Annotated in this window: 98 protein-coding genes (2 of these 98 running past the window's edge); 57 read left to right on the forward strand and 41 right to left on the reverse strand. The window is 66.4% G+C overall.

Annotated elements, in window-relative coordinates; genetic code table 11:
• From J2Y55_RS11840 to J2Y55_RS11865, 6 genes are all read left to right on the forward strand, one after another.
• On the forward strand, window positions 1–842 hold the 3' portion of the coding sequence (locus J2Y55_RS11840) for a ceramide glucosyltransferase (RefSeq protein ID WP_310152673.1). The gene continues 346 nt to the left of window position 1, outside the view; 842 of the gene's 1,188 nt are visible here — the last part of the coding sequence; its start codon lies beyond the left edge, outside the window; the stop codon is at window positions 840–842.
• Window positions 839–3,277, forward strand: coding sequence for a phenylalanine--tRNA ligase subunit beta (pheT, locus tag J2Y55_RS11845; RefSeq protein ID WP_310152677.1), 2,439 nt, complete (start codon window positions 839–841; stop codon window positions 3,275–3,277). Before J2Y55_RS11840 ends, pheT begins: the two co-directional genes overlap by 4 nt.
• 230 nt (window positions 3,278–3,507) lie before the next feature.
• Window positions 3,508–4,419, forward strand: coding sequence for an alpha/beta fold hydrolase (locus tag J2Y55_RS11850; protein WP_310152681.1), 912 nt, complete (start codon window positions 3,508–3,510; stop codon window positions 4,417–4,419).
• Window positions 4,416–5,495 (forward strand): tartrate dehydrogenase, encoded by a 1,080-nt coding sequence (locus J2Y55_RS11855; RefSeq protein ID WP_310152684.1) that lies wholly within the window; start codon window positions 4,416–4,418, stop codon window positions 5,493–5,495. Before J2Y55_RS11850 ends, J2Y55_RS11855 begins: the two co-directional genes overlap by 4 nt.
• A 115-nt stretch (window positions 5,496–5,610) precedes the next feature.
• Complete coding sequence (locus J2Y55_RS11860; protein WP_310152686.1) at window positions 5,611–6,315, forward strand: TerC family protein; 705 nt, start codon at window positions 5,611–5,613, stop codon at window positions 6,313–6,315.
• Window positions 6,316–6,334: 19 nt separating this feature from the next.
• Entirely contained in the window at window positions 6,335–7,075 is a 741-nt protein-coding gene (locus J2Y55_RS11865) for a TerC family protein (protein WP_310152689.1), read from the forward strand.
• 8 nt (window positions 7,076–7,083) lie between these two features.
• Here J2Y55_RS11865 and J2Y55_RS11870 read toward each other — a convergent pair whose 3' ends face one another.
• The gene (locus J2Y55_RS11870; RefSeq protein ID WP_310152692.1) at window positions 7,084–7,689 is read right to left on the reverse strand and encodes a 4'-phosphopantetheinyl transferase family protein; all 606 of its coding nucleotides are present in this window, start codon (window positions 7,687–7,689) and stop codon (window positions 7,084–7,086) included.
• A gap of 109 nt (window positions 7,690–7,798) precedes the next feature.
• Here J2Y55_RS11870 and J2Y55_RS11875 point away from each other — a divergent pair, with 109 nt between their 5' ends.
• The 3 genes from J2Y55_RS11875 (at window position 7,799) to J2Y55_RS11885 (ending at window position 9,827) form a co-directional block, all read left to right on the forward strand.
• Complete coding sequence (locus J2Y55_RS11875; RefSeq protein ID WP_310152695.1) at window positions 7,799–8,530, forward strand: AzlC family ABC transporter permease; 732 nt, start codon at window positions 7,799–7,801, stop codon at window positions 8,528–8,530.
• Entirely contained in the window at window positions 8,517–8,834 is a 318-nt protein-coding gene (locus tag J2Y55_RS11880) for an AzlD family protein (protein ID WP_310152698.1), read from the forward strand. Before J2Y55_RS11875 ends, J2Y55_RS11880 begins: the two co-directional genes overlap by 14 nt.
• A 126-nt stretch (window positions 8,835–8,960) precedes the next feature.
• Window positions 8,961–9,827 carry a branched-chain amino acid aminotransferase gene (locus J2Y55_RS11885; RefSeq protein WP_310152702.1) on the forward strand — a complete coding sequence of 289 codons (867 nt, stop codon included), beginning with the start codon at window positions 8,961–8,963 and terminating at the stop codon, window positions 9,825–9,827.
• 172 nt (window positions 9,828–9,999) lie between these two features.
• On the opposite strand, the gene murJ is transcribed toward J2Y55_RS11885, so the two are convergent.
• Both murJ and J2Y55_RS11895 read right to left on the reverse strand, forming a co-directional pair.
• Entirely contained in the window at window positions 10,000–11,526 is a 1,527-nt protein-coding gene (gene murJ / locus J2Y55_RS11890) for a murein biosynthesis integral membrane protein MurJ (RefSeq protein ID WP_310152705.1), read from the reverse strand.
• A 99-nt stretch (window positions 11,527–11,625) separates the two neighbouring features.
• Window positions 11,626–12,645, reverse strand: coding sequence for a glycosyltransferase family 2 protein (locus J2Y55_RS11895; protein WP_310153341.1), 1,020 nt, complete (start codon window positions 12,643–12,645; stop codon window positions 11,626–11,628).
• A gap of 260 nt (window positions 12,646–12,905) precedes the next feature.
• On the opposite strand from J2Y55_RS11895, the gene J2Y55_RS11900 reads away from it, so the two are divergent.
• On the forward strand, window positions 12,906–13,781 hold the full coding sequence (locus J2Y55_RS11900) for a ChbG/HpnK family deacetylase (RefSeq protein WP_310152707.1): 876 nt from the start codon (window positions 12,906–12,908) through the stop codon (window positions 13,779–13,781).
• A gap of 140 nt (window positions 13,782–13,921) precedes the next feature.
• Entirely contained in the window at window positions 13,922–15,616 is a 1,695-nt protein-coding gene (locus tag J2Y55_RS11905; protein ID WP_310152710.1) for a methyl-accepting chemotaxis protein, read from the forward strand.
• A gap of 79 nt (window positions 15,617–15,695) precedes the next feature.
• Here the strand turns inward: J2Y55_RS11905 and J2Y55_RS11910 are convergent, their stop codons facing one another.
• On the reverse strand, window positions 15,696–16,295 hold the full coding sequence (locus tag J2Y55_RS11910) for a superoxide dismutase (protein ID WP_069690232.1): 600 nt from the start codon (window positions 16,293–16,295) through the stop codon (window positions 15,696–15,698).
• A gap of 307 nt (window positions 16,296–16,602) precedes the next feature.
• On the opposite strand from J2Y55_RS11910, the gene J2Y55_RS11915 reads away from it, so the two are divergent.
• On the forward strand, window positions 16,603–18,000 hold the full coding sequence (locus tag J2Y55_RS11915; RefSeq protein ID WP_310152717.1) for a hypothetical protein: 1,398 nt from the start codon (window positions 16,603–16,605) through the stop codon (window positions 17,998–18,000).
• Between the two features lie 100 nt (window positions 18,001–18,100).
• Here J2Y55_RS11915 and J2Y55_RS11920 read toward each other — a convergent pair whose 3' ends face one another.
• Window positions 18,101–20,236 (reverse strand): S9 family peptidase, encoded by a 2,136-nt coding sequence (locus J2Y55_RS11920; RefSeq protein ID WP_310152720.1) that lies wholly within the window; start codon window positions 20,234–20,236, stop codon window positions 18,101–18,103.
• A gap of 405 nt (window positions 20,237–20,641) precedes the next feature.
• Between J2Y55_RS11920 and J2Y55_RS11925 the strand changes: the two genes are divergently transcribed.
• On the forward strand, window positions 20,642–21,058 hold the full coding sequence (locus J2Y55_RS11925) for a Ros/MucR family transcriptional regulator (RefSeq protein WP_310153344.1): 417 nt from the start codon (window positions 20,642–20,644) through the stop codon (window positions 21,056–21,058).
• A gap of 131 nt (window positions 21,059–21,189) precedes the next feature.
• Here the strand turns inward: J2Y55_RS11925 and J2Y55_RS11930 are convergent, their stop codons facing one another.
• The 3 genes from J2Y55_RS11930 to ald form a co-directional block, all read right to left on the reverse strand.
• Window positions 21,190–21,804 (reverse strand): SRPBCC family protein, encoded by a 615-nt coding sequence (locus J2Y55_RS11930; RefSeq protein ID WP_310152724.1) that lies wholly within the window; start codon window positions 21,802–21,804, stop codon window positions 21,190–21,192.
• A gap of 53 nt (window positions 21,805–21,857) precedes the next feature.
• A complete protein-coding gene (locus J2Y55_RS11935; protein ID WP_310152728.1) occupies window positions 21,858–23,147 on the reverse strand; it encodes an NAD(P)/FAD-dependent oxidoreductase in 1,290 nt (429 codons plus the stop codon).
• A gap of 248 nt (window positions 23,148–23,395) precedes the next feature.
• Window positions 23,396–24,526, reverse strand: coding sequence for an alanine dehydrogenase (ald, locus tag J2Y55_RS11940; RefSeq protein ID WP_310152731.1), 1,131 nt, complete (start codon window positions 24,524–24,526; stop codon window positions 23,396–23,398).
• Window positions 24,527–24,687: 161 nt separating this feature from the next.
• Here ald and J2Y55_RS11945 point away from each other — a divergent pair, with 161 nt between their 5' ends.
• Window positions 24,688–25,143, forward strand: a complete 456-nt coding sequence (locus J2Y55_RS11945; RefSeq protein WP_069690243.1) for an Lrp/AsnC family transcriptional regulator — start codon at window positions 24,688–24,690, stop codon at window positions 25,141–25,143.
• A gap of 72 nt (window positions 25,144–25,215) precedes the next feature.
• On the opposite strand, the gene J2Y55_RS11950 is transcribed toward J2Y55_RS11945, so the two are convergent.
• Window positions 25,216–25,644 carry a SufE family protein gene (locus J2Y55_RS11950; RefSeq protein ID WP_310152737.1) on the reverse strand — a complete coding sequence of 143 codons (429 nt, stop codon included), beginning with the start codon at window positions 25,642–25,644 and terminating at the stop codon, window positions 25,216–25,218.
• Window positions 25,645–25,862: 218 nt separating this feature from the next.
• Entirely contained in the window at window positions 25,863–26,159 is a 297-nt protein-coding gene (locus J2Y55_RS11955; RefSeq protein WP_310152742.1) for a hypothetical protein, read from the reverse strand.
• A 330-nt stretch (window positions 26,160–26,489) separates the two neighbouring features.
• Between J2Y55_RS11955 and J2Y55_RS11960 the strand changes: the two genes are divergently transcribed.
• From J2Y55_RS11960 to J2Y55_RS11970, 3 genes are all read left to right on the forward strand, one after another.
• The gene (locus tag J2Y55_RS11960) at window positions 26,490–28,298 is read left to right on the forward strand and encodes a sensor histidine kinase (RefSeq protein WP_310152745.1); all 1,809 of its coding nucleotides are present in this window, start codon (window positions 26,490–26,492) and stop codon (window positions 28,296–28,298) included.
• Between the two features lie 13 nt (window positions 28,299–28,311).
• Window positions 28,312–28,887 carry a hypothetical protein gene (locus J2Y55_RS11965; RefSeq protein WP_310152748.1) on the forward strand — a complete coding sequence of 192 codons (576 nt, stop codon included), beginning with the start codon at window positions 28,312–28,314 and terminating at the stop codon, window positions 28,885–28,887.
• Window positions 28,888–28,983: 96 nt separating this feature from the next.
• Window positions 28,984–29,319, forward strand: a complete 336-nt coding sequence (locus tag J2Y55_RS11970) for a DUF1491 family protein (RefSeq protein WP_310152752.1) — start codon at window positions 28,984–28,986, stop codon at window positions 29,317–29,319.
• Between the two features lie 9 nt (window positions 29,320–29,328).
• On the opposite strand, the gene J2Y55_RS11975 is transcribed toward J2Y55_RS11970, so the two are convergent.
• Entirely contained in the window at window positions 29,329–30,462 is a 1,134-nt protein-coding gene (locus J2Y55_RS11975) for a DUF2336 domain-containing protein (RefSeq protein ID WP_310152754.1), read from the reverse strand.
• Window positions 30,463–30,716: 254 nt separating this feature from the next.
• Between J2Y55_RS11975 and J2Y55_RS11980 the strand changes: the two genes are divergently transcribed.
• Both J2Y55_RS11980 and J2Y55_RS11985 read left to right on the forward strand, forming a co-directional pair.
• A complete protein-coding gene (locus tag J2Y55_RS11980; RefSeq protein WP_310152756.1) occupies window positions 30,717–30,953 on the forward strand; it encodes a hypothetical protein in 237 nt (78 codons plus the stop codon).
• A 23-nt stretch (window positions 30,954–30,976) separates the two neighbouring features.
• A complete protein-coding gene (locus J2Y55_RS11985) occupies window positions 30,977–31,735 on the forward strand; it encodes a hypothetical protein (RefSeq protein WP_310152759.1) in 759 nt (252 codons plus the stop codon).
• Here J2Y55_RS11985 and J2Y55_RS11990 read toward each other — a convergent pair whose 3' ends face one another.
• The 3 genes from J2Y55_RS11990 to J2Y55_RS12000 all read right to left on the reverse strand — a co-directional run bounded on the left by J2Y55_RS11990 (window position 31,736) and on the right by J2Y55_RS12000 (window position 35,297).
• On the reverse strand, window positions 31,736–32,308 hold the full coding sequence (locus J2Y55_RS11990; RefSeq protein ID WP_310152764.1) for a DUF1254 domain-containing protein: 573 nt from the start codon (window positions 32,306–32,308) through the stop codon (window positions 31,736–31,738).
• Between the two features lie 86 nt (window positions 32,309–32,394).
• On the reverse strand, window positions 32,395–32,967 hold the full coding sequence (locus J2Y55_RS11995) for a DUF1214 domain-containing protein (RefSeq protein ID WP_310152767.1): 573 nt from the start codon (window positions 32,965–32,967) through the stop codon (window positions 32,395–32,397).
• A 98-nt stretch (window positions 32,968–33,065) separates the two neighbouring features.
• Window positions 33,066–35,297, reverse strand: coding sequence for a transglycosylase domain-containing protein (locus J2Y55_RS12000; RefSeq protein ID WP_310152770.1), 2,232 nt, complete (start codon window positions 35,295–35,297; stop codon window positions 33,066–33,068).
• A 288-nt stretch (window positions 35,298–35,585) separates the two neighbouring features.
• Here J2Y55_RS12000 and J2Y55_RS12005 point away from each other — a divergent pair, with 288 nt between their 5' ends.
• Complete coding sequence (locus tag J2Y55_RS12005) at window positions 35,586–36,080, forward strand: YcgN family cysteine cluster protein (RefSeq protein ID WP_310152775.1); 495 nt, start codon at window positions 35,586–35,588, stop codon at window positions 36,078–36,080.
• 163 nt (window positions 36,081–36,243) lie between these two features.
• Window positions 36,244–38,928, forward strand: coding sequence for a pyruvate, phosphate dikinase (ppdK, locus tag J2Y55_RS12010; RefSeq protein WP_310152779.1), 2,685 nt, complete (start codon window positions 36,244–36,246; stop codon window positions 38,926–38,928).
• A 64-nt stretch (window positions 38,929–38,992) separates the two neighbouring features.
• Here the strand turns inward: ppdK and J2Y55_RS12015 are convergent, their stop codons facing one another.
• Window positions 38,993–39,973: a quinone oxidoreductase family protein gene (locus J2Y55_RS12015; protein WP_310152782.1), complete on the reverse strand. Its 981-nt coding sequence runs from the start codon at window positions 39,971–39,973 to the stop codon at window positions 38,993–38,995.
• 93 nt (window positions 39,974–40,066) lie between these two features.
• Here J2Y55_RS12015 and J2Y55_RS12020 point away from each other — a divergent pair, with 93 nt between their 5' ends.
• The 6 genes from J2Y55_RS12020 (at window position 40,067) to J2Y55_RS12045 (ending at window position 44,038) form a co-directional block, all read left to right on the forward strand.
• Window positions 40,067–40,414, forward strand: coding sequence for an ArsR/SmtB family transcription factor (locus J2Y55_RS12020; RefSeq protein WP_310152785.1), 348 nt, complete (start codon window positions 40,067–40,069; stop codon window positions 40,412–40,414).
• Window positions 40,415–40,418: 4 nt separating this feature from the next.
• The gene (locus J2Y55_RS12025) at window positions 40,419–41,135 is read left to right on the forward strand and encodes an HAD family hydrolase (protein ID WP_310152788.1); all 717 of its coding nucleotides are present in this window, start codon (window positions 40,419–40,421) and stop codon (window positions 41,133–41,135) included.
• A 412-nt stretch (window positions 41,136–41,547) separates the two neighbouring features.
• A complete protein-coding gene (locus J2Y55_RS12030) occupies window positions 41,548–41,757 on the forward strand; it encodes a cold-shock protein (RefSeq protein ID WP_056795451.1) in 210 nt (69 codons plus the stop codon).
• 197 nt (window positions 41,758–41,954) lie between these two features.
• On the forward strand, window positions 41,955–43,403 hold the full coding sequence (locus J2Y55_RS12035; protein WP_310152794.1) for a DEAD/DEAH box helicase: 1,449 nt from the start codon (window positions 41,955–41,957) through the stop codon (window positions 43,401–43,403).
• A gap of 83 nt (window positions 43,404–43,486) precedes the next feature.
• Complete coding sequence (gene infA / locus J2Y55_RS12040; protein WP_066609866.1) at window positions 43,487–43,759, forward strand: translation initiation factor IF-1; 273 nt, start codon at window positions 43,487–43,489, stop codon at window positions 43,757–43,759.
• Window positions 43,760–43,768: 9 nt separating this feature from the next.
• The gene (locus J2Y55_RS12045) at window positions 43,769–44,038 is read left to right on the forward strand and encodes a hypothetical protein (protein WP_310152801.1); all 270 of its coding nucleotides are present in this window, start codon (window positions 43,769–43,771) and stop codon (window positions 44,036–44,038) included.
• 345 nt (window positions 44,039–44,383) lie between these two features.
• Here J2Y55_RS12045 and J2Y55_RS12050 read toward each other — a convergent pair whose 3' ends face one another.
• Window positions 44,384–44,992, reverse strand: a complete 609-nt coding sequence (locus tag J2Y55_RS12050) for a hypothetical protein (RefSeq protein ID WP_310152804.1) — start codon at window positions 44,990–44,992, stop codon at window positions 44,384–44,386.
• Window positions 44,993–45,798: 806 nt separating this feature from the next.
• Here J2Y55_RS12050 and J2Y55_RS12055 point away from each other — a divergent pair.
• Genes J2Y55_RS12055 through J2Y55_RS12065 form a run of 3 tightly spaced genes read left to right on the forward strand, consistent with a single transcriptional unit; the run spans window position 45,799 to window position 49,076 of the window.
• On the forward strand, window positions 45,799–47,469 hold the full coding sequence (locus J2Y55_RS12055) for an ATP-dependent nuclease (RefSeq protein WP_310152806.1): 1,671 nt from the start codon (window positions 45,799–45,801) through the stop codon (window positions 47,467–47,469).
• A 42-nt stretch (window positions 47,470–47,511) separates the two neighbouring features.
• On the forward strand, window positions 47,512–48,195 hold the full coding sequence (locus J2Y55_RS12060) for an SOS response-associated peptidase (protein WP_310152809.1): 684 nt from the start codon (window positions 47,512–47,514) through the stop codon (window positions 48,193–48,195).
• The gene (locus tag J2Y55_RS12065) at window positions 48,192–49,076 is read left to right on the forward strand and encodes a hypothetical protein (protein WP_310152812.1); all 885 of its coding nucleotides are present in this window, start codon (window positions 48,192–48,194) and stop codon (window positions 49,074–49,076) included. The genes J2Y55_RS12060 and J2Y55_RS12065 overlap by 4 nt, the downstream gene beginning before the upstream one ends.
• Window positions 49,077–49,142: 66 nt before the next feature.
• On the opposite strand, the gene J2Y55_RS12070 is transcribed toward J2Y55_RS12065, so the two are convergent.
• Window positions 49,143–50,435, reverse strand: a complete 1,293-nt coding sequence (locus tag J2Y55_RS12070) for a cell wall hydrolase (protein ID WP_310152816.1) — start codon at window positions 50,433–50,435, stop codon at window positions 49,143–49,145.
• Window positions 50,436–50,697: 262 nt separating this feature from the next.
• On the opposite strand from J2Y55_RS12070, the gene J2Y55_RS12075 reads away from it, so the two are divergent.
• Both J2Y55_RS12075 and acuI read left to right on the forward strand, forming a co-directional pair.
• Window positions 50,698–51,930, forward strand: coding sequence for an MFS transporter (locus J2Y55_RS12075; protein ID WP_310152819.1), 1,233 nt, complete (start codon window positions 50,698–50,700; stop codon window positions 51,928–51,930).
• A gap of 239 nt (window positions 51,931–52,169) precedes the next feature.
• The gene (gene acuI / locus J2Y55_RS12080) at window positions 52,170–53,156 is read left to right on the forward strand and encodes an acrylyl-CoA reductase (NADPH) (protein WP_310152822.1); all 987 of its coding nucleotides are present in this window, start codon (window positions 52,170–52,172) and stop codon (window positions 53,154–53,156) included.
• 214 nt (window positions 53,157–53,370) lie between these two features.
• On the opposite strand, the gene J2Y55_RS12085 is transcribed toward acuI, so the two are convergent.
• The 3 genes from J2Y55_RS12085 to J2Y55_RS12095 all read right to left on the reverse strand — a co-directional run bounded on the left by J2Y55_RS12085 (window position 53,371) and on the right by J2Y55_RS12095 (window position 55,774).
• The gene (locus J2Y55_RS12085; RefSeq protein WP_310152825.1) at window positions 53,371–53,565 is read right to left on the reverse strand and encodes a hypothetical protein; all 195 of its coding nucleotides are present in this window, start codon (window positions 53,563–53,565) and stop codon (window positions 53,371–53,373) included.
• A gap of 25 nt (window positions 53,566–53,590) precedes the next feature.
• Entirely contained in the window at window positions 53,591–54,496 is a 906-nt protein-coding gene (locus J2Y55_RS12090; RefSeq protein ID WP_310152828.1) for a LysR family transcriptional regulator, read from the reverse strand.
• Window positions 54,497–54,748: 252 nt separating this feature from the next.
• Window positions 54,749–55,774, reverse strand: coding sequence for an L-threonylcarbamoyladenylate synthase (locus tag J2Y55_RS12095; protein WP_404978892.1), 1,026 nt, complete (start codon window positions 55,772–55,774; stop codon window positions 54,749–54,751).
• A gap of 138 nt (window positions 55,775–55,912) precedes the next feature.
• Here J2Y55_RS12095 and J2Y55_RS12100 point away from each other — a divergent pair, with 138 nt between their 5' ends.
• From J2Y55_RS12100 to J2Y55_RS12120, 5 genes are all read left to right on the forward strand, one after another.
• Window positions 55,913–57,700 carry an acyl-CoA dehydrogenase gene (locus J2Y55_RS12100; RefSeq protein WP_310152835.1) on the forward strand — a complete coding sequence of 596 codons (1,788 nt, stop codon included), beginning with the start codon at window positions 55,913–55,915 and terminating at the stop codon, window positions 57,698–57,700.
• Window positions 57,697–58,548 (forward strand): SDR family NAD(P)-dependent oxidoreductase, encoded by an 852-nt coding sequence (locus tag J2Y55_RS12105; RefSeq protein WP_310152838.1) that lies wholly within the window; start codon window positions 57,697–57,699, stop codon window positions 58,546–58,548. Before J2Y55_RS12100 ends, J2Y55_RS12105 begins: the two co-directional genes overlap by 4 nt.
• A gap of 12 nt (window positions 58,549–58,560) precedes the next feature.
• Window positions 58,561–59,421: an SDR family oxidoreductase gene (locus tag J2Y55_RS12110; RefSeq protein ID WP_310152841.1), complete on the forward strand. Its 861-nt coding sequence runs from the start codon at window positions 58,561–58,563 to the stop codon at window positions 59,419–59,421.
• A gap of 101 nt (window positions 59,422–59,522) precedes the next feature.
• Entirely contained in the window at window positions 59,523–60,512 is a 990-nt protein-coding gene (locus tag J2Y55_RS12115; RefSeq protein WP_310152844.1) for a magnesium transporter CorA family protein, read from the forward strand.
• A gap of 362 nt (window positions 60,513–60,874) precedes the next feature.
• Window positions 60,875–61,354 (forward strand): hypothetical protein, encoded by a 480-nt coding sequence (locus J2Y55_RS12120; protein ID WP_310152847.1) that lies wholly within the window; start codon window positions 60,875–60,877, stop codon window positions 61,352–61,354.
• 57 nt (window positions 61,355–61,411) lie between these two features.
• Here the strand turns inward: J2Y55_RS12120 and J2Y55_RS12125 are convergent, their stop codons facing one another.
• Window positions 61,412–62,458 carry a cysteine synthase A gene (locus J2Y55_RS12125; RefSeq protein WP_310152850.1) on the reverse strand — a complete coding sequence of 349 codons (1,047 nt, stop codon included), beginning with the start codon at window positions 62,456–62,458 and terminating at the stop codon, window positions 61,412–61,414.
• 143 nt (window positions 62,459–62,601) lie between these two features.
• Between J2Y55_RS12125 and J2Y55_RS12130 the strand changes: the two genes are divergently transcribed.
• Window positions 62,602–63,840, forward strand: a complete 1,239-nt coding sequence (locus J2Y55_RS12130) for a class I SAM-dependent RNA methyltransferase (protein WP_310152853.1) — start codon at window positions 62,602–62,604, stop codon at window positions 63,838–63,840.
• Window positions 63,841–63,854: 14 nt separating this feature from the next.
• Window positions 63,855–65,261, forward strand: coding sequence for an FAD-binding oxidoreductase (locus J2Y55_RS12135; protein ID WP_310152855.1), 1,407 nt, complete (start codon window positions 63,855–63,857; stop codon window positions 65,259–65,261).
• Between the two features lie 236 nt (window positions 65,262–65,497).
• Here J2Y55_RS12135 and J2Y55_RS12140 read toward each other — a convergent pair whose 3' ends face one another.
• The 3 genes from J2Y55_RS12140 to J2Y55_RS12150 form a co-directional block, all read right to left on the reverse strand.
• A complete protein-coding gene (locus tag J2Y55_RS12140) occupies window positions 65,498–66,679 on the reverse strand; it encodes a MalY/PatB family protein (RefSeq protein ID WP_310152858.1) in 1,182 nt (393 codons plus the stop codon).
• A 681-nt stretch (window positions 66,680–67,360) separates the two neighbouring features.
• The gene (locus tag J2Y55_RS12145) at window positions 67,361–68,959 is read right to left on the reverse strand and encodes a gamma-glutamyltransferase family protein (protein ID WP_310152861.1); all 1,599 of its coding nucleotides are present in this window, start codon (window positions 68,957–68,959) and stop codon (window positions 67,361–67,363) included.
• 64 nt (window positions 68,960–69,023) lie between these two features.
• A complete protein-coding gene (locus tag J2Y55_RS12150) occupies window positions 69,024–69,788 on the reverse strand; it encodes an SOS response-associated peptidase (RefSeq protein WP_310152864.1) in 765 nt (254 codons plus the stop codon).
• Window positions 69,789–69,877: 89 nt separating this feature from the next.
• Between J2Y55_RS12150 and J2Y55_RS12155 the strand changes: the two genes are divergently transcribed.
• Window positions 69,878–70,378, forward strand: a complete 501-nt coding sequence (locus J2Y55_RS12155) for a hypothetical protein (protein ID WP_310152868.1) — start codon at window positions 69,878–69,880, stop codon at window positions 70,376–70,378.
• A 138-nt stretch (window positions 70,379–70,516) separates the two neighbouring features.
• Here the strand turns inward: J2Y55_RS12155 and J2Y55_RS12160 are convergent, their stop codons facing one another.
• Together J2Y55_RS12160 and dxs are read right to left on the reverse strand one after the other, a co-directional pair.
• Window positions 70,517–71,242: a TlyA family RNA methyltransferase gene (locus J2Y55_RS12160; RefSeq protein WP_310152872.1), complete on the reverse strand. Its 726-nt coding sequence runs from the start codon at window positions 71,240–71,242 to the stop codon at window positions 70,517–70,519.
• A gap of 19 nt (window positions 71,243–71,261) precedes the next feature.
• On the reverse strand, window positions 71,262–73,175 hold the full coding sequence (gene dxs / locus J2Y55_RS12165) for a 1-deoxy-D-xylulose-5-phosphate synthase (protein ID WP_310152875.1): 1,914 nt from the start codon (window positions 73,173–73,175) through the stop codon (window positions 71,262–71,264).
• Window positions 73,176–73,367: 192 nt separating this feature from the next.
• Here dxs and J2Y55_RS12170 point away from each other — a divergent pair, with 192 nt between their 5' ends.
• From J2Y55_RS12170 to J2Y55_RS12180, 3 genes are all read left to right on the forward strand, one after another.
• Window positions 73,368–75,017, forward strand: coding sequence for an ABC transporter substrate-binding protein (locus J2Y55_RS12170; RefSeq protein ID WP_310152879.1), 1,650 nt, complete (start codon window positions 73,368–73,370; stop codon window positions 75,015–75,017).
• Between the two features lie 4 nt (window positions 75,018–75,021).
• Window positions 75,022–76,434 carry an amidase gene (locus tag J2Y55_RS12175; protein WP_310152882.1) on the forward strand — a complete coding sequence of 471 codons (1,413 nt, stop codon included), beginning with the start codon at window positions 75,022–75,024 and terminating at the stop codon, window positions 76,432–76,434.
• A 290-nt stretch (window positions 76,435–76,724) separates the two neighbouring features.
• Window positions 76,725–77,969: an MFS transporter gene (locus J2Y55_RS12180; RefSeq protein WP_310152885.1), complete on the forward strand. Its 1,245-nt coding sequence runs from the start codon at window positions 76,725–76,727 to the stop codon at window positions 77,967–77,969.
• Here J2Y55_RS12180 and J2Y55_RS12185 read toward each other — a convergent pair.
• The gene (locus J2Y55_RS12185) at window positions 77,964–78,824 is read right to left on the reverse strand and encodes a DMT family transporter (protein ID WP_310152888.1); all 861 of its coding nucleotides are present in this window, start codon (window positions 78,822–78,824) and stop codon (window positions 77,964–77,966) included. The two genes, J2Y55_RS12180 and J2Y55_RS12185, sit on opposite strands and share 6 nt — an antisense overlap.
• 414 nt (window positions 78,825–79,238) lie before the next feature.
• Here J2Y55_RS12185 and arr point away from each other — a divergent pair, with 414 nt between their 5' ends.
• Complete coding sequence (arr, locus tag J2Y55_RS12190) at window positions 79,239–79,655, forward strand: NAD(+)--rifampin ADP-ribosyltransferase (protein WP_310153347.1); 417 nt, start codon at window positions 79,239–79,241, stop codon at window positions 79,653–79,655.
• 289 nt (window positions 79,656–79,944) lie between these two features.
• On the opposite strand, the gene J2Y55_RS12195 is transcribed toward arr, so the two are convergent.
• Complete coding sequence (locus tag J2Y55_RS12195) at window positions 79,945–80,865, reverse strand: pirin family protein (RefSeq protein WP_310152891.1); 921 nt, start codon at window positions 80,863–80,865, stop codon at window positions 79,945–79,947.
• 203 nt (window positions 80,866–81,068) lie between these two features.
• Window positions 81,069–81,644 carry an NAD(P)H-dependent oxidoreductase gene (locus J2Y55_RS12200; protein WP_310152896.1) on the reverse strand — a complete coding sequence of 192 codons (576 nt, stop codon included), beginning with the start codon at window positions 81,642–81,644 and terminating at the stop codon, window positions 81,069–81,071.
• An 85-nt stretch (window positions 81,645–81,729) separates the two neighbouring features.
• On the opposite strand from J2Y55_RS12200, the gene J2Y55_RS12205 reads away from it, so the two are divergent.
• Entirely contained in the window at window positions 81,730–82,650 is a 921-nt protein-coding gene (locus tag J2Y55_RS12205; RefSeq protein WP_310152899.1) for a LysR family transcriptional regulator, read from the forward strand.
• Between the two features lie 101 nt (window positions 82,651–82,751).
• Here J2Y55_RS12205 and J2Y55_RS12210 read toward each other — a convergent pair whose 3' ends face one another.
• The 5 genes from J2Y55_RS12210 to J2Y55_RS12230 all read right to left on the reverse strand — a co-directional run bounded on the left by J2Y55_RS12210 (window position 82,752) and on the right by J2Y55_RS12230 (window position 86,065).
• Window positions 82,752–83,339: a hypothetical protein gene (locus tag J2Y55_RS12210; RefSeq protein WP_310152902.1), complete on the reverse strand. Its 588-nt coding sequence runs from the start codon at window positions 83,337–83,339 to the stop codon at window positions 82,752–82,754.
• A 20-nt stretch (window positions 83,340–83,359) separates the two neighbouring features.
• Window positions 83,360–84,508, reverse strand: a complete 1,149-nt coding sequence (locus J2Y55_RS12215; protein WP_310152905.1) for a YcxB family protein — start codon at window positions 84,506–84,508, stop codon at window positions 83,360–83,362.
• A gap of 98 nt (window positions 84,509–84,606) precedes the next feature.
• Entirely contained in the window at window positions 84,607–84,864 is a 258-nt protein-coding gene (locus J2Y55_RS12220; RefSeq protein ID WP_310152908.1) for an exodeoxyribonuclease VII small subunit, read from the reverse strand.
• A 63-nt stretch (window positions 84,865–84,927) separates the two neighbouring features.
• The gene (locus J2Y55_RS12225; protein ID WP_069690296.1) at window positions 84,928–85,392 is read right to left on the reverse strand and encodes an Lrp/AsnC family transcriptional regulator; all 465 of its coding nucleotides are present in this window, start codon (window positions 85,390–85,392) and stop codon (window positions 84,928–84,930) included.
• Window positions 85,393–85,552: 160 nt separating this feature from the next.
• Window positions 85,553–86,065 (reverse strand): tyrosine phosphatase family protein, encoded by a 513-nt coding sequence (locus J2Y55_RS12230; RefSeq protein WP_310153350.1) that lies wholly within the window; start codon window positions 86,063–86,065, stop codon window positions 85,553–85,555.
• A gap of 135 nt (window positions 86,066–86,200) precedes the next feature.
• Between J2Y55_RS12230 and J2Y55_RS12235 the strand changes: the two genes are divergently transcribed.
• Complete coding sequence (locus J2Y55_RS12235; protein ID WP_310152915.1) at window positions 86,201–86,761, forward strand: thioesterase family protein; 561 nt, start codon at window positions 86,201–86,203, stop codon at window positions 86,759–86,761.
• A gap of 24 nt (window positions 86,762–86,785) precedes the next feature.
• Here J2Y55_RS12235 and J2Y55_RS12240 read toward each other — a convergent pair whose 3' ends face one another.
• Both J2Y55_RS12240 and J2Y55_RS12245 read right to left on the reverse strand, forming a co-directional pair.
• A complete protein-coding gene (locus J2Y55_RS12240; protein ID WP_310152917.1) occupies window positions 86,786–90,370 on the reverse strand; it encodes a hybrid sensor histidine kinase/response regulator in 3,585 nt (1,194 codons plus the stop codon).
• Window positions 90,371–91,374: 1,004 nt separating this feature from the next.
• Window positions 91,375–94,236, reverse strand: a complete 2,862-nt coding sequence (locus tag J2Y55_RS12245; protein WP_310152920.1) for an autotransporter family protein — start codon at window positions 94,234–94,236, stop codon at window positions 91,375–91,377.
• A gap of 537 nt (window positions 94,237–94,773) precedes the next feature.
• On the opposite strand from J2Y55_RS12245, the gene mscL reads away from it, so the two are divergent.
• The 3 genes from mscL to J2Y55_RS12260 all read left to right on the forward strand — a co-directional run bounded on the left by mscL (window position 94,774) and on the right by J2Y55_RS12260 (window position 97,697).
• The gene (gene mscL / locus J2Y55_RS12250) at window positions 94,774–95,193 is read left to right on the forward strand and encodes a large conductance mechanosensitive channel protein MscL (RefSeq protein ID WP_310152923.1); all 420 of its coding nucleotides are present in this window, start codon (window positions 94,774–94,776) and stop codon (window positions 95,191–95,193) included.
• 122 nt (window positions 95,194–95,315) lie between these two features.
• Window positions 95,316–96,509, forward strand: a complete 1,194-nt coding sequence (locus J2Y55_RS12255; RefSeq protein ID WP_310152926.1) for a pyridoxal phosphate-dependent aminotransferase — start codon at window positions 95,316–95,318, stop codon at window positions 96,507–96,509.
• A 78-nt stretch (window positions 96,510–96,587) separates the two neighbouring features.
• Window positions 96,588–97,697: an AbrB family transcriptional regulator gene (locus J2Y55_RS12260; protein ID WP_310152928.1), complete on the forward strand. Its 1,110-nt coding sequence runs from the start codon at window positions 96,588–96,590 to the stop codon at window positions 97,695–97,697.
• Window positions 97,698–97,718: 21 nt separating this feature from the next.
• Here the strand turns inward: J2Y55_RS12260 and J2Y55_RS12265 are convergent, their stop codons facing one another.
• The 3 genes from J2Y55_RS12265 to J2Y55_RS12275 all read right to left on the reverse strand — a co-directional run bounded on the left by J2Y55_RS12265 (window position 97,719) and on the right by J2Y55_RS12275 (window position 101,301).
• Window positions 97,719–99,308, reverse strand: coding sequence for an ABC transporter substrate-binding protein (locus tag J2Y55_RS12265; protein ID WP_310152931.1), 1,590 nt, complete (start codon window positions 99,306–99,308; stop codon window positions 97,719–97,721).
• 86 nt (window positions 99,309–99,394) lie between these two features.
• Window positions 99,395–100,321 carry an SMP-30/gluconolactonase/LRE family protein gene (locus J2Y55_RS12270; protein WP_310152934.1) on the reverse strand — a complete coding sequence of 309 codons (927 nt, stop codon included), beginning with the start codon at window positions 100,319–100,321 and terminating at the stop codon, window positions 99,395–99,397.
• Window positions 100,322–100,395: 74 nt separating this feature from the next.
• A complete protein-coding gene (locus J2Y55_RS12275; RefSeq protein WP_310152938.1) occupies window positions 100,396–101,301 on the reverse strand; it encodes a LysR family transcriptional regulator in 906 nt (301 codons plus the stop codon).
• A 240-nt stretch (window positions 101,302–101,541) separates the two neighbouring features.
• Here J2Y55_RS12275 and J2Y55_RS12280 point away from each other — a divergent pair, with 240 nt between their 5' ends.
• The 4 genes from J2Y55_RS12280 to glcF all read left to right on the forward strand — a co-directional run bounded on the left by J2Y55_RS12280 (window position 101,542) and on the right by glcF (window position 106,251).
• The gene (locus J2Y55_RS12280) at window positions 101,542–102,978 is read left to right on the forward strand and encodes an FAD-linked oxidase C-terminal domain-containing protein (RefSeq protein ID WP_310152941.1); all 1,437 of its coding nucleotides are present in this window, start codon (window positions 101,542–101,544) and stop codon (window positions 102,976–102,978) included.
• A 58-nt stretch (window positions 102,979–103,036) separates the two neighbouring features.
• Entirely contained in the window at window positions 103,037–103,321 is a 285-nt protein-coding gene (locus J2Y55_RS12285) for a GIY-YIG nuclease family protein (RefSeq protein WP_310152944.1), read from the forward strand.
• Window positions 103,322–103,390: 69 nt separating this feature from the next.
• On the forward strand, window positions 103,391–104,680 hold the full coding sequence (locus J2Y55_RS12290; RefSeq protein WP_310152947.1) for an FAD-binding protein: 1,290 nt from the start codon (window positions 103,391–103,393) through the stop codon (window positions 104,678–104,680).
• 194 nt (window positions 104,681–104,874) lie between these two features.
• Window positions 104,875–106,251 carry a glycolate oxidase subunit GlcF gene (gene glcF / locus J2Y55_RS12295; protein ID WP_310152950.1) on the forward strand — a complete coding sequence of 459 codons (1,377 nt, stop codon included), beginning with the start codon at window positions 104,875–104,877 and terminating at the stop codon, window positions 106,249–106,251.
• 236 nt (window positions 106,252–106,487) lie between these two features.
• Here glcF and J2Y55_RS12300 read toward each other — a convergent pair whose 3' ends face one another.
• Window positions 106,488–107,192 (reverse strand): DUF3053 family protein, encoded by a 705-nt coding sequence (locus J2Y55_RS12300; RefSeq protein WP_310152955.1) that lies wholly within the window; start codon window positions 107,190–107,192, stop codon window positions 106,488–106,490.
• Between the two features lie 161 nt (window positions 107,193–107,353).
• On the opposite strand from J2Y55_RS12300, the gene hisS reads away from it, so the two are divergent.
• From hisS to J2Y55_RS12320, 4 genes are all read left to right on the forward strand, one after another.
• Window positions 107,354–108,928 (forward strand): histidine--tRNA ligase, encoded by a 1,575-nt coding sequence (gene hisS / locus J2Y55_RS12305; RefSeq protein WP_310152957.1) that lies wholly within the window; start codon window positions 107,354–107,356, stop codon window positions 108,926–108,928.
• A 209-nt stretch (window positions 108,929–109,137) separates the two neighbouring features.
• Entirely contained in the window at window positions 109,138–110,250 is a 1,113-nt protein-coding gene (locus tag J2Y55_RS12310) for an ATP phosphoribosyltransferase regulatory subunit (protein ID WP_310152960.1), read from the forward strand.
• Window positions 110,247–111,221, forward strand: a complete 975-nt coding sequence (gene hisG, locus J2Y55_RS12315; protein ID WP_310152962.1) for an ATP phosphoribosyltransferase — start codon at window positions 110,247–110,249, stop codon at window positions 111,219–111,221. Before J2Y55_RS12310 ends, hisG begins: the two co-directional genes overlap by 4 nt.
• Window positions 111,222–111,597: 376 nt before the next feature.
• The gene (locus J2Y55_RS12320; protein ID WP_310152964.1) at window positions 111,598–112,083 is read left to right on the forward strand and encodes an META domain-containing protein; all 486 of its coding nucleotides are present in this window, start codon (window positions 111,598–111,600) and stop codon (window positions 112,081–112,083) included.
• A gap of 333 nt (window positions 112,084–112,416) precedes the next feature.
• On the opposite strand, the gene J2Y55_RS12325 is transcribed toward J2Y55_RS12320, so the two are convergent.
• On the reverse strand, window positions 112,417–113,021 hold the final stretch of the coding sequence (locus J2Y55_RS12325; RefSeq protein WP_310152968.1) for an ABC transporter ATP-binding protein/permease. 1,489 nt of this gene lie beyond the right edge of the window; 605 of the gene's 2,094 nt are visible here — the last part of the coding sequence; the start codon falls outside the window, past its right edge — the gene reads right to left on this strand; it ends in the stop codon at window positions 112,417–112,419.

The raw sequence follows: 113,021 nt of genomic DNA on the forward strand, positions 1-113,021 counted from the left end.
AGCTCAACAACTGCGTCAAGGGCTGGGAAGCGGCGACGACCGAATGGGTCATCCTGGCCGATTCCAACGTGCTGATGCCGAGGGACTACATCCAGCGCATGCTGGCCTCCTGGCGCCCCGACACCGGGCTCGTCTGCTCGACGCCGGCAGGCTCGCGTCCGCAGGGCTTCTGGGCCGAGCTCGAATGCGCCTTCCTCAATACCTTCCAGGCGCGCTGGCAATATGCCGGTGAGGCGCTCGGCTTCGGCTTCGCGCAGGGCAAGTCGATGCTCTGGAACAAGCCCTTCCTCGACGCCAATGGCGGCATCGCCGTGCTGGGCGAGGAGATTGCCGAGGATGCCGCCGCCACCAAGCTGGTGCGCCGGGCCGGCAAGCATGTCCATCTCGTCGGCCAGCCTTTCGAGCAGCCCTTGGGCGAGCGCTCCTTGTATGACGTCGTGCAGCGGCAGTTCCGCTGGGCACGGCTGCGCCGGGTGACGTTCCTGCCCTTCTTCGCGCCCGAGATCCTGTCCGGCCCGCTGCTGCCGGCGCTGTGTGCGGCTTTCGCTGCGGCGGCCTACGGATATTCCGCATGGCTTGGCCCGGCACTCGTGCTGCTGCCCTGGTATGTGGCGGAGATGGCGCTGGCCTATGGCGTCGGCTGGTATCTCTCCTGGCGCATGCCGCTGGCGCTGTTGCTGCGGGATCTGATCTTTCCCGGCGTCTGGGCCTATGCCTTCATCGCCGGCGAGGTCACCTGGCGCGGCAATTCCATGAAGATCCGGACAGATGGGGAAGACCAGCTCAACGCTGCGTCGCCCGCGATGTCCCATGCCAATCTGAGAAGTGACGGACACCCATGAAGTTCACTCTGTCCTGGTTGAAGGACCATCTCGACACCACGGATTCGCTCGACACCGTCACCGAGACGCTGACTCGCGTTGGCCTCGAGGTCGAGGCCGTCGAGGACAAGGCGAAGGCTCTCCAGGCCTTCACCATCGCCTATGTGATCGAGGCCAAGCAGCACCCGAACGCTGACCGGCTGCGCGTCTGCATGGTCGACACCGGCGGCGCTGAGCCCGTGCAGGTCGTCTGCGGTGCACCCAATGCCCGCACCGGCATGAAGAGCGTCTTCTCACCGCCCGGCACCTATATCCCCGGCAAGGACATCACGCTCGGCAAGGGCGTCATTCGCGGCGTCGAGTCGAACGGCATGCTCTGCTCGGCTGCCGAGTTGCAGCTCTCCGAGGATCATGACGGCATTCTCGATTTGCCTGAGGATGCGCCCATAGGCCAGTCCTATGCCGCCTATGCCGGGTTCGACGATGCCGTGATCGAGATCGCGGTGACGCCCAACCGGGCCGATGCGCTCGGCGTCGCCGGCGTCGCGCGTGACCTCGCCGCCGCCGGGCTCGGCGGCCTCAAGACGCCGCAGGCCCAGCCTGTGCGCGGGACTTATCCCTGCCCGGTCAAGGTGACGCTCGATTTCGCCGAGGCGGACAAGGGCCTTTGCCCGGTCTTCGCTTTGCGGCTGGTGCGCGGCGTCAAGAACGGGCCTTCGCCCGAATGGCTGCAGGCGAGGCTGCGCGCCATCGGGCTCAGGCCGATCAATGCGCTGGTCGACATCACCAATTTCATGACCTTCGACCGCAACCGGCCGCTGCACGTCTTCGACGCCGCCAAGGTCAAGGGCGATCTCACGGTGCGCCGCGCCAGGGACGGCGAGACGATCCTGGCGCTCGACGGCAAGAGCTACACGCTGACCGGCGAGCAGGTCGTCATCGCCGATGAGCATGGCGTCGAGTCGCTTGCCGGCATCATGGGTGGCGAGGCCTCAGGCTGCGACGAGACCACCACCGATGTGCTGGTCGAGAGCGCGCTCTGGGACCCGCTCAACATTGCGCGCTCCGGCCGCGCGCTCGGCATCAACTCCGATGCGCGCTATCGCTTCGAGCGCGGCGTCGATCCCGATTTCGCCCGTCCGGGCCTCGATCTCGCCACCGCGATGATCCTCGATCTCTGCGGCGGCGAAGCCTCCGAGATGGTGTTCGAGGGCGATCTGCCCGAGAGCGCCCATGCCATCGATTTCCCCTGGTCCGAGGTCAAGCGCCTGACCGGGCTCGATCTGCCGCAGATCGAGATGAAGGTTGCGCTGACCTCGCTCGGCTTCCACGTCTCGGGCGCCGGCGAGCGCGTCAAGGTCGCCGCTCCGTCCTGGCGTGGCGACGTTGCCGGCAAGGCCGATCTCGTCGAGGAGATCGTGCGTATCGCCGGGCTCGACCGCGTCGTCTCGACGCCATTGCCGCGCATCAAGGGCGAGGTGGTGAAGCCGGTCCTCACCGTGCTGCAGAAGCGCACCCGCGCCGCCAAGCGCCTGCTCGCCAGCCGCGGCCTCGTCGAGGCGGTGACCTGGTCCTTCATCTCGCATGACGCCGCGACTTTGTTCGGCGGCGGCGCGCGCCAGCTCGTACTCGCCAATCCGATCGCGGCCGATCTCTCCGACATGCGCCCCTCGCTGCTGCCGGGGCTGATCCGCGCCGGCCAGCTCAACGCCGATCGTGGCCTCGGCGACGTCGCGCTGTTCGAGGTCGGGCAGGTCTTCAAGGATGATACGCCCGAGGGCCAGTTCATCGCCGCGGCCGGCCTGCGCCGGGGCACGGCGAGGCTCGAAGGCGTCGGCCGCCATTGGGACGGCGCGGCCAAGCCCGTCGATGTCTTCGACGCCAAGGCCGATCTCATGGGCCTGCTGACGGGGCTCGGGGTTCCGGTCGGCGGCTTGCAGATCGTCGCTGGCGGCAGTTCTGCTGGTGGTCCTGCCTGGGCCCATCCCGGCCGTTCGGCCACGCTCCAGTTCGGCCCCAAGGGTGTCATCGGCGCCTTCGGCGAGGTGCATCCCAAGGTGCTGAAGGCGCTCGACGTCAAGGGCCCGCTCGTCGCCTTCGAGATCCATCTCGATGCGCTGCCGCTGCCGAAATACAAGCCGACCAAGGTCAAGCCGAAGCTGGCGCTCTCGGGCTTCCAGCCGGTGACGCGCGATTTCGCCTTCATCGTCGAAAAGAAGGTCGCGGCCGGCGACATGATGAAGACCGCGCAGAACGCCGACCGGGCCCTGATCGCCGATGTCGCGGTTTTCGACCTCTATGAAGGGCAAGGCGTCGAGGCCGGCAAGAAGTCGGTCGCGCTGGCTGTGACCCTGCAGCCGGTCGACAAAACACTGACCGAGGCGGAGATCGAGGCAGTCGGCGCCAGGATCGTCGCCGAGATGGCCAAGCGCTATGGGGCGGCGCTGCGGGGCTGACCCTCTACGTCATGGTCGGGCTTGTCCCGACCATCCACGTCTTTCTTTGGCGAGGGCGGTGTTCAAGACGTAGATGCTCGCCACAAGGGCGAGCATGACGGCTTGCCGCTCCCGGCACATGCTTGCCTTGAGGCTCGCCCGCTATTGATCAGGATTGTGTAATAATCGACGCGCGCAATCGCTCGAGAAGCAGGCTATCGGCTACCGATTATTGCAACCACGCGGCCCTGATGATCGTCACTGAAGTTCCCGTCCAGGACAGCCTCTTCCCCGGCTTCCGCCTGCTCGATGTCGCGACATCGGGCGCGCGCATCCGCGTCCGGACGGGCGGGGAGGGGCCGCCGCTCCTGCTGCTCCATGGCTATCCGCAGACGCATGCGCTCTGGCACAGGCTCGCCGCGCATTTGCGGGACCGCTTCACCTTGGTCTGCGCCGATCTGCGCGGCTATGGCGACAGCGACAAGCCCGCGAGCGATGCCGAGCATGTCCCCTATTCCAAGCGCGCCATGGCGCTCGACATGGCGCAGGTGATGACGGCGCTCGGGCATCAGCGCTTCGCCATCGGCGCGCATGATCGCGGCGCACGCGTCGCCCATCGCCTGGCGCTCGACCATGCCGAGCGCGTCACCAAGCTCGCGACCCTGGACATCGCGCCGACCCGCGAGATGTACGCCAACACCAGCGACGCCTTCGCGCGGGCCTATTGGCACTGGTTCTTCCTGATCCAGCCTGCGCCCTTCCCGGAGCGGATGATCGGGGCCGATCCGGAGGCTTACTGGCGCAAGAAATGCGGCTCCGGCTCGGCCGGGCTGACGCCCTTTGCGCCTGAGGCCCTGGCGCATTACCTGCGCTGCTTCAGCGATCCACAGACCATCCATGCGAGTTGCGAGGATTATCGCGCCGCCGCCACCATCGACATCCGCCATGACGATGAGGATGGCGGCCGCAAGCTGACCCAGCCCTTGCTCGCGCTCTGGGGCGGTAACGGCATCATCGGCAAATGTTTCGAGCCGCTTGTGCTGTGGCGGCAGCGCGCCGAGAACGTCCAAGGCCGTGCCTTGCCGGGCGGGCATTATCTGGCGGAGGAGATTCCCGATCTCGTCGCCGCCGAATTCACGGCCTTCTTTGGAGAAAACCCATGAGTGGGACCAATCGCGTCTATCGTATCGCCGTCATCGCCGGGGACGGCATCGGCAAGGAAGTCATGCCCGAGGGCCTGCGCGTGCTCGAGGCGGCCTCGAAGAAATACGGCTTCGAACTGCGCTTCGACGAGTTCGATTTCTCCTCCTGCGATTATTACGAGAAGCACGGCAAGATGCTTCCCCACGACTGGAAGGAGAAGATCGGCGGCCATGACGCGATCTATTTCGGCGCGGTCGGCATGCCGGCGCAGGTGCCCGACCACATCTCGCTCTGGGGCTCGCTGCTGCTCTTCCGGCGTGAATTCGACCAGTATGTGAACCTGCGCCCCGTGCGCCTGATGCCGGGCGTTCCTGGTCCGCTCGTCGGCCGCAAGCCCGGTGATATCGACTTCTTCGTCGTGCGCGAGAACACCGAGGGCGAATACTCCTCGGTCGGCGGCAAGATGTTCGCCGGCACCGAGCGCGAGATCGTCATGCAGGAGACGGTGATGAGCCGCGTCGGCGTCGACCGCGTGCTGAAATACGCCTTCGAGCTGGCGATGCGCCGTCCGCGGAAAAAGCTGACCTCGGCGACCAAGTCGAACGGCATCTCGATCACCATGCCGTATTGGGACGAGCGGGTGAAGGAGATGGCCAAGAACTATCCCGGCGTCGCCGTCGACCAGTACCATATCGACATCCTGACCGCGCATTTCGTGCTGAATCCCGACCGCTTTGACGTGGTCGTGGCTTCCAACCTGTTCGGCGACATCCTCTCGGATCTGGGCCCGGCATGCACCGGCACGATCGGCATCGCGCCGTCGGGCAACATCAACCCGACCGGCGACTACCCCTCGCTGTTCGAGCCGGTCCATGGCTCGGCGCCTGACATCGCGGGCAAGGGCATCGCCAATCCGATCGGCCAGATCTGGTCGGGCGCGATGATGCTGGATCATCTCGGCGAGATCGAAGCCGCCAAGGGCATTGAGGCCGCAATCGAGCGCGCGCTTGGCGACGCCCGCACCCGCACCCGCGACCTCGGCGGCACGCTGGGGACGGAAGCCGCGGGCAAGGCTGTCGAGCAGGCGCTGGGCTGAAGTCCGGCCCCAAGATTTTGGCACCCAAAACTCCGGTGCCCAAGACCCCGGAGGCGCGACAGCGCCGCCGGGTTAACTAAAAACCGAGCTGACGTTGCTGGAAGGGCTGGCTTTGATGGATCTCTCCTCGATTTCCTTCGTCGATCCCCTGATCTGGGGAAAACTGGCGGAGATCATCGCGCTCAACATCGTCCTCTCCGGCGACAATGCCGTGGTGATCGCGCTCGCCTGCCGGGCGCTGGCGCCCGCGCAGAGGGCCAAGGGCATCGCGCTCGGCGCAGGCGTCGCGGTGGTCCTGCGCGTCGTCTTCACCGTGCTGATCGCCTCGCTGCTGAACGCGCCTTTCCTGCATATCGTCGGGGCGCTGCTGCTGGTCTGGATCGCGGTCAAGCTGATCATCGAGGATGGCGAGAGCGACGAGGATTCGATCACGGCGAGCAGCAAGCTCTGGAAGGCGGTCCAGACCGTCGCCATCGCCGACATCGTCATGAGCCTCGACAATGTGCTGGCGATCGCCGCCGTCGCCAAGGATTCGATCCCGCTCCTGATCGCCGGGCTCGTGATCTCGATCCCGCTGATCGTGCTCGGCGCCTCCCTCATCACCAGCCTGCTGACGCGCTTCCCGATCCTGGTCTGGGCGGGCGCTGCGCTGCTCGGCTGGGTCGCCGGCGAAATGTTCGACAGCGATCCCTGGCTCATCACCCGGTTCGGCGCCGATACGCTGCATCGCCTCGAATATCCGGCCGCTGCCCTGGGCGCGCTTCTCGTGCTCGCCCTTGGCTATTGGCTGAAACCACGCCGGCCAGATCCGGCCCTCTGACACAGGGACTGACCGACCTATGGATTTTTCATCATCCCAATTCTGGGTGTCGTTGCTCCAGATCATCTGGATCGACCTGCTCCTGTCCGGCGACAACGCGGTCGTCATCGCGCTCGCCTGCCGCTCGCTGCCGGAAAACCGGCGCAAGATCGGCATCTGGCTCGGTGCCGGCGCGGCCGTCGGCCTGCGCATCGTCTTCGCGCTCGTGGTCAGCTATCTGCTGAACGTGCCCTTCCTGAAGGTGGTCGGCGGCGTCCTGCTGTTCTGGATCGCGATCAAGCTCGCCATGGGCGAGGAGGAAGCCCATAACGATATCGAGGCGAGCGACAATCTCTGGCGGGCCGTGCGCACCATCGCGATCGCCGACGCCGTGATGAGCCTCGACAACGTCATCGCCATCGCGGCGGCCTCGCGCGGACATCCCGAACTGTTCATCTTCGGCCTGCTGCTCTCGATCCCGCTGATCATTATGGGCGCGCAGCTCCTGACCACGATCATCGAGCGCTACCCGATCCTGGTCTGGCTCGGCGCGGCCCTGCTCGGCTGGATCGCGGCGGAAATGATCATCGGCGACATCGCCGTGCTGCAATGGCTCCAGGTCAAGATGCCGAGCTGGGTCACCCCCGTGCCGACAGATGTCAGCGCGCTCGGAATCGGTCCGGCCGCCACGCCGCACTACGTCTCCTCGGCCATCGGCGCGGCGCTCGTTTGCCTCGTCGCCTATGTGCTGAGGAAGAAGCGGGCTGGAGAGCCGGGCTAAGGCCTCGCTCAGCCGAGAACCACCACCGCGGCGGCCAGGCTTTCCTGGCCGCCGTTTTCTTTGATGCGGCTCATGCCTAGATTTGCGTGCGGCCACTCCGGATCGCTCACGCTGAAGGCTTCCTGCGAGGCAAGCGTGACGGCAAAGCTCTCGGGAGAGCGGGCGAAGCCGGTGCCGAGCGCCTTCACATAGGCCTCCTTGGCGGCCCAGAGCCGTGCGAAGGCCAGCGGCCGTGCCGGCTCGGGCAGGGCGAGCAGCGCCTTGCGCTCCTGCGGGTGCAAGATCACGAGCGGCGGCGCGGCCAGGGGCTCGACCTGCTCGACATCGACCCCGACAGGATGCCGCGCGAGCGCCAGCGCGACGACGCCCGCCCGCGTCGCGAGCGAGAGATGCAGCCCCGTCCCGGCCGGCCGAGCCAGCAGGGGCCGGCCTCGTTCATCGTGCTCGATCGTGATGACCTCGATCGGCAGGCCAAGCTGAGCGGCGATGATTCTCCGCGCTGTCTCGCGCCGCAAGGCCGAGCGCTCAGCGAGGTTGGCCGGGCTCGCGCCGGTCGCGATCAGCCAGGTCGCGGGCAGGGCAGGGGCGGCGATGGGAGAGGTCAGCCAGTGCATGGCGCGAGGCTAGCACGGGACTGGCTCTTGTCCCGCCCTGCGCAGGCCTCATGCGCAGTCGGTGCTGCCATCCGTTGACCGCCTCGGGCGTTAGCGCTCTTGAAGAGCCATGACCGCTTCACCCGAACCGACCGCGGAGCCTGCCCGCCCCTTGCTCACCATGCAGGGCGTGCGCCTGGGCGTCCGCAGGGTCTCCGTGCTGCTGCCGGGTATCGTCGTCTTCGCGATCGCCTTCGGCGCGGCGGCCGCGGCCAAGGGGCTGAGCCTGCTCGAGACGGTCATGATGAGCGCGCTGGTCTATGCCGGCGTGGCGCAGCTGGTGGCGATGGAGCTGTGGCGGCCGGAATGGAGCTGGGGGGCGATTGCCGGGCTTGCCGTCGTCACCGCGACGGTGAATGCGCGCATGGTGCTGCAGGGGGCTTCGCTGCAGCCCTGGTTCGCGCCTTATCCCAGGGCGCTCAACGCCGCGCATCTCTTTCTCTTCACCGATGCGAGCTGGCTGGTCGGCGCGCGCTACCATGGCGAGGGCGGGCGTGATCTGGGCGTGATCATCGGCGCCGGCATCACGCTTTGGATCGTTTGGGTTGCGACGACGATCCCGGGATATCTGCTCGGCGCGCTGGTGGCCGATCCGCGCCAATACGGCATCGATCTCGTCATGCCGATCTTCTTTGCCGCGATGATCGTGCCGCTCTGGCGCGGCAAGCGGGCGGCCGTGCCCTGGGTCGTCGCCGGGCTCGTCGCCTTGGTCACGGCGAAGCTGATCGAGGGCTACGCCTTCATCATCGTCGGCTCGCTTGCCGGCGCGCTCACAGGGGCGTTCAGCGATGACCGTGCCTGATCCCGGCCCATGGGGCGCCGTTTTTGTCATCCTCGCCATGATGCTGGCGACCTATCTTTGCCGCATCTCCGGCGTGATCATGATGGGCTTCATTCCGCTGACGCCGCGCGTCCGGCGTGGGCTTGCGGCGCTGCCGGGCTCGATCGTGGTCGCGACCGTGCTGCCGCTGATCGAGCGGCTGGGTTTCGCCGCCGCGCTCGCACTCATCGCGGCGATCGGTAGCATGGTGCTGCGGCGCAGCGAGTTGCTGGCCTTGGCGGTCGGCATGGCGACGGTCTCAGTGGCACGCGCGCTCGGCTTCTGATCGATCACGGCTTCCGATCGCTTCCATCACATCCCGTCATCGCTTGGCGGCCTGCGCCATGTTGACGTCGGCGATCTCTGGGCAGACGGTGTCTGTCAGCAAAACTGACCAAATTGGAGCGCCGCTATGGCATGGTATTCTCAGACGTGGAGCTGGTTCGACGGTGCCTGGCACGAAGGCAACCCCGGCCTGGTGGGTCCACGCAGCCATGCGCTCTGGCAGGCCTCTTCGGTTTTCGACGGCGGCCGCTATTTCGATGGCGTCGCGCCCGATCTCGCCGCCCATGCCGCCCGCGTCAACCGCTCGGCCGTGGCGCTCGGCCTCAAGGCCACGGTGACGCAGGACTTCATCATCGAGAAGACGCATGAGGGCGTGAAGAAGTTCGCCCCCGGCACGGCGCTCTACGTCAAGCCGATGTATTGGGGTGAGGCCGACGGGCCCTCGACCATCATGCCCGACCCGGATTCGACGCAGTTCTGCCTCTGCCTGTTCGAGGCGCCGATGCCGCAGCCAACCAACGGCTTCTCGGTGACGCAGGGTGCGTTCCGCCGCCCGACCATGGAGACGATGCCGACCGACGCCAAGGCCGGCTGCCTCTATCCCAACAACGCCCGCATCCTGCGCGCCGCCAAGGCCGCCGGCTTCGACAATGCGCTGGTGCTCGATATGCTGGGCAACGTCGCCGAGACCGCGACCTCGAACATCTTCCTGGCCAAGGACGGCGTCGTCAGGACGCCGGCTCCCAATGGCACCTTCCTGAACGGCATCACCCGCCAGCGCGTCATCGGCCTGCTCAGGCAGGACGGCATCCCCGTCGAGGAGATGAGCCTGCGCTACAGCGATTTCGAGCAGGCCGACGAGATCTTCATCTCGGGCAACTATTCCAAATGCATGCCGGTCACCCGCATCGACAACATCACGCTGCAGCCCGGCCCGATGTTCCGTCGCGCTCGCGAACTCTACATGGACTTCGCCCACACCAAGGCGGCGTGAGATCGTCTCATAGCCGGTCGTTTATTCTCGGAACTGTGGTGTCATCCTGGGCGCCCGAAGGTCGTCCCGGGATCCATCGTAGGGCTCCGGGACTCTACGATGGATCCCGGAGCCGCGCGGCTTACGCCGCTTGTCCAGGATGACGCGGTGGTTCCGTGTCAAACAAGCAATGCTAGCGCAGTAGCCTGCCAACTCCGCTGAGCTTGAGCCCCAGCGCGGCGATCGCGAGATAGATCGCCGCGGCCACGGCCCCGACGCAGGCGAGTCCCGCGAGCCTGGGTTGCAGCGGAAACCACGCTGTCGCTGTGAGCAGGGAGGGGGCGGACAAGCGCGCCGCCAGGCCCGCCATGACCGCTGCCAGCACGACGATGGCGGCAAAGCCCGACAGCCCCCGCGCCGGCCGTGTCCAGCCGCGCTGCACGCCCAGGACGAACAGCGCGCCGACATTGATCCAGGCTCCGGCCGCGGTCGCCAGCGCCAGGCCCGGCGCGCCCCAGTCGCGCCAGAGCAGCAATTTCAGCGCGACATTCGCGGCAATGGCCGCCAGCGAGACCAGCATCGGCGTCGTCGTGTCGCCGCGCGCCTGGAAGCTCGAAACCTGGGTACGGATCATCACGATGGCCGGCAGCCCGATCGCATAAGCGAAGAGCACGGCCGCTGCTGCCTGGCTCGCGGCAGCGTCGAAACGCCCGCGCTCGAACAAAGCGGAGACGATCAGTTCGGGAACAGCGAGGAATGCGGCGGCGAAGGGGGCGGCCGCGATCAGCGTCAGCGCGACGGCCCGGTTCTGCGCCCTGTCGGAGCCGGCGACATCGCCTGCCGCGAGCAGGCGGCTCATCGTCGGCAGCAGGACCGTGCCGACGCCGATGGCGATGACCCCGATCGGCAATTGGTAGAGGCCGCCTGCGTAGTAGAGCGCGGAATAGGCGCCGGCCGGCAGCAGCGAGGCGATGATCGTATCGGCGAAAAGCGCGATCTGGACACCGGCCGAGCCGATGACGGCCGGCCCGAACGCCTTCAGGAAGGCCTTGACGTCGAGATCGATGCGCGGCCGCACCACGGTCGCCGCGACATTCGCCCGGCGCGCCGCGAGCGCCAGCACGAGCCATTGCAGGAAGCCCGAGACCACCACGCCCCAGGCGGCGGCATAGGCCGCATTGGGGAACAGGAAGGCAACGGCAAGCGCAGCGATCAGGCAGAGATTGAGCAGGATCGGTGTTGCCGCCGCTGCCGCGAATTTGTCGACGGCGTTGAGATTGGCCGAGAGCAGCGTCACCAGCGTGATGAAGAGCAGATAGGGAAAGGTGATCCGCGTCAGCGCAACCGCGAGTTCGAAGCGCTGCGGATCATGCGCGAAGCCGGGCGCGAGCAGGCGCACGACCTCGGGCATGAAGGGCAAGGCGAGCCCGAGCAGGACGATCTGGACGATCAGGTTCAGGGTGAAGACCCGGTCGGCGAAGAGCGCGGCGGCCGCCTGGCCGGCCTGCTGCCTGACCCGGGCATAGGCGGGAATATAGGCCTGGTTGAAGGCGCCTTCGCCGAAGATCGCCCGGAAATGGTTGGGCAGGCGCAGCGCGACCGAAAACGCATCCATCAGCGGGCCTGCGCCGAGTATGGCCGCCAGCACGATGTCGCGCACGAAGCCCGAGAGGCGCGAGAGCAGCGTGAAGCCGCCGACGGAGAGGATTTTTCTGAACATCGCGTGCCTTGGGGCGGCCTGGAACCTCAGCCCTCGTCCTGAGAAGCCGCATAGCGGCGTCTCGAAGGATGGTCCAGTGCGGCCACGCAGCTTGGCCGTCTACCGGATCAAGGGCGGCAGGGCGTCGCCGCGCGGATGGTCGACGGTGCGGGCGTCGAAACCGACGCGCTCGCCGATCAGATAGAGCGGCCGGCGCTTCACCTCGGCGAAGATGCGCCCGACATATTCGCCGATCATGCCCAGCGAGATCAGCTGGATGCCGGAAAAGAACATGATCGAGACGATCAGCGACGGAAAGCCGGGCAGGTCGGTGCCGAAGAAGACCGTGCGCAGCAGGAAGAAGGCTGCCGAGAGCGTGGAGATGACGGCAATCACGACGCCGGCCCAGGTCGCGATCTTCAAGGGCACGGTCGAGAAAGAGGACAATCCGTCGAAGGCGAAGCTGAACAGCTTGCCGAAACGGAACTTGGTCTCGCCATGCTGGCGCTCGGCGACCTCGAAGGTCACGCCGATCGAGGGAAAGCCGACCCAGGCATAGAGCCCCTTGGAGAAGCGCGCCCGTTCCGGCAGGGCACGCAGCGCGTCGACCACCTTGCGGTCGAGCAGGCGGAAATCGCCGGCGCCCTCCGGCAATTCGGTTTCGCCGAAGCTCGCGAACAGCTTGTAGAACGCCCTGGCGAGATTGCGCTTGAGGGCGCTCTCGCCGGCCCGGCTGGCGCGTTGGCCGTAGATGTTCAGGAAGCCGGCGCGCCATTTCTCCAGGAAGACCAGGATCGTCTCCGGCGGATGCTGCAGATCGGCGTCCATGATCACGACCGCGTCGCCCGAGGCATGGTCGAGCCCGGCCGCGATGGCGATCTCCTTGCCGAAATTACGGCTGAACGAGACGGCGCTGATCCGGGGATCGCCGGCGCTCAGTAGCTTCAGCACGGACAGCGTGCCGTCGCGGCTGCCGTCATCGACGCAGACCAGTTCCCAGGACGATACCGCACCCGCCAGCACCGTCTTGAGCCGCTCGACCAGGATCGGCAGATTGTCAGCCTCGTCATGGACGGGCACGACGATGGACAGCTCCGGCCGGCTGGCCCGGGCGCGCGAGGCTTCCGCCCCGGGGCTCAGGACTTCCGAAGGGGAGATGGGCGACGTCTCGGACACGAACAGAACCTCTCAGGCGTAGATCTGGACAAGCACTTGCTCGATTGGGACTTGCTCGACGAGGCTTTGCGGCTCGCTGCCCGATGAGGGGTGACGCTTACCGCACAGAACCGTAAAGCTGGCGTGCTCACAAGGGCGGTCAGAGCAAGCCCTGCCAGCCTCCGCCCCGATTGTTCCGGGTCGGCTCGCCGCGCGGCCTTTATCCGATCGCAGATGAACCTGGGATGACAGACGAGATGACGACCGGCTTCGTTCTCTGCGCCGACGATTTCGCCCTGACGGAGGGAGTCAGCCGCTCGATCCTGTCCTTGCTGGAGGCCGGCAAGCTGTCTGCGGCGGGCGCGATGACCAACCGCCCGCATTGGAAGCCTTTCGCCGGAGCTTTCGCGGCGCAAGCGGGCAGGGCGGATCTCGGCCTGCATCTGAACCTGACCTGCGCCGCCCCGCTCGGCGCGATGCCGCGCCTGGCCGCCAATGGCGTGCTGCCGAAGCTGGGCGATCTGGCGCGGGCCGCGCTCCTGTCGGGAACGGCGCGCGCTGAGATCGCCGCCGAGATCGCACGTCAGCTCGACGCCTTCGAGGATGCGATGGGGCGTGCGCCGGATTTCCTCGACGGGCACCAGCATGTCCATGTCCTGCCCGGCGTACGCGGCGCGGTGCTGGCGGCGCTGCAGCAGCGCTACCGGGAGGGCGCGGTCTATCTGCGCGATCCCGCCGACACGGCCGCCGCGATCCGCCGGCGCGGCGTCGCGGTCAGCAAGGCGCTGGTCATCGCCGGCCTGGCGCGGGGCTTGAGCCGATCGGCCTTGAGGCGCGGCATTCCGGTCAATCGCGGCTTTTCCGGTGTTTCGCCCTTCGACCCCGCTCGCGACTTCCGGGCCGATCTCGCGCGCTTCCTGGTCGTACCGGGGCCGGCTCATCTCGTCATGTGCCATCCTGGCTTCGTCGATGAGGAGCTGGAAGGGCTCGACCCGGTCGTCGCGACGCGGCCATTGGAGCATGCGGCGCTGATGAGCTTCGTGCCGCCCCCGGGGCTGGCCATGGTCCGTTTCTCGGAACTGGGCCTCACGCCGCCTTCGCAGCCTGCTCTCACTCCTTGATGAGAGCCGGCTCGGCCGGCGAACAGCGTTAAACCTCTTCTTCACGCAAGCTATTCTTTACCTCGTTCCTTCATGCTGCGTGCTCGGGGATCGCAGTGGGCTGCGCGCCTAGCACGCGACAGCGGGGAGACATCTGCGCAATGAAGTGGTTCAAGCGGGCCGGCATGGCGGCAACCCCTGCCCAAGCGCTCGCGACCAGGGAAGGCGTCACCAAGTCGCTGGGCAGCCAGATCGCCGGCGCGGCGGTGGCTCTCGTCGCGATCGCCATCGTTTTCGTCGTGGTCGCGGTTGCGCGCTATAATGACACCAAGACGCGCGGCGACCTCGAACAGAAGATGACGGCGCTGACCACCATGGTCGTCAATGCGTCGCCGGCGCTGATCCTGGCGCGCGACACCACCACGCTGGGCTACATCCTGGAATCCCTGCGGCGCGATCCCGATTTCGATTCCGGCATCGTGGCCGACGATCTTTCGATCCTGGCGAGCGCCGGCCGCACCGAGGAGGCGCGCCTGTCGCTGACGCCGCGCGCGCTGACCGCCGCGCTCGGCCGCGCGCCCTGGGACGTCATGGCGGGCGTGACCTCGACCGAGATCGAGGATCAGACCTTCGTCACGAAGCTGCATGTGGTCAAGGTCGGCGGAATCGAGAAGCAGATCGGCTATATCGCGATCCGCTTCGACAAGACGCGCCTGGTCGCGAGATCCAACTGGGAACAGGTCGCGACGATCGGCTTCGGCATCGCCATTTTGCTGGTGCTGGGGCCGCTGCTCTGGATCTCGCTCTCGCGCACCATGAAGCCGCTGAAAAGCATGACGCAGGCGATCGTCAGCATCTCCGACGGCAAGCTCGACACGCCCATCGACGCACTCGGTCGGCGTGACGAGATCGGCGCCATCGCTCATGCGCTCGGCATCCTCAAGGTCCGGCTCGGCGAGCGCGCGGTCCTGCAGGAGAAGCAGCATGTCTCGGAAGCAGAGCGCCGCCAGCACCAGCAGCGCGTCGATGAGGCGATCGCGCTGTTCCGCGCCGAGGTCGGCGTCGCGCTGGAAGCCTTCAAGAGCAATGCCGACCGGATGAGCGAGGCCTCCGACGGCCTGGCCCGCGTCGCGGCGGAATCCTCGGGCCGTGCGGCGCGCGCCGCGCAGAACTCGCAAGGGGCGTCCGTCAATGTGGAGAACGCCGCCCAGGCGGCAGAGGAGATGGGCGCGGCCATTCGCGAAGTCGAGTTCCAGGTCCGGCGCGTCCGCGCCGAGATCGTCGAGGCGGCCTCCGTCTCGCGCGATACGGCAAGTTCGGTGCGTGCGCTCGACGAGACGGCACGTGCCATCGGCGAGGTGGTGAATCTGATCCGCGACATCGCGGCCCAGACCAATCTCCTGGCGCTGAACGCGACCATCGAGGCGGCCCGCGCCGGCGAGGCCGGGCGTGGCTTTGCGGTCGTCGCTGCCGAGGTCAAGAGCCTCGCTTCGCAAACGGCTGATGCGACCGACCGCATCGTTGCCCAGGTCGGCGCCATCCAGGGCGCGACCGGCGAGGTCGTCGGCGCGATCCAGAACATCGCCGAGCGCATGGGCGCGATCGAGAGCTTCGCCAATTCGGTCGCGACCTCGATCGAGCAGCAGGCTATCGCGACGGGCGAGATCGCCAGCGGCGTCGCCATGGCGAGCTCCTCGGCCCTGTCGGTGTCGAGTGATCTGAGCGTGCTCGCCGACAGCGTCGAGGAGACAGGGCAGTCGGCAGAGCAGGTCAGGGGCGCGGCGGGAGAGGTTGCGGCCCAGGCTTTGCGCCTGCGCGCCACGGTCGACCAGTTCCTGCACAGCGTCGCCGCTTAGAGCAGGTTTTGCCCTTAGCCTACAAGAAACGGGGCCCGCGAGGGCCCCGTTTGCATATCTGTCTCAAGCTTCGAAGGCTTCAGGCCTTGGCGCCGTCATAGAGCTCGGCGACGTAGTCCCAGTTCACCAGGCTCTCGAGGAAAGCCTTGAGATAGTCGGGCCGCCGGTTGCGGTAGTCGATGTAGTAGGAATGCTCCCAGACGTCGACGCCCAGGATCGGGGTCGCGCCATGGACCAGCGGGCTCTCGCCATTGGGGGTCTTGGATATGGCGAGCTTGCCGCCCTTCACTTCCAGCCAGGCCCAGCCCGAGCCGAACTGGCCGACGCCGGCGGCGACGAAGTCTTCCTTGAACTTCTCGACCGAACCGAAGGAATCGACGATCGCCTTTTCCAGCGCGCCCGGCAGCTTGCCGCCGCCATTGGGCTTCATCCACTTCCAGAAGTGCAGGTGGTTGTAGTGCTGGCCGGCATTGTTGAACACGGCGGGGTTCTTGCCAAACGAGGCCTTGACGATCTCCTCGAGCGACTTGCCCTCGAATTCCGTGCCCTTGATCGCGTTGTTGCCGTTGGTGACATAGGCGAGATGATGCTTGTCGTGGTGGAATTCCAGCGTTTCCTTCGACATGAAGGGCTGGAGCGCGTCATGGGCGTAGGGCAGATCGGGAAGGGTAAAGGACATTGTTGCCTCTCCTTGGGCTGTCAAATCGCTTGAACTGAGAATGGCTTTCCGGTGAACGGTTTGAGCCGGGACGCCTTGGTGAGCGGCCCGCCATTCCATACGCTAGTTAAGCCTCCGCCTCGCCATGGGCAACCGCTTCAGCCGGGGACCGGGCCATGTCTTGAGAACGGGCGCGCCTCATTGACGCCCGATTCATCGTCCTATCCGGGCGCGTTATCGAAACTCTCTCTTATTCAATGTGTTAGAAGATGGCTGGAATGCCTGTGCCATCGTCGGTCATTTTGGCCGTCTTGTCAGGAATGCTGCTTTGATCACGATCTTCATCTTGCTGGGCCTTGCTTTCCTCGGCGGCGGCGCTGCGGCCATCGTCGATGGCTGGCCCTATCTGGTGCTCGAGCGCGGTTTCACCGAGGTGATCATCGGTGCGATCGCCGCGACGGCCGGCCTGCTCATGCTGATGCTGGCCTGTGTGCTGGTCGAGATCCGCCGTGTCAGGACGAGCCTGTCCAACGCCGTGCTGGCGGCATCGCTCGCTTCGATGGCCGGCGGAGAGCCGGTTCCCGCTGAAGGCGCCGCCCATCGGGGCCAAGGGACTGTGGGGGGGACCGCGGGAGCGATTGCGGGGCTTGGCCTGGCGGCCGGTGCCGGCGCGGCCGTGATCGCCGGCAGCGCCGCGCATGCGGCGCAGCCCGACGTCTCGCCCGAGGCGGAGCCGGCTGCCGAGCACGAGCCGGATTTCTTCGGCGAGTTGCTGGCGCATGAGGAAGCGTCATCGTCGTCGGCGGCAGCGGCTGCCGCCTCAACTCCATTGGACGAGCCGAAAGCGGCCGAGCCGTCGAAAGCGGAGCCGGGGGCGGCCGAGGAGGAAACGAAGGAGCCTGCTCCCGAGGCGGCGGATGCGGACAAGGCCGAATCGACCGCAGAAGCGGCGGTCGAGCCCTTGCAGGCCAAGGCCAAGGCTTCGATCGAGACCGAGGCCGAGCCGCATGGTCCCGCGCAGAGCTATCTCGAAAGCTCTTTCGAGGAGTTGTTGCACTGGCCGGAGTCGGAGCCACCGTCCCACGAATCTGCCGCTTCGAGCATGACGGGGCTGGATGACGAGTTCGGCGCCTTGCGTGACAGCCTGTCCAAACGCCTGCAGCTCGGCGAGCCGGATGCGGCCTCCGCGCCGGCCGAGACGGAGACCCCGCTATCGGCCGCTCGCGATCCCGAAGCGACCGAATCCGCCGCGGCATGGATGGCGTCGCCCTTGCGAAAACACGATTCCTGGTTCCCCGATGATGGCGATGCGCATGATTCAGCCCCGCCTCCGGCCGAGGCGCCGCAGGCTGAGGGCGAGCTGCCGCCATGGCCGCCTGTGACGCATGGTGTCGAACCGTCGGTGCCGGAGCATGAGGCCGAGCCGGCTGCGGCTGCGGCGGGCGAGCTGCCCGAAGATGAGGCCGGCCAAAACGAGGCCGACCAGGACAATGCCGCATCAGTCAGGCTCGGCGAGGAAGCTCCCGAGGAGGAGGCTTCCGCCGCCGCGCCGCCGGCCGCCTCGGAGGAGGGCATCGTCGGCGCCTACCAGGTCGGCGATGCGCATTTCACCATCTTCGCCGATGGCTCGATCAAGGCGCGCACGCCCGATGGCGACTACAACTTCGCCTCGATGGACGAACTGAAGATCTATCTCGCCAGCGAGAAGAGCCGTCTCGGCGTCTGATCAGGATTCCGGCCCGCTAGAGCCGGATGATTTCAGATGGTGTACGAAATGATCCCATCTGAAATCTGAATCCATCTCTCATCCAAGAGTGAGGGCAGGATCAATCCGAAAAGCCCGTGCTCGCTTTTTCGGATCCTGCTTTCGCCTTGGGCCAGGCCTCTCCGACTGCCTGGATCGCGAAGGCGTAGGAGAGGGCGGTCTCTTTCAGGGAATCGAAGCGCCCGGCCGAGCCGCCATGGCCGGCTTCCATATTGGTGTGCAGCATCACCGGGCCACCGCCCGTCATGGTCGCGCGCAGCCGCGCCACCCATTTCGCCGGCTCCCAATAGGTCACGCGCGGATCGGTGAGGCCGCCCATCGCCAGGATCGGCGGATAGGCCTGGGCCTTGACGTTGTCATAGGGCGAGTAGCTGCGGATGGTCTCGAAGGCTGCGACATCGCGAATCGGATCGCCCCATTCCGGCCATTCCGGCGGGGTCAGTGGCAAGGTGTCGTCGAGGATCGTGTTGAGCACGTCGACGAAGGGCACCTCGGCGAGGATGCCGGCGAAGAGGCTCGGAGCCATGTTGGCGACGGCGCCCATCAGCATCCCGCCGGCGCTGCCGCCCTGCGCCACGATGCGCCCGCGCGTCGTGAAGCCCGCTTCGGCGAGCGCCTCGGCGGCGGCGATGAAATCGGTGAAGGTGTTGGTCTTCTTGTCGCGCTTGCCGTCGAGATACCAGCGCCAGCCCTTGTCGGTGCCGCCGCGCACATGGGCGATGGCGTAGACGAAGCCGCGATCGACCAGGCTCAGTGGCCGCGTCCGGAACGAGGCCGACATCGCCGAGCCATAGGAGCCATAGCCGTAGAGCAGGCAGGGCGCCGAGCCGTCGAGCTTCGTATCTGCCCGGTGCAGCAGGGAGATCGGCACCTTGGCGCCGTCTTTGGCCGTCGCGAAGATGCGGCGCACGCGATAGGCCGCCGGGTCATGGCCGGACGGCACCTCCTGCCGTTTCAGCAGGCTGCGCTCTCCGGTCGCCATGTCGTAATCATAGGTCTCGGCTGGCCGCGCCATCGAGGCATAGATGAAGCGCAGGCTGTCGGTTTCGAATTCATAGCCGGCGTCCAGGCCCAGACCATAGGCCTCCTCATCGAAGGCGATCTGGCTCTCGCTGCCGCTGGCGAGGTCGCGGATCACGATGCGCGGCAGGCCCTCCTCGCGCTCGAGCCGGATCAATCGGCCTTCGAGGCAGAGATGGCTGAGGATCAGCGTTCCCTGCCGGTGCGGCACGAGATCGCGCCACTGCTCGGGCCCGGGCGAGGCGAGGGGGGCGGTGACGATTTTGAAGTCCTCGGCGCCGTCAGTATTGGTCAGGATCAGGAACGCGTCGTCGTGGTGCTCGACGCTGTACTGGCGGCCCAATTGGCGCGGGGCGATCGTCACCGGCCGTGAATCGGGCAAAGCGAGATCGACGACCCGGATCTCCGAGGTCTCGTGATCGCCGATTGAGATCAGCAGGAAGCGGCCCGACTGGGTTTCGTCGATGTCGACGAACATGCCGGCATCGCTTTCGTCATGCAGCAGCTCATCGCTCGCAGGATCCGTTCCAAGACGGTGCCGGAAGACCTTGGACGGCCTGTGATCGGCATCGAGCCGGACATAGGCGAAGGAGCGTGAATCGCGCGCCCAGACCATCTCTCCGGTTGTATCGTCGATACGGTCTTCCAGGTCCTGGCCCGTAGTGAGATCGCGGACCCGGATGCTGTGCAGCTCCGAGCCGGCCTCGTCGGCGCTCCAGGCGAGCAGGTTGTGGTCGGGGCTGTGGCTGGCGTCGCCGAGGTCGAAGAAATCCTTGCCCTCGGAGAGGGCGTCGGCGTCGAGCATGACCTGCTCGCGCGGCTTGCTCCCGGCCTTGGCGCTGCGCGGCTTGCGGCAGATCAGGGGATGTTCGCCGCCCTTGCGGTAGCGCGAATAATACAAAAACGGGCCATCAGGCTGCGGCACGCTGGCGTCGTCTTCTTTGATCCGCCCGCGCATTTCCTTGACGAGCGCGCGCTGCAGCGGGCGCGTCGGGGCCATCAGCGTCTTGCAATAGGTATTTTCGGCTTCGAGATAGTCTCGAATGTCCTTCGGCAGCGCGTCCGGGTCACGCAGCACATCTTTCCAATTGGTGGCGCGCAGCCAGCCATAGTCGTCGCGAAGTTCCACACCGTGGACGGCCTTCGTCTGCGTGCGGATCTCGGCCCGTGGAGGCATGATTCTCCGCCGCGACGAAGACGTTAAAATGTTTTCTGAATATTTCACTGCGCTCATTGAAGGCACCATGATCCTCTGTCGCCGATGACTGGTAGAGATGGTTGTCATACCTGACAAGACAACCATGACGAGCGCTAATGCACGTACCTGCACAGTGCCGAGCGTCATTGCATTTAGGCTCGCTGTGATATTGCTTGCCTGCGACCGTATTCGCGCCGCTTCATTCACTTGCGGTGTCGTTGAGTATCGACTACATGACTATCTGATCGATCCGCTTGGGATGATTCTATGGCCGCAGGTTCTTGACCAACCGCAGGCCGTTATCAGCGTAGGCATCAGCGCCTTGACCGGCGTGGGCGATCAAGCAAGGCCTTGGTCCAAGAACACATAAGGAGTGATGCTATCATGGCTGATAATGACGGTTCGGATTTCATCGAGCTGACGGCTGACATCGTGTCGGCCTATGTCTCGAACAATTCTGTCCCTGTGTCCGAATTGCCTGCTCTGATCAATGATGTGCATGCTGCGCTGAGCCGCGTTGTTGGCGGTGCCGCTCCGGTCTTGCCGGCCGAGGCGCCCAAGCCCGCGATTCCGGTCAAGAAGTCGATCACGGCCGATTACCTGATCTGCCTTGAGGACGGAAAGAAGTTCAAGTCGCTGAAGCGCCATCTGCGGACGCAATACAACATGTCCCCGGAGCAGTATCGCGAGAAGTGGGGTTTGCCGCCTGATTATCCGATGGTTGCCCCCAACTATGCCGAAGCGCGCTCGCAGCTCGCCAAGAAGATGGGCCTGGGCCAGCAGCGCCGCAAGCGCCGCTGAGACGACACACACGGCAGCGCACCGGTTGCGCGCGGGCGCATGGCGCTCGCCCTGGAATTCAGAAGGCCGCCGGCTTGCCGGCGGCCTTCTGCATGCCGGCACCGGCGAGGCGAGCACGGAGAAGACGAGAGTTATATTGCAACGCCTTGTTCCACGACGTGTTTCAAGATCGGCAATGTCGAGCGCCAATAGAACTCGACATGCCTGAAACCCGATTCAGGCCCGATGGACCAGTCCTTGCCATGACGAAGCGGCGAGGGCGGCACGTCCTGCTCGACCTCCAGCAGAACTTGGTCGCCTTCCGGCACGATCTTGAACGTGATCGTGGAGTAGGATGACGGAACATCCGGAAGGCCGGAGATGCGTGACCAATAGGCGTATTGCAGCAGGTCGTATGGCTCGACGCGGATGACGCGCCCTTTGTCCCTATAGCGCTTTGCCCCGATCCTCGCCGTTATCGCGATCGGGCTGCCGATTTGCCAGTCGGTCTCGAAGTCGGCGTTGCGCCATGTTTCCCCGGCCCAGGAAGCGACCAGGGCAGCCCAGACCTTCCCAGGGGCTGCGGTGATGCGGATCGATTGATGAACCGTGTGACGATTTCTTTGGGAGGCGTCTTCGGCCATGGCTTGGGGGTTCTTCGTGGGCGTGAGCTCATAGAGGCCGGCATATATTGAGAGAATGGCCGGATCGACCTCGACGCTCATCCGGGCGAGCGGATGAAAATCCGGCCAGCCATAGGCCGACACGACCCTGGCGATCGATATAAGGCCTCATCGGCGTTCAGCCTGAACGGATACATTCAGGATGTCCGTCGCTCGCGCCACCAATCGGCGAGCTGATAGCTCCAATAGGTCGCCTGGACTGCGGCCGTACCGAAAGGGCCGCCGTTCCAGACGAGGCCGAAGGGCTCGAACAGGGTGTGGCGGTCGCTTGTGCCCAGAATGCCCTCTGCGACGACGCGCCCGCCGATTGCCGTCGTATTGAGGCCGTGCCCGCCGAAGCCCATGCAATGCCAGACACCGGGCCCGAGCCGGCCGATCTGCGGCATCAGATGCCGCGCATAGGACATCAGGCCCGACCAGGCCATCTCGATCTTCAGGTCCGCAAGCTGCGGATAGGTGGCGATCATCGTCCGGCGTAGCAGCGCTGCGAGATCGCGCGGCTCGCTGGTCCGGGTGGTGATGCGCCCGCCCCAGAGCAGGCGCTGCCCGTCCTCGACCAAGCGGTAGTAATCGCCCGCGCGGCGGTCGTCGCTGACGGCGGCGCGCGTGCCGATGACCTGCGCCAGCGCATCGGGCGCGGCTTCGGTCGTCAGCACATAGGTTGCGATCGGCAAATGGCTGGCGCGCAGCTTCGGCACCAGCCCGTCGGTGTAGCCGCCGCAGGCGATCACGACATTCTTCGCTGTGACCGATCCGCCCGCGGTGGCGACACGCTTCTGCGCGCCCGACAGATCGGCCGAGACGACGCGGGCATCCTCGATGACCAGCCCGCCCAGCGCCTCGATCGCGTCAGCGAGCGCGCGGGCATAGTTCAGCGGATGGATGTGAAAGGAATGAGGATCGAACAGGGCCTGATGATAGCTCGGCGAGCGCAGCACCTCGCGAACCTGGTCCCGGGGCCAGAATTCCACCTGGTAGCCGAAGTCGCGCGCCAGCCGCTCTGCAGTGCGCCGCAGCCTGTCGCCACTGTCGTAACGTACGGCGGCCACCTTGCCCGGAAGGGGGGCGACGCTGTCCGTCACGCCGAGGTCACGGATCGTGTCTGCGACGATGCGCAGGCCCTCGATCGAAAGCCTGTGCAGAGCGCGGGCCTTGTCTTCGCCGATGGCGCCGGCGATCGAGGCGTAGCCGCGCGAATAGCCCGTGCCGACGAAGCCGCCATTGCGCCCCGAGGCGCCCCAGCCGACGGCTTGCGCCTCCAGCACCGCGACCGAACGCCCGGCGCGGGCGAGTTCGTACGCGCAGGTCAGCCCGGCCAGCCCGCCGCCGACGATGCAGGTCTCGACCTCGACAGGTCCGCGCAGGGGAGGCCGGTCGTGCCTCGTCGCAATGGTGCGAGCGTAGAAGGTGTCGGGATAGCTCGGCATGAGGGTGCCGGTGCTCCTGTCGCGGAAGGGGGCCGCTCAGGCGGCCGGGCTGCGGTCGTCGTCGGTTTTGAGGCGGCACTCGAGGAAGCGGCTATTGAAACCCATGTCATAACTGAACACGGCATAGACCGCCGCCGCGAAGGCATAGCATTCCATCGGATGCTCATATCGACGAAATGTTATCCCCGGGATAGCCGCGTGCCCACCGGAAGTCCTCGCCGGCGAAGGGCGCCCGATCTCGCTCGCTCCTACCCAGCCAACCTTTGCCCAGCCAAGACCTCTTCTGCCGACCTGTAGGGCTTCTGAAGGCTCGCCGCGACCGGAGCATTCGTGATGTTCCCGCGATGGACATTGAGGCCGGCCGCGAGATGAGGATCGCTGCGAATGGCATCGAGGCCTTTCGAGGCCAGGGCGAGCCCGAATGGGAGAGTGGCGTTGTTCAGGGCGTAGCTCGAGGTGAGCGGAACGGCCCCTGGCATGTTCGCGACGCAATAGTGGATCACGCCATCGACCTCATAGGTCGGATCGGCATGGGTGGTCGCGTGCGAGGTCTCGAAGCAACCGCCTTGGTCGATCGCGACGTCGACAAGCACCGCGCCGCGCTTCATGCCCGACAATTGTGCTCGCGACACGAGCCTCGGCGCCGCGGCACCCGGGATGAGCACGGCCCCGATGACAACGTCGGCGGCGAATATCTCCATCTCGATCGCGTCGAGCGTCGAGAAGCGCGTGCGCACCCGGCCGCCGAACAATTCGTCGAGTTGCCGCAAGCGTGGAAGCGACCGATCCAGGATCGTCACGTCCGCACCGAGGCCTGCCGCCATGCGCGCAGCATGCGTTCCCACGACGCCGCCTCCGATCACGACGATGCGCGCCGGGGGCACGCCGGGCACGCCGCCGATCAACATGCCACGTCCTCCTGCATGGCGCTTGAGAGAAACCCCGGCAGCCTCGATCGCGAGCCGCCCGGCAACTTCGCTCATCGGCGCAAGAAGAGGCAGGCCGCCGAAGCGATCCGTGACGGTCTCATAGGCTATGGCTGTAACGCCGGATTCGACCAGACCGGCGGCCTGCGCCGGATCGGGAGCGAGATGCAGGTAGGTGAACAGGATCTGGCCTTCTCGCAACTGCGCCCATTCGCCTGGCTGCGGCTCCTTGACCTTCACGATCATGTCGGCCTCGGCAAACACCTCGGCCGCGCTCGCCACGATGCGAGCGCCGGCGGCCTCGTAGGCAGCGTCTGACGCCGAAATGCCAGCCCCCGCTCCCTTCTCGATGATCACGGCGTGGCCGGCGGATACGTATTCTCGCACGGCTTCGGGCGTCAGCCCGACGCGGTACTCGTGAACCTTGATTTCTTTCGGAACGCCGATGCGCATATCACCCCTCCCATTGGTTTATGGGTTCAGCATATTGCGCTTCGCCACGGCGTTTCCTGCGTTATGTGTCGATTTTTCAGTAGGCGGCGCGTGATAACGGCGTAGCATGGGCGAAAGCTGTTGCTTTCCTGCGCAGAGCTGCACTTCAGGTCCAGAATCTCATGCCCCTCGATCATCTCTCCCGCGCGTTGCTGAAGGAGCTCGTCCGAGATGGTCGGACGAGCCATGTCAAACTTGCCGAGACGATCGGGTTGTCGGCGACGGCCGTTGCGCGCAGGCAGCGCACGCTCGAAGAAGAGGGAGTCATCGTCGGCTATCACGCCCGCCTCAGTCAAAAGGCTCTCGGACTGGGGGTCACGGTCATCGTTCGGCTCGCTTTGGACAGTCAAAGCGAAGAGGCGCTCGCCGCTTTCGAGAAGGCGGTGGCACGCTGCCCGTCCGTGCTGCGGTGTTTTCTAATGTCCGGTGCCGACGACTATCTGCTCACAGTCGTTGCGAGCGATGTCGAAGATTTCGAGAATGTGCATAAATCCCAGCTCTCTCGACTGCCGCATGTCGCGCGAATTCAATCGAGCTTTGCCCTGCGGCAAATCATCGACCGGCCCGTTCTGCCGTGAGGCTGCAGGCCCAGCCTTCTGAAGGGCCAGCCTTCTGAAGGGTCAGCCTCCTCAAGCTCAGCCTCCTCAAGCTCAGCCCTGGGCGGCGGCGCGCGCGTCGGCCTTGATGCGCTCCATCATGGCGCGGACGCCGTTCGAGCGTTGCGGCGTGAGATGGGCTGCGAGGCCCAGGCGTTCATAGATGGCGAAGGCGTCGGTCGAGAGGATCTCTTTCGCGGTCCGGCCCGAATGGATGGCGAGCGCCAGCGCCACCAGCCCGCGCACGATATGGGCGTCGCTGTCGCCGCTGAAATGCAGCACGCTGTCGGGGCCGGCCGGACCTTCGCGCCGCGCCGCGAGCCAGACCTGGCTGGCGCAGCCGCGGACCTTGTTGGCGTCGTTATGGTCCGCCTCGGGCAAGGGCGTCAGGCCTTTGCCGAGCTCGATCAGATAGCGATAGCGGTCGTCCCAATCGTCGAGCAGCTCGAAATTGGCGATGATCTCGTCGAGGTTGGTGCTCATGTCCACGCTGCGCAATGAGGATGCCGGCTCCCGTCGTCCGGGACGTCGTCCAGGAAGTCGTCCAAGAACCTGGCAGACAGCGTCTTCGGCGCGTCCCCCTGCGTCGTCAAGCGTCGGCGTGCCGCAGGCGCTCTGCGTCTGTCGATCCTAGAGCATTGCGCGAAAGAACGGGCACCGGTTTTTCGTATTCGGACGGAACCGTCCGAATACGACATCGCCTAGCGCGAGGCGGCCCTGCTGTCCTGCTCGGAGGTTCCGGGGCGGGCGGTGGCTCCCGGCAGCGCGAGCGACAAGACGCGCTGGCGCGTGTCGGGATCGAGCCCGGCAAGGATCTGCGCGGCCTCGCGGGCGGCGGTGAGGCTTTGCATGGCACTGTGGGTGTTGATCCCTGCCGCGGATTTCGCGACGCCGCGCGCCGCATCGACGGCGCTGCCCGCCATCGACTTCCCGTCATGGACCGGCGAGTTCAGCGCGATCACGCCGATCACCGCCAGGCTGCGCAGAATATAGGCCATGCTGCGTCCCCGTTCCCGCATCTCTCCCGAACCCACCGGCACCATAGCCTGCGAACCCAAAAGATCGCGTCATCCCGAAGCCGCGCATTTGAAGCAAATGCGCGCTGCGATCTTCAGTTTCCGTTCACCCTGCCAGCAACATCGTTATCGCGCGGCGTAGCTTTCCGATTTTTCGCAAGCTGCTGAAATCAATCGAAATATTCGCTGATCTGCGGCGCCGGGCTGGTCTTGCTGGGCAGTGGCCTTAAGCCCCGCTTAAACCGGCGGTGGCGAGGATCGCTGCAACACGGGCGAACCAGCCCTCAGAAAGTCAGGCGTTTGCGATTTCTCATGACGATGTCTGCGATCAGGACACAGGTGGCGGCGTTGGTGCACGCATCGGTGCTGCCGAACTCGCTCGAGCGCATGCGGCATGAGCGCTTCATCCTGACGCGCCTTGTTGTCGGCGCCGTCGCGCTCGGCCTGGCGCCGGCCTATCTCGCCTGGCGCGGAACCTTGGGCACGCTTGAGGCCCTCATCATGATCGCTGCCGCCCTGCCGCTCATCGCGGTCGTCACGCTCTCGCGCAGCGGCCGGCTCGACATCGCCCATTGCATCTCGGCCAGCGCGCTGGCGCTGTTCATCGCCGCGCTTGCCGGGATGACAGGCGGCGCGGGGTCGCCCTTGCTGCTCTGGCTGGCGGCCGTGCCGACCGAGGCGATGTTCTTCGGCTCGCGGCCTTATGTGGCGCGCGCCAGCGCCATCGCCGCCATCGCGCTCGGCAGTGTCGTGATCTTGCAGCAACTCGGCGCCTTCGCGGCATCAGCACCCTGGACCTCGGGCATGATGCCGACCTTGGTCATGATCGCGATCCTGTACGCGATGGCGGTCGCCATCGGCTTCCTGCGCCGGCGCGACGACGAATTGCGCGAGCATCGCGCCTCCGATGCGCGCGCCCAGCTCCTGCTGGACAATGTCGGCGATCTCGTCACCTGGCACGATGCCGGCGGCTCCGTCCTGTTCGCCAATGCCGCGGCCAAGGCGCTTGCCGGAGCCGACCCGCAGGATCTGCGCGGCCGCGGCCTGTTCGAGCGGGTGCACATCGCCGACCGGCCGCTCTTCCTCAAGGCGCTGAGCGACGCGGCCCATGGCGGCGGTGCGGCCACCGCCTGCTTTCGGACGCTCTTCGTACCGCGCAGCGGTGATGCCAACGGCAGGACGCCGGTCTCGCTCTGGCTGGAGATGCGTGCGCACCGGATCGAGCACGCAGGCGCCAAGGACGGCGTGGCGGTGGTCTGCGTGATGCGCGACATCACGGCCCGCCAGGCGCTGGAAGAGGAGCGCGCCCGTGGTCATGCCGAGGCCTTGAAGGCCAGCGACGTCAAGGGCCAGTTCCTCGCGACCGTCAGTCATGAACTGCGCACGCCGCTGAACGCCATCATCGGTTTCTCCGAGATGCTGAGCAACGATGCGCAGGAATGGCTCAACGCCGAGAAGCGTCAGGAATACGCCAAGATCATTCACGGCTCGGGGCATCACCTGCTCGATGTCGTCAACACCTTGCTCGACATCTCCAAAATCGAGAGCGGCGCGATGACGATCGAGCAGGAGCCGATCGACATCGCCGCCGTGGCCCAGGATTGCTGCGCGCTGATGGCGCTACGCGCCGAGGCGAGCCAGGTCTCGCTGGAGCGGGTGCTGGGGCCTGATCTGCCACCCGTCCTGGGCGATCGCCGCGCCTTGAAGCAGGTCATGATCAACCTGCTCTCCAATGCGGTGAAGTTCACGCCCGTCAATGGCCGCGTCGTGCTTGCGGTGGTCCGCGACGGCGATGTGATCGATCTTTCGGTTGCCGATACCGGGATCGGCATCGCCGCCGCCGATCTGCCGAAGCTGGGCGATCCCTTTTTCCAGGCAGGCGGCAGCTACGATCGCAATTACGAAGGTACGGGCCTGGGCCTCTCCGTCGTGCGCGGCCTTGTCGGCCTCCATGGTGGCAAGCTGACGATCGAGAGTGCGCCGGGAGTTGGCACGCGCGTCGCCGTCAGGCTGTCGGTCGGCGGCGTCGCTGCGAGCTCCCTGCCGGTCAAGATCACGACCTTCGCCCGCGCCCCGCGCCGCGGCCTCGAATCCAAAGAACCCGTCCGTCTGACCGCCTGATCAAGAGCCAAGCATGTCCGCAACGATAGCCGCCCGCGCCCGCTCCGGTTCCACTCTGACCGCGCCGATCAAGCGCGCCGCACCGCCGCGCCGCAAGGCGCCCTGGCTGTCGCGGATCTGGCGGGCCGTCGGCCGCCGCCCGGGCCGCGCCTTCGTGCTGCTGGTCTTCACCGCGGTGGCGGCCGCGATCCTGGCCAATGCGATGCTGATGCAGAAGGTGCGCCATCCCGCTCCGATCCTGTCGGCTCCGCTGCAGGCGCCTTATGCGCGCTCGGTCGAGCGCCGCACCGAGACGCCCGCTGCCGCTGTGACGCCCGCCGCCCAGCCCGCATCGGCCCAGGCCTCCACGCAGGGCTTCGTCCCGCCGGCCCGTCCGAGCGATCTGACGCAGCTCATCCGCGAGACCACGCAGCCCAGGCCGCCCGCCGCCGTGACCAACGTGCCGCGCACGGCTCCGGCCACTGCGGCCCCTGCGCCCGCGCCGGTGACCCGCAGCGCCGCCGTGCGCGACCCGATCGCCGATCTGATCAATGGCGGGGATATCAGACCTCCGGCCGATATTCGCGGCGCCAAACCCTCGCAGCGCTGAGTCTTCTCAGCGCTAAGCCTCCGCGCTCGCGGCGCGGCTGGACAGGGCCGCAAAGGCGCTCTAGCCGGAACCGACATCCATTCGGGGCTTTCGATCATGGCGCGCCTCACGAGCGATTTCTGGGTCTCGGCCTATCTGCGCCAGGCGGCGCATGATGGGCTGGTCGCGGTGTTGCGCCGGCGCGGCGCGAGCGAGGCCGGCGCGATTTTCGTCAAGCTCGATCGCCTCGACGGCACGTCGGCGCTTTATGGCCCCGCGCCGCAATCGCTGGCTGATGACGAGGGTAACCGGCGCTTCCAGCTCATTCTCGATGCGGATCCGGCCACGATCGAGGAGCGCGTCGCCCGCGAGCGGCGCTTCGATTCCGATCTCTGGCTGGTCGAGATCGAGAACCGGCAGGGCGACCCCAGGCTCGATCTCGTCGAGGCCTGATCTGGGCGGTCAGCCGTTCTCGCGCCGCAGGCCGAGCTTGCGCATGACGTCGGAGATGAGCGTCTGGCTCTCCGGCTTGGCGGCGCCGCTGCGATTTGGCGAATTGCTCGGATCCATCGCCGGCTGATGCCGGCCCTTGCGGCTGACGACCGGCGCACGCACGCCCGCGACCTGCATGATGATCTTGAGCGCCACGGCTGGCCTCACCAGGCGCATCAGGGCGACGAGGGCGAAGATGCGGTCGACCGAATGGGCCGCTTCGTCGCCGAGCCTGATCATGAAGCGCGTCGCGTCCTCCACGCTCGCCCCGGCCGCCGTCAACGCCAGCGCCGCGAGATCGCGCGATGCGTCGGCGGCCATCGCTTCCGCCAGGGCCTGCCCACCGCCGACATAGCTCGCGATCGCACCGAATGCGCCGGCAGGGTCGTTGCTGGCCGTGGCGAGCCAACCCGCGAAGAGGTCTGGCGCGAGCTGCGGCCGCCGCTCCGCCGGGGCGAAGGACTCCAGCGCCGTCAGCGATTCGATGATCGCGGTTTTCCGCTGGGAGCCAGCCTGCAGATAAAGCGGCGCCAGGTCCGCGCTGGCGATATCGGGCCGGGCCAGCAGGAGTTGGGCGTAGGAGGGCTCGGTGCGTGAGCGCGCGAGCAACTGGTCGAGCACCATGTGGGGCAGGGGCAAGGCGGCATTGGCGATCAGCGCCAGATCGACCGGGCGCAGGTCGCGATCCACCAGGATCAGGGCCGCCGTCGCGGTCAGATCCGCGCGCTCCGCGATGGCGAGCGCGATCTCGTCATCGCCCTGTTCAGCCAGGGCCTCGATTTCCGTGGTCGGGAGCGGCATGCCATGGCGCAGGAGCGCAACGACGACCGTGCCGCCGCGCGACTTCAGGGCCTGCAGCACGGATGCAGGTGCGTAGCGCCAGCCGGCCAGTTTGCGCGCCAGGATCACGGCCGTGGCCTCGTCGATGGCGGGAATCAAAGCCTCCCCCATCTCGCGGAAGGCGTCGAGATCCTCCAGCGGCGGCCTGGGCAAGGACATCAGCAGATCGGCCTTCACCCGCAGCGAAACCTGGCTGAGATCGAGCCCGCCATCGCGCGCAAGGCGGGCGAGCTGGGCAAGTTCGGAGGTGATACGCGAGGGCATGAAAGGAACTCTGTGCGGAATTTCGATGGTCCGGCCATCCTAACCCGCGAGGCTTTAAGAGGGTGTTAACCATGTCGAGGCCTGATGCGGACAGGAGGGCCTAAGCGTCGATGCGGGTTCTGCCCCGTATGGCTCGAAACCCTGCTGACAACCGCGATCCGGAGCGGGTGCTAAGGCGGGGAATTCGGTTTTCCGCAAGAGAGCCCGCTTCCGTTTCCAAAAGCTCAAGGCGCCAGACAAGGAGGCGCGTCACAATGGCCGATGTCATTCCGTTTGCGTCTCGCACCAAGGCAGCGCCGACCTCGTCGCACAAGGCGGCGCCGATCTCGCAGGAGAGCCCCCCGGCTCGCGGGACGGCGATGATCCTGTTCTTCACCGGCGTGCGCTACGAGCGCCAGGCCGAGGCCGCCGCGATCGACCGGCAGGCACCGCGCAAGCGCCGCGCCACGCCGCGGCAAGGCCGCGCGAAAAGCGCCGGACAGCCGGTGTGAGGACCGCTTGCCGAAGCCTGGCCTTGCTGCTCGCCCTGGCGGCAGGCGCCTGCACGGGCGATCTGGGACGTCCGCGACCGAATCTCTGGAGCGATACGATCGCGCCGCAGGTCGGTTTCTGGTCGGCGACCTATCGTGGCGAGGCGGCTTCCTACTTCAGGATGACCGATGACGAGGAGCAATTGCGCGACAGGGCCTGGCGGCTGGTCATGCCGGCGCATGAGCGCAATTTTTTCGAGCGTCAGGTCTCCGATCTCGCTCATGCGCGCATCCTGCCGGTCGCGGCGCAGTCGAACGCGGCATCCGACTATTTTCGCGGCCTGACCGGCGGCTCCTATGCCTCGCAGGCCTCGCGCTACAACAGGCTCGCCGAGGATGCGAATGCCGACCGCCTGCTGGTCACGCCGTTTCGCGGCAATGCGGCGCGCGTCGTGGCGGCGGATCGCGTGCGCATGCGCACCGTCGAAGGCTCGCCTTTGGTGCCGCCCGAGAAGGCCGACCCCGCCATGGCCCGCGTCGTCGAGAATGAGGGGCTGATCCTCTGGGTCTGCGAACGCGTCGGCTTCCGGATCGAAAGCTACCGCTACGCGCTGGCGAACCTCGTGGTCGAGATGCCGTCGCGCGAGGCGATCAAGGCTGAGCGCAGCATCATGGCGCTGGAGGCGGAAGCCGGGCCGCTGTGCAAGCTGCCGCTCATCGGCGCCTTCGGCGGGGCCGGGCGGGGGGGCGTACAGGAGCCTACTGAGCGGGCTCCAAGGCCGCCGGTCGTCTACAAGGGCTGATCATTCTGCTAGCCCGCAGGCGACGCCGGTCGCCAGCGCCTCGGCGTCTTCGCGGTCGGATGGATGTTTCGCCAACACGCGGGCGACGATCAGGCCCTGCATCGTGTCGGAGACGATACGCAATTCACGTACGGCCTCGCCCTCCTCGTCGCGTGCAGCCCGCTCGTCGCGCTGTTCCTCCGTCATCACCAGGAACTCGACCACGCCGCGGATCGCGGCGCGGTCGGTGATGGCGTAGAGCACGCCGCCGCCGCGCCGGTGCAGCGTCAGCCCGAGCGGCAATGTGCCGGTGCGCGCGACGACGCGCATCGGGCCGGCGGAGAGATCGTAGCTGCAGATCGCGGTCACGGCCGCAGGATCGGCCTCGCGCGGCACGGGCAGCCCGCTGTCGGCGTTGCGCGGCGAGACCAGCTCGGCGTGGCCACTAGTGCCCAGCGAGAGATAGGCGCTGGTGGCGTCGCTGTTCGAGAGGGGCGGGATCAGCAGCACCGTGACGATATGGACGATACCGGCGAGCACCAGCCCCGCGATCGTTCCATACGCGAGGCGCCGCGCCGCACTGAGGATCCGCATGGGCCAACGCCGCCGCGGCGTTACGGCGGCCTGGCTCGGGAGCACCGGGGCTGTCTCGCGTTCGCGAGCCTGATCGAGCGTCGTCATCAGCAGCCGAGCCGGACGATGCCGGGCAGGACACCGGGCCGCAATTCACCGGCCTGGCTCGAAATCGGCGTGTCGTAGAGCCGCAGCCGGAGTTGGAAACGCCCGCTACCCGGCAGCGGCAGCCAGTTGCCGGTCTGCGGCTCGGCTGCCGCCGTGATGCGCAGGATGCCGTTCTCCTCGCGGACGACTTCCGCATCGGTGAAGCCGCTGCGGTCGAGCGGCAGGCGGAACGGCCGCCCATCCATGTCGCTGACGCTCAATGACCAGCCACGCGTCGTCGGCGTCGCTCCCGAGACCAGATAGCGGCAACGCCCGTCGAGCGCCTGGCCGCGATCGTCGCGGTTCGCGATCAGTTCGAGGCCTTCGCCCGCGCCCAGCGGCACATGGACGCCGCGCGCCAGATAGGCGCGCATATAGGGGTCGACATCGCGCCCGCCGCCGCGCGGCCAGGCGTCCCATGGGCCGATCCGGACCATGCCGAGCAACGGCCTGCCGGCGACGGCGAAATGGGCCGAGCCGAGCCCAAGCCCGGCGCCGAGTGCGATGACGTAAGCGAGATCCAGCGCGCGCATGGCCTTGCTGTCCGAACCGGCTGACGACAGGCCGGCGGCCGGAGTTGAACCAGCCCGGCCCGCTGCGTCAACCTGGGCCCGGCGACCGGCAACCTATGTCAGCGCAGGCGCGTCTCGCGCCCGGGCGAAGAGACCTCGCGGATGCCGACCTGAATGGATGTGCCGCGCGCGCGGGAGGCCTCTATCGTCTTGAACATGGAGCCGACCGCCGAGAGCACCTCGAAGGATTGTCGCGGCATATGGCCGGCGCCGGGGCCCGAAACCGGAGCAGCGTGCGACATCTCCGGACCGCCCGCTTTGGCGATCGTCATGGCCTTGGGGTCTGGGGGGGTGACGCCCGGGATCGGTTTCAGCTCGAGCCCCTGATGGGCGAACTGCATGATCTCCTTCCAGGCCATCGCCGGAAGGGAGCCGCCGGTCATGTTCGCGGTCTCGGATGAGTCGTCATTGCCGAACCAGACCGCGCCGACGAGGTTGCCGGAGAAGCCGACATACCAGGCATCCTTGTAGCCGTTCGTGGTGCCGGTCTTGCCGGCGGTCACGACGCCGTCCAGCGCTGCGCGCCGGCCGGTGCCTTCGGTCGGCACCTTGGAGAGCATGAAGTTCATGTCCTGCGCCACCTGCGTGCTCAGGACCTGCTCCGGGGCCGGCTCGTCGCGGTCGTGCCGGTAGATCTCCTCGCCCTGCGAGTTGCGGATCTCGATCGCGACATAAGGTTTTGCCCGCTTGCCGCCATTGGCGAAGACCGAGTAGCCGGCTGCCATGTCGATCACCGTGACCTCGGCCGCGCCGATAGGCAGGGACACCGTGTCGGTCAGCGGCGTGGTCAGGCCCATGGCCCGGCCGGTCTCGATGATCTTCATCCGGCCGATGCGAGCGGCGCGGGCCTCATGCGTCTCGCCGGTCGCCTTGCCCATCGCAATCGACATCTGCACCGGGATCGTATTGATCGATTTCGCCAGCGCCACGGTCAACGGTATCGAGCCGGCATAGGAGCGCCCGTAATTGTTCGGGCACCAGTTGCCGATGCAGATCGGGCGGTCGGTGACGATGGTGTTGGGCCGGTAAAGGCCTGACGACAGCGCCGCCGCATAGACGAAGGGCTTGAAGGACGATCCCGGCTGCCGCAGGCTCGACGTCGCGCGGTTGAACTGGCTGATGCCATAGTCTCGTCCGCCGACCATGGCCCGCACCGCCCCGTCCGGGTCCATGACGGTCGTTGCGGCCTGCTTGACCCGGTAGGCGGGGCCGTTCTGGCGCAGGACCTGCTCGATCGCCTTTTCCGCCTGTCCCTGGATCGCAGGATCGTGCGGCGTCTTCACGGTGAGCACCCGGTCGGAGCCGATCTTGCCCTCGTCGGCCAGGTGTTTGATCTCGTCGAAGGCCCAGTCGAGATAGTAATCCGGATTGGAATCGCGCTTGCGGTCGACCGGCGTGGCCGGGTTGCGTTTGGCGCTGTCGATCTGGCCCGCCGTCAGGAAGCCGGCATCGACCATCGCGTTCAGCACGTCGCCGGCGCGCGCGCGGGCGGCGGGCAGGTTGACATGGGGGGCGTATTTCGTCGGCGCCTTGAACAGCCCGGCCAGCATCGCGGCTTCCGCAAGCGACACGTCCTTGACCGATTTGCCGAAGTAATACTCCGCCGCCGCCGCCACGCCGAAGGTGCCGCCGCCCATATAGGCGCGGTCGAGATAGAGCTTCAGGATCTCGTTCTTGCTCAACCGGGCTTCCAGCCAGAGTGCCAGGAAGGCTTCCTTGATCTTGCGGTCGAGCGAGCGCTCATTGCTGAGGAAGAGGTTCTTGGCGAGCTGCTGCGTCAGCGAGGAGCCGCCCTGGACGACGCCGGAAGCGCGCGCATTGACCGTCATGGCCCGCAGCGTGCCGAAAACGTCGATGCCGAAATGGTCGTAGAAGCGCCGGTCCTCGGTCGCCAGAACCGCCTTGATCAGATGGTCGGGCATCTCCTCGAGCTTCAGCGAATCGTCATGGCGCGCGCCGCGATGGCCGAGCTCCGAGCCATAGCGGTCGAGGAAGGTCACGGCGAAGACCTGGTTCTTCAGCGCCTCCTCGCGGCCTTCTCGGAAGGAGGGGATCGCCAGGGAGAGCATCAGCAGGCTGCCGACGATGCCGAGATTCAGGCCCTCGCTGGCGAATTCGGCGGCGATGCGCTTGCCGCCGGTGGCGGTGAAGCGGTCGGCGAAGCTGCGGATGCGCTCATAAATCTCGCCGGCGCGGCGGCCCAAGCCCCAGAGGCCGGCACCGACCCAAGCATCGACGCCGAGCGCAAAGCGCTTCAGACGTGTCCCCCAGCCTGCCTTCCTGAACTCCATCGCCGTTCTGGAACTCCACGAGAGAGCTGCCGTCCGAAAGATCGCGTTACCGTCCTGCCGCGACGCGATCGCCTTGGCAACGCAATCTGCGACAGCAAACACATATGCGCCGCTTTGTCTCCAGGTAAGGGAGGAAAGCGCAGCCGCGATCGTTGTCCGCAGATTTCGGGCCTGCCGGGCTCCGTCCCTTTTCCCAACCACTCCGTAAAGATTATCGGGGGGAGCCTCGTTTGGATGCGCGCTTGCGTCAGCTTCCCTCGCGCGGCGGGGCGGCGCATAAGCACAGGCATGACCGAGAAGTCTCCCCCGACCGAGCCTTTCTGGCGCACGACCTCGCTCGAGGAGATGAGCAAGGAGCAATGGGAATCGCTCTGCGACGGTTGCGGTCGCTGCTGCCTGATCAAGCTCGAGGATGAGGATAGCGGCGAGATCCTCGCGACCAATGTCGGCTGCCGCCTGTTCGATGCCGGCTCCTGCCGCTGCAAGGACTACCCCAACCGCTCCAGCATCGTACCCGACTGCATCACATTGACACCGGCTACGGTGCGCACGCTGCGCTGGCTGCCGCCGACCTGCGCCTACCGGCTGGTCGCGACGGGGCGCGATCTGCCCTGGTGGCACCCGCTGGTCTCGGGCGATCCGCGCACCGTGGTCGAGGCGGGCGTGTCGGTGAAGGGGCGCGTCTCCGGCAGCGAGGACGAGGTCTCCGAGGATGACCTCCCGGAGCGGATCGTCGCCTGGCCGTTGCGCTGGCCGCGCGCGGCAAAGCGCAACCCGGGCTGAGCCGATGGCTTCCATCCTGGGGTCCGCTCATTGATTGTTCAGCTGCTTTTAGGCATGACCACGCCGTCCCCGTCGCGCGCTGCATGGCGCCCGCGGCGCTTCGCTGGAAACTTTTGGATCGCCGTCGCGTTGCCGCGGTTGGCTGGATGAAGAGGCATTGGTGATGGCAGGCGGTAAATGGGTCTACACCTTCGGCGACGGCAAGGCCGAAGGCGAGGCGGGTATGAAGAACCTGCTCGGCGGCAAGGGCGCCAATCTCGCCGAGATGAGCAATCTGGGCCTGCCGGTGCCTCCGGGCTTCACCATCACCACCGAGGTCTGCACCTGGTATTACGACAACGGCAAGCAATTCCCCTCCGAGCTCGACGGCCAGGCCAAGGCGGCGCTGGCCGAGATGGCACGGCTGACCGGCAAGGTCTTTGGCGACCCCGCCAATCCGCTGCTGGTCTCGGTGCGTTCGGGCGCGCGCGCCTCGATGCCGGGCATGATGGATACGGTGCTGAATCTCGGCCTGAACGACGTCACCGTCGAGGCCGTCGCCAAGGCCTCGGGCGATGCCCGCTTCGCCTGGGACAGCTATCGCCGCTTCGTCACCATGTATTCCAACGTCGTGCTCGATGTGGACCACGGCCATTTCGAGGAGGCGCTCGAGGACTACAAGGAGCGCAAGGGCCTGCATCTCGACACCGATCTGAGCGCCGAGGATTGGAAGGTGCTGGTCGGCAAATACAAGGACATCGTCAAGAAGGCGCTCGGCTCGGAGTTCCCGCAGGATCCCGTAGCCCAGCTCTGGGGCGCGGTCGGTGCGGTCTTCTCCTCCTGGATGAATGCGCGCGCGATCAAATATCGCGAGCTCAACAACATCCCGGCCGCCTGGGGCACAGCGGTCAACGTCCAGTCGATGGTCTTCGGCAATATGGGCGACACCTCGGCGACCGGCGTCGCCTTCACCCGCAACCCCTCGACCGGTGAGAACGCGCTCTATGGCGAGTTCCTGATCAACGCCCAGGGCGAGGATGTCGTCGCCGGCATCCGCACGCCGCAGGACATCACGGAAGTCGCCCGCAAGGAGGCCGGCTCCGACAAGCCTTCGATGGAGAAGGCGATGCCCGAGGCCTATGCCGAGCTCGTCCGCATCTATGGCATCCTGGAGCGGCACTACCGCGACATGCAGGACATGGAGTTCACCATCCAGGAGGGCAAGCTCTGGATGCTGCAGACCCGTTCCGGCAAGCGCACGGCCAAGGCCGCGCTGCGGATCGCGGTCGAACTCGCCAAGGAAGGGCTGATCACGGAAGAGGAGGCGGTCGGCCGCATCGAGCCCGGCGCTCTCGACCAGCTGCTGCACCCGATGATCGACCCCAAGGCCGAGCGCCGCATCCTGACGACCGGCCTGCCGGCCTCGCCGGGCGCGGCGGCCGGCGAGATCGTCTTCAACTCCGACGATGCCGAAGCGGCGAAGAAGGCCGGACGCAAGGTCATCCTGGTGCGCGTCGAGACGAGCCCTGAGGATATTCACGGCATGCACGCGGCCGAAGGCATCCTGACCACGCGCGGCGGCATGACCTCGCATGCGGCGGTCGTGGCGCGCGGCATGGGCAAGCCCTGCGTCTCCGGCGCCGGCCAGATCCGCGTCGACTACGCCAAGGGCACGCTGACGGTCGGCGCGACGACACTGAAGGCCGGTGATTTCATCACCATCGACGGTGCGGCCGGCCAGGTCATGCTCGGCGAGATCAAGATGCAGAAGCCCGAGCTCTCCGGCGAGTTCGGCACGCTGATGGGCTGGGCCGACAAGGTCCGCCGCCTGAAAGTCCGGGCCAATGCCGAGACGCCCGACGATGCCCGCACGGCGCGCGATTTCGGCGCCGAGGGCATCGGGCTGTGCCGCACCGAGCACATGTTCTTCGACGAGGATCGCATCCAGCCGATGCGCGAGATGATCCTGGCCCATGACGATGCCGGGCGGCGCTCGGCGCTGGCGAAACTCCTGCCGATGCAGCGCCAGGATTTCGTCTCGCTGTTCACCATCATGCACGGCCTGCCGGTGACGATCCGCCTGCTCGATCCGCCGCTGCACGAATTCCTGCCGCATGGCGAGGCCGAGATCGCCGCCGTCGCCAAGGCGCTCGGCGTCACGCCCGAGGCGCTGAAGCACCGGGCCGCCGAGCTGCATGAATTCAACCCGATGCTCGGCTTCCGCGGCGTGCGTCTGGCCATCGCCTATCCCGAGATCGCCGAGATGCAGGCGCGCGCCATCTTCGAGGCGGCTGTGATTGCCGCCAAGGAGACCGGCAAGCCTGTGATCCCGGAGGTGATGGTGCCGCTGGTCATGGGCGTGGCCGAGTTCGACCTCGTCAAGGCGCGCATCGACGCCATGGCCAAGGCGGTGATCACTGAGAGCGGCGTCGCTCTGACCTATCAGGTCGGCACCATGATCGAATTGCCGCGCGCCGCGCTGCGCGCCGAGGAGATCGCCAAAAGCGCCGAGTTCTTCTCCTTCGGCACCAACGACCTGACCCAGACCACGCTCGGCATCAGCCGCGACGATGCCGGCTCCTTCCTCGGCTCCTATACGGCCAAGGGCATCCTCGCCAACGACCCCTTCGTCACCATCGACCAGGAGGGCGTCGGCGAATTGGTGAAGCTTGCGACCGAGCGCGGCCGCAAGGCGCGCCCCGACATCAAGCTCGGCATCTGCGGCGAGCATGGCGGCGATCCCGCCTCGATCGGCTTCTGCGAGAGCGTCGGCCTCGACTATGTCTCCTGTTCGCCCTTCCGCGTGCCGATCGCGCGGCTTGCCGCCGCCCAGGCGGCGCTCGGCGCGGTCAGGGCCAAGGAAGGCTGACAGGGAAGGCTGAGGAGAACGTGCGGGGCCGGTTTCTGCCGGCCCCCCCCCGGCTCCTTGCGTTCTAGGGCGTGATCAGGATCGCGCCCTTCACGCTACGCGCCTCCGCCGCCTCATGGACCCCAACGATCTCGTCCAGGATGAAGCGCGCGCCGATATCGACCCGCACATGGCCCTTGGCGATGGCGTCGAACAGGTCGGCGGCATTGGCGCGGAAAGTTGCGGCATCGGCGTTGTGCGGAAAGATCGAGGGGCGGGTCAGGAACAGGCAGCCCTTCTTGTTGAGCAGCTCCGGGTCGATCGCGGGCGCCTTGCCCGAGGCCGCGCCATAGCTGACGACGAGGCCGAAGGGCGCGGCGCAGTCGAGCGACTGCAGCAAGGTGTCCTTGCCGACGGCGTCATAGACCACCCTGGCCTTGCGCCCGCCTGTTGCCGCGAGAAAGGCGGTGGGCCAGTCCGGATCGGTCAGGTCGATGACGGCGCTGCATCCGGCGGCCAGCGCCGCCTCACGCTTCTCCGGCGAGCCGGTCGTGCCGATCACGGTTGCGCCGAGCGCGCTCGCCCAGCGCGTCAGGATCTGGCCGACGCCGCCGGCGGCGGAATGGACCAGCAGCAGGTCGCCTGGCTGGACCGCATGGGTCTTGCGCAGCAGGTACTGGGCGGTCAGCCCCTTGAACAGCAGGGTCGCCGCCGCCTCGTCGCTGACCGTGTCGGGCAGCGCGACCAGCTTGTCGGCCGGCACGTTGCGTCGGTCGGCGTAGGCGCCGACGCCGGCATTGATATAGGCGACCCGGTCGCCCGGCTTGATGCCGGCGACATCGGCACCGAGCGTCTCGACCACGCCCGCCGCCTCGAAGCCGAGGCCGGTCGGCAGCGGCAGCGGATAGATGCCCTTTCGCTGGTAGATGTCGATGAAGTTGAAGCCGATCGCCGTCTGGCGCAGGCGGACCTCGCCTTGCGCCGGCGGCGGTAGTGTCTGGACCGCGACGGACAAGACGTCCGGCGACCCGAATTCGCTGATGATGGCGGCGCGTCTTGTGGTCATGCGGGGTTGCCTCCAATGATAGGGGCGCAATGACGCATGGATTAAGGTACGATGCAAGACGTACCTTTAGCAGGACATGCCTGGAGCGAATTGATGCCTGACGACAGCGGCCATCCCGCGCTGGAGGAAATGGAGATCGGGGCGATCTTCGCCGCGCTCGCCGACCCGATCCGCCGCAAGGTCGTGCTCGCGCTCGCAGCCCGGCCGGATACGATCCGCCATTGCAGCTCCTTCGACCTGCCGGTGACGAAGGCGACGCGCACGCATCATTTCCGTGTGCTCAGGGAATCGGGGCTGATCCGCCAGGTCGATCTCGGCAACAGCCGCACGAATGCGCTGCGCCTTGCCGAATTGCGGCGGCGTTTTCCCGGACTGGTCGATCTTTTGATGGCGGAAGCCGCGGCAGCGTCTGGGCTCGTCGAGGCCGAGCCGGTATCGTGAGAGCATGCAACGCAGTCTCACCACCATCGGCTTCGATGCCGACGATACGCTCTGGCAGAACGAGCAGTTCTTCAAGCTGACCGAGGCGCGCTTCGTCGCGCTGCTCGGCGAGCATGGCGAGGCGGCCGAGATTTCCGGCCTGCTGCTGGAGGCGGAGCGGCGCAACCTCGCCTTCTACGGCTTCGGCATCAAGGGCTTCGTGCTCTCGATGATCGAGACCGCGATCGAGGTCACGAAAGGCCAGGTGCCAGCGGCGGTCATCGGCGAGATCCTCACTGCTGGCCGCGAGATGGCGGCCCATCCCGTCGAGACGCTGCCGCATGCGCGCGAGACGCTCGAGGTGCTCGCCGGCGACTACCAGCTCGTGCTGATCACCAAGGGCGATCTCTTCGACCAGGAGCGCAAGCTCGCGCAATCGGGCCTCGGCGACTTCTTCGACGCGATCGAGATCGTCAGCGACAAGACGGTCGCGACCTATCAGCGGATTTTTGCGCGCCATGGCGATGGCGCCGAGCGGGCGATGATGGTCGGCAATTCCCTGAAGTCGGATATCTGGCCGGCGCTTGAGGCCGGGGCCTGGGCGGTGCATGTTCCCCATGAACTGACTTGGGCGCTGGAGCATGCGCAGGAGCCGCAAGGGCAGGCCCGCTACAGCAAGCTCGCCGATCTCGGCGGTTTGGCTGCCCTCATCGCTGAACTCGCGGAAACTGGCCCGCGCTGACGCTGGGTTCTCGCTGTCGGGTGCTTGTGGTGGTGGCGCTGCATCCCCCACCTTGCTCAGGCTGCTGAAACGGCCGCTCCCGGCCTTGCAGAGGCTTGCCGCGCGCCTCCCCGATCTGGCTGTGGCGGGGTTGGCGGCGATGCTCGCCAGATCGGGGAGGGGCGGCGGTCGTCCCGTGCTCCCGCCCTCCACCCGGAGTCGAGCGCTGGACCCGGCTTGCAAATTATGCTAGCCCAACCCACGTAAGACGAGATGCGGCCGGGTTCTGGCCAATCCTCCGCGCGGGCTTCCCCGGTCGGCGGGCACGATTCAGATCCACCACACATCGACTACAAGACCGGAGCGAGGCGTCCGCGCGTCGAGCTTTGGGCCTCATTGAATACGCGGATCTGAAACGTAAGGACTACCGTCTATGAACAAGGGCACCGTCAAGTGGTTCAACACCACCAAGGGCTATGGCTTCATCACCCCTGAGAACGGCGGACAGGACATCTTCGTCCACATCTCCGCTGTCGAGCGGGCCGGCCTGCGCGAGCTGGTCGAAGGTCAGGTCGTGTCCTACGAGCTGATCGCCGATCGCAAGACCGGCAAGTCCTCGGCCGGCAACCTCGCCGTCGCCTGAGACTGACGACCATAGACCGGGCAGGCGCGTATCGCGCCCGCCCGGCTTTCCAAAGACACCCAAAAAGACCCCTTCCGGCGCTGTGGCTTAGCGGTTCGCCGGCAGGAAAGATCCAATATTCAAGGCCGGACGCAATCCGGCGGCACAGCCGATACCCACATGTGCCCCTTGCGTCGCGGCGTCCGGAAAGACCTATTTTGACTCAATTCACTGACCTCGGCCTGGCCGAGCAGCTTCTCAAGGCGCTCGCCTCCGAAGGTTACACCACGCCCACGCCGATCCAGGCGCAGGCGATTCCCCGCATTCTCGAGGGCCGCGACCTTCTCGGCGCCGCCCAGACCGGCACAGGCAAGACGGCAGCCTTCGCGCTGCCGCTGATCCATCGCCTGCTCAACCAGCCGCGCCGCATGGACACGCGCTCGGTGCGCGCGCTGATCCTGTCGCCGACCCGTGAGCTCGCTGCCCAGATCGAGACCTCGATCCGCGCCTATGCCCAGTTCACCACGATCAAGTCGACCGTCGTCTTCGGCGGCGTGCCCGTCGGCAAGCAGATCCGCGCGCTCGGCCAGCATGTCGATATCCTCGTCGCGACGCCCGGCCGCCTGCTCGATCTGGTCGATCAGCGCGCCGTCTCGCTGCGCGAGATCGAATATCTCGTCCTCGACGAGGCCGACCAGATGCTCGATCTCGGCTTCGTCCATGCGTTGCGCCGGATCGCCACGCTGATCCCCAAGAAGCGCCAGACGCTGCTGTTCTCGGCGACCATGCCCAAGCCGATCCGCGAGATCGCCTCGGCCTATCTGACCGATCCTGTCGAGGTCTCGGTCGCGCCTGTCGCGACCACCGCCGAGAAGATCGACCAGCGCGTCATCTTCATCAACCCCGGCGAGAAGCCGGCGCTGCTGGCCAAGACCCTGAGCGTTCCCGAGATGGAGCGCGCCATCGTCTTCACCCGCACCAAGCACGGCGCCGACAAGGTCGTCCGCCAGCTTGAGATCTCGGGCATCAAGTCGGCCGCGATCCATGGCAACAAGAGCCAGGGCCAGCGCGAGCGGGCGCTCGGCTCCTTCCGTGACGGCGAACTGCGCATCCTGGTCGCCACCGACATCGCCGCCCGCGGCATTGACGTCGATGGCATCAGCCATGTCGTTCAGTTCGACCTGCCTAACGTCGCCGAGACCTATGTCCACCGCATCGGCCGCACCGCGCGCGCCGGCGCGTCGGGCGTCGCCATCGCCTTCTGCACGCCCGAAGAGCGCGGCGATCTCGCCGCGATCGAGAAGCTGACCCGCGTCGCAATCTCGCCCATGGGCGATGTGCCGTACTGGGACGGCCGCACGCCCAAGAAGCCGCCGCAGAACCAGGGCCGCGGCGGACGCGGCCAGCAGGGCGGCGGCGGTCGCGACCAGGGCCGGCCTCAGGGTGACCGTCAGGGCCGTCCCCAGGCTGCCAAGCCGGCCGGCGGCGGTCAGCGCTCGGATGCGGCGCGTCATGACGCTCCCCGCAACGACCGCCCGCAGCGCAGCGAACAGCCTGCGCAGCGAAAAGACGGTGGTTCCGCCAAGGAAGGGCTTGGCGGCGTCGCGTTCTTGCAGCAAAGAACAGATCAACGACGCACCAACGGCGCCCGGCGACGCGCGAACTGACGCGCAAACAGCCAGAGCCGGATCGGACCAGCGCATGACGCCGGTCCGGTCCTTGCGCCAAAGGGCACACGAAGGACGACAGTATGGCTAAAGAAGAACTGCTCGAATTCGACGGAACGGTGGTCGAAGTGCTGCCCGACGGCAATTATCGGGTCAAGCTCGACAACGAACACGTGATCCTGGCTTATGCGGCCGGCAAGATGAAGAAGAACCGCATCCGCACCATCGCGGGCGACCGCGTTGTGGTCGAGATGTCGCCTTACGATCTCGATCGCGGCCGCATCAACTTCCGCCAGAAGACGGCCGGCCCGGGTCCGGGCGGTCCGCCGCGCAATCAGAACTTCCGTCGGCGCTGACCGGACACGATGCGCTTCACGCGGGTCGAGTTTATCTTCATCGCTCTCGGCGCGGCGCTCGGCGCCATCGTCGCATTCGCTGCCAAGGCGGGCTGGGTCGGGGCGTCCTCGGCTCTCCCGCCTTTCGTCTTGGTGCTGCTGGGCTTAGGCGTCGTCGAACTCGGCGTCGGTCTGGCGACCAAGAGCTCGCCGGGAAGCCTGATCGGCATGCCCGCGCGCATGCTGGCCTTCGTGGTCGGCGTTGGCGTGCTGGCCCTGCTCAATGGGGGGCTGGGCTGAGCGGGCGCCGTCCTTCGGCTCTCACTCTTTGATCCGAGCCGAAGCGCCCGAAACCCAGGCCACTGAAGCTATCCGGAAGGCGCTGCGATCGCGGCGCCTTTTTGCGTTCAGGGACGCTGCCTACGCTCGGAAACACCGCGTCATCCCGGCGCTCCGCTTCGCTACGGCCGGGATGACGGCGCGGTTCCGAGCATCAATCGCCTTGCTCCCGCTCCAGCGGATCGCCCCGCAGCAGGGCCGCGCTCCCGCCCAAGGCATCACCGCATAAAAAAAGACCCCGGCCGAGGCCGGGGCTTTGAAGTGGTCTTTTCCGTGATGAAGAAGTCTACCTAGAACCTAAAAAACTCAGTAGCCGGCGCGCTCCCAGCGCTGTGAGCCGGGGCTCACCATGACGCTGCGCTGGCGGGTCGCGTATTGCGCGGGCCGCGTCTCATGGACGACCTGCGTCGGCCGCACCATCACCTTGCGCTGGCGCTGGGTGTAGACGGCGGGGATGGTCTCATAATCGATGGTGGGAGGCGTAACCTCGACGGTGCGCTGCTGGTAGCCATATTGCGCGGGAACCTCGACCCAGCAGCCCGTGGTATTGCCATAGGCGTCGCGGGTCACTTCCCAGCGCCTGCTGGCGGGCGAGATCATCACCTTCTCGGAGACGCTCTGATACTGCGCCGGGCGATGATGCGGGATCTGGCGGGGCGGCTGGATCATCACCGTCTCGGTGACATAGTCATACTGCGCCGGGACGACGCGGGACTGGGTCTGCTCCGGGCGGATTTGATAGCTCTCGCTGAGCGTGTCGTAGACCGGCGGCGTCTGCACGAGGTTGTAGCAGGCCGAACCGCGGCAGGTGGGCGCCGGGCGGCAGCCGTAGCCGCCGCAATCGCCCGCCTGGGCGGCTTGCGCGCCAAGCAGCAGAACCGCGCTGAATGCCGAAGTGACGAAAACCTGACGCATCTGTCCGAACCCACCAACCCCGCGGCATCACCGTGCCGCTTGTGGGATCAGAAAGCCTGCTGAGTGTGATGAACGCAAGGTAAACGCTCAAACAAGGTAAAATTAACCAAGTCGAGCAGGCCGGCCGCGTTCATGGGTGTTGAAATGGCGTGAAGCGGATCGCTCGAATGCGAGGGAATGCGGGCTTGGCTGTGGATAGCGGGGGCTCCCGGACCGTGACGATCCGGGAGCTGAAATGGGTGATGGCCGGGCTTGACCTATGTGGGCGAAGGTGACGCGAAGCACCAAGTGAAGGGCGCGGGGAACCCTTCTCCCGGATAGGAGAAGGGGAGGGATGAGGGCCCGCCGCTGATTGTTGAGGCGCGACCGCGCCGCAGCGCCTCCTACTGTAACGGCACACCCTCACTCCTACCCTCTCCCATCCGGGAGAGGGGTTCCCGCGCCTGTCCCCTCTGTCACCGCCCGCTGGAAAGCCTTCAATGAGGGGAGCTTTTCGATCGGGTGCTCGCGGCGAACCGGATCGTCGTGGGGTGAGTCTGGGAATGACGACCTCCGATGGATTTTCGGGTCTGTGCTGCGCTTACCCGGAATGACGGGGGACGAGGGCGGGCCGCGTCTTGCGGCGGGGTGGGGGCGGCTTCATCCTCTGGTTGAGCTACGTGCCTGAGACGGGTGCGCTGTTCGCCTGGGGACGATCGAGATGGTCGAGCCAAGTTATCAGGCGGGCGGCGTGCAGGACATTAAGCGGGTGCGGGAAGTCGTCATTTCATGCGATCGATAAACACGAACTTTTTCACGAGAGAACAATGCCAATATTCTGGATATCGGCGCTCATACTGACCGATATGGCGCGGATTGAACTCGCGCCCAATAGCTTGGTGGTTTTTGTCGGAGCCAACAATTCCGGCAAATCTGCGGCCCTTAGAGGGATCCGTGAGCTACTTTCCACCCTCGGAGCAACGTCGAAATCAGCAATTGAGCAGGTGGTTCTACATCGTGCCGGTAGTTTGGACGATTTGCGGGAGTATATGGCTCCATTCCTCAAATTGGATCACTACATGGTGGAAGCCGGTGGTGTGCACGTCACTTCGCTGGCAAGCTACTGGTCGTCGACAGCCCCCTCCCTGGGCGCATTGTCAACGGCCATGGTTTCCGACCTGAGCACTGAGGTAAGGCTCGGCGATTGTCAGCCGGCTCAGACCATCAACTTTCGAACGGACAATGTGCGTCATCCGTTTCAACGAATGTGGCTCGACCGGCACCTGGAAAACGCAACGTCGAGCATCATTCGCCGAGCTTTCAATTGCGATCTCGTAATTGATCGGGGCGCTGGCGGTATAATTCCGGCGTATGTAGGCGATCGCCCCGAACGGATGCCTGACGAGGAGCGAGGTGATCCCTCATATACAGATCGGGTTCAGAAGCTGCAGCCGCTCGAAGAGCAGGGCGACGGTATGCGAAGTTTTGTGTCCATTGTGGCTCGCGTTCTAACCGAGGCGCGCCCGGTGCTGTTGATTGACGAGCCAGAAGCCTTTCTGCACCCTCCGCAGGCTAGATTGGTTGGACGGCAGTTGAGCGTCGATGGCTATGACCGGCAAACCTTCATAGCAACCCACAGCAGTGAAGTTTTGCAAGGACTTTTGGGAGGTGAGCGAGGGGCCTCCGTCACGGTCATTCGTTTATCGAGGGCACCGGGATCAGCAAAGGCGGTCTGCTTGCGACCGGAACAAATCGCTGAGCTCTGGAAAGATCCGATATTGAGGTTCAGCACTATTTTGGACGGACTTTTTCACGACGGCGTTGTCGTGTGCGAAAGCGATGCCGATTGTCGGTTCTACGAGGCGATGATCGATGCAGTCGGGAACTCGGAAAAGCAACCCGATCTCCACTATGTGTACAGCGGCGGAAAAGATCGGCTGCACATTGTCGTCAAGGCACTCGCCGACTTAGGGCTCCCTGTAAGTACGATAGTAGATTTCGATGTCCTGAATAACGAGGCGACCCTCAAGCGCATTCTCGCGGCGCATGGGGGGGATTGGGAGGAAATCCGCGCCGATTGGCAAACTGTGAAAACCGCAATTGAGCAACACTCGGCGTTTCTCGGCGGGGATAAATTTGTCCAAGCAGTGAACATGGCACTAAAACGCTGCAAACAGGGCGAAGCCGTCCCAAGAGAGGTCCTCTCCAACGTCAGAAAGCTGACGCGTCAAGCTTCGCCATGGGATTTTTGCAAAACCGCCGGACTGGCAGCCATCAGCTCTGGTGAGCCGCAGGTTGCTGTGCGTCGACTGCTCGCTAACTTGATGAAGACGGGCATATTTGTTGTTCCCGTGGGAGAGATGGAAGGTTTTCAACGATCGGTTGGCTCGCACGGTCCACGTTGGGTCGAAGAAGTTTTGCGCGCGGATTTGGCGAATGACCCCAATCTTGAAGAAGCCCGCTCATTCGCTCGCGCCATAACGCTCCGGTTCGCATAGCGCCCAACTGGCGCGCCTAACGATTGGCAGGGGATAGGGTCCATGTGTGGTCGTTTTTCACAGCACTACACGTGGCAAGAAATCCAAGCCTTTAGCCAGCCGCTGGCGAACGCTCTGCCGCCAGAGCAAGGCAATCTCCAGCCACGATACAACATCGCTCCGACGACCAATGTGCACATGATTCTGCCGGCCGAGGGCGGCCGGGAGCTGCGCAGCGCCCGCTGGGGCTTGATTCCCTCTTGGTTCAAAGGGGCCAGCCCCAAGGAGTTCAAATTCGCCACGTTCAATGCGCGGGTCGAGGATTTCGACCAGAAGAGCAGCTTCAAGAACGCATACAAGAGCCGGCGCTGCATAATCCCAGCCTCGGGCTTCTTCGAATGGACCGGCCCCAAGGCCGATCGCACGCCGCACTACTTCTCCGCCGCCAATGGCGACCCGCTGGGCATCGCGGGCCTATGGGAGAGATGGAAGAGGCCCGAGGGCGAGGAGGTCACCAGCTGCACGATGGTGGTGCGCGACGCTGATGAGTGGACCGCCCGCTATCACGACCGCATGCCATCGTTCCTGCAGCCCGACGATTTCGACGCTTGGCTCTCGGGCTCGGCCGGCAAGGAGCTGCTGCGCAAGACCCCGCCGAAGCTACAGGAGTGGGTGGTGGACAAGCAGGTCAACAAGACCGGAGCGGGCGATAGCGATCCGGCGACAATTCAGGCGATCAGATCGTGACAGCAGAGAATCCCATAGAAGCCGAAGTTCAAGGTACTTGGAGCCCTGTGGGCCCTGTGCTGGTGCGATACCCTACCTTCGAGAAACTCCTGAGATTCGTTCCCAATTGGTCGTCGATGCAGGCCATCGGCCAGTCACCAGTAATGAAGCTCACGATTCTCGCTCCATTTATCGGAAGTTTGGTGCTGTTCAACCGGCATATTGTTGAATTCCTGCAGCTACACGCGATGGCTGGCCACGGATCAGCGGGCCGCCTGGAATTTCTCTATTTCGGGCTGCTCATGTTGGGTTCGGGTTCAATTGCTTTTGCACTTCGCTGCCCGCCTGACCTCAAGCGCAGCCCCTCTGTCGGCGAGTATGTTGCTCAGGAGGAGTCGCTTCTGACGCGGCCCTGGATGGGCCTCATCTGCAAGCTCGTTATAGAGAACTACCATCGCAACCTAGTTTTGGACGAGCACGCCATTTGGGGTTGCCGCCCCTGGCAGCCGGCTTATCCATCGGAGCATGCAGACTTGTTTGCGGAGGTTATGGGCGCGCTGGGAGCCAAGGTTTTGACCGGCGAAGGCTGGGATGAAGGGCACCCGGCGCCAATCGACGGATTCGGCCCATTCGGCGTATTCGATCACCTAGGAGGCCTGAACGTGCCGCGCTTTGCTGAGCTGATGCGCCATGCGCCCACGGCACTCAGGGTTCTTCCGGTGACGCTCGCTAACGAAGCGATGGGTCACACGATCGACCTGTTAGCGCTCCGCTACAATGATTTAAATCACTCTCAGCCTTATTGGCGACTGATGGTCATCGCGTTCTATGGCGTGGGCTTCGCGCTTCTGGCGGTCCCCACGATCTGGACGGTGATAGCCGTCTTCAAATCGCTTCTCTGAGTTTTCGATCTGTTGCCATTTGATCGTTCGTTCATTGCCACCTGACCGTTCGCGCCCCACGCCCCCTCAAGTCTGCCCAGGCCGCAGCTGGTAGAAGACGTGCTGGCCGATCGTGTCCATCTTCTTCAGCTTCTTGGCCCAGTAAGGCCTGACGTAATTGGCGTGGTAATGCGTGGAGCCGCCGACCTCTGGCAGATAGGTCGTGCCTTCATAGACCTCGCGGGCGATGCGAACCGCGTCGTGCCAGGGCGCGGGCTCGGTGATGCGCAGCGATTTGCCCTCGCAGGCGAAGGTGAACTGGCAGGCGAGGTAGCGGCTGGCGTTCTGGTAGACGACGCCGCAGACATTGTCGGGATAGAGCCCGCTCTTGACCCGGTTGAGCACGACCTGCGCCACGGCGGCGCGGCCCTCATTCGATTCCGAGCGCGCCTCGAAATAGACCGCCTCGGCCAGGCAGCGCTGCTGGCGCGCCATCTCGCCCGCTGCGATCAGGCCGGCATAGCTGATCTGCGGGCCGGGATCGCCCTTGCGCATGGTGCTGGTCGCGAGCGGCGCCTTGGCGACGAGGTTGGGCCGCGTCAGCGCCGCAGGCGGCGCGGGTGTGACCGGCGTGGCGAGCGTCGCGACATTGTAATGCACCGATGGCGTCGCGGAACTGCTGGCGGCGCGCCCGGGCACGGAGGGCGTCGAGCCGTCGATGCTCTCCAGATGCAATTCGGCCTGGCGCGGCGAGGTGATCAGGCGGTGCTGCGAGCTCGGTGAGGCGTCCGCCATTGCCGGGTCGGTCAGCCCTTCCTCGTTCGCCGACGGCTCGAAACCGATCTGCGGCCCGTCGACGGCTTCCGCCGCGCGCTGGGCGTCGAGCGAGAAGCCGCCCGAGATCAGGCGGGGCTGGGTGTCGCCGAAGACGACGCGTTCGAGCTCGCCCGCCGGCAGCGTCGAGAGGCCTGGCCGCAGGCCGGGCAGCGGATCGCCCTTGGCGGTGCGGTCGACCTCCGGGAAGCCCGAGACCGAATGCTTCATGTCGTCGCGCGGCTGGCGCGGATCGATCGCGACGAGCCGCTCGGGATCGTCGAAGGAGAGATGCGCCTGCCGGATGGCCGAGGACAGGGAAAGACCCGGCAACCGGAAGGCGCTCCCCGCGACAAGCAGCGAGGGGCCTTCCTCGAGCGCCGAATCGAAAGCGGGTGCGGCGCGCTGGATCGATGAATAGGGCAGGGAATCGGGGCCGTAATTTTGGCCGGCCGAGGCAGTGAAGGAGACCAGGACGCCGGCCGAAAGCGCCCATGGCGCCACCGTGGCCAGGGCCCATTTCACCCCGAGCGAACCGATCCGCCTCGTACGCCTGCGCAAACGCACCTGACCTGCTACTCCACACGACCCCGGAAGACAGCGCGCATTCGCGCCATGCCGTTATCGCCCCGGTAGGGTTGAGCAGCGGTTAATGAGACCCGCAATGTTCGGATTTTGCCCGCTCGCCCATGCAAGGCTGTGATGCGCAACGCCACGAAAAGGCGTTGTTGCGCCGCGTGGATCGGCGATATCGTGCAGTCACACGATCACAGAGCAATGCTCTCAATCTTCAGAAGCGCTCGTTCGCAGAGACCGCCGGAGACCGACCATGAGTGCAGCCCCCGCGCGCAGCTACGCTCCGGAGGTGATCGTCGCCGCCGGTTGCCTGATCGCCCTGATCACCTTCGGCCCGCGCGCCAGCGCAGGCCTGTTCCAGATTCCGATGACGCTGGAATTCGGCTGGGGCCGCGACACCTTCAGCATCGCAATCGCGATCCAGAACCTGCTCTGGGGCCTGGGCGCGCCCTTCGCCGGGGCGGTGGCGGACCGTTTCGGCACCGTGCGCGTGCTCTGCTTCGGCGCCGTGCTCTACGCGCTCGGCCTCGTCGTGATGGCCTATGCCGCCACGCCGCTGGCCTTGCATCTGGGCGCCGGCGTGCTGATCGGCTTTGGCCTCTCGGCCTGTTCCTTCAACCTCGTGCTCGCCGCCTTCGGCAAGCTGCTGCCGGAATCCTGGCGGCCGATGGCCTTCGGCGCCGGCACGGCGGCGGGCTCCTTCGGCCAGTTCCTGTTCCCGCCGATCGGCAATATCCTGATCGAGCAGATCGGCTGGCATCAGGCGCTCGTCGTCTTCGCCGGCTCGGTTTTGCTGGTGATGCCCTTCGCCTTCATGCTGGCGACGCGCAAGGACGGCGTGACCCAGCCCAGCGCGACCGCGAATCTGCCGGGCCAGTCGATCAAGCAGGCGCTGACGGAGGCCTTCAAGCACCGCTCCTATGTCCTGCTCGTGCTCGGCTTCTTCACCTGCGGTTTCCAGCTCGCCTTCATCACCGCCCATATGCCGGCCTATCTCAAGGATGTCGGCATGGCGGCCTGGGTCGGCGGCTGGACGCTGGCGGTGATCGGGCTCGCCAATGCGGTCGGCTCGCTCTGTTCGGGCTGGCTCTCGACGCGCATGCCCAAGCGCCATCTTCTGGCCTGGATCTATCTCGGCCGCTCGGTCGCGATCGCCGCCTTCATCCTGCTGCCGCCGAGCCCTGCGACGGCGCTGGCTTTCGGCGCCGTCATCGGCCTGTTCTGGCTCTCCACCATCCCGCCGACCTCTTCGCTGGTGATGCTGATGTTCGGCACGAAATATATGGCGATGCTCTATGGCTTCGCTTTCTTCTCGCATCAGGTCGGCGGCTTCCTCGGCGTGCTGCTCGGCGGCGTGCTCTACGAGGCGACCGGCTCCTATCAGATCGTCTGGTGGCTCTCGATCGCGCTCGGCATCGCCTCGGCGCTGATCAACCTGCCGATCATCGAAAAGGCCGTCGAGCGGCCGCTGGCGCAGCCAGCCTGAGACGGGACTGACCAAAGGCGCACAGGCTCGCCGCTTGCGGCGTAGGGCGCGGCGGGTCATTCATCCATCGAAACCGGGCCACCACCTCAGCCCTCATCCTGAGGAGCGCGCGATTACGTGCGTCTCGAAGGATGCTCCAGTGGTATCTGAGCCTCCTGGATCATCCTTCGAGACGCCGCTTCGCGGCTCCTCAGGATGAGGGCTGGGGGGAGGCTTCTGTCGATTGGAGGAAACGCCGCATGTCCACGTTCAAGGCCCTTGTCGCGACCAAGGGCGAGACCGGCCCCGACCTCGCCTTCACCGATTTCGCCGAGGGCGATCTGATGGAGGGCGACGTCACCGTCCGCGTCACCCATTCCACGGTGAACTACAAGGACGGCCTCGCCATCACCGGCAAGGCCCCGGTGGTGCGGCGCTGGCCGATGATCCCCGGCATCGACTTTTCCGGCCGGGTCGAGACCTCCGACCATCCCGACTTCAAGCCGGGCGACCTCGTCATCCTGAATGGCTGGGGCACGGGCGAGACGCATCTGGGCGCCTATGCCCAGAAGAGCCGGGTCAAGGGTGATTGGCTGGTGCCGCTCCCGGCTGGCATGAACCCGGGCGAGGCGATGGCGATCGGCACCGCCGGCTACACCGCGATGCTCTGCGTGCTGGCGCTGGAGAAGCATGGCCTGAAGCCTGCGGACGGTCCGGTCGTGGTGACGGGGGCTGCCGGTGGCGTCGGTTCGGTCGCGACTGCGCTGCTCGCCAAGGCGGGCTGGCATGTCATCGCCTCGACCGGCAGGCCCGAGGAAGTGGATTATCTGAAGAGCCTGGGCGCGGCCGAGATTATCGACCGCAACGAGTTGTCGGCCGCGGGCCGCCCGCTCGGCAAGGAGCGCTGGATCGCCGGCGTCGACGCGGTCGGCTCGCACACCCTCGCCAATCTGCTGTCGATGACCAGATATGGCGGCGCCATCGCCGCCTGCGGCCTGGCGCAGGGCATGGATCTGCCGACATCCGTCATGCCCTTCATCCTGCGCGGCGTCGCGTTGCTTGGCGTCGATTCGGTGATGTGCCCGAAACCGCGCCGGCTCGAGGCGTGGCTGAGGCTCGCGACCGACCTCGACCGCGACGCGCTGGCGAAGATCACCACGACGATCCCGCTGGAGAGCGTGATCGAAACGGGCAAGGCGATCATCGAGGGCAAGGTGCGCGGGCGGGTCGTGGTCGAGGTGGGTTGAGAGCCTAGGCCGTCATTGCGGGCACCCGGGTCTTGCCTTCGGCAAGCCCGAGTACAGGCTCCGCGAAGCAATCGAGGGGGACGTCGAGCTCTGCCGCTCCTGGATTGCTTCGTCGCTTTGCTCCTCGCAATGACGGTGTGGTTCAGGCCAAAATCGTCCCCTGAGCATTGCGCGCGAGAAACAGGCACCCGTTTTTTCCTGGCAAGGCTCCAGCTCAGGCCAGGGCTGCAGCGGCGCGCCGCGCGATCTGCTCCCGCTCGCTCTGCCATTTCGCCGCGTCCTGCGTCACGGCGGCGACCAACTCGGGCGGAGCGCTCGCAGGCGAGCCGCCGGGGAAGGGCGGCTGCGGGTCGTAGTCCATCTGCAGCTGGACCTTGCGGGCCCGCTCCTCGCCGAAGATATCGGCCATCAGGCTGAGCGTGGAACCGGGCTCCTCACCCCGTCCCCTCGATCAGCCCGCGCTTCTTCGCCAGTTCGTTGCCGCAGAAATCCATGAAGGCGCGCACCCGCGGCGCATGCCGGATATCGGGATGGGTCAGGATCCACAGGCCGGTCGAGAATTCCGGGTCGGGCGGCATCAAGCGGACGAGGCCCGGTCGCTGGTCGGCGATGAAGCAGGGCAGGGGGCCGATGCCGAAGCCCTGCTCGACCGCCTCGGTCATGCCCAGCACGGCCGAACTCTTCAGCGCGATCCGCTCGGGCGCGACGCGCTCGCGGACATAGCGGGCAGCCTTCACATAGCCGAGCTGGTCGCCAAGCGCGACCCAGTCACGCTGGAAGAGCGCTTTCGGGTCGGCCTGCTCGGCGGGCGTCAGCCCGTCCTGGGCGCGGCCGTAGATCGCCCAGTTCAGGGTCGCGAGCCGGCGCCCGACCAGGGTCTCGCCCGGCGAGTCATTGGCGCGGATCGCGACATCGGCATCGCGCTTCGACAGGTTCAGCGTCTGGTTGCCGACGACGATGTCGAGGCGGATCAAGGGATGCGCCTGGCGGAAGGCCGCGAAGATCGGCAGCAGGACGTTGAGATAAAGCGTGTCGGTCGTGGTCACGCGCACCTCGCCCGACGGCGCGACATCGCGCCCCGCCAGGCGCAGGCCGAAGGCGGTGACGTCCTCATCCATGCGGTTCGCGAGCGCCGCCATCTCGGTGCCGGCGACGGTCGCGACATAGCCGGTCTTGCGGCGCTCGAACAAAGGCAGGCCGAGCTGCTCCTCGATCTGGCCGAGACGGCGGAAGACCGTGGAATGATTGACGCCGAGCGCATTCGCCGCGCCTGTCAGCCCGTCATGGTCGGCGATCGCCTTGATCAGGCGGAAATCGTCCCAGGCGAGATTGGAATTCATTGGCGGCCTGTCCCCTTGGAGACAGGGCTATCGCATTTAGCCCCACAGCCCTCACCCTGAGGAGCGCTTCCGCAGGAAGCGCGTCTCGAAGGATGCTCCAGAAGGCGTCTCTGCTGCAGACTGGAGCATCCTTCGAGACGCCGCTTCGCGGCTCCTCAGGATGAGGGCTCAAAAAACCAATGCGATTTCCCTGCCTTGGAGAGCGGACCCAAGCCGATATCTTGCAGCTTTGCAAGATGGTGCTTGTTGACTTCAGCGCGGCGCGGCGGCGCGCTGCAGCCGGTCGTTGATCGCCTCGCCCAGCCCATGCATTGGGATCGCCGCGATGGCGATGGTCGCCGGCGCGGCCATGTCGAGCTGGCGCAGATAGCCGAAGAGGTTCGCGGCTGCTTCCATGAGATCGCCCGCCGGGCTGAGATTGAGTTGGAGCGTCGCGGGCGACAGCGTGGTCGGCTCAGGCCCGAAGCCGAGCCAGGCCTCGCCGTCACGCGGCCCTTCCGCGTCGAGCCTGACGCCGGCTGCCGGGGCATAATGTGAGGCCAGCAGACCCGGCGAGATCGGCGCGGCGCCCGATTCGCCGGCAAGCACGAGCGAGCGCCCGATCACGCCCTCGATCGCGACGCTCGGCACGCCGCCGGGGCGCAGCAGGCGCGGCGCGCCATCGAGGCAGGCGACGATCGTCGATTCGACGCCGACCTTGGTCGGGCCGGCATCGAGCACCGCATCGATGCGCCCGTCGAGATCGGCCAGCACATGCGCGGCGCTGGTGGCGCTGACCCGGCCGGAGCGGTTGGCGGAGGGGGCGGCGATGGGCCGCCCCGCTGCTTGCAGGATCGCCTGTGCGACCGGATGGGACGGCACGCGCAGCGCCACCGTCGCAAGCCCCGCCCGCGCCAACTCGCTGACGCTGCAGCCGCTCGAGACCGGCACCACCAGCGTCAGGGGCCCCGGCCAGAAGGCGCGCGCCAGGGCCAATGCATTGGCGTCGAACAGGCCCTGCCGCTGGGCAGCAGCGAGGTCGGGCAGATGCGCGATCAGCGGGTTGAAGCTCGGCCGCTCCTTGGCCGCGTAGATGCCGGCGACCGCAGTACCGGAGGTCGCGTCCGCCGCCAGCCCGTAGACCGTCTCCGTCGGCAGCGCCACGAGCTTGCCCGCGCGCAGCAATGCGGCCGCAGTGGCGATGCCGGCTGCGCTGTCGTCCAGCCGCTGCGTGACGCGTTGATCGGGCACGATTGACCTCAATTGGTTTATATATAAACTATATCTGCAGCAGGCCATGGGCGCAGGTAAGTGACGAAGGTCGCGCTCGCCTGCGCGTGGCGTCGGGGATAGTTCCTCGCTAACATCGCGGCAACGTCAAAAGCAGACCCTCATCCGCCGATCAGGCAGGATATGCGGGCTTCCAGGGAGAATTTCATGAGCTACCGCGCCCCGGTCGAGGACATCATCGCCACCTTGCGCCATGTCGCCGGCCTCGACGGGCTGATCGCGGAGGGGCTCGCGCCGGAGCTCGATGGCGGCCTCACAGATGCCGTGCTGGAGGAGGCGGCGAAATTCGCCGGAGACGTGATCGCCCCGCTCAACCGGGTCGGCGATACCCATGGCTCGACCTTGAAGGATGGCGTCGTCACCACGCCGCCGGGCTGGAAGGAAGCCTACAAGGCCTGGGCGGAAGCCGGCTGGAACGCCCTTCCGGGCCCGGAGATCTATGGCGGCCAGGCCCTGCCGACGCTGCTGCAATCGGCCTGCACCGAGATGTGGAACTCGGCCTCGCTCGCCTTCGCGCTCGGGCCGCTGCTGACGATCGGTGCGATCGAGGCCGTTCACGCCCATGGCTCCGACCATCTCAAGCAGACCTATCTGGCGAAACTCGTTTCGGGCGAGTGGATGGGCACGATGAACCTGACCGAGCCGCAGGCGGGCTCCGATCTGAATGCGCTACGCTCCAAGGCCGAGCGCGCCGGCGACGGCACCTACCGCATCACCGGCCAGAAGATCTTCATCACCTATGGCGAGCATGGGATGACGGAGAACATCATCCATCTCGTCCTCGCGCGCCTGCCCGATGCCCCTCCCGGCACGCGCGGCATCTCGCTCTTCCTGGTGCCGAAATACCTCGTCAATGCCGATGGAACGCTTGGCGCCCATAACGACCTGCGTTGCTCCGGCATCGAGCACAAGCTCGGCATCCACGCCTCGCCGACCTGCTCCATGGCCTATGGCGACCAGGGCGGAGCGGTCGGCTGGCTGATCGGCGAGGAGAATCGCGGTCTCGCCTGCATGTTCACGATGATGAACAATGCTCGCCTCAACGTCGCGCTGCAGGGCGTCGCCATTGCCGAGCGCGCCTATCAGCAGGCGCTGGCCTTCGCCGGGGAGCGCCGCCAGGGCGCGGCGCTCGACGCACCCAAGGGTTCGGCCAAGGGTTCGGCAATGAGCCCGATCATCGTGCATCCCGATGTGCGCCGCATGCTCATGGACATGCGCGCCAAGACGCAAGCCGCCCGCGCCATCTCCTACATGGTCGCCGCCGCGCTCGACCGCAGCCATCGCGAGACCGACGAGGCCAGGCGCAAGGCGGCCAGCGAGCGCGCCGCGATCCTCACCCCCGTCGCCAAGGCCTATGCCACCGATATCGGCATCGATGTCGCCTCGACCGGCGTGCAGATCCATGGCGGCATGGGCTTCATCGAGGAGACCGGCGCCGCCCAGCATCTGCGCGATGCCCGCATCTGCACGATCTATGAGGGCACCAACGGCATCCAGGCGATCGACCTCGTGCTGCGCAAGCTGCCGCTTTCCGGCGGCGAGGCGGTCAAGGCGCTGATCGGCGAGATGCGCGGCGTGGTCGGCGAGGTCGAGGGCGCCAATACGCCAGGCTTTGGCCACAGCGCAGCCCGGCTGAAGGCCGCAGTCGACGCGCTGGAGCGCGCCACCGACTGGATGCTGGCGACGATGGGCGCCAAGCCGGGCGAGGTGCTCGCCGGTGCGACGCCCTATCTCAAGCTCTTCGCCTTGGCGCAAGGCGGCACCGGCCTCGCCCGGAAGGCGCTCGCCATGCGCTCCGAGGAGAACGGCGCAGCGGCGGTCGCCACGGCCCGCTTCTTCGCCGAGCACGTCGTCACCGAGGCCCCGGCGCTGGAATTGGCGGTGACGGAAGGCGCCGGCGCAGTCGAGGACGCCGACGCGGTCTTTGCGGCGTGAGCGAAGCCCCGCGCGCGCTCGCAGGCCGCATCTGCCTGGTCGCGGGCGCCTCGCGCGGGCTTGGGCGCGGTATCGCCAGGGCGTTGGGCGAAGCCGGCGCGACCGTCATCGTCACAGGCCGCTCAAGCGAGGCCGGCCCCCGCACCGATCAGCGTCAGGAGACCTTCGAGGATACGGCGCGCGAGGTCGAGGCCGCCGGCGGCAAGGGCCATCCCTATCGCTGCGACCATATGCAGGAGCGCGAGGTCGATACGCTTGTCTCCTGGGCCTTGCGCCGCTTCGGCCGGCTCGACTGCGTGGTCGATGCCGTCTGGGGCGGCAATGAGGGCTATGATGGCGAGCGCTATCCCGATGGCTCGCAATTCGGCGCACCGTTCTGGCGCAGGCCGGCGGCAAGGCTCGGCCAGAATTTCGAGAGCGGCGTCTATGCGCAACTGCTGCTGGCGCGGGCGGTCGCGCCCGCCATGGTGCAGATGCGCAAAGGCCTGATCGTCACGGTCAGCTTCGACACGGCCGGCGGCTATCTCGGCGATGTCTTCTACGATCTCGCCAAGACGGCGATGAACCGCCTGACCCTGGCGATGGCCCATGAGCTCAAGCCGTTCGGCGTCACGGCGCTGGGCCTGTCCCCCGGCCATGTCCTGACCGAGCGCGTCGCTGACGCCGGCATGGCGGCGGAGACGACCGAGAGCCCGCTCTATGCCGGCCGTGCGGTCGCGGCGCTTGCCGCTGATCCCGATGTCGCCCGCCATGCCGGCCAGGTGCTGCATGTCGCCGATCTCGCCCGCGCCTATGGCTTCACCGATCGGGACGGCACGCAGCCGGACCGCTTCACCATTCCAGCCTGAGGGAGGTCAGTCATGTCGCTCAAGAACAAGACGCTGTTCATCACTGGCGGCTCGCGCGGCATCGGGCTCGCCATCGCGCTCAAGGCCGCGCGCGACGGCGCCAATGTCACCATCGCCGCCAAGACGGCCGAGCCGCATCCCAAGCTCGCGGGCACGATCTATACCGCCGCCGCCGAGATCGAGGCGGCCGGCGGGCAATGCCTGCCGCTGATGGTCGATGTCCGCGACGAGGCGAGCGTGGCCGGCGCCATCGCCAAGACGGCGGAGCGCTTCGGCGGCATCGACATCGTCGTGAACAATGCCAGCGCGATCTCGCTGACCAACACGCAGATGACCGACATGAAGCGCTTCGATCTGATGCAGCAGATCAACACGCGCGGCACCTTCATGGTCTCGAAATACGCGATTCCGCATCTGGAGAAGGCGGAGAACCCGCATATCCTGATGCTCTCGCCGCCGCTCGACCTGGCGATGCGCTGGTTTGCGCCGCATCTGGCCTATTCGATCGCCAAATACGGCATGAGCCTGTGCGTGCTCGGCCTCGCCGGCGAGCTCGCGCCGAAGGGCATCGCCGTCAACGCGCTCTGGCCGCGCACGACGATCGCGACCGCGGCGGTGCAGAACCTGCTCGGCGGCGACAAGATGGTGCAGGCGAGCCGCACGCCGGAGATCCTCGCCGACGCCGCTCATCTGATCTTCGGCAAGCCGGCGCGCGAATTCTCGGGCCAGTTCCTGATCGATGACAGCTTCCTGGCAAGCGAAGGCGTCACCGACTTCATGCCCTATCGCGTCGACCCCTCCGTGCCCTTGATGCCGGACTTCTTCGTGCCGGCCGCGAGCAAGCCGCCCGAGGGCGTCAAGGGCGGGATGTGAAGGACGCGCGCGCGGGCTGTCATCGGTTTGACATGATGGAGCGCTTGGGGTTCTTGCGGCGCAGCAAAGGGCTTGCTCGCCGCAGCTGAAAGTCGCCTGCCATGCTCCTGATCCACAATGTCTGTCCCGATCACGGCGACCGCCTGATTCGCCGCACATTGACGACGGACGAGCCGATCCCGAAAGGCGCGGTCTGGATCGACCTGCTCAAGCCGACCTCGCTCGAGGACAAGAAGATCGAGGCCCATCTCGGCATCTCGATCCCGACCCGCGAGGAGATGCACGACCTCGAGCCCTCCGAGATCATCTATACCGAGAACGGCGCGCATTACATGACGGCGCGGGTCATCTGCCAGTCGGAGACCGACGTCCCCAAGCTCGCCGACGTCACCTTCATCCTGACCGAGGCGGCGCTGGTCACGGTGCGCTATGACGAGCCCGGCGCCTTCGGCATCTTCCTCAACCGCGCGACCAAGCCCGATGGCTGCGGCATGGAGCCAGCCGCCGTGCTGGAAGGGCTGATCGAGGCGATCGTCGACCGCGCCGCCGAGGTCCTGCGCGGCGTCGGCGACAGGATCGACGCCCGTTCGCGGCAGATTTTTGACGGCAAGAGCTCGGATGTCGAGCAGGGCGGCGCCTATCAGGCCGTGATCCGCAAGATCGGCCAGTACGAGCACCTCATCTCCAATGTGCGCGAGAGCATGGTCTCGGTGGAGCGCGTGCTGTTGTTCCTCTCGGCCAATTTCAAGCGCTCCAAGAAATCGGCCAGCGCGATCACGCCGGAATGGCGCTCGGCGATCCGCGACGTCCAGGCGATCGAGGAACACGCCACCTTCATCTCCAGCAAGCTGCAATTTATGCTCGATGCGACGCTCGGCCTCGTCGGGCTGGAGCAGAACAAGATCATCAAGCTGTTCTCGGTCGTCGCGGTGGTGCTGATGCCGCCGACCCTGATCGCCTCGATCTACGGCATGAACTTCAAGGCGATGCCGGAGCTCGAATGGGCCCATGGCTACCCGATGGCGCTGGCGATGATGGTCGTCTTCGCGATCCTGCCCTACCTGTTCTTCCGCTGGAAGAAGTGGCTGTAGCGAGGCCGTCCTTTCTTGGAGGGTGGTTGAAACCTCCCTCAGCCCTCATCCTGAGGAGCCATGCCTTAGGCATGGCTCTCGAAGGATGCGCGTCGAGGCTCCAGAACCTCCTGAACCATCCTTCGAGACGCCGCTTCGCGGCTCCTCAGGATGAGGGCTCAAGTCTCAATTGGCCTCTTTGAAATGCGCCATCATCCCGGGCCTCCGCGCAACCAGGACAGCCACGCAAGCAGCATCCTTGCAAAGATTCGTGTTGACGCCGGCCAGGCGTGAGCTTGTGCCCACGCGCTTGCATGGCAAGCGTTGCCGCAGCTTCGCGCGCTGTGGCGGAAGCCAAGAACGATTCGGACGAGTTTATGAGAATGCTTCTGGCCGCGGCCGCTCTGTTGAGCCTGTTCGCGACGAACGCCTGTGCCCGCAATGTCGCGGTCCCGGACAAGAATCCGGCTGTGACGATCACGGTGCCCGATAGCTGGGAGACCGATGCGATCACCTATGGCTATTCCGCCCGGTCTCCGGACAAGGACATCTTCTTCTCCGTCGAGTTCGCCAGCGCCCGTGATGTCGGCAGGATGATCGACAACAACGCGGCCTGGATGAAGGAAAACAACATCAAGGATGTGCCGCCCAAGAAGGTGGAAACGCCCTTCAACGGCATCCCGGCGACGATCTTCCAGTTCGAGACGAGCGACGATAGCGGCCCGACCACCGTCGAGCTCATCCTGCTGCCGGCCGGCAAGAACCGCGTGATCATGCTGACGCTCTGGGGCTCGGACGCGGAACGCACCAAGCATGGCGCGGCGATCGATACGATCATGAGCAGCGTCAAGGCCATCCAGTAATCGCGCTAGAAGCGTCTTCTTCACGCGAGCCGGTGTCGGGCTTCGCTCGAAGATGCGCTATCCGAGCACGCGCGCCATCACGTCTTTCAGGCCCGCATCGCCCCGCTCCAGCCAGGCCGGCGTCGGCAGACCCTTCGAGCGCAGGAAATCGGGATTGAACAGCTTCGACTGATAGCGCGTGCCGTAATCGCAGAGGATGGTCACGATGGTGTGGCCAGGGCCCATCTGCTTTGCCAGCCGGATCGCGCCGGCGACATTGATGCCCGAGGAGCCGCCCAGGCACAGGCCCTCATGCTCGAGGAGGTCGAAGACGACAGGCACTGCTTCGCTGTCGGGGATCTGGAAGGAAACGTCGATCGGCGCGCCCTCCAGGTTCTTGGTGATCCGACCCTGGCCGATGCCCTCGGTGATCGAGGAGCCTTCCGATTTGAGCTCGCCGGTGGTGTAGAAGGAATGCAGCGCCGCCCCGAGCGGATCGGCGAGGCCGATCGTGATCTTCGGGTTGAAGCCCTTCAGCGCGATGCCGACGCCGGCCAGCGTCCCGCCCGAGCCGACGGCGCAGATGAAGCCGTCGACCTTGCCCTGCGTCTGCGCCCAGATCTCCGGGCCGGTCGTCTCGATATGGCCCTGGCGGTTGGCGGTATTGTCGAATTGGTTCGCCCAGATCGCGCCATTGGGCTCGGTCTTCGCCAGCTCTTCGGCGAGGCGGCCCGAGACCTTCACATAATTGTTGGGGTTGACGTAGCCGACAGCCGGTACCTCGACCAGCGTCGCGCCGGCCAGCCGCAGCATGTCCTTCTTTTCCTGGCTCTGCGTCTCCGGGATCACGATCACCGAGCGGTAGCCGAGCGCATTGCCGACGAGCGCGATGCCGATGCCCGTATTGCCGGCCGTGCCCTCGACGATGACGCCACCCGGCCGCAACGTGCCGCGCCGTTCGGCGTCGCGGATGATGGCGAGCGCGGCGCGGTCCTTGACCGACTGGCCGGGATTCATGAATTCGGCCTTGCCGAGGATGGTGCAGCCGGTCTCGGCCGAGGCGCGCTTCAGTTTGATCAGCGGCGTATTGCCGATCGCCTCGATGACGCCGTCGCGGATGCTCATGTCGCGATTTCCCTGTTTGCCTCCGACCTGATAGGCGAAAGCGACGCTCAGGTCACCACGAGCCCACGCGCTCGGACAAGGTTGGAAGAATGCTCGCCGGAAGGAAGCCGCAGGAGAAGGAAAGCGCTGCAGGAGGGCTGGCGATGAATGAAACGCTCCTGATCGACCATCTCGGCCAGAAGGGCGACGGCGTCGCGAAGACGGCCAATGGGCCGGTCTTCGTGCCCTATGCGCTGCCGGGCGAGACCGTGCGCGTCGTCCGCGACGGCGATCGCGGCCAGCTCGTCGAGATCATCGCACCGGCGCAATCCCGCATCGCCGCGATCTGCCCGCTCTTCACCCGCTGCGGCGGCTGCGCTGCCCAGCATATGGAAGAGGGTCTCTACCGGAGCTGGAAGCGCCAGCAGGTCGTCACCGCGCTCGAGCGCGCCGGTGTCACGGCGCCCGTCGCCGATCTGGTCGACGCCCATGGCGCGGGCCGCCGTCGCGTCACCTTCCATGCCAGGCGCGAGGGGCCCGGCATGATGGTCGGCTTCATGGCGGCGCGCAGCCATGATCTCGTCGCGGTCGAGGCCTGCCCGGTCCTGGCGCCCGGCCTGGCGCGGGCTCCGGCTGTGGCGCAATTGCTGGCGAACCGGCTCGGCGGTTCCAACAAGCCGCTCGATCTGCAGGTCACCGCCTCGGATACCGGGCTCGATGTCGATATTCGCGGCCATGGCCCGGCCGGCGACAAGCTCCGGCTTTCACTGACGGAGGCGGCCGAGCGGCTCGATCTGGCCAGGCTGTCGATGCATGGCGAGATCATCGTCGAACGCCGATCCCCGCTCCAGACAATGGGCAAGGCGATGGTGGCGCCGGCTCCCGGCGGCTTCCTGCAGGCGACCACTTTGGGCGAGGAGAAGATTTCGGAGTTGGTCGTTGGGGCTCTGCCCAAGGCCAGGCGCGTCGCCGATCTTTTCGCCGGTTGCGGTCCCTTCAGCTTCCGCCTCGCTGGGAAGGCGCAGGTCCATGCCGTCGAAAGCGAGAAGGCGGCGATCCTGGCCCTGACGCGCGCGGCCGGCGCGACGCAAGGCCTCAAGCGGATCACCTCGGAAACCCGCGATCTGTTCCGGCGGCCCTTGCTGGAGCATGAGCTGAACGCCTTCGACGCAGTGGTGCTCGATCCGCCGCGCGCCGGCGCGGAAGCGCAGGCGAAGCGGCTTGCGGCCTCGAAGGTTGCCAGCGTCGTCTATGTCTCCTGCGATGTCGGCAGCTTTGCCCGCGACGCCGCGATCCTGATCGCGGGGGGATATGCGCTGGAGGGCGTCACGCCCATCGACCAGTTCCGCTATTCAGCCCATATCGAACTCGTCGGCCTGTTCAGGCGCGCCGGCAAGCGTTGAAGCCTGGAGACCTCATGAGCAGCGAAATCCTGGATCGGATGTCGGCGATTGTCGGCGCGAAGAACGTCATCACCGACGCTGACGCGATGGTGCCTTATCTCAAGGAATGGCGCGATCTGTTCCGCGGCAAGGCGCAAGCCATCGTCCGGCCCGCCTCGACCGACGAGGTCGTGGCGCTGGTCAAGCTTGCGGCTGCTACGGGTACGACGCTCGTGCCCCAGGGCGGCAATACCGGCCTCGTCGGCGGGCAGATCCCGGTGGCGGAGGGGCGCGAGATCATCCTCTCGCTGCAGCGCATGGACAGGATCCGCGCCGTCGATCCCGACAGCGACACCATGACCGTCGAGGCCGGGCTGACGCTGCAGAAGGCGCAGGAAGCGGCTGAGGCGGCCGGCCGGCTCTTCCCGCTCTCGCTGGCGTCTGAAGGCAGCTGCACCATCGGCGGCAATCTCTCGACCAATGCCGGCGGCACGGCGGTGCTGGCGTATGGCAATGCCCGCGAGCTTTGCATGGGGCTCGAGGTCGTGCTCGCCGATGGCCGGGTCTGGAACGGCTTGCGCCAGCTCCGCAAGGACAACACCGGCTACGACCTGAAGAACCTCTTCATCGGGGCGGAAGGCACGCTCGGCATCATCACGGCAGCCGTTTTGAAGCTCTTCCCGCTGCCCGCCGCGCGCGCCACGGCCTTCCTCGCCGTGCCCTCGCCCGACGAGGCGCTGGCGCTGCTCAACGCCGCCAAGGCCGGAGCCGGCGGCACGCTGACGACCTTCGAGATCCTCTCGCGCACCGGGCTCGATTTCGTGCTGCGCCATGCCTCGGGCGCGCGCGACCCGCTCTCGGAGCCCTCGCCCTGGTATGTGCTGATGGAGGTCTGCGCCCAGTCGGCCAGCGGGCTCGACGAGGCGGTCGAGACCTTCCTCGGCGAGGCGCTGGAAAAGGGGCTCGTGACGGACGCCGCGCTCGCTGGCTCCCTCAACCAGCGCAATGATTTCTGGAAGCTGCGGGAGATGCTCTCCGAGGTGCAGACCTATGAGGGCGGCTCCATCAAGCACGACGTCTCGGTGCCGCTGCATGCGGTGCCGGCCTTCATCGCCCGTGCCTCGGAAGCAGTTGTCGCGATGGTGCCCGGCTGCCGCCCGGTGCCTTTCGGCCATATGGGCGACGGCAACATCCACTTCAACGTCAGCCAGCCGGTGGGCGCCGACAAGCAGGCCTTCATCGACCGCTGGAGCGAGGTCAACCAGGCCGTCCACGCCATCGTCAGCGAGATGCATGGCTCGATCTCGGCCGAGCACGGCATCGGCCGCCTCAAGCGCGACCTGCTGCCGGGCGTCAAGGACCCGGTCGAACTCGCCTTGATGAAGACGCTGAAGGCGACGCTGGATCCGCAAGGGATCCTGAACCCGGGCGCGGTGGTTTAGGACGCTCTTCTCCGCTCGCGCGAGAAGAGAAAGAGCGCATCGGCAAGCGCGGGGAACCCTGTCCTTGCAAGAAGAGGGCAGGGTGAGGTGTAGGCCGTTTGACGCTTTGGCCGTGAGCTCACCGCTGCTTTGCCGTGATGTTGGCGCTCGACTGGTCCAGGGGCTACACCTCACCCCTGCCCCTCTCCTTACAGGAGAGGGGTTCCCCGAGCCTTTCTTGTCCCTCGACCACCCCGCTATTGCAAATCAGCAAACGCGTCCTGCAGGCGTTCGACGGCTTCGGCGACGACGGCGCGCGGGGTTGCGAGGTTGAAGCGCAGGTAATTATCGCCGCCCAGCCCGAAGCTCGCACCGTGATTGGCGGCGATCCGGGCCTGCTTCTCGACGCGGGCGATGAATTCGGCCGGGGTCATGCCGGTCCCGCTGAAATCGACCCAGCCGAGATAGGTCGCTTCCAGCGCCATCGCGCTCAGGCCGGGAACCGCGCTGACGCCCTCGTCGAAGAGGCGCCGGTTGCCGTCGAGATAGGCGACCAGCGCATCGACCCAGGCCGCGCCCTCGGGGCTGTAAGCGGCTGTCGCCATGGCCATGCCGAAGGAGTTCGGGGAGATGCCGAGCGCATTCATCCGCGCCTGGAAGGGGCCGCGCAGCGCCTCATCGGGAATGATGACGTTGCCGATATGGCTGCCGGCGAGGTTGAAGGTCTTGGTCGTCGCCGTCATCATCACCAGGCGGTCGAGGATATCCGGTGCGGCGAGCGGCATCGCCGTATGGCGCTGCCCGGGCATGACCAGATCATGGTGGATCTCGTCGGAGACGAGGATGAGGTCGTGACGCTTGCAGAAATCGGCGATGGCGCGCAACTCGTCTGATGTCCAGACGCGCCCGCCCGGATTATGCGGCGAGCACAGGATCAGCATGCGCTCGCTGCCGGTCATGCGCGCATCCCAGCCGGGGATGTCGAGGACATAGCGCCCGTCCGCGAGCGCGAGCGGGCATTCGACGACGCGCCGGCCGGCAGCAGTGATGATGCGGGCGAAGGCGTGGTAGACCGGCGTCATCAGCACGATGCCGTCGCCGAGCTTGCTATAGGCCTCGACGCAGAGCGCGGTGCCGTTGACCAGCCCATGCGTGGTGAAGATCGCCTGCGGCTCGACCTCCCAGCCATGGCGGTTTTTCATCCACCAGCGGATGGCGTCGCGATAGGCCCGGTCATCACCGAAATAGCCGTAGACGCCGTGCCCGGCCATCGCCTCGACCGCCGCCTGCACGCAGGCCGGCGGCTGGAAATCCATGTCGGCCACCCACATGGCGATGCCGTCGGCGGCAGCTACGCCGAAATTCGCCTCCATCATGTCCCATTTCGCCGAATGCGTGCCGCGGCGGTCGATCAGCAAGTCGAAATTCGGCGTGGTCATGATGGGTCCCGGAGAAGAATTTGTTCGGATTGGCGGTGTAAGCGATTATAAAATTCTACACAGGCGAAAATTCGTAGACAGTTTATCTAGATGATGCGCGCGGAGTCACGGCCCGGCTGCTGAAACGGGCGGGGCGGGGGCATGTCGGCGACGCAGGGCGGCTGGTAGGGGAGTGCCGAATGACCCTTTTCTTGCCGAGATAGGCGCGGGGAATCCTCTCCCGTAGGGAGAGGGCAGGGTGAGGGGTCGGCCGTCTGACGCTTTGGCTATGACCTCACCGCTGCTCCATCGTCATTGCGAGCGCAGCGAAGCAATCCAGGAGGGCTCGCTCTACGTCCCCTGGATTGCTTCGCTGCGCTCGCAATGACGGCAATGACATCACGCAACTGGTCCAGGGGCCTACACCTCACCCCTGCCCCTCTCACTGAACCCGGGTATACCCGGGTTCAGCACTTGGAGTGTCGAAGTCGGGTATACCCGACTTCGATGCAGGAGAGGGCTTCCCCGCGCCCTTTCGTTATGGTCGAGCTTGTTCCTACCATCCACGTTTTGAGCCCGAATACAGGCCTTCAACGGTTCCGCCTGTCATCCGCGCCGTAAGACTTGGATGGTCGCCACAACGGCGACCAGGACGGGGAGGCTGCTTTCGACCCGAAGCGGACTCGGCGACAGTCCCCTCCCTCACACCGCCACGACATACCCATCCCGCCGCGGATCGGCCGCCCCGGTCAATACTCCGGTCTCCGGATCGCGCGCGACCGCCTGCATGCCGCCGCAGCGCATCGTCCAGCCGACATCGAAGGCCTCGATCGCGTGGCCGCGCCGCTGCAGTTCGGCGATCGTCTCCGGCGCGATGCGGTCCTCGGCCTGGATGAAGCGGCCGTCCCAGAGCCTGGCGCGCGGCGCCTCGATCGCCTCCTGCAAGGGCAGGGCGAAGTCGAGATATTGCACCATCGCCTGCGCTTGCGTCTGCATGATGCCGTAGCTGCCGGGCGTGCCGAGCGCGAGCACCGGCTTGCCGTCCCTCGTCGAGATGCTCGGCGACATGCACATCGGCAATTCCGAGCCGGCTTTCGAGCGGTTGGGGCTGCCGGTCTGGACGTCGGCCCAGTAGAGGAAGTTGTTGAGGCAAAGCCCCGTGCCCGGCACCACGATGCCGCTGCCGAAGGGCGCGCCCAGGCTGTTGGTGATGCAGATCAGGTTGCCATCAGTGTCGCCGACCGAAAACGAGGTGGTGTGGGCCGGGTCCTCGCCCTCCTGCGGCGTCCATTGCTCAGTCGGGCCGGTGATCGGTTTGCCGTCGCGCAGGCGCACCCGCAAGTGTTCGACGAAGGCGTCCGACATGATCTCGACGAGCTTTTCGGGCGAGGGGTTGTTGTGGGCGATGCGGATGCCGGCCGCGAGCCGGATGGCGCGATAGACCAGGTCGAGATGCTCCGGCCCGTCCTTGGGCAGGCTGGCGAGATCGAAGCCCTCGAGAATGCGCAGGGAGAGCAGGAACTGGAAGGCCTCGCAGGTCGGCGGCGGCACATGGATGTCCAGGCCGCGATAGGAGGCCGTCAACGGCTCGCGCCAGCGCGGCGCGACGGCCGCGAGATCGGCCATCGTCATCGTGCCGCCAAGCGAGGCGAGATGCGCGACGATGCGCTCGCCGAGCGCGCCGCGATAGAGATGGTCGGGGCCCTTCGCCGCGATCTCGGAGAGGGTGCGCGCCAGGTCGGTCTGGCGCAGCAGCGTGCCGAGCTTCACCGGGGCGCCATCGGGCAGATAGGCCTGGGCGAAGGCCGGATAGAGCTCGGGCCAGGCCTTGAGCACCGGCGCCTGCTCGTTGAACTCATCGACGCCGAACTCGGCGAGCGGGAAGCCGCCCTCAGCGAGTGCTATGGCCGGAGCCAGGATGTCACTTAGCGGCCTGCGGCCGTATTTCGTGGCGATCTCGCACCAGCCGGCGAGATTGCCCGGCATGGCGACGGAGAGCGCGCCGCGTTCGAGATCGGAGCGTTTGCTGAAGCGCTCGGCCGGGAAGCTCGCCTGGATCGGCGGCACGAAATCGAGCACCCGGATGCGGTTCTCGGCCGCGACCCACATCGTCGCCGAGCCCATGCCGAACAGGCTCGACATGAAGGGCTCGACCACGTTGAGCGCCGCTGCGGTTGCGGCGATGGCGTCAAAGGCGTTGCCGCCCTGGGCGAGCAGGCGCGCGCCGGCCTGCGCCGCCAGGGGATGGGCGGCGGCGACCATGCCGTGGCGGGAGCTCATCGTCGGGCGGCGGCCATGCATACGCATCATCCTTAGCTTCGTCACTGCCGGCGATCGGCTGTCTGATCAGACCACAATTCGCGTCCTAGAACAGGCTGCCTTGCCCCTCGTTTTCGGGGTTGCGAGTCGCCTTGCGCGCATGGCGCGCGGGGGCAGGGGTGGGCGCGACGGTCGAGGCGTCGAACGGCTCCTGGACCTGCGGGCCGTCATTGACGACCTTGTTCACGGCGGTGCCGATGCGCACCATCTCCAGCAGGTCCTCCGAGGGCGGGCGCAGCAGCGTCGCGGCCTCGTCGGGCGTGGCGGCAGGGTCGAGCCAGGCGTCATGGTCGCGGGGATCGAGGATCACCGGGCAGCGGTCATGGATCGCCGACATCAAGCCATTGGCCGGGCCGTTGACCAGGGCGACGGTGTCGATCTCCGAGCCGTCGGGCGAATGCCAGGTCTCCCAGAGCGCCGCAAAGGCGAACAGGCCGCGATCGGGTCGGCGGAACAGAAAGGCGTGGTTCTCCGATTGGCGGCCCTGGCCGGTGCGGTGCCATTCATAGAAGCCGTCGGCCGGCATCAGGCAGCGCCGGCGGATGAAGGCCGCGCGGAAGGACGGCTTTTCGCGCGCGCTCTCGCCCCGGACATTGATCACCAGCGGGAAGCTCTTCACATCCTTGACCCAGCCGGGGATGAAGCCCCAGCGCATCAGGATGAACTGGCGCACGCCCCCGTCCAGCCGCACCACCGGCACGGGTTGCGTCGGCGCGATGTTGTAGCGCGGCGGGAAGTTCGGCCGCTCGCCATAGGCGAAGAGCTTCTGCATCGCCTCGGGGGGCAGGGTGATGGCGTAGCGACCGCACATGGGGTGACAGATGTGGCGAGTGCGGCGGGCACGATCAACACTTTATTTGTCTTTGAACACGCATAGTCCCCGCATTCCCGGGGCTCTTGATGACCGTCTCTGCGATGCGAGCGCCGGCTGCTGCCGAGGATGACGTACCGGACATAGCGGCCGGACCTCATCTGTCGACCGACTATCTCAACCGCTACGGCGAAGCGCTGATGCTGATCGAGATGGCGCCGATGGATCTCGGTATCCTCGACGATCTCAAGGATTGGCGCGTCGTCGATTATCGCGGGCATTTCGAAGCGTCGCAATTGCGCTGCGCCGCTTCTGCGCTCCAGGCCTATGAGGCTCTCGATCCCGCGCGCAGACAGGCATTCGAAGAGCTCTGCCGCGCCATGAACCGGCTGATCGCGACGGTGACGGCGCTGCTGGGAGATCTGCGCGACGAACAGGAGGCATCGATCGTCGTCGAGGTCGCCAGCGAAGCGTTGCGCAGCCTGATCGGCCGGGCCACCCGGTTCATCAACGCCAACGGGCAGATCGATCTCGGCGGCATCGATACGCGCGGCCTCCAGAGCGAGATCGACGCGCTATTCGGGCGCTGACAATTACGAGCGCAGCGAAGCGGGGACCCGTCATTGCGAGGAGCGATAGCGACGAAGCAATCCAGAAGGTCTCGCTCGACGGCCCCTGGATTGCTTCGCTGCGCTCGCAATGACGGTTTAAGCCGTATCGACGGCGTGCTAGCCGCGCTTGGCGCCGATCAGGAATTCGCGGTTGCCGTCGCCGCCCTCGATCGGGGAGGGGGCGAGCCCCAGGATCGCGAAGCCGAGCCCTTCCAGCGTGGCGGTGACCTCGGCGCAGACGCGCTCATGCACGGCCTCGTCGCGCACGACGCCCTTCTTCAGCGCCGCCCGGCCGGCCTCGAATTGCGGCTTGATCAAGGCCGCGATCCCGGCCTCGGGAGCCAGCAGCGCAGCGACTGCGGGCAGGACGAGCTTGAGCGAGATGAAGCTGACATCGATCGCAGCCAGCGAAGGCGGCCCCGGCAGGTCCGACGGCGCGAGTTTGCGCACATCCTGCCCCTCCAGGCTGCGCACGCGGGGATGCTCCCGCAGCGAGGCGTGGAACTGCTCGCGGCCGACATCGACGGCGGTGACATGGGCGGCGCCGCGCTTCAGCAGGACGTCGGTGAAGCCGCCGGTCGAGGCGCCGACATCGAGGCAGATGCGGCCTTTGGGATCGAAGCCGAAGGCGTCGAGCGCGGCTGCAAGCTTGAGGCCGCCGCGCGAGACGTAAGGGTGGGGCGCCTCCGCCGTGACCTGCGCATTCGAGGCCAGCATCACCGATGCCTTGCGGACGACCGCGCCATCCGCCGTGACGAGGCCTGCCGCGATGGCGGCCTGCGCCCGCGCCCGGCTCTCGAAGATGCCGCGCTCGACGAGCAACTGGTCGGCCCGGATCTTCATGACGGCGCGCGAAACGCGCTCAGGCCCGTTTGATCGCGCTCGGGACGCCGAGCGCGCCTTCGACGGTGCGCACGATGCCCGCCGCGTCGAGCCCGGCCTGGGCGTACATCGCCTCGGGCTTGTCCTGGTCCTGGAAGATGTCGGGCAGGGTCAGGGTCCGGACCTTGAGCCCGCCATCGAGCATGCCGCTGCGCGCCAGGAGATGCAGCACATGGCTGCCGAAGCCACCGACCGAGCCTTCCTCGACCGTGACGAGGATCTCGTGCTCGCGGGCGAGCCGCAGGATCAGCGCCTCGTCGAGCGGTTTTGCGAAGCGCGCATCGACGACGCTGGTCGAAAGCCCGCGCTGGCCGAGCTGCTCTGCCGCCATCAGGCATTCCGCCAGCCTTGTGCCGAGCGAGAGCAGTGCGACGCGCGTACCCTCGCGCACCACGCGGCCGCGGCCGATCTCCAGCGGCACGCCGATCTGCGGGATCTCGACGCCGACGCCCTCGCCGCGCGGATAGCGCAGGGCGATCGGACCTTCGTCGAAGGCGGCCGCGGTCGCGACCATATGAGTCAGTTCGGCCTCATCCGCTGCGGCCATCACCACCATGTCGGGCAGGCAGGCGAGATAGGCGATGTCGAAAGCGCCCGCATGGGTCGCGCCATCCGCGCCGACGAGGCCGGCGCGGTCGAGCGCGAAGCGAACCGGCAGCTTCTGGATCGCGACGTCATGCACGACCTGATCATAGGCGCGCTGCAGGAAGGTCGAATAGATCGCGCAGAACGGCTTGTAGCCTTCCGTGGCGAGCCCGGCCGCGAAGGTGACCGCATGCTGCTCGGCAATGCCGACATCGAAGGTCCGGCCCGGAAATTCCTTGCCGAAGGCGTCGAGCCCGGTGCCCGAAGGCATGGCGGCGGTCACGGCGACGATCTTGTCGTCCTCGCGCGCGGCCTTGATCAGCGCGTTGCCGAAGACGGCGGTGTAGCTCGGCGCATTGGCCGGGGCCTTGGCCTGCTGGCCCGTGACCGGATCGAACTTGACCACGCCGTGATATTTGTCGGCGCTGGCTTCGGCGGGGGCATAACCCTTGCCCTTCTGCGTCACGACATGGACGAGGATCGGGCCGTTGCCGGCGTCGCGCACATTGCGCAGCACGGGCAGGAGATGGTCGAGATTATGCCCGTCGATCGGCCCGACATAGTAGAAGCCGAGTTCCTCGAACAGCGTGCCGCCGGTCCAGAACCCGCGCGCATATTCTTCCGTGCGCTTGGCCTTGTCGTGGAAGAAGCGCGGCAGCCGCTCGGCCAGATGCTTGGCGACCTCGCGCAGCGAGCGATAGGTCCGGCCCGAGACGAGCCTGGCGAGATAGGCCGACATCGCCCCCACTGGCGGGGCGATCGACATGTCGTTGTCGTTCAGGATGACGACGAGGCGCGAGCCGAGCGCACCGGCATTGTTCATCGCCTCATAGGCCATGCCGGCCGACATCGCGCCGTCGCCGATCACGGCGATGACATTGTTGGGCTTGCCCGCGAGATCGCGCGCGACCGCCATGCCGAGCCCGGCCGAGATCGAGGTCGAGGAATGCGCCGCGCCGAAAGGGTCGTATTCGCTCTCGGAGCGCTTGGTGAAGCCCGACAGGCCGCCGGGCTGGCGCAGCGTGCGGATGCGCTCGCGCCGGCCGGTCAGGATCTTGTGCGGATAGGCCTGGTGGCCGACATCCCAGATCAGCCGGTCGTCGGGCGTATTGAAGACGTGATGCAGCGCGACCGTGAGCTCGACCACGCCGAGCCCCGCACCGAGATGGCCGCCGGTAACGGAAACCGCGTCGATCGTCTCCAGCCGCAATTCATCGGCGAGCTGGCGCAATTCGCTCTCGGGGAGCTTGCGCAGATCCTGAGGCGTCTGAACGCGGTCGAGCAGCGGGGTGAAAGGGCGCTTGGTCACGGGTCTGGGTCTATCGCATCGGCATGGACCGACACAAGGGCGTCAAGGCGCGACGGATATGCACTCCCATTGCCCCTGACAGCCTCGAGCCTTGCCCGAATGCCGCTGGCCTGCAAATTGCGATTGGTGCGAGTGCGTTCGAGCTTTGGGTTCGCGCTTCCCCCGGCGAGAGCCGCCGCTCAAGGAGACGACATGCCGGAAAGCCGTTTTCGTTGGCCATGGATCGCCGCCCTTGCCCTTTTGAAACCGGCCTTGCGCGGCGCGCTCGCCGGCATCGGCTGCGCTCTGCTCGTTCCGCAAGCGGCCACGGCCCAGACTTTGCGCATCGCGATGACCGCCTCGGACATCCCGACCACGACCGGCATGCCCAATAACGGCTTCGAGGGCATGCGTTTCCTCGGCTACCCGGTCTTCGAGAGCCTGGTGCTCTGGGATCTGACGACGACCGACCGGCTCGCGCCGCTGCGTCCGGGCCTGGCCGAGCGTTGGGAGCAATCGCCCGACGACCCCAAGACATGGATCTTCCATCTGCGCCGCGGCGTGACCTTCCATGACGGCACCGCCTTCGACGCCGATGCGGTGATCTGGAACCTGGAGCGCTATTTCAACAAGGACGCCCCGCAATTCGAGCCGCCGGCGGCCGGAATCGTGCGGGCGCGTGCGCCGATCACGACGGGCTACCGCAAGCTCGACGCCATGACGGTGGCGATCACCACCGCGAGCCCGGCCTCCTATTATCCCTATATGGCGGCGCTGATCCTGTTCTCCTCGCCCGCTTCCTTCGAAAAGGCGGGGCGCGACTGGGCCAAGGTCGGGCTGGTCGGGTCGGCCGGAACCGGGCCTTTCCGGATCGGCAGCGTCGCTCCGCGCGAGCGGGTCGAGCTGATCCGCAATGACGGCTATTGGGACACAGCCAAGAAGGCCAAGCTCGAGAAAATCGTGCTGCAGCCGATCCCGGAAGCGAATGCGCGGCTCGCCGCCTTGCGCACCGGCCAGGTCGACTGGATCGAGGTGCCGCCCGCCGACGGCATCCCGTCGCTGAAGCAGGCCGGCTTTTCGATCGTCACCGGCTCCTACCCGCATGTCTGGCCGTGGTTCTACAGCATCGGCGCGACCAACAGCCCCTTCAAGGACGTGAAGGTCCGCCAGGCGCTGAACTACTGCATCGACCGCGCCGGCATCGTCGAACTGCTCAACGGCACGGCCGAGCCTGCGGTCGGCTGGCTCAAGGCGAACGATCCGGATTTCGGCAAGCCGGCGAACCGCTATGGCTTCGACCCCGCCAAGGGCAAGGCGCTGCTGGCGGAGGCCGGCTACACCGCGCAGAAGCCGCTCTCCTTCAAGGTGATGATCTCGACCTCGGGCTCCGGCCAGATGTCGCCGCTGCCGATGAACGAGTTCCTGCAGGCCAATCTCAAGGAGGCCTGCGGCGTCAATGTCGAGTTCGTCGTCTCGGAATGGCAGGTGCTGTTGAACAATATGCGCGCCTTGCCGGACGCGCCCGCCCTGAACGGCTCGCTGAGCCTGAACATCAGCTCGCCCTCATCGGATGTCGCGGTGATGGCGCGCTATTTCGCGGCCGCCGGCGCGCCGCCCAACGGCTTCAACTTCGCACAGTGGAAGGACGACGCCTTCGAGGCGGCCTTCGCGAAGCTGGCCGCCACGAACGATCCGAAGGTGGTCGCCGAGCAGACTGCCATCGCCCATGAGCGGCTCGTCGATAATCCGCCCTGGCTCTATATCGTCCACGACCTCAACCCGCGTGCGATGTCGGGCAAGGTCAAGGGCTTCGTCTCCCCGCAATCCTGGTTCGTCGACCTGACCCTCGTGAGCATGCAGTGATCCCATGAACGACGTCTCGCGCAGCCTCACCGACCTCGCCTTCCTGCCGGCCCATGTGCTGGCCCGCGAGATCGCCGCCAAAAGAGTGTCTCCCGTCGATGTCGTCGATGCGTTCCTGAAGCGCATCGACAAGTTCGAGCCGAAACTCCAATCCTTCGTCGCCGTCTACGGCATGGACGCCAGGCTCGCGGCCGAGGGGGCCGACAAGGCGATCCGCTCCGGCCATGCCGTCGGCCCGCTCCATGGCGTGCCGGTGGCGCTGAAGGATCTGATCGAGCTGGAGGGCCGCATCACCACCGGAGGCTCGGCGCACTGGCGCACGCGCCGCTCGACCGTGACCGCGACGATCGCCAGGCGCATGATCGCGCAGGGCATGATCGTGCTCGGCAAGACCCATACCGTCGAGTTCGCCTTCGGCGGTTGGGGCACCAACCAGCATATGGGCACGCCCTGGAACCCCTGGGACCCCGAACATGCGCGCACGCCCGGCGGCTCCAGCAACGGCTCGGGCGTGGCGGTGGCGGCGCGCCTCGCGCCCTGGGCGATCGGCACCGACACCGGCGGCTCGGTCCGCCTGCCGGCTTCCTTCTGCGGCCTGACCGGCCTCAAGCTCACCATCGGCCGGGCCTCGACCCATGGCATCCTGCCGCTTTCGACCTCGCTCGACACGCCGGGCCCGATGGCGCGCGACGTCGAGGATGCGGCCCTGCTCTACAATGTGCTGCAGGGGCCCGATCCGCTCGATCCCAATACGCGCGGCATCGCGGCGGCCGATCCGCTGCCGACCCTGAAGCGCGGCGTGCGGGGCCTGCGGCTCGGGCGGATGCCGGCCTCCGAGCGCGCGGGCTGCGCGGAGGAGGTGCTGGCGGCCTATGACCGCTCGCTCGAGACGCTGGCCGGGCTCGGCGCCGAGATCGTCGATGTCGTCCTGCCCTTCACCTTCAGCGATTTCACCAGGGCGCAAGCGATCCTGGAGGCGGAGGCCTATTTCAACGACGGCGCGATGGCCGATGACGCAGGCGTGGTGATGGACGATGCCGTCAGGGCCCGCGTGCTCGTCGGGGCCAGGGTCTCGGCCCAGGACTATCTCGCCACCAAGCGCCAGCAGGTCGAGTGCAAGGCCCTGATGGCGGCGGCGATGGCGGGCGTCGACGCGCTGCTGACGCCGAGCACGGCGATGGCGGCGATCAGGCTCGACGAGGTCGACCAGGACATGATGCCTTCGCGCTTCACCCGCTTCGGCAATTTCATGGAGATGTGTGCGCTCTCGCTGCCCAACGGCTTCACCACTGGTGGCCTGCCGCTCTCCTTGCAGATCTGCTGCCCGGGCTATGAGGAAGCGATGGCGCTGCGCATTGGCTACGCGCTGCAGCAGGCGACGGACTACCACAAGCGCGTGCCGGCGATGGTGGCGTAGGGATTACCAACCTAGCTCTGAAACGCGCCGTCATCCTGGGTTTCGCCCTCGGGTCCGATCTTCGATCGGCCCAAGGATAAACTCAGCGAAATCCCGGGCTCCATCGGAGGGCTCGGCGCTCTCCGATGGATCCCGGATCTGCGCCGCTGCGTGGCTTGTCCAGGATGACGCGGTGGATCCGAGGGCATTCTGCTCCCTAGCATGAGCAACCCTCCCTGAAGACAGGAAACGGGTGGGTTCGGCCCCGGCGATGGGCGAGTTTGCGGTCTCCCGCAAGCAGGAAACGCCCCATGTCGTCGCCCGTCCCCATCGCCCTTCTCCTCGCCGGCGTCTCCTCGCAATTTGCCGACAAGCTGGCTCTCGACACGATCTCGCTGGCCGCGACGCAAGGCGGGGCGAGCCCGCGCCTGGTCGGCCTGCTGGTGGCGGCGCAATCGGCGGCCTGGTTGCTGGTCTCGCTGCCGGCCGGCGTCTTCGCCGACCGGATCGCGCCGCGCAGCCTTGTCATGCTTGGCGGCGGGCTGATGCTGACGGGCTCGCTCATGGGGGCGGGGCTGCTGGCGCTGGGCCTGGTCGGATGGCCCCTGGGTCTCTCGACCTTCATCGCGGCTTCGGGGCCGGTGGTGATCGCGCTGTCGATCTTCGTGCTGCTGCCGCGCATGGTCCCGGTGACGACATTGCCGCGCGCCAATGGCCGGCTCGAGCTTGGCCGCGCCTGCTTCAGCCTGGCCGCCCCGCTGATCGCCGGCTGGGCGGTGGCGCATGGCATGGGTGCGCTCGGCCTTGTCATATGCGCGCTGGCAGGCCTCGTCGTGCTCGTCGCCGCCACGCGCCTGCCGGGAGACCGTCCGCCCGCCCAGCCGCGCCAGCCGCTGCATCGCGCCATCGCCGAGGGCGGCGCTTTTGTGGCGCGCCATCCTTATCTGCGGCCGATCGCGCTCTGCGCCATCGGCTGGAACATGGCCTTCTTCGCCTTCCTCGCGATCGTCACGCCTTATGCAGCCCGCGTCCTGCTGCTGGCGCCCGAGACGATCGGCCTTGCCTCCTCCGTCTATGGTGCGGGCCTGATCGCGGGCGCGCTCAGCGGCCCCGTTCTGATCGCAAGACTGCCGACCGGCCTCCTGCTCGTCTTCGGCCCGGCTTCGTCATTGCTCGGAGCGGGATTGCTCGCGCTTGCCTCGGCCTCGCTCGGCTGGCCGGCGCTGGCGCTCGCCTTCTTCCTGTTCGGCTTCGGGCCGATCCTCTGGTTCATCACCCAGACCAGCCTGCGTCAGGCAGTGACGCCGCAGGCTCTGCTCGGCCGCGTCAGTGCGACGCTCACCACGGCGATGTACGGCATGCGGCCGGTGGGGGCGCTGGCCGGAGGTTTGGCTGGCGAATGGCTCGGCCTGCAGGCCGCGATGCTGCTGCCGGTCGGGCTTTTCGCGCTCTCGACGCTGGCGATCCTGGCGTCGCGGATGCCCGGGCTCAGGACCATGCCGGAGGGCGAAGTCGCCGCCACCGTAAGCAAGGCCTGGCTTGCCGCCCGCTCATGACCGGGCGGGGCGCGCCGCCAGCAGCACGCCGGCGACGATGATCGCGATCGAAACCCCTTCCACCACTGCTGGTATCTCGCCCAGGAGCAGGATGGCGAGGAGCGAGGCGGCTACCGGCACCAGCGCGATCATCGCAGCCGCAGCCGAGGAGCCCAGCAAGGCCACGCCGCGATTGAAGCTGATCAGCGCGACGCTGCTCATCAGCACGCCCTGATAGAAGCCCTGGACCGCGATCTCGGCGGTCGGGGCCTGTCCGAGGCGGCTGATGCCGAGGGCGAGATAGACCGGCACGAAGATCACGGCCGACCAGAAGCAGATCAGCGCCGCCGACTGGATTGCGCTCAGGCCGCTGCGGCGCAGGAGCAGGGTGTAGCTGGCCCACATCGCCGCAGCCAGAACCAGAAGGCCGAGCCCGAGCAGGCTCGGTGCGGCCTGCCCGCCATTCGCGGTCAGGACGAGGCCGCCAAGCCCGGTCGCGATGGCGGCATAGCCGGCGAGCCGGATCGTGCCGGGGCGCTCCCGCAGCAGCGCCCAGCCCAGCAAGCCGGCGAAGACCGGCATCAGAGCCGGCGTCACCGAGGCGGCGCGGGCGGCCGAGGTCATCTGCACGCCGAGCGCGACCAGGATCGCGAAGGGTGCGCCCCAGAGCAGCGCGAAGACGAAGCCGTTGCGCCAGGCCTGGGGCGGCAAACCGCGCAGCAGAACCGGCGCGAGCAGGATCGCGCCGATGCCGTAGCGCAGCGCGGTCAGGTCCCAGACGCTGAGGATGCGGGTGACGCTGAAGCGCGTGACCACGAACCAGCCGGCGAAGATCGAGACCGAGAGTCCGGCCCAGAGAAAGCCGCGCAGTCTCATTGAGCCCGGGTCGGACGTGGGCACATTCCGTTGCATTGGCATGCTGGCTTTCGAAGGGGCTTCGCGGGGCAGCTTGTGCGCACTCCACCAATGACGCGAGACTACCCAGCTATCTTGAAACCGTTCATTGGCAAATAGCTTTGACTGCGCGCGCCCTATGCGCGTCGCTCCGCTCAGGAAGCCAAGCAACCAACAGCGGAGCGACCGGCAATGAAAAGCCGGGACGCTCTTGCCCGCCAGATGGCATCGATCGACAGGCGGTCGCCCAGTCGTCCTTACTTTGATTTATTCTGGAATATGGGTGATCGACATCATCCCACTATTATCGTCTACGCTGAGGTGGGACTTGCGTCAAGCTGGGGTCCTTGTGCCATTGAGACGGTCCTCGATTCACTTCAAAGGACCCTCAAGGCCATGTCAGCTCCCGCCAGCGTGTTCTCGCAATCGTTCTTCCACGGTACCCGCGCCGATCTTGAGCCCGGTAGCCTGATCGTCGTCGGCCACCAGTCGAACTTCACCGATGCCGAGCCTCTATCCTGGGTGTATTTTGCGAGCACCCTGGACGCGGCGATCTGGGGAGCCGAGCTTGCGGCAGGCCAATCGCCGGAGCGAATCTACGTCGTGGAGCCCACCGGGTCGATCGAGGATGACCCCAACCTGACCGATAAGAAATTCCCCGGCAATCCAACGCTATCCTATCGCTCACGTGATCCGCTCCGAATTATTGCCGAGGTGACGAAGTGGCAAGGACACGCGCCGGAGCTGTTGCAGCAGATGAAGGATGGCCTTGCCCGTATGAAGGCGGATGGAACCGCTCATATCATAGATTAATTTTGTGGAGATCAATTGCTTTTTATAAGTTATATCCTAATAACAATCAAGTATATAGCATGATTATCGTTAGGTAACATAAAAAATGTCGTAAATGCGTATATATACGAATACTCGATTACTATAATGAATTTTTCTATGGAAATATAATTTCAGATTTAGGTGATCCGAAAGCCATCGTCGGCGCTTGAGCATTTCCGCGTTTCTTCGAATCGTGGAAATGCTCTACCTCCTTGTTTTATCTCATTTTCTTCACGCGAACCGGTGCCCGCTTCGCTCGACAATGCTCTCAGCCCTCGGGCAGCGGAATGAACTCGGTCTCGTCTCCGGGCACGGTATCGAAGCGGCCGGCCTTCCACTCCGCCTTGGCCTGGTCGATGCGCTCCTTCGAGGAGGAGACGAAGTTCCACCAGATATGGCGCGGCCCATCCATCGGCTCGCCGCCGACGATCATCAGGCGGGCCTGGTCGACGCCGAGGATCGAGATGCGGTCGCCGGGCTTGAAGATCAGCAATTGGCCGGCGCCGAACTCGTCGCCGGCAATGTCGACCTTGCCCGTCACGATATAGATCGCGCGCTCATCATAATCGGGGTCGAGCGGCAGGATCGCGCCGGGCGAGAGCACGGCCTCGGCATAGAGCGCCTCCCAGGGGAATTTCACCGGCGAGGTCTGGCCATAGGCCGAGCCCATGATCAGGCTGATGCGTTTTCCTCCCTCTACGATGCGCGGCAATTCGGACGCAGCGTGATGGATGAACTCCGGCGCGGTCTCCTCATGCGTCTTGGGCAAGGCGAGCCAGGCCTGGATGCCGTAGAGGCGCGGGCCGCTGGCGCGCGCCTCAAGGCCGGTGCGCTCGGAATGGACGATGCCGCGCCCGGCCGTCATCAGATTGACGGCGCCGGGCTTGATGGCGAGCGCGGTGCCGAGCGAGTCACGATGCATGATCTCGCCGTCGAAGAGATAGGTCACCGTGGAGAGCCCGATATGCGGGTGCGGGCGCACGTCGAGCCCCTCGCCGAGATGGAACTCGGCCGGGCCCATCTGGTCGAAGAAGATGAAAGGGCCGACCATCTTGCGCCCGATCGAGGGCAGCGCCCGCCTGACCGAGAAGCCGCCGAGATCGCGTGCGCGCGGCACGATCACCTGCTCGATCGCCTGGCAGGAACGGGCATCGCCCAGGACGGGATCTTCGTCGGGTAGCTCGGACATGAGCATGGCTCCTTGCTTCGCCTGAATCTGACGGGATTGATCGGCCCCGGCAAGAGCGTTGGGAGCGAGAGCCGGATGATTTCAGCTGGGCTCACGAAGTGATCCCAGCTGAAATCATCCGGCTCTCATCGAAAGTGATAGCAGGATCTATGCGAAAAACCGGTTTCCACTTTTTCGCATCCTGCTCTGGCAGCCCGGCGCGCTCAGGCGGCCTGGCCTCGCGACGCCGGGGCGGCAAGCCGTCCGAGCCGCGCGACATAGTGCTCGGCCGCTGCGTGCAGTGCCTCGTCATCGGCCTTGTGTGCATTGTAGATCAGGAAAGGCTCGGCCCAGGCGAGGTCGCAGCGATGGGCCGTGGCCCTGAGCGGCTTCAGAAGGTCCCGCAGCGGGAATAGGTTGGCGCCATCAGGCGCATAGGCTTGGCGGGTGTTGCCCGCGGTGGCGACGACCAGCAGCGGCTTGCCGGCGAGTTTCGCACCCTCCGTTTCATAGGCGATGTAGAACATCCGCGTCAGCACCGCGTCCTGCCAGCTCTTGAGCAAAGGCGGCGTCGAATACCACTGCAAGGGGAACTGGAAGACGATGCGGTCGGCGGCGATGAGCCGGCGGACTTCCGCGTCGGTGTCGATGCGGCCATCGGGATAGAGAGCCTGCATGTCGACGATCTCGACATCGAGCAGGGCGCTGGCCGCTTCGCACAGCGCCTTGTTGGCGCGCGAGCGCTCGAAATGCGGGTGGAACAGCAGGATCAGGGTCTTGAGCATAGCAGCTTTGGGCATGGCAATCTCCTTTGCGGTGGCCGGAGAATGCTGCGCGCGAGAAAATCATTCCAATGGATGATTTGTATATCGTATCATTCATCCTATGAATTTACGTGCCGTCGATCTCAACCTCCTCGTCATCCTCGACGCGCTGCTCGATGAGGCTCATGTCTCGCGCGCTGCGGAGCGTCTCGGCCTGTCGCAACCGGCGGCATCGAGCGCACTCGAGCGCTGCCGCCAGCTCTTCCAGGACAGGCTGCTGGAGCGCGGTACTGGGGGCATGGTGCTGACGCCGAAGGCTCAGGCGCTGGCGCAGCCGGTCAAGGATGTGCTGGCCGGCATGGCGGCGCTGTTGCGGCAGCGGGAGCCCGACCTGTCGGCGATCCGGCAGACGGTGCGCATCGTCATGGCCGATCTTCCCGCTGTCGCGATCGCTCCCCCGCTACAGGCGCATCTGGCGAGGACGGCGCCTGGCATCACGCTCGCCATCATGCCCTGGCATAGCGCGAGCGCTGCGCTCGAAGGGCTGGCGCGGGGCACGATCGATCTTGCGGTCTCGGTCTTTCCGACAGTCGAGGCCGATTTCACGCGCCAGGAGTTGCTGCGCGAGACCTATCGCGTCGCGATGCGCAAGGGTCACCCAGCGGCGGCCGATTTCGCTCTCGATCGCTGGCTGGCTTATCCGCATGTGCTGGTCTCGGGGCGCGGCGAGACCCATGGCGCGCTGGACGAAGCTCTGGCCCGGCTCGGCCGCACGCGCCATGTCGGCATGGTCGTGCCGAGCTTCCTGATGGTGCCGTCGCTGCTCGCGGGCTCGGACATGATCGCGCTGCTGCCGAGCCGCTGCCTGCCGCTTTCCGACCAGGAGAGCCTCATCGCATTGCCGCCGCCGATCGCGGTCGAGGGCTTCCCGCTGCACATCGCCTGGCACAAGCGCCGCGCCCGCGATCCTGCGGTCCAGCATGTTGCGCGCTTGGTGGAGGAACTGGTCGTCGGCCTGCCGACAGGGGCCGGCGCCGGCTAGAGGATTCAGATTTCAGATGGGATCACCTTGTGGTCCCATTTGAAATCTGAATCCGTCTTTCATCAACATGTTAGAGCAGGATCGATCGGAGCGCCGCCGCGCTATCGCAAGGCGGCGGATCGCGCCTTGTCGGACTTCAGGCTCATGAGCATCTTCTGGCCGCCCTGATGGCGGATCTCGCCGGTTTCACAGGTCTTGCAGATGGCGCCGAGATAAGTCCCGTCGATGACCGTCTCGGCGAAATAGCCGGATTTGTAATTGTGCCGTGCATCGGTCTCGACGACGTACCAGTCGCGGTCGCCGATGCGCCGGATGGCGAGGTCCTGGCGGATCTCGGCGTCCTTGCTGGTGCTCTTCAGCACGCTCTTCAGGCGGGCATAGCGGGTGAGCGGGGCTTCGTAGAGGTCGGCGAGGCGGGCTGCGTCGTTTGCGCCCGCCACGGGCTTGGCGCGCAGCACGAAGGTGCAGGTCTCCTGCGTATGCTTGCAGGCGTGCGTTTCGCAGACGAGATGCACGCGCCTGCGGCCGGTCGCATCGAATCGGTCGTCGCCGGCCTCGTCCAGGCGCCAGCCCTCGGGAAGGGTAAGCTGGAGTCCGTCATCCATGCGCAGCACGCGCTCCTGCGCGCCAGCCTGCAGCGCGGAGAGGGTGAGGCCCGCGGCGATGACGGATGCGGCGACAACCTTCATGACGCTTCCCTCCTGTCGCATCAGGCCTGCTGAATGTGGCGGGAGCACAACGCTTCCAGGCGTTCGGACTGCGCCGGATCCAGGGCGCGCCGCGGCACGATCAGCGTCGAGCCCCGGCTGATCCGCATCAGCCAATGCTCGGGCTGGCGCGCGAGGCCGATCACGCCCGGCCATTTGACGAAGGTCGTGGCGGCGCCCTTGACCGTGAGAATGCCGCTGTCGTCGACCACGAAGCGGTTCGGCGTTTTGCTTGTGCTGTTATACAGCGTCGCGCCCGAGTAACCGGCGAACCAGCGCATCAGCGGCCTGTCGAACGCAAGCCTCAGCGCCGCCAGCACGCCGAAGGCCAGCGCGGGTTTCCAGAAAAAGCTGGGGAACAGGTCCCAGAAGATCGGCAGGGACAGCGAGACCGGCAGCCGCTCCGTATCGAGTGCCCACGCCGCGATGGTAAGGACCGGTACCGCCAGGCTCGCCAGCAGCCAGTTGCGGACGATGCCCCATCGGCGCGAGCGGCGCAGCTCGGGCAGATCTTGATACCAGGCGACATGGGCGGCCCAGTCCTTCGGCTCCATAGCGACCTCGAAGCTGAGGGCATTGTCGGGCGGAGCAGGCGGCTCCGGCAGCAGCTGGGCTACGCCGATCCACTGTCCCAGCCACCCGCGCAGGCTGTCGATCTGGCCGGCGGGAATGGCCCGCTTCGGCAGCGCGACCGTTTCCTCCTGCGACGGCAGCACGAAGAAGAGGTGATCGCGCCCCTCATCCAGCCTGGAGATGTGGCTCCATGGCGTGAAGCTCTCGCGCTGCGGTTCCCGCGTCGTCAGGCCGTCGGCTTCGATGACGTAGCGCAGCAGGATCGGCGTCTCGAAGCCGGCGGCTCGCAGGGCCTTTTGCATGAGCCGCCGCATCCGCCAGGGATGGATCAGCCACCACAGCACGACCCCCGCCGAGATGACGAGCAGCAGGTAGAAGGGAATGTCGCCGATGAAGATCGCCAGGAAATCGCCGAGCTGCGCGAAGCTCAACGGGCTGCGGGCGGGGCGCCAGCCGGCGAAGGCACCGAGGATGGCGAAGAACCACAGGCTCGGCAGGCCGATGGTCAGCAGGCGCCGGCGATTGGACCGGATCAGCGGGGCGTTGGCGAGCAGGGAGGCTTCGGTGACGTCCGCCAATGTCAGCTGCGTCTCGAAGGCGAGAGGCAGCGTCAGCGCCGGCGCGGGCCTTGCCGCGATCTTTGGAACCCCGGTCATCCCGCGAAGCTACCCCGCGCTCAGTTTCCGACGTCGAGCGGCGCGGTTCCGGTCGGCTTGCCGTCGGCGCCCAGCGTGATCTTCTCGATGCGCGCCTCGGCCTGCTTCAGCAACGCGTCGCAGCGCGCCTTCAGGGCCTCGCCGCGCGTGTAGATGTCGATCGATTCTTCAAGCGGCACGTCACCGCGTTCGAGCTTGGCGACGATCGCCTCGAGTTCCTTGAGCGCAGCCTCGAAGGGCAGGGCGGCGATGTCTGAGTTCTGCTTGGCTTCGGTCACTGGCGCGATTCCCGTTTGACCAGAGCTTATCGGTCTCCGGGACGCGCGCCGCAACCCCGCGCGTCACACCGGCAGCGCCGAACTCTTCTTGATGGTGCGCAGCGTCAGCGTCGATTGCACGCGGGTGACGCCCGGCAATTGCGTGATGATGTCGGTGTGGATGCGCTCGAAATCGGCGCTGTCGCGGTAGATCACGCGCATCAGATAATCATGCGCGCCGGCGAGCAGATGGCATTCCAGGATCTCGGGCAGGTTCTGCACCGCCTGTTCGAAACCTTCGAGCGAGGCGCGGCCCTGCTGGTCGAGCGTGACGAAGACGAAGGCGGTGCCGGGGAAGCCCGCGATCTTGTCGTCGAGCAGCATCGCATAGCCACGGATCAGCCCGCTCTCCTCGAGCTGGCGGACCCGGCGCAGGCAGGCCGAGGGCGACAGATGCACCTTCTCGGCAAGGTCGGAATTGGTGATCCGCCCGTCCATCTGCAGGATGCGCAGGATGGAGCGGTCGCGGGAATCGAGTTCGATCGTCATGGCGCTGGCAAAACCCCTCTTGCCGGATGCATTGTCGCAAAATCCGGCGGGCGCAAGCAATATTCTGCGCCGGAACCGAAAAATCGCGCCGTGTTCGACGCGAGCTGCGCCGCAGCCCGCACGATGCTGCCGGGCTTGAGAACCGGATTTCGCCTGCCTTTCAGGCCAGAGCGAGCTGAAACGGCGTGCCCTCGAAGGCGTCTTCGCCGCGGCCGATCCGCTCGATTGCGGCGCTCATCCGGCCGTCGCGGCGAAGCATCGCATCGGCGATGGCAACGAGCCGTGCATTGGGCGTCGCCGAGGGCGAGGCGGCGCGCAGGGCGGTGGCGATCTCCTCCTCATTGCGCCCCGGCCCGAGCGCGCAGGCGGCGATAAAGGCTGCTGCCGTCGAGCGACTGATGCCGGCCCAGCAATGGACCACCAGCGGCGCGGCGCGGTCCCACTCGCCGACGAAATGCAGGAAGCGCTCGACATGCGCCTCGGCCGGCACGATGTGCCCGTCCATGGGCGCGACGATATCCGACATGCCGAGGAAGAGATGGCGCTCCGGCGCGATGCTCGCGGGCCGCTCGACCACCGTGTTGATGTTGATCAACGTCACCACATGGCTGGCGCGCACGGCGGCCACGGTCTCGTGGAGCCGCGACAGTGAGGAGACGTGCAAGGTCGGCATGCCGAAGGTCCTGTCGGTCGCGAGTGAGCTGCGGGCCGCGAGCCCCGCGTGATCGGAAGACATACTATCGACTCGGCCGCCCGCGCAGCTAGAAGCGGTCGCAGTTTCTCCTCATGCCGCAATCAAGAGGCCGCGATGAATCTCTGGCTGCGCCTGCTCTGGCTGCTCCTGACCAGCCCGTTCCGCCCAAGGCTCAAGCCGCTGGGGGCGCCCTCTCTGCTGGGTTTCCGCGTCTGGCCGCTCGATCTCGACACCAGCCTGCACATGAATAATGGCCGCTACTGGACCCTGATGGATCTCGGCCGCACCGACCTCATGCTGCGCACCGGGCTGTGGCGCGCGGTGCTGCGCCATCGCTGGGTGCCGGTGGTGAATGCGGGCACCATCCGGTTCCGCCGGGAGTTGCGCTTGTTCAGGCCCTTCCGGCTCGAGACCGCGATCCTGTGCTGGAGCGAATCTTGGCTGGTGATGCAGCATCGCGTGCTGAGCCGGGCGCGTGACGGCAGCGAGATCGTCGCCGCTGTCGCGCTCGTCCGTGCCGCGCTCTACGACCGTGCCGGCAAGAGATATGTGCCCGTCGCGACGCTGATGGCGGAGATCGGCATCGGGGCGACGAGCCCGGAGCCGAGCCCGGAGGTCGCGGCCTTCCTGGCGTCGGAAGAGGCGATGCGGCAGGCGGGTTCCTCGGGGCGCTGAGTTCTGGGGCCAGCGGGCTTCCCGCTACTCCGCCGCCAGCCGCGTCGCCCGCCACTGCGCCAGGAGCGCGCGCAGGGCTGCGGGCTTCAGCGGCTTGTTCAGCAGGTGGACATCGAGCGCGGCGGCCGCCTCGCGCACCTGCGGCGTGCGGTCGGCCGTCAGCAGGATCGCGGGCATGGCGGCGCTGGTGCGCTGGCGCAGCGTGCTGATCGCAGTCAGCCCGTTGCCATGGTCGAGGTGGTAATCGGCGATCAGCACGTCGGGGTCGCCATGCGTGCGCAGCGACAGCTGGGCCTCCTCGACACTGGCCGCGATCGCGACCGTGCAGCCCCAGCCGCCCAGCAACTGCTTCATGCCGTCGAGGATCGCCGGCTCATTGTCGAGCACCAGCAGCTTCAGCCCGGCGAGCTGGCCTGCCGGCGCATGGCGCGGCGCGGCGCTGGTCGACATCGCCGGCAGCGGCGAGGCGCGCGGCACCAGAACCGAGAAGCGCGTGCCGCGTCCCGGCGTCGAGACCAGGGTCAGCCTGTGGTCGAGCGTGCGCGCGATGCGCTGCACGATGGAGAGGCCAAGCCCGAGGCCGCGCGCTACCTTCGCCCCCTGGTCGAGCCGCTGGAACTCGCGGAACACCGTCTTCTGCTTGCTTTGCGGGATACCGAGCCCGGTATCGAGCACCTCGACCGAAACCTGTGCGCCGCGCCGCCGGCAGCCGACCACGATCTTGCCGCTGGGTGTGTATTTGATCGCGTTCGAGACCAGGTTCTGCAGCAGGCGGCGCAGCAAGCGCCGGTCCGAGCGCAGCGCCATCGCCGTCGGCATGAAGACGAGCTTCAAGCCCTTCTCCTGCGCGCTCGGCTCGAATTCGCGCTGGAGCTGGCGCATCAATTCGTCGACGCGGAAGGCCGTGATCTCGGGTTTCAATGCGCCGCCGTCGAGCCTCGAGATCTCGAGCAGCGCGGTCAGGATCTCCTCGACCGCATCGAGCGAGGCGTCGATGTTCTCGGCGAGGTCGGGGCTGCCGGCGGTGCGGTCGCGCTCGACCAGCGAGGTGGCGTAGAGCCTGGCTGCGTTCAATGGCTGCAGGATGTCGTGGCTGGCGGCGGCGAGGAAGCGGGTTTTTGAGGCATTGGCCTCGTCGGCCTCGGCCTTGGCGCGCTGCAATTCGGTGTTGACCCGCAGGATCTCCTCGGTGCGCTCGGCGACGCGGCGCTCCAGGGTCTCGTTGGTGCGCTCGAGCTCCTCATGCGCCTCCACCGCCTGGGTGATGTCGGTATAGGTCGTGACGAGGCCGCCATCGGGCAGTGGGTTGGAGCGGATCTCGATGACTTTCTTGGACGGGTAGAGCTTGAGCCGCACCGGCTCGCGATCCCTGACGAAGCTCTCCAGCCGCGCCGCCATCAACTCGTCCTGCTGGCCGTCGCCATAGGCGCCGCGCGCCGCATTGTAGCGCACGACCTCGTCGAGGCCGGTGCCGAAGCGCACCAGTGAGGGCGGCAGGTCGTAGAGCTGGATGAAGGCCTGGTTCCAGGCGAGCAGGCGCAGGTTCCGGTCGAGCACGGTGATGCCCTGGCCGGCATGGTCGAGCCCGTGCTGGAGGATGTCGCGGTTGTATTGCAGCGCGGCCGAAGCGTCGTCGAGCAGCTTGAAGGCGGCTTCCGTGGAGAGGTTGCGCCGCCGTAGCAGGAGCGACAGCACGAGGCGCGAGGAGGCCGCACCGATCGCCGAGGAGAGCAGATGCTCGCCGAAGCGCAGCATATGGATATCGGCTTCGCGATTGGCGTTGGGCTCCTCGCCGCGCCCGCTGGCAAAGCCTTCGAAGGCGCGCTGCGTCCGCTCCTGGCCGAGATAGCGGCCGATGGTCGATTGCAACTCGGCTTCCGTGACGCTGGAGCGCCAGAGCGAGAAGGATTGCGCCATCGTCGCCTTGTCGGATTCGACGAAGGCGTTGGCCTGCAGCCGCTCCATCGCATTGGCCGGCCGCAGCAGCGAGAAGCCGATATAGGCGAGGATGTTGAGGCCCAGGCTCCAGACCACGCCATGCGGCAGGGCCGGCAGGTCGAGCCCCAGCAGCGCTTCCGGCCGCAGCGCCGCGATGCCGTAGGGCCCCTCGGTGACCAGCGCCTCCCAGAGGCTGCCGGGATGGCCGAGGCTCGGCAGCAGGAGCGTATAGGCCCAGACCAGGATGCCGATCGTCAGGCCTGCCGCGGCGCCGAGTGCCGTGCCGCGCCGCCAGACCAGCCCGCCGAAGAAGGCCGGCGCAATCTGCGCCGTCGCGGCGAAGGAGAGCAGTCCGATCGAGACCAGGGCCGCCTCGCCGGCGGCGCGGTAATAGGCGTAGCCGAGCAGGATCACGAGCAGGATCGCGGCGCGGCGAATGATCACGACCTGCGAGCCGAGATCGCCGCCCGTCGTGCCGTTGCTGTTGGCGCTGCCGCCGCGCTGCGCGGTCAGCATCGCCATGGATCTCGCGGGGTCGCTCAGCCCGCCGCGCCCGCGCAGCAGCAGCGGCATGACGAGGTGGTTCGAGATCATGATTGCGAGCGCGACGGAGGCGACGATCACCATAGCGGTCGCGGCCGAGAGCCCGCCGACGAAGACGATCAGCGCGAGCAGGCTGGCCTCGCTCTGCAGCGGCAGCAGCAGCACGGTCATGTCGCGGTCGATCTCGGCGCCCGGCATCAGCAATTCGCCGGCCATCGCCAAGGGCAGCACGAAGAGATTGATCAGGATGAGATAGAGCGGAAACATCCAGGCCGCGCGGCGGACGTCGCGGGCGTCGCGATTCTCGACGATCGTCATGTGGAACTGCCGCGCCAGCAGCAGCGCGGCGCAGGAGGAGAGCAGGGTCAGGGTGAGGAAGGTCGGCCAGCTCGAGGTCCGCTCCCAGAGCGGCGGCGCGCCGTTGGGCAATCGCGCCGCCTTGGCGAGGAGATCGCCGGCGCCGTCGAACAAGCCGTAGACGATGAAGATGCCGAGCACGAGGAAGGCGACGAGCTTGATCAGCGATTCGACCGCGATCGCGAGCACGAGGCCGTCCTGGTGCTCCGTGGCATCGATATGCCGCGTGCCGAAGGCGCAGGCGAAGCCGGCCAGCACCATCGCCACCAGGAAGGCGAGGTCGTTCAGGACCGGAACCTCAGGCGTCAGCGCATGGCCGCCGGTCGCGATCAGGAAGACCGAGAGCGAATTCGCCACCGCCTTGAGCTGGAGCGCGATATAGGGCAGCGCCCCGATGACCGCGACGATGCAGACCAGCGCCGCCACGCGCTCGCTCTTGCCGTAGCGCGCGCCGACGAAATCGGCGATCGAGGTGATGTTCTGCGATTTGGCGATCTCGACGATGCGCCCGACGAAGCGGTGGCCGAAGCCGATCACCAGGATCGGCCCGACATAGATGCCCAGGAAGTCGAAGCCGGCCCGGTTGGCGAAGCCGACGGAGCCGTAGAAGGTCCAGGAGGTGCAGTAGACGCCAAGCGCCAGCGCATAGATCGTCGCGCGCGCCCGGCCGGTGATCAGCCTGTGCCCGGACGTGTCGGCGATATGGGCGACCGCGAACAGGCCGCACAGATAGGCCAGCGCCACCAGGATCACGGACCATGCGGGGATCATTGCGCCTCCAGCGCCGCAATTCGGCGTTGCGCAACCTAACCTCGCAGCGTGCCCCTCGCCATAGCGCTTTCGGCGCGACTGCCTGTCCGGCTTAGCCAGGGGCTGATGATGTCGGCCTCCCATGCGAAACGCATGAGCACGACGTTGCGCGTCATGGTCGGGCTTGTCCCACGGCTGTCCGGTTGAGGTTTTGGTCTCTGAGCGGATCATGCACGGCTCTCCCCTCGCGGGCGGAGGTGACGCGAAGCGCCGGATGAAGAGCGCGGGGAACCCTTCTCCCGGATGGGAGAAGGGCAGGGATGAGGGCCTGCCGCTGATTATTGAGACGCGACCGCGCCGCAACGCCGGCTTCATCCTGAAAGCGCAGGAGACGATGCGGAGCCGCTTGCGCGATCTGGTTTTCTGGCCTGCCCTCACCCCTGCCCCTCTCCCATCCGGGAGAGGGGTTCCCCGCGCTTGTCCCGTCTGTCCCCGCCCGCTGGAAAGCCTTCAATGAACGAAGCTTTCCGATCGGGCGTTCACGGCGAACCGGATAGCTGTGTACTTGTCCCGACCATCCACGTCTTCGCGGGGCGAGGGCGGTGTTCAGGACGTGGATGCTCGCCACAAGGGCGGGAGTTCACCAAGACCGACACGCGATCCCGGCGATAATTCAGGTCCGTTCTTCAGGCGGGCGACATTGCCTGCTTCCGACCCAAGTTGGACATTCGCTGCCCGTTGGGGCGGCGACCGAAATTGGCCGTTTGCGGTCACAGGGAAGGTCCGCTTTTGGGCGGTTCAGCGAGCTGCCTTGCCGCCGAGAGCTGGCCCGATGCCGATGTTAGGAAAGCTTGCTTACTGGCCTATTTGGTTGCTCGATCGGGCAGCGGTAGCGATGACATGACCTTCGAAGGACGATGCTGCACAGTCTTCCGCTGCGCCATCATCCGCGAAGCGACTGGCCCGCCTCGTCGCTGTCGCCACAACACGCTGGCGCGAACCGTTCGGGCAAGCCACCCCATTTTTTACCAACGAATCCTCAGCCCTCCACGGCCGGTGATGCTATGGCTGTCGGCGAAGTGGGCGAGGCTGGTCTGGGCCTCGATCTCGCCATAGAGCGCATAGCGACCCGTTTCGTATTTTGCACCGAGACCGAGCCCGCCCCAGAGCCGCTCTCCACGGCTGATCAAAGGCGTTCCCGCGACGGTAGCCGTCGTTCCGTCGAGGAATTCGTAGTGCAGGTTCGCGATGCCGTAGAGCGAGGCATTGACCGACTGCCCGGCGCTGTCGCGCCAGCTCTGCCGGTAATCGGCCGACATTCCGAGCCGTCCGCGCAGGCTGTCGCCGTCGGTCAGAGCGACGCGGGCGCCGAACGGATCGACGAAGCTGTCAGCATCGACTGGCGAATAGGTCAGCTGCGCCTGCGGCGTCAGCGACCAGCTATCGGAAAGCGCGATGCGCTGTCCCAGTTCGAGCCCCAGCGCATAGCCGAAGCCGGCCTTGCCCTTGGCGAGCTGACGCCCTGCCGTCGTGGAGGACAGGTCGCTGTCGAACCAGCTGAGCTTGGCCTGCGCATCGGCGTAGAAGCCTGACGCGCCATACCATGTCAGCGCGCCGCCGAAGCCGCTACCCGCGGCCTTGATCTTGCCGCGCCCGAAGACCGAGGCGATGTCGGCCAACGCTTCGCCATGATGCAGCGTCAGACCTCCGACGAGCGTGCCGGCTTCGCCGGCGAAAACCTGCCCGTCGACACCGGTCTGCAGGCGCCAGCTATCGACCATGTAGCTCGTGCCGGTCGTCGAGAAGCCCGGTGTGACGCGACTGTGAACAGCATCGATGCGGGCCCAGATCGCACGGCCTGCTGCGTTCGATGCATCGTCGGTCCGGCCGTCGAAGCGCTCGCCGACGCGCTGACGCAGAGTCTGAAGTTCGTTCAGGCTCTGCAGGACCTGGCCATAGACTTCGTAGATGGGCGCTCCGGGCTGGTAGATCGGACCCGCGACGGTTGACGATGAGCCAGGAGCGGAGGGCGGCGCCATATAAGCCGAGCGTAGATACCAGTCGCCATCGTTCGGCGTGCTGATGCCGTTCTTCTGCAAGGTGTAGGCATAGGCACCGGCGACGACGGCTTGCTGCCCCTGGAAGACGTAATTGCCCTGGAGCGTGAAGACGCCGTTCGAGGCTCCACCGACATCGACGATCTTGATGCCTTCGATGGTCTGCGCGCCGGCTCCGCCCTGGTTCAGCACCGTTACGAGGGTCGATCCCGCCGTGCTGCCGATGATGACGAGGCGGTCGGATGGCGAGGCATCGCCGCCTAGCACGGTTTCGATTTCGAGCCGGCCGCCATTGCCGAGATAATTGCCGTTGATCGTCAGCGTGCCAATCGAATTGCCCGGCGCAATCGTGCCGCCCAGCTGGTTGATCGTGGAGCCGACCGTGCCGATGCCCTGCAGGCGGCCGCTGATGACCTCCATCGTCCCCCCGAGGACGCCGTTCACGGCGAGTGTACCTGCCACCACGCTGCCGGCACCTGTGAAGGTCGAGCCGCTGTTGCCGGTCAGCTCCAGCTTGCCCGCGCCATCCTTGATCAAGGCTCCCGCGCCGGTGAAGTTGGGCGACATGCCGATATCGTGGCCATCCGTGTCGATGACGATGCCATTCGCGCCAATGTTGATGGTGCGGGTGTCGAAACCTGCGAAGAAATTGGGATTGTCTGCTGTGGCACGCAGCAGGCCGCCATCAAAGGTGACACTGGCAGTGCCGGTGCCACCGAAAATCCGGCGGGTTTCCAAAACGCCGCGATTATTCGCCGGGCCCTGCACAACCAATATCCCGCTGGCGCCTGAGCTCTCACCGATTCGGACTCCGCCTTCTGCGCGAACCAGCCCGCCATTCTCGACGGTGAGCGAGCCCGTTCCGACATTGCCGATGGTGAGGGTAAATGGCGACATCACCCATTTCGAGCCCGCTCCGGTCACGGTGACGCTGCCGGTGCTGTTGGCGCCGATATAACCCTGATTGCTAGTGACGGTTGCGCCGGCTTCGATGCGCAAGGTACCCACGGCGAAACTGCCGACGGTGAACTGTCCAGTATTGGTCCAGGTCGTGCCCGCGCCGGTCAGCACGACATCGCCCTGGGCACCGCTGCCGACGACGCCGTCCACGCTCGAAACCGTCGCGCCACCCTCGACGCGCAGAGTTCCGGCACCGAACACGCCGATGCTCAGCCGGCCGTTGTTCTGCCAGGACGAGCCCTGTCCGCTGACCAGCGCGTTGCTGCCGCCGCTGATGCTGCCCCAGGCATTCGAAACCTGGCCGCCGGCGAGGATCTGCAATGTCGCGACTCCGTCGGAGCCGACAGCGAGATTGCCGGCATTGGTCCATGTCGAGGCGTTGCCGTTGCCGTCGACGCCCGAGACCGTGACGGTGCCCTGGCTGCCGAGATCCCCGGCGATCGTGCCGGTCTGGCTGCTCACCTTTCCGCCACCCAGGATGGTCAGCGACCCGGTACCGGACTGGCCGATGACGAGGTCGTTCGTATTGGTCCAGGTCGATGCGTTGCCGCTGCCGTCAGTTCCGGAAACCGTGACCGTGCCATTGCTGCCCAGGCCGTCGCCGATCGTGCCGCGATCGTTGGTGACGGTTCCGCCGGCGCTGATGTCAAGCTGGCCGATGCCGGTATCGCCGACCCGGAGATCGCCGCCGACGGCCCAGTTGGGCGATTGGGCGGGGCCTGGGTTCAGATCGCCGCCGCCTGTGACGGATTGCGCGCTTGCCGGCCGCATTCCCGCGGCACAGAGCAGAGCGGCGATAGCCGTCGAGAGCAGCAGCGGTTGGCAGCGGAAGCCGGAGCTGATCTGGCTGCTTTTGGTCCGTCTCAGCACGTTTCAGCCCCGGCGTGATGTCGTTTTGTGTTCGTCGGTTCCCCGCATAGGTTGTATCCATGCGGAGAATGTTGCTGCAAGCGAATCGGCGCAGCCAATCTACAAGCTGACGATCAATGGTTAATCGTAATGGCAAGACGCGTCTCTCTGGACGTTTTATTGGTCCAGATATCGCCAATCAACATTGGCTGAGTAGGCAACCATCGTTCGCTTACGGGCGGCGCCGCAATGTCCGGTTGTGGCGCGATCAGGTCGTTTGCGGCGCCGGTCGCGAAGTTCGGTTATCGACTCTGAGCTGACACCCAGAACGGCAACTTTCCGGCTTTGTGTCGGTTGCGGTGGAGACCTCACCACGAGGGCTAGCATGACGAATTGGAGCGGTCTTGTGAGCATGGGGCGGGCTCTAGCTATCTGTGCAGGCTGCAACTTTGCGGTGAGCGGGGTCTTCTAACGCCCGCGCGACTCCGTTAGCGTTTCAGCTTCGGCACGGAGCTAACGCGCGCCGCGAGCAAGACAGCCGCAAGAAGGGGGCAGACCATGCTTGAGGAATTCAAGAAATTCGCACTGAAGGGCAATGTGGTCGATCTCGCCATCGGTGTGATCATCGGCGCGGCCTTCGGCAAGATCGTCGATTCGCTGGTCGGCGACGTGATCATGCCTTTCATCGGAGCGCTCGGCGGCGTCGATTTCTCGAACTACTTCATTGGCCTCAACAAGGCGGTGACCTCTCCCATCCTCGTCGAGGCCAAGAAGCAGGGCGCTGTCTTCGCCTATGGTTCCTTCGTGACCGTGGCGATCAACTTCCTGATCATCGCCTTCGTTCTGTTCCTGGTCGTGCGGGGGATCAACAGGCTGCAGCGCACCAAGGCCGCCGAGCCGGCGCCGCCCGCTCCCCCGGCCGAGGACATCGTCCTGCTCGCTGAAATCCGCGACCTTCTGAAGAAGCAGTCGGCCTGAAAATTCTTCGATCGGTCGCGGCGATTCATCACCGCGACCGATCGACCCGATCTCGCGATTTCATGCTTGCCCGCGCCGCTATCGGCTAAAGGAAGGCGGGTCACTTTCGCGAGGTTCAGTTCATGACCACCACGACGTTGCCGGGCGCCAGCCTGATCGCCGATCTGAGGCCAGAAGCCCGCAACGCGCCGGAAAGCGGCATAGTCGAGGTGGTCAATCACGGCCGCCTCAAGCAGGGCTTGATCCCGCTCTGGGTCGGCGAGGGCGACCTCCCGACGCCCGATTTCATCGCGCGCGCCGCCAACAAGTCGCTGGCCGATGGCGAGACCTTCTACACTTGGCAGCGCGGTATCCCCGAATTGCGCGAGGCGCTCGCCCGCTACCACACGACGCTCTACGGCCAGCCCTTCTCCTCCGACCGCTTCTTCGTCACCGGATCGGGCATGCAGTCGGTCCAGATCGCGGTCCGCATGATCGCCGGGCCCGGCGACGAATTGGTGATCCCGACCCCGGCCTGGCCGAACTTCGCCGCCGCGATCGGCATCGCCGGCGCCACGGCCGTCTGCGTGCCGATGGATCTGGAGCATGGCCGTTTCAAGCTTGATCTCGACAAGCTCGCCGCCGCAATCACGCCCAGGACCCGCGCGCTGGTGATCAACTCGCCGGCCAACCCCACCGGCTGGACCGCGACGAAGGCGGAGATGGGCGCGCTGCTCGCGCTTGCCCGCAAGCACGGCATCTGGATCATCGCCGACGAGATCTATGCCCGCTTCGTCTATGACGGCTCCCCGCGCGCCGCCTCGTTCCATGACGTGATGGAGGCCGACGACCGCGTTCTCTTCGTCCAGACCTTCTCGAAGAACTGGGCCATGACCGGCTGGCGCGTCGGCTGGATCGAGGCGCCCGCTGCGCTCGGCCAGGTCATCGAGAACCTGATCCAGTATTCGACCTCGGGCTCGCCCGTTTTCGTCCAGCGCGCCGCCATCGCCGCACTCGAGGAGGGCGAGCCCTTCGTCGCGCAGCAGATCGCCCGCGCCGCCGAAGGCCGCAAGATCATCGCCGAGGGCTTGCTGGCGACCAACCGGGTCTCGCTCGCGGCGCCTGACGGCGCCTTCTATCAGTTCTTCAGCGTCGACGGCCGCAGCGACTCGCGGGCGCTGGCGATCGAACTGGTCGACAAGGCCAATGTCGGCCTCGCGCCGGGAACCGCCTTCGGACCGGGCGGCGAGACCGGCTTGCGGCTCTGCTTCGCGCGCAAGGCCTCCGACCTCGTCGAGGTCGTGGCGCGGCTCCAGAAGGCGCTCGCCGCCGGGTAATGCCGGCGCGCTTTCGCTGCAGGGTATCGTTGCGCTGCCGGCGCAGCGGCGAAATTGACCTCGCCGCGCCCCGCGTTCATGAGTGCGCCGGAGCCGCCCGCTTTTGGCGCGGTCGTGGATGCGATGGCGCTTTTCGGTTATCCCTCGACGCGACCGGCGGTTCTGGGTCGCGAGGCCGTGACCATCGGCATCGCCTGGCTTGGCGGTGCCGCCTTCGCGCTGCTGGGCGCGCCTGCGGCCTGGCTGTCAGGCTCGATGATGCTGAGTGCGACGGTTGCCTTCCTGCGCCCGCTCCCTGTTCTGCGCCGGTCGTGGTTCGATTCGACGGTGCTGCTGTCCGGCACGATCATCGGCTCGGCGGCGACGCCCGAGGCGCTCGCCGCCGCTGCCCGCTACCCGGCCTCGCTCGTCGTGCTTCTGCTCGGCATGGCGGCGATCATGATCCTGACCGGGGCGTATCTGCGTTATGTCGCGCGCTGGTCCTGGATCGATGCGCTGCTCGCCTCGGCACCGGGCGCGCTCGCGACGGTGCTGGCCGTGGCGCAGGCGAAGGGCGCCAATATTGGCCGGATCTCGGTGGTTCAGCTCTTCCGCCTGCTTGTCCTGGTGGCGCTGCTCCCGAGCGCGATGCAGCTGAGCGGGGCCCATTCGGCGGCGCCGGTGCCGCGCGCCGATATCGTCGGGGCCGACACGATGCTGTTCGTGCTGCTCTGCGGCCTGGCGGTCGGGCTCGTCTTCGAGCGGCTGCGCATGGCGGCGCCAATGATGTTCGGCGCGACCTTCGCCAGCGCCGTCCTGCACGGTACGGGGTTAGTCCACGGCACACTGCCACCCGAGATCCAGACGGCCGTGCTGGTGTTGCTGGGCTCCACGATGGGAGGGCGCATCGCGCATATCCCCCGGCCGGAGCTTCTGGGATTGTTCCCGCTTGCGGTCGGCGGCTTCTTCGTCTCGATCGCCGTTGCCTTCGCCTTCGCCTGGCCGGCGGCTCAGCTGGCTGGTGTGCCCTATGCCAGCGCGATGACCGCTTTCGCGCCGGGCGGGCTTGAGGCGATGGCGATGCTCGCCTTCGCCATGGGGCTCGACACGCTCTATGTCGGCTCCCACCATCTCACGCGCTTCCTGCTGATCGGCTTGGCGATGCCGTTTATCGTCGCCCGCATCAAGGACGCGCCGCCGGGCGGCTGAATCCGGCGGCGCGGTTTTTCCTCAATCCACCCCGATCGTGGTCAGATCCTGGAACCAGTGCTGGGCCAGCACGAACTTCTTGATCTTCGGGGAAAGCACATGCGGGTTGGTGTCGTGCACCACCCAGACCAGAACGGCGTCGTCGACGATCTGGGCATGGGCCTTGGCCAGCAATTCATCCTGCTTGGCGACGTCGAAGGTCTTGGTGGCCTCGTCCAGCAAGGCGTCGACCGCCGGGCTCGACCACGTTCCCCAGTTCACGCCGACCGGCGCGACTTGGTTGGAGTGGAAGAAGCGGATGATCGCGTAGAGCGGGTCGGAGGTGACATAGGCGATGTTGTTCGAGGTCACATCGGCGTTCATCTCGTCCTTCGCGCCCTTGCGCCAGCGCGTATAGAGCACCTCAAGCTCGACGACCTTGAAGTCGAGCTCGATGCCGACATCCCGGAGGTTCTGCTGGATGAACTCGTTCATCGGCAGCGACTGCATCTGCCCGGTGCCGCCCTGGGCGATGACGAAGGTCGCCTTCAGCGGCTTTTCCTTGGAATAGCCGGCCTCGGCCAGGAGCTTCCTGGCGGCATCGGGATCATATTTGATCTGGAAATTCGGCTTGCCGAACCAGGGGCTCGCCGGATCGACCTGGCCGACGGCCGGCTTGGCGAGGCCGTTGAGCAATTCGACGATGCCGTTGCGGTCGATGGCGAGGTTCAGCGCCTTGCGCAGGCGCAGATCCGTCCAGGGCGAGCCCGGCGCCACACTGAGATGGTAGTTCCAGACATGGGGCGTGACGTTCTCGACGATCCTCATGCCGGCCTGCTTGAGGCGCGGCACGGTGTCGGGAGCCGGCGTCTCGATCAGGTCGACCTGGCCGGTGATCAGCGCGTTGGTGCGCGCCAGCACCTCCGGGATCGGCAGCAGGATCAGGCGATCGACCTTGGCGAGGCGGTTCTTGTTCCAGTAATCCGGGTTCCTGACGAGCTCGGCGCGCTCGCGCGGCACGAATTTGTCGAGCTTGAACGGGCCGGTGCCCGAGGGCGTCAGCGCGAACTTGTCCCAGTCCTTGCCGAGCTTCTCATATTGCGCCGGGCTCGAAACCAGGAACCAGAGCATCTGGTAGGGGAAGAACGAGTCGACCGCCTTGGTGGTGATCTCGACGGTCTTCGCATCGACCGCCCGGTAGCTCGCGATCGACGGCAGGCGCGGCTTGACCTGCGCGGCCTGGCGGCGGTCGTAGTGCGGGGCTTTCTCGTCCAGCACCTTGTCGAGGTTCCAGACCACGGCGGCGGCATCGAAGGCGCTGCCGTCATGGAACTTCACGCCCTCGCGCAGGGTGAAGAGCCACTTCTTCTGGTCGTTGGCGTCGACCTTCCACTCGGTCGCGAGCCCGGGCACGAGCTTGCCCGGCCTGTCGGCGATGTCCATCTCCCAGGCGACCAGCGGGTCGTAGAGCGTGTAGCCGGTGAATTTATAGGCTCCGGCGCCGCGGTCGGGCTGGCCGGAGGTCAGCGGGATGTCGGCGAGCGAGATGCCGTAGCGGACGACCGATTCCGCCTGCGCCGCGCTGGCCAAGGAAAAGGCAAGCGCGGCTGTGATTGCCAAGCGTTTGAACATGCATGCACCTCTATGCGGGAAGCTGCATGCAATTCAGCAAGGCCTATGCCACGAACCGTGAGGCGGCCCGTGGCTCGGTCGCGCGTTCAGCGCGCCCCGTTGGTGTGCGTCATCACCGCATAGAGCGATGTCGTGCCGCAGATGAACAGGCGGTTGAGCTTGGGGCCGCCCCAGGCGAGGTTGGCGACGATCTCGGGGATCGCGACCTTGCCGATCAGCGTGCCGTCGGGATGGTAGATGTGCACGCCATCGGCCGCGCTGGTCCAGATCCGGCCGGTGACATCCAGCCGGAAGCCGTCGAACAGGCCGGCCGTGCAGGTCGCGAAGATCTCGGAGCGCCCGAGCGTCGCGCCATCCGCGCCGAGCCGGCAGGCGCGGATATGGCGCGGGCCGTTGACGGGGTCATGGCTCGCGCCGGTGTCGGCGATGTAGAGGATGCTCTCGTCGAGGGAGAAGGCGAGGCCGTTGGGCTTGACGAAATCATCGGTGACGATGGTCACGGCGCCTGACTGCGGATCTATTCGATAGACGTTGCAACGCCCGATCTCGCTGTCGGATTTATTGCCCTCATAGTCGGTGAGAATGCCGTAATCGGGGTCGGTGAACCAGATCGAGCCGTCCGACTTGACCACCACGTCATTGGGCGAGTTCAGCCGCTTGCCGTTGAAGTGGCTCGCCAGCACGGTGACGGAGCCGTCATGCTCGGTGCGCGTCACCTGACGCCCGCCATGTTCGCAGGTCACGAGCCTGCCCGCGCGATCGACCGTGTTGCCGTTGGAGTTCCGGGCCGGCTGGCGGAAGACGCCGACCTGGCCGGTCAGCGCGTCGTAGCGTAGCATCCGGTCATTGGGGATGTCCGACCAGACCAGCGTGTTGTGGGCGGCAAACCAGGCCGGCCCTTCCGACCAGCGCGCACCGGTCCAGAGCCGCTCGACGCGGGCGGAGCCGGGGACGATGCGATGGAAGCGCGGGTCGAGAACCTCGACGCCGGTGCCTTCGAGAACGCCGAACATGATTTCCAATCCCTGGGCTGTTTTGGTGTCGGGCTATCGGGAGCACAGATCGGCGGCTTCGCCAACCACGTGCCTCACAACCCCAGCCCCTCATCCCAATACGGTGTCGCGCCATAGAGCTCGCCGAGATAATCGACGAAGGCGCGCACCTTCTGCTCCATATGCCGGCGGCTGGGATAGACCGCGTAGACCGCGACGCGCTTGCCGACGGAATACTCCGGCAGGACGCGTTGCAAGGCGCCCGATTTCAGCTCCGGCCCGACATCCCAGGTCGAGCGCAGCGCGATGCCGAGGCCGGCCAGCAGCGCCTCGCGCACCACCTCGCTCGAATTGGTCCGCAAGGGGCCGTTGACGCGCACGCTGACCGGACCGCCCGGCCCGTCCAATCGCCAATGGTCGGCGTTGTGCGCAATCAGCGTATGGCGCGCCAGATCCTCGATGCTGCCGGGCGTGCCGGCCGCGGCGAGATAGCCCGGCGTGGCGCAAAGCACGCGGTGATTCGGCGCAAGCCGCTTGGCGACGAGGCTCGAATCCTGGAGGTCGGCGATGCGCACAGCCAGATCGAAGCCCTCGCCGACGATGTCGACGAAGGCGTCGCCCAGGATCAGGTCGACCGTCACCTGCGGATGCGCGTCGAGGAAGGGCTTGAGATGCGGCGCGATATGCAGCCGCCCGAAGGAGGTCGGCGCCGAGACGCGCAATGTGCCGCGCGCCTGGCCGGCGCCGCTGGCGACCCAGGCCTCGGCATCCTCGATCGAGGACAGCACTGAGACCACGCGCTCATAGAAACCCTGGCCGGCCTCGGTCAGCGAGAGCTGCCGCGTCGTGCGCTGCAGCAGGCGCACGCCGAGTCGCTCCTCAAGGCGCCGGATGCGCTTGGAGATCACGGCCGGCGAGAGGTTGAGCTGGCGGCCCGCCGCCGACATGCTCTTGGCCGTGACGACATGGGCGAAGACGTCGAGATCGCCGAACCGGTCCATAGCGCCCTCATCTTTTCCGAATTGGAAATAATCATGGACGTTGGTTGCACTGCAAGCCAGTTGGAATTGGTCTAGGATTGTTGCGGCCATGCTCCATCTTGAGCGTGGCTCGCCGCCATCGTCATTGCGAGGAGCGCAGCGACGAAGCAATCCAGGGCCGCCGCGCTCTATGAGACTGGATTGCTTCGCTGCGCTCGCAATGACGGGAAGCAGGAATGTCTGCAACGATCGAGGCTGTTGATGTCCGCCATCGCCTTTCCCGTGCCCGACGAGAGCATCCTCGCTCGCCGCGACGAGATCATCGCCGGTCTGGCCAAGCTGGTCGCGCCCGAGGCGCTGATCACCTCGGCCGATGAGCGCCGTCCTTACGAGACCGATGCGCTGACCGCCTATCGCCGCCTGCCGCTGGCCGTCGTGCTGCCCTCGACCACGCAGGAGGTCGCGGCGGTGCTGAAATTCTGCAGCGCGCAGGGCGTGCCTGTCGTGCCGCGCGGGGCGGGCACCTCGCTCGCCGGCGGCGCGATCCCGCAGGAGGACGCGGTCGTCATCGGCGTCTCCAAGATGAACCGCATCCTCAAGATCGACTACGCCAACCGCACGGCGAAAGTGCAGGCCGGCGTCACCAACCTCGCCGTCACCGGCGAGGTCATGGCGGAAGGCTTCTTCTACGCGCCCGACCCGTCCTCGCAGCTCGCCTGCTCGATCGGCGGCAATATCGGCATGAACTCGGGCGGGGCGCATTGCCTGAAATATGGCGTCACCACCAATAATGTGCTCGGCGTCACGCTGGTGATGCTCGACGGCAGCGTCGTAGACATCGGCGGCGCCCATCTCGATTCCGCCGGCCTCGACATCCTCGGGCTGATCGTCGGTTCGGAAGGCCAGCTCGGCATCGTCACGGAAGCGACCGTGCGCATCCTGCGCTCGGCCGAAGGCGCGCGGCCGGTGCTCTTCGGCTTTCCCACCAGCGAGCAGGCGGGCGAGGCGGTCGCTGCCATCATCGGCGCCGGTATCATTCCCGTCGCGATGGAGTTCATGGACAAGCCGGCGATCGAGATCTGCGAGGCCTTCGCCCATGCCGGCTACCCGATGGATGTCGAGGCGCTCCTGATCATCGAGGTCGAGGGCTCGGATGCAGAGATGGATGCCCAGCTCGCCCGCATCGTGGCCATCGCCCGCGAGCATGGCGTCAAGACGGTCAAGGAGAGCAAGTCGGCGATGGAGACGGCAGCGATCTGGAAGGGCCGCAAATCCGCCTTCGGCGCGACCGGGCGCATCGCCGACTATATCTGCATGGACGGCACGATCCCGACCGGGCAATTGCCGCATGTGCTGCGGCGCATGGCTGAGATCGTGAAGGGCTATGGCCTGCGCGTCGCCAATGTCTTCCATGCCGGCGACGGCAACCTCCACCCGCTGATCCTCTACAACTGCAACGACCCGGTCGAGGCGCAGAAGGCCGAGGATGCCGGCATGGACATCCTCAAGCTCTGCGTCGAGGTCGGCGGCTGCCTGACCGGAGAGCACGGCGTCGGCATCGAGAAGCGCGACCTGATGACGGTGCAGTTCAATCCCGAGGATCTGCAGCAGCAGATGCGTGTGAGGGCGGTGTTTGATGAGCAGTGGCTGCTCAATCCCGCGAAGGTGTTTCCACTCGAGGGCAGGGTGGCAGCGTAAAACTGTCATTCCGGGGCTCGCGAAGCGAGAACCCGGAACCCACGACTGGGTGAGCGCGATGACCTATTTCGTCTATCTCGTGGCCAGCAAGCGGAGCGGTACACTTTATCTGGGCGTCACCAACGATGTTGCGAGGCGTGCCTATGAACACAAGTCGAAGCAGAATGCAGGGTTCACGAGTCGCTATGGTGTTGATCGGCTGGTTTGGTACGAGCAGTTCGAGGACATCCGGGATGCCATTGACCGCGAAAAGATCCTGAAGAAGTGGCGCAGGGCTTGGAAGATCACACTGATCGAGGACATGAATCCCGAATGGAAAGACCTCTATGAAGGGCTTGTTTGACATGTGTCACCCCGTCGTGGGTTCCGGGTTCTTCGCTGCGCGAAGCCCCGGAAAGACAGGAGGTGGCGCGTGATCATCCACACCCCCACCACCGAGGCGCAGGCCTGCTTCGTCGTCAAATCCGTGGTTGCCAGCGGCATACCGCTCGCCATTCGCGGCGGCGGCACGCGCAGCGGTCTCGGGCGGCCGTCGCAGGCGGCAAGCACGCTCTCCAGCGCCGGCCTCACCGGCATCACGCTCTATGAGCCGGCCGAGATGGTGATCGGCGCGCGCGCCGGCACGCCGCTTTCACTCGTGCAGGAGACGCTGGCCGAACGCGGCCAGATGCTGCCCTTCGAGCCGATGGATCATCGCGCGCTGCTCGGCACGCAAGGTGAACCGACGATCGGGGCGGTTGCGGCGGGCAACATCTCCGGCCCGCGCCGCATCAATGCCGGCGCGGCGCGCGATTCGCTCATCGGCATCAGGCTGATCAATGGCCGGGGCGAGGCGATCAAGTCCGGCGGGCGGGTGATGAAGAACGTTACCGGGCTTGATCTCGTGAAGCTCGTCGCCGGCAGCTTCGGGACGCTGGGCTTCCTCACCGAGGTCGTCTTCCGCGTGCTGCCGAAGCCGGAGCGCGTCGTCACGCTGGTCTGGCGCGGTCTGCCGGACGAGGCGGCGGTCGGGCTGCTCTCGACTGCGCTCGGCTCGCCCTTCGAGCCTTTCGCAGCGGCGCATCTGCCGGCCGGCATCGGCGCTAGAGCGTTTTCGAGCGAAGTGGACACCGGTTCGCGTGAAGAAAACGCGTCAAAACAAAGAGCTGGAGCTGTTGAACGATCCAATTGGATCGGAAACGGCTCGGCTGAGGCTCGGACGCTGCTGCGGCTGGAGAATTTCTCCGCCTCGATCGACTATCGCGCCGCCGAGCTCGCCGCGCTCCTCGCCACCCATGGCGCGCCGGAGATGCTGGAAGGGGCGGCCTCCGAGGCGCTGTGGCAGGATGTGCGCGACGCCGGCTTCTTCGCTGACACCCAGGAGGCGGTCTGGCGCTTGTCGCTGGCGCCGACGAACGGCCCCAGGGCGACGGCCGCCATCGCGAATGCGCTGCCACAGGCGCGCTGGTTCTATGATTGGGGCGGCGGGCTGGTCTGGCTCGCGGTGCCCGATGCGGAGGATGCCGGCGCCGCCGCGATCCGGGCCGCGATCAAACCGCTCGGCGGCCACGCCACGCTGGTGCGCGCCTCGGACGCGATCCGCGCCAGCGTGCCGGTGTTCGAGCCGCTGGCGGAACCGCTGCTGCGGGTCACGGCGGGCATCAAGACGAGTTTCGACCCGGCCGGGATTTTCGAGCCGGGCCGGATGTATGCGGGGATTTGAGAGAGGCGCGGGGAACCCTTCTCCCGGATGGGAGAAGGGCAGGGATGAGGGTGTGCCGCTGATTGTTGTGGTTCGACGGAGCCGCAGCGCCTCCTATTGGGAGGGCACACCCTCATCCGGCGCTCCGCGCCACCTTCTCCCATCCGGGAGAAGGGAAGAGCCGTTGCGGGTGACAGGACGATCAGAGCGTAGCCATGCAGACCAACTTCTCCCCCGCCCATCTTGCTTCCGACCCGCGCCTGCCGGCTTCGGAGAAGATCCTGCGCACCTGCGTGCATTGCGGCTTCTGCACCGCGACCTGCCCGACCTATCTCTTGCTCGGCGACGAGCTCGATAGCCCGCGCGGGCGCATCTACCTGATCAAGGACATGCTGGAGAACGGCAAGCCCGCCACCGAAGAGGTGGTGAAGCATGTCGACCGCTGCCTCTCCTGCCTTTCCTGCATGACGACCTGCCCCTCGGGGGTGAACTACATGCACCTTGTCGACCATGCCCGGGCCCATATCGAGGAGACCTATGAGCGCGGCTTCGCCGACAAGGCGCTGCGCCGCTTGCTCTCGGCGATCCTGCCGCATCCCGGCCGCTTCCGGCTCGCCATGCTGGGCGCGATGCTGGCGAAGCCCTTTGCGGGTGTGCTCGGCAGCCTGCCGGGCGTCGGCGCGCGCCTGAAGGCGATGCTGGCGCTCGCGCCTGCCCGCCTGCCGTCGCGCTCGACGATGGAGGGGCCGCAAAGCTTCCCCGTCACCGGCGTGCGCCGCAAGCGCGTCGCGCTCCTGTCGGGCTGTGCCCAGCCGGTGCTCGATCCCGCGATCAACGAAGCGACGATCCGCCTGCTGACGCGCCATGGCGTCGAGGTCGTGCTGCCCAAGGGCGAAGGCTGCTGCGGCGCGCTCGTCCACCATATGGGCCGCGAGCATGATGCGCTTGCCTTCGCCCGCCGCAATATCGACGCCTGGATGGCCGAAATCACCGGCGAGGGGCTGGATGCGATCCTGATCACGGCTTCGGGCTGTGGCACCACGATCAAGGATTACGGCTTCATGTTCCGCAACGACCCGGCCTACGCCAAGACGGCGGCGACGGTCTCAGGCCTGGCCAAGGACGTGACCGAGTTCCTCGAGACGATCGATCTGCGCCATGCGCGCGATCTCGCGATCCCGATCGCCTACCATTCCGCCTGCTCGATGCAGCATGGCCAGCAGCTCAAGGACGGCCCCAAGCGGCTGCTCTCGGCCGCCGGTTTCAAGGTCAAGGAGGTGCCGGAGGGGCATATCTGCTGCGGCTCGGCCGGCGTCTACAACATCCTCCAGCCCGAGATCGCCGGACAGCTGCGCGAGCGCAAGATCGGCAATATCGAGAAGACCCGGCCGGTGCTGGTCGCGACCGGCAATATCGGCTGCATGACCCAGCTCGCCAAGGGTTTCGCCGACAAGGGTGCGAAGACGCCTGTGGTGCATACGGCCGAACTGCTCGACTGGGCGACGGGCGGCCCCTTGCCCGACAAGCTGGCGGCAGCGGGGATCGCCGATGCGCCGCTCCGGGAGCCGGCGCGGCTGATTGCAGCGGAGTAGCGGGCTGCTTCCCTTCCCAGGGGCGGCGGTCTGAAAACCAGCAGGCGCGGGAGCCGCGACAACTCTCTTCCCTTCTCCCCTGGCGGGAGAAGGTGGCGCGCAGCGCCGGATGAGGGGGCGCCGTGCCCCGTCCGGTTGGCGTCGTGTGCAGCACACGGAGAACTCACAGCGCCCGCTCATCCGTCTCGGCTTCGCCGAGCCACCTTCTCCCGCCAGGGGAGAAGGGAGGGCGCGCCCTAATTCCCGAAAACCGCCCGGCGCAGCGTCTGCTGCGCCTCGGTCATGCCGCGCTGTTTGGCGTTCATCGCTTCAAGCGCGGCCTGGACCTTGGTGCGCAAAGCGGGGTTGGAAATCTCCATCTGCGAGCCGTTGAGCTTGATCGCCTTCCGGTTGCTCTCGATCAGATCGGCAAGCGCGATGATCGCCGCAAAAGCGTCGTCGGCGGTCGGGAAGACCTGGCGGAACGCCGTGGTCGGCGCGGTGACGGCCTTATCGTAGACAGCCGCAAAGACGCTCGCGAGATCCTCGGGCTGCTTCAGCGCCGCCTTCTCGCTGCCGGCCGCCGCGAGCGCCTGGTCAAGCGCCTCGCGCATGCCGACAAAGCCGCTTCGCACGGTGACGAGATCGGCCTTGCGCGTGACGATATCCTCGATCGAGCGCGGCATGCTTTTGGCCAGCGTCTCCTGCATGGGTTTGGCGACGGAGGCGTTCATGCGCTCATGGAAGCGGGTGATGACGGCATAGTGCTCGGCATAGGCGCCGAAGGATTTCTGCTTCTCGGCGTCGGGTTGCGGCAGGCGCAAGCCCGTCTTGGAGAGCACGTCATCCCTAAGGAAGGCGATGAAGGCCTTGCGCTGGTCGGCCTCGCTGGGGCTGCAGGCGCTCAGCAGGACGGCGGCGAAGAGGCAGGCGAAGACGCCCAGGAGCCGGCGGGTGATCATGTCTTCCCCCATGCTGCGCGACGCGGTGCTGCGGCGCTGTCATTGCCAAACCAGCGCGATGACGGCCGCTGCGCTTGCCCCTGGCGCGCCAGCGGGCTAACCCGACGCGGAAGAACCCAGCGGCGCCGGCCGCTGCCGCGCATCACCGAGAAGTAGATCCCATGTCGAAGCCCGACAAGCTCAAAGCCCGCCAGCCGCGCGGTTTCGTCGATCGTGGCCCCGCCGATGTCGCGGCGACCGAACGCATGCTCGGCGTCATCCGCGAGAGCTTTTCGCGTTATGGCTTCGATCCGGTCGAGACGCCCTTCGTCGAGTTCTCCGACGCACTCGGCAAATTCCTGCCCGATCAGGACCGGCCCAATGAGGGCGTCTTCTCCTTCCAGGACGATGACGAGCAGTGGCTCTCGCTGCGCTACGACCTGACCGCGCCGCTCGCCCGCTATGTCGCGGAGAATTACGACGCGCTGCCGAAACCCTATCGCGGCTACCAAGTCGGCTATGTCTTCCGCAACGAGAAGCCGGGCCCCGGCCGTTTCCGCCAGTTCATGCAGTTCGATGCCGATATCGTCGGCGCGGGGAGCGTCGCGGCCGATGCCGAGATCTGCATGCTCGCGGCGGACACGATGGAAGCGCTGGGCATCAAGCGCGGCGACTATGTCGTCAAGGTCAACAACCGAAAGGTGCTTGACGGCGTGATGGAGGCGATCGGGCTGGGCGGCGAGGAGAATGCCGGCCGCCGGCTGACCGTGCTGCGCGCTATCGACAAGCTCGACAAGTTCGGGCCGGAGGGCGTGAAGCTGCTGCTGGGTGATGGCCGCAAGGATGAGAGCGGGGATTTCACCAAGGGTGCGGGGCTGAGTGAGCCGCAGAGCAATGTTGTCTTGGCACTGCTTCGCTCCGATTTTTCAACTTACGAAGGCCGCACTGCCTTCCTCGACGTTTTGACCGGTATTGAAGACTGGGATGTCAGCAAGACAGCCTGGGATTCGCTCAGCAGCGAGAATCCGGTTCTGTATGAAGGCGTCAATACGCTCGACGAGATGTCGAAATTGCTGGTCGCATCAGGTTATGGCGATGATCGCATCCGCATCGATCCCTCAGTCGTCCGCGGCCTCGAATACTACACCGGCTCGGTCTACGAGGTGGAGCTCACCTTCCCGGTCACCAATGACGACGGACAGGTCGTGCGCTTCGGCTCGGTCGCCGGCGGCGGGCGCTATGACGGGCTTGTCGGTCGCTTCCGGCCCGAGCCGGTGCCGGCAGTCGGCTTCTCGATCGGCGTGTCCAGGCTTTATTCGGCGCTGAAGGCGGTGAAGTCGCCGATCGTCGACGCCAAGGCCGAGCTCCCGCTCGTCGTCGTCACCGCGATGGACAACAAGTCGCCAGAGCACATGCCGGGCTATCAGGCTTTCGTCTCGCAGCTGCGCCAGGCCAGGGACGAGGCCGGCAAGCCTTTGCTGCGGGCCGATCTCTATCTCGGCTCGTCGGGCTTCAACGCCCAGATGAAATATGCCGACAAGCGCGGCGCGGTCTGCGCCGTCATTCAAGGTTCTTCTGAACGGGATGCCGGCACCGTGATCATCAAGGACCTGATCCTGGGGGCCGAGCTCGCCGCCGCCGGGCGCGAGGTCAAGGATTCCGCCGAGCACAAGGAGCGGCAGGCGCAGGCGCAGTTCGCAGTGCCGGTGGCGGAGCTGGTCGAGGGCGTGAGGCGGGTGCTGAAGCGGCACGGGTAAACCCTTCTACCCTCGGGGGAGAAGATGGCCCGGCATAGCCGGGTCGGATGAGGGAAGGACGCTGCAGGGCTCCACTTCCCTCATCCGTCTGCTCCGCAGACACCTTCTCCCCCGAGGGGAGAAGGAAGAGCGTTCACCCAATTCCCTAAAAACCGTCGAAAATACCGCACGCCGCTGCTAGGACAGCGGCCGCAACAGGATCAACCGCCGTGCCCGCCATTCGTGCCAGCATCGAGACCGTGATCGCGCTTTTCGCGCGTGAGGGCTATGGCCGCGCCGAACCGGCGATCCTGCAGCCCGCCGATGTCTTCCTCGACCTCTCCGGCGAGGATATCCGCCGCCGCATCTTCATGACGCAGGACGCCGAGGGGCGCGACTGGTGCCTGCGCCCCGAATACACCATTCCCGTCGCGCTCGATCACATCGCTTCACGCTCGACCGAGCCAGCGGCCTATGCCTATGCCGGTCCGGTCTTCCGCATGCGCTCGGGTGAGCCCGGCGAGTTCTCGCAGGCCGGAATTGAATCCTTCGGCCGCACGGATTTCGCCGCCGCCGACGCCGAGATCATGGCGCTGACGATCGAGGCCGCCGCCGCGCTCGGGCTCGCCCAGCCGAAGATCGTGATGGGCGATGTCGCCTTGCTCAACGCCTTGCTCGACGGGCTCGCCGTGCCTCAGGGCGCGCGCCGTCGCTTCATGCGCGCGGCGGTGCAGGGCAAGGGCGCAGATGCCACCGCCGCGCTCGACGCCCCGCAGCCTGAGGGCGATGCCGCTCATGCCGGCCTGCTCAAGGCGCTGGAAGGCCAGGATCCCAAGGCGGCAAAAGCCTTCGTCGAGGATGTCCTGTCGATCGCCGGCATCTCGACGGTGGGCGGCCGCACCGCCGGTGACATCGCCGAGCGCTTCCTGGCGCGGGCGGCCGAGCGTGAGAACCCGGTCAATGCCGACGTCAAGGCGCTGCTCGGCCAGGTGCTCGCCATCTCCGGCGATCCCGATACGGCGTCGGCCTCGCTGCGCGCGCTGGCCGAGCGCGCCTCGCTCGATCTCGGCCGTGAGCTCGACGCCTTCGACGAGCGCACCGGCTTCCTTGCCGTGCGCGGGGTCGATGTGACGCAGATCGCCTTCGCCGCCGGTTTCGCCCGCAATCTCGACTACTACACCGGCTTCATCTTCGAATTGCACGATGCCGCCCGCGCTGACGGCAAGCCGGTCGCCGGCGGCGGGCGCTACGACCATGTGCTGGGGCGGCTCGGGGCGCCCGGTTCCATTCCGGCGGTGGGCGCCTCGCTCTGGCTCGACCGGCTGGCGGGAGACAAGTCATGAGCGATCCGGCCCTCGTCCTCGCCGTGCCCTCCAAGGGCCGGCTGCAGGAGAACGCCACCGCCTTCTTCGGCCGCGCCGGGCTGAAATTCGTGCAGTCGCGCGGCGCGCGCGACTATCGCGGCACCATCGCCGGGCTGGAGGGGGCCGAGGTCGCTTTCCTCTCGGCTTCCGAGATCGTCGCCCAGCTGGCTTCGGGCGCGGCCCATCTCGGCGTCACCGGCGAGGATCTGGTGCGCGAGCAGGTTCCCGATGCCGATGCCGCCGTCGAGATGCTGACCCCGCTCGGCTTCGGCCATGCCAATGTCGTCGTCGCGGTGCCCCAGGCCTGGATCGATGTGCGCACCATGGCCGATCTCGACGACGTCGCTTCGACCATGCGCATCCGCCAGGGCCGCAAGCTGCGCGTCGCCACGAAATATGTGAACCTGACCCGCCGCTTCTTCGCGCAGCACGGACTTGCCGATTACCGCATCGTCGAGAGCCTGGGCGCGACCGAGGGAGCGCCGGCCGCCGGCACGGCCGAGATCGTGGTCGACATCACCACGACCGGCAGCACCTTGGCGGCCAACGCCCTGAAGGTGCTCGACGATGGCGTGATGCTGGCGTCGGAAGCCAATCTCGTCGCCTCTGTGCGGGCGCCCTGGGGCGCACGGGCGCGCGCTGCCGCGACCGCCATCCTGTCGCGAATCGCCGCCGAGGAAGAGGCGCGCACCGTGCGCGAGATCCGCGCCCGCGATATCGGCACGACACCGGAGGCCCTGGAGGCGATCACCACCCAGTTCGGCGCGAGGCTGCCTTTCGGCCTGGCCGGGCAGGGCGGCGTGCAGGTGCTGCACTGCCCGGAGAAGTCGGTGTTCGCGCTGGTCGAGCATCTCGCGCGCTCGGGCGCGGACGAAATCACGGTGAGCGCGCCCGATTACGTCTTCCGCAGGGCCAATCCGCTGATCGAGCGGCTGCTGGCGCGCATCTAGAGCAATTGAACGATCCAGCTGGATCGTTCAATTGCTCTAGGCCTTTGTTTTGACGCGTTTTCTTCACGCGAACCGGTATCCATTTCGCGCGAAAACGCTCTAGCCGCCGCGCCGGAAACGGGGCGGCGGAGATTGCTGATGTCGGCGGGCTCAGAGGCTGTTTGGAAACACCCCGAGCCCTCATCCTTCGAGACGCCGCTTCGCGGCTCCTCAGGATGAGGGCTCGAATTGTCAAACAGTCTCTCAGGCCCCATAAATCCCGCAATTCGGGTCCATGGCTCACCTTCCTGATTGATCCCGGAACAATACGCCGTTACGCGCTTTCAACAGGGAGAACCCGTGCGCTATCGTCACGGGCATGACTGCGGGTGATAGAATGACGAACCGACGCCTTGGCTATGCCGCCCTTCTCGCCGCACTCGTGCCGATGGCGTCGCTCATCGCGGGTCCTGCCGAGGCCCAGCGTCGCGGCGGCGGCCGGGGCGCGCCCCAGGAGCAACAGCAGCAGATTCCGCCAGCCGAGCAGGAGAAGTCCTTCCCGGTCGGCGCCTCCTGGGCCGCGAGTTCGCTGAACGGCAAGCCGATCTCCGACCGCCGCGCCACCTTCCTGATCGACGCCAATCTGCGCGGCACGGGCTTTGGCGGCTGCAACACTTTTTCGGCTGCCGCTTATCCGCTGCGCCAGCAGGGCCTCGCGGTCGGGCCGCTCGCCCTGACCAAGCGGACCTGCGACAAGGGCCTGCTCGATTTCGAGCGCGCTTTTCTCACCGCGCTGCGGGCAGCCCGCAAGTGGGACCTCGTCGACGGCAAGCTCGTCGTCCAGGGCGCGGCCGGCGAACTGCGCTTCGACCGCGGCCTCTGAGCGCGGGCTTTCTCACGATCCGCACTGTTGTTCCGGGGCAGGCCGCAGGCCTGAGCCCGGAACCTCGGCATAGAACCCTCTCCCGTAGGGAGAGGGCAGGGTGAGCGGTCGGCCGTTTGACGCTTTGGCTGCGGCCTCAGCGCTGCCTCGCTGTGAGGTTGGCGCTCGACTGGTCCAGGGACCGACACCTCACCCCTACCCCTCTCGCTGAACCCGGGTATACCCGGGTTCAGCACTTGGAGTGTCGAAGTCGGGTATACCCGACTTCGATGCAGGAGAGGGGTTCCCCGCGCCCCGGAATGACGGCGTGTTTCCGGGCACAAACAGCCTGCCCTAACCCACCAGCTCCCGGTTTTCCGTCTTGGGGCTGAAGGTGCCGTCCTCGTTCGGCTGCATGATCACGATCGAATCATGCATCGCCCGCAGCGTCGAGCGGTGGCCGATCGAGACGATCTTGGTCTGCGGCAGCGCCTGTTCGATCGCGGCATAGATTTCGCCCTCCAGCTTCTCGTCGAGCGAGGCCGTCGCCTCGTCCAGGAAGAGCCAGTCGGGCTTGGCCAAGAGGGCACGCGCCACGGCCAGGCGTTGCTGCTCGCCGCCCGAGAGCCGCTGGCCCCAGAGGTCGACCTCGTCGAGCCGCTCGGAGAGATGGTCGAGCTTGGTCAGATGCATTGCCGCCTTGATCTCAGCTTCGCCATAGGTATCCACCGGCGCGGGATAGGCGAGGGCCGAGCGCAGGCTGCCCTGGGGTAGATAGGGGCGCTGCGGCAGCAGCATGATCTCGGCCCCGGTCGGGATGCCGACCTTGCCCTGGCCGAAGGGCCAGATCCCCGCGATGGCGCGAAACAGCGTCGACTTGCCCGAGCCCGACGGACCGATGACCAGCGTCCGCTGGCCTGCGCCGAGGTCGAGATCGCTGACCCGCACGATTGGCTGGC

It is taken from the genome of Allobosea sp. BE125, assembly GCF_031456075.1.
In the GTDB taxonomy this organism is placed as follows: Bacteria; Pseudomonadota; Alphaproteobacteria; order Rhizobiales; family Beijerinckiaceae; genus Allobosea.

What these genes read in the sequence shown, in the direction of transcription:
- J2Y55_RS12020 (WP_310152785.1), top strand. Translation starts at nt 40,067, where the DNA reads ATGCCTGACGACAGCGGCCATCCCGCGCTGGAGGAAATGGAGATCGGG.
- J2Y55_RS11955 (WP_310152742.1), bottom strand. Translation starts at nt 26,159, where the DNA reads ATGGCCTATATTCTGCGCAGCCTGGCGGTGATCGGCGTGATCGCGCTG.
- J2Y55_RS11850 (WP_310152681.1), top strand. Translation starts at nt 3,508, where the DNA reads ATGATCGTCACTGAAGTTCCCGTCCAGGACAGCCTCTTCCCCGGCTTC.
- murJ (WP_310152705.1), bottom strand. Translation starts at nt 11,526, where the DNA reads ATGTTCAGAAAAATCCTCTCCGTCGGCGGCTTCACGCTGCTCTCGCGC.
- J2Y55_RS12300 (WP_310152955.1), bottom strand. Translation starts at nt 107,192, where the DNA reads ATGATCACCCGCCGGCTCCTGGGCGTCTTCGCCTGCCTCTTCGCCGCC.
- J2Y55_RS12075 (WP_310152819.1), top strand. Translation starts at nt 50,698, where the DNA reads ATGAGTGCAGCCCCCGCGCGCAGCTACGCTCCGGAGGTGATCGTCGCC.
- J2Y55_RS12120 (WP_310152847.1), top strand. Translation starts at nt 60,875, where the DNA reads ATGCTTCTGGCCGCGGCCGCTCTGTTGAGCCTGTTCGCGACGAACGCC.
- J2Y55_RS11865 (WP_310152689.1), top strand. Translation starts at nt 6,335, where the DNA reads ATGGATTTTTCATCATCCCAATTCTGGGTGTCGTTGCTCCAGATCATC.
- J2Y55_RS12270 (WP_310152934.1), bottom strand. Translation starts at nt 100,321, where the DNA reads ATGTTCGGCGTTCTCGAAGGCACCGGCGTCGAGGTTCTCGACCCGCGC.
- J2Y55_RS12025 (WP_310152788.1), top strand. Translation starts at nt 40,419, where the DNA reads ATGCAACGCAGTCTCACCACCATCGGCTTCGATGCCGACGATACGCTC.
- J2Y55_RS11950 (WP_310152737.1), bottom strand. Translation starts at nt 25,644, where the DNA reads ATGAGCACCAACCTCGACGAGATCATCGCCAATTTCGAGCTGCTCGAC.
- J2Y55_RS12100 (WP_310152835.1), top strand. Translation starts at nt 55,913, where the DNA reads ATGAGCTACCGCGCCCCGGTCGAGGACATCATCGCCACCTTGCGCCAT.
- J2Y55_RS12135 (WP_310152855.1), top strand. Translation starts at nt 63,855, where the DNA reads ATGAGCAGCGAAATCCTGGATCGGATGTCGGCGATTGTCGGCGCGAAG.
- J2Y55_RS12230 (WP_310153350.1), bottom strand. Translation starts at nt 86,065, where the DNA reads ATGCCGACCTTGCACGTCTCCTCACTGTCGCGGCTCCACGAGACCGTG.
- hisG (WP_310152962.1), top strand. Translation starts at nt 110,247, where the DNA reads ATGAGCGATCCGGCCCTCGTCCTCGCCGTGCCCTCCAAGGGCCGGCTG.
- J2Y55_RS11960 (WP_310152745.1), top strand. Translation starts at nt 26,490, where the DNA reads ATGACGATGTCTGCGATCAGGACACAGGTGGCGGCGTTGGTGCACGCA.
- J2Y55_RS11965 (WP_310152748.1), top strand. Translation starts at nt 28,312, where the DNA reads ATGTCCGCAACGATAGCCGCCCGCGCCCGCTCCGGTTCCACTCTGACC.
- J2Y55_RS11860 (WP_310152686.1), top strand. Translation starts at nt 5,611, where the DNA reads ATGGATCTCTCCTCGATTTCCTTCGTCGATCCCCTGATCTGGGGAAAA.
- J2Y55_RS12095 (WP_404978892.1), bottom strand. Translation starts at nt 55,774, where the DNA reads ATGGCCTGCTGCAGATATAGTTTATATATAAACCAATTGAGGTCAATC.
- J2Y55_RS12195 (WP_310152891.1), bottom strand. Translation starts at nt 80,865, where the DNA reads ATGTCCGAGCTACCCGACGAAGATCCCGTCCTGGGCGATGCCCGTTCC.
- J2Y55_RS11875 (WP_310152695.1), top strand. Translation starts at nt 7,799, where the DNA reads ATGACCGCTTCACCCGAACCGACCGCGGAGCCTGCCCGCCCCTTGCTC.
- J2Y55_RS12005 (WP_310152775.1), top strand. Translation starts at nt 35,586, where the DNA reads ATGACCGAGAAGTCTCCCCCGACCGAGCCTTTCTGGCGCACGACCTCG.
- infA (WP_066609866.1), top strand. Translation starts at nt 43,487, where the DNA reads ATGGCTAAAGAAGAACTGCTCGAATTCGACGGAACGGTGGTCGAAGTG.
- ald (WP_310152731.1), bottom strand. Translation starts at nt 24,526, where the DNA reads ATGCGCATCGGCGTTCCGAAAGAAATCAAGGTTCACGAGTACCGCGTC.
- J2Y55_RS12160 (WP_310152872.1), bottom strand. Translation starts at nt 71,242, where the DNA reads ATGAAGATCCGGGCCGACCAGTTGCTCGTCGAGCGCGGCATCTTCGAG.
- J2Y55_RS11970 (WP_310152752.1), top strand. Translation starts at nt 28,984, where the DNA reads ATGGCGCGCCTCACGAGCGATTTCTGGGTCTCGGCCTATCTGCGCCAG.
- J2Y55_RS12130 (WP_310152853.1), top strand. Translation starts at nt 62,602, where the DNA reads ATGAATGAAACGCTCCTGATCGACCATCTCGGCCAGAAGGGCGACGGC.
- J2Y55_RS12055 (WP_310152806.1), top strand. Translation starts at nt 45,799, where the DNA reads ATGCCAATATTCTGGATATCGGCGCTCATACTGACCGATATGGCGCGG.
- J2Y55_RS12110 (WP_310152841.1), top strand. Translation starts at nt 58,561, where the DNA reads ATGTCGCTCAAGAACAAGACGCTGTTCATCACTGGCGGCTCGCGCGGC.
- J2Y55_RS12125 (WP_310152850.1), bottom strand. Translation starts at nt 62,458, where the DNA reads ATGAGCATCCGCGACGGCGTCATCGAGGCGATCGGCAATACGCCGCTG.
- J2Y55_RS11995 (WP_310152767.1), bottom strand. Translation starts at nt 32,967, where the DNA reads ATGCGCGCGCTGGATCTCGCTTACGTCATCGCACTCGGCGCCGGGCTT.
- J2Y55_RS12255 (WP_310152926.1), top strand. Translation starts at nt 95,316, where the DNA reads ATGACCACCACGACGTTGCCGGGCGCCAGCCTGATCGCCGATCTGAGG.
- J2Y55_RS12175 (WP_310152882.1), top strand. Translation starts at nt 75,022, where the DNA reads ATGAACGACGTCTCGCGCAGCCTCACCGACCTCGCCTTCCTGCCGGCC.
- J2Y55_RS12225 (WP_069690296.1), bottom strand. Translation starts at nt 85,392, where the DNA reads ATGACGATCGAACTCGATTCCCGCGACCGCTCCATCCTGCGCATCCTG.
- J2Y55_RS12015 (WP_310152782.1), bottom strand. Translation starts at nt 39,973, where the DNA reads ATGACCACAAGACGCGCCGCCATCATCAGCGAATTCGGGTCGCCGGAC.
- J2Y55_RS11900 (WP_310152707.1), top strand. Translation starts at nt 12,906, where the DNA reads ATGACAGACGAGATGACGACCGGCTTCGTTCTCTGCGCCGACGATTTC.
- J2Y55_RS12240 (WP_310152917.1), bottom strand. Translation starts at nt 90,370, where the DNA reads ATGATCCCCGCATGGTCCGTGATCCTGGTGGCGCTGGCCTATCTGTGC.
- J2Y55_RS12275 (WP_310152938.1), bottom strand. Translation starts at nt 101,301, where the DNA reads ATGGACCGGTTCGGCGATCTCGACGTCTTCGCCCATGTCGTCACGGCC.
- J2Y55_RS12050 (WP_310152804.1), bottom strand. Translation starts at nt 44,992, where the DNA reads ATGCGTCAGGTTTTCGTCACTTCGGCATTCAGCGCGGTTCTGCTGCTT.
- J2Y55_RS12210 (WP_310152902.1), bottom strand. Translation starts at nt 83,339, where the DNA reads ATGAAGGTTGTCGCCGCATCCGTCATCGCCGCGGGCCTCACCCTCTCC.
- J2Y55_RS11975 (WP_310152754.1), bottom strand. Translation starts at nt 30,462, where the DNA reads ATGCCCTCGCGTATCACCTCCGAACTTGCCCAGCTCGCCCGCCTTGCG.
- pheT (WP_310152677.1), top strand. Translation starts at nt 839, where the DNA reads ATGAAGTTCACTCTGTCCTGGTTGAAGGACCATCTCGACACCACGGAT.
- J2Y55_RS12235 (WP_310152915.1), top strand. Translation starts at nt 86,201, where the DNA reads ATGAATCTCTGGCTGCGCCTGCTCTGGCTGCTCCTGACCAGCCCGTTC.
- J2Y55_RS12140 (WP_310152858.1), bottom strand. Translation starts at nt 66,679, where the DNA reads ATGACCACGCCGAATTTCGACTTGCTGATCGACCGCCGCGGCACGCAT.
- J2Y55_RS12045 (WP_310152801.1), top strand. Translation starts at nt 43,769, where the DNA reads ATGCGCTTCACGCGGGTCGAGTTTATCTTCATCGCTCTCGGCGCGGCG.
- J2Y55_RS11880 (WP_310152698.1), top strand. Translation starts at nt 8,517, where the DNA reads ATGACCGTGCCTGATCCCGGCCCATGGGGCGCCGTTTTTGTCATCCTC.
- J2Y55_RS12150 (WP_310152864.1), bottom strand. Translation starts at nt 69,788, where the DNA reads ATGTGCGGTCGCTACGCCATCACCCTGCCCCCCGAGGCGATGCAGAAG.
- J2Y55_RS12180 (WP_310152885.1), top strand. Translation starts at nt 76,725, where the DNA reads ATGTCGTCGCCCGTCCCCATCGCCCTTCTCCTCGCCGGCGTCTCCTCG.
- J2Y55_RS12320 (WP_310152964.1), top strand. Translation starts at nt 111,598, where the DNA reads ATGACGAACCGACGCCTTGGCTATGCCGCCCTTCTCGCCGCACTCGTG.
- ppdK (WP_310152779.1), top strand. Translation starts at nt 36,244, where the DNA reads ATGGCAGGCGGTAAATGGGTCTACACCTTCGGCGACGGCAAGGCCGAA.
- mscL (WP_310152923.1), top strand. Translation starts at nt 94,774, where the DNA reads ATGCTTGAGGAATTCAAGAAATTCGCACTGAAGGGCAATGTGGTCGAT.
- J2Y55_RS12145 (WP_310152861.1), bottom strand. Translation starts at nt 68,959, where the DNA reads ATGCATGGCCGCCGCCCGACGATGAGCTCCCGCCACGGCATGGTCGCC.
- J2Y55_RS11990 (WP_310152764.1), bottom strand. Translation starts at nt 32,308, where the DNA reads ATGCGGATCCTCAGTGCGGCGCGGCGCCTCGCGTATGGAACGATCGCG.
- J2Y55_RS12155 (WP_310152868.1), top strand. Translation starts at nt 69,878, where the DNA reads ATGACCGTCTCTGCGATGCGAGCGCCGGCTGCTGCCGAGGATGACGTA.
- J2Y55_RS11945 (WP_069690243.1), top strand. Translation starts at nt 24,688, where the DNA reads ATGCCCCTCGATCATCTCTCCCGCGCGTTGCTGAAGGAGCTCGTCCGA.
- J2Y55_RS12265 (WP_310152931.1), bottom strand. Translation starts at nt 99,308, where the DNA reads ATGTTCAAACGCTTGGCAATCACAGCCGCGCTTGCCTTTTCCTTGGCC.
- J2Y55_RS11855 (WP_310152684.1), top strand. Translation starts at nt 4,416, where the DNA reads ATGAGTGGGACCAATCGCGTCTATCGTATCGCCGTCATCGCCGGGGAC.
- J2Y55_RS12205 (WP_310152899.1), top strand. Translation starts at nt 81,730, where the DNA reads ATGAATTTACGTGCCGTCGATCTCAACCTCCTCGTCATCCTCGACGCG.
- J2Y55_RS12280 (WP_310152941.1), top strand. Translation starts at nt 101,542, where the DNA reads ATGTCCGCCATCGCCTTTCCCGTGCCCGACGAGAGCATCCTCGCTCGC.
- J2Y55_RS11910 (WP_069690232.1), bottom strand. Translation starts at nt 16,295, where the DNA reads ATGTCCTTTACCCTTCCCGATCTGCCCTACGCCCATGACGCGCTCCAG.
- J2Y55_RS11885 (WP_310152702.1), top strand. Translation starts at nt 8,961, where the DNA reads ATGGCATGGTATTCTCAGACGTGGAGCTGGTTCGACGGTGCCTGGCAC.
- J2Y55_RS12260 (WP_310152928.1), top strand. Translation starts at nt 96,588, where the DNA reads ATGAGTGCGCCGGAGCCGCCCGCTTTTGGCGCGGTCGTGGATGCGATG.
- J2Y55_RS12060 (WP_310152809.1), top strand. Translation starts at nt 47,512, where the DNA reads ATGTGTGGTCGTTTTTCACAGCACTACACGTGGCAAGAAATCCAAGCC.
- hisS (WP_310152957.1), top strand. Translation starts at nt 107,354, where the DNA reads ATGTCGAAGCCCGACAAGCTCAAAGCCCGCCAGCCGCGCGGTTTCGTC.
- J2Y55_RS12115 (WP_310152844.1), top strand. Translation starts at nt 59,523, where the DNA reads ATGCTCCTGATCCACAATGTCTGTCCCGATCACGGCGACCGCCTGATT.
- J2Y55_RS12030 (WP_056795451.1), top strand. Translation starts at nt 41,548, where the DNA reads ATGAACAAGGGCACCGTCAAGTGGTTCAACACCACCAAGGGCTATGGC.
- J2Y55_RS11905 (WP_310152710.1), top strand. Translation starts at nt 13,922, where the DNA reads ATGAAGTGGTTCAAGCGGGCCGGCATGGCGGCAACCCCTGCCCAAGCG.
- J2Y55_RS12000 (WP_310152770.1), bottom strand. Translation starts at nt 35,297, where the DNA reads ATGGAGTTCAGGAAGGCAGGCTGGGGGACACGTCTGAAGCGCTTTGCG.
- J2Y55_RS11870 (WP_310152692.1), bottom strand. Translation starts at nt 7,689, where the DNA reads ATGCACTGGCTGACCTCTCCCATCGCCGCCCCTGCCCTGCCCGCGACC.
- J2Y55_RS12285 (WP_310152944.1), top strand. Translation starts at nt 103,037, where the DNA reads ATGACCTATTTCGTCTATCTCGTGGCCAGCAAGCGGAGCGGTACACTT.
- J2Y55_RS11935 (WP_310152728.1), bottom strand. Translation starts at nt 23,147, where the DNA reads ATGCCGAGCTATCCCGACACCTTCTACGCTCGCACCATTGCGACGAGG.
- J2Y55_RS11920 (WP_310152720.1), bottom strand. Translation starts at nt 20,236, where the DNA reads ATGCCTCCACGGGCCGAGATCCGCACGCAGACGAAGGCCGTCCACGGT.
- J2Y55_RS12085 (WP_310152825.1), bottom strand. Translation starts at nt 53,565, where the DNA reads ATGGCCGATATCTTCGGCGAGGAGCGGGCCCGCAAGGTCCAGCTGCAG.
- J2Y55_RS12200 (WP_310152896.1), bottom strand. Translation starts at nt 81,644, where the DNA reads ATGCCCAAAGCTGCTATGCTCAAGACCCTGATCCTGCTGTTCCACCCG.
- acuI (WP_310152822.1), top strand. Translation starts at nt 52,170, where the DNA reads ATGTCCACGTTCAAGGCCCTTGTCGCGACCAAGGGCGAGACCGGCCCC.
- J2Y55_RS12090 (WP_310152828.1), bottom strand. Translation starts at nt 54,496, where the DNA reads ATGAATTCCAATCTCGCCTGGGACGATTTCCGCCTGATCAAGGCGATC.
- J2Y55_RS12185 (WP_310152888.1), bottom strand. Translation starts at nt 78,824, where the DNA reads ATGAGACTGCGCGGCTTTCTCTGGGCCGGACTCTCGGTCTCGATCTTC.
- glcF (WP_310152950.1), top strand. Translation starts at nt 104,875, where the DNA reads ATGCAGACCAACTTCTCCCCCGCCCATCTTGCTTCCGACCCGCGCCTG.
- arr (WP_310153347.1), top strand. Translation starts at nt 79,239, where the DNA reads ATGTCAGCTCCCGCCAGCGTGTTCTCGCAATCGTTCTTCCACGGTACC.
- J2Y55_RS12170 (WP_310152879.1), top strand. Translation starts at nt 73,368, where the DNA reads ATGCCGGAAAGCCGTTTTCGTTGGCCATGGATCGCCGCCCTTGCCCTT.
- J2Y55_RS11980 (WP_310152756.1), top strand. Translation starts at nt 30,717, where the DNA reads ATGGCCGATGTCATTCCGTTTGCGTCTCGCACCAAGGCAGCGCCGACC.
- J2Y55_RS11925 (WP_310153344.1), top strand. Translation starts at nt 20,642, where the DNA reads ATGGCTGATAATGACGGTTCGGATTTCATCGAGCTGACGGCTGACATC.